Below are 115,343 nucleotides of genomic sequence, written 5' to 3'. Positions count from 1 at the left end.
GCCACGGCCTCCCTGGAACTGGGCATAGACGTGGGCGAGGTGGATCTGGTCTGTCAGTTCGGAACCACCCGCGCCATCGCCACTTTTCTGCAACGGGTCGGCCGCTCCGGTCACTTTGCCGGCGGAGTGCCCAAGGGGCGATTGTTCCCCACCAGCCGCGACGAACTGATCGAGTGTCTGGCCCTGCTGGACGCGATACGCCGCGGCGAGCTGGATTTGCTGCACATCCCGCCGCATCCGCTGGACGTGCTGGCCCAGCAAATCGTCGCCATGGTCGCCTGCGAAGATTGGGACGAGGACGAACTCTATGCCTGGGTGCGGCGTGCCTGGCCTTACCGCGATCTGGGCCGCAAGGATTTCGAGGACACGGTGCAGATGCTGGCGGAGGGTTACCACACCCGGCGCGGGATAAGGTCGGCCTATCTGCATAGGGACGGCATAAACCGCAAGCTGCGCGCGCGACGCGGGGCACGAATGACGGCGCTCACCTGCGGCGGGGCCATACCCGACAACGCGGAATACCGCGTGATATTGGAGCCTGCCGGCGAGTTCATCGGCACGGTGGACGAGGATTTCGCCATCGAGAGCATGGCCGGCGACGTCTTCCAGCTCGGCAACACCAGCTGGCGTCTGCTCAAGCTGGACGCCGGCGTGCTGCGCGTCGAAGACGCCCAGGGCCAGCCACCCAGCATCCCCTTCTGGCTGGGCGAGGCGCCGGGCCGCACGCACGAACTGTCGCTGGCGCTGTCGCGGCTGAGGGTGGAGATCGCCGAGCGGTGCGTAGGCAGGGATGAGCGCAGCGTATCCCAGCAGGCCGATACGCAGACGCTGGGATCATCATCCCAGCTTAGCTTGGATAGCGTCGCCGACTGGCTGGCGCGCACGCTGAACGTTTCCGCCGAAGCGGCCGGACAGGCGGTGAATTACCTGGCCGCCGCCTATGCCACGCTGGGCGCCATGCCCAGTTTCGATACCGTGGTGTTCGAGCGGTTCTTCGACGAGTCTGGCGGCATGCAGTTCATCATCCATGCGCCCTTCGGCTCCCGCCTCAACCGCGCCTGGGGCTTGGCCTTGCGCAAGCGTTTCTGCCGCGGCTTCAATTTCGAGCTGCAGGCGGCGGCGACCGAGAATGCTGTGATTTTATCTTTGACCGGTATCCACAGCTTTCCTCTGGAAGAGGTCGCCCGTTATCTCAACGCCAAAACGGTGCGCGATCTGCTGATCCAGGCCCTGCTGGATGCGCCCATGTTCACCGTGCGCTGGCGCTGGAACGCAGTCTGCGCCCTGGCGCTCAAGCGCTTCCAGGGCGGGCGCAAGACGCCGCCCTATCTGCTGCGCATGCAGGCCGAGGATCTGGTCGCCACGGTCTTCCCGGACCAGCTTGCCTGCTTCGAAAACATCGTCGGCGACCGCCAGATCCCCGATCATCCCCTGGTGCAGCAGACTTTGACCGACTGCCTGAGCGAGGCGATGGACATCGACCGTCTGATCGAGGTGATCGAGGGCCTGGAGAGCGGTTCCATCCGCGTGGTGGCGCGCGATCTGGTCGAACCTTCGCCGCTGGCGGCGGAGATCGTCAACAGCCGGGTCTACAGTTTTCTCGACGGTGCGCCACTGGAGGAGCGCCGCACCCGCGCCGTGGCCAGCCGGCGCTGGCTGGACCCGGCGCAGGCCGGGGATCTGGGCCGTTTGGACCCGGCCGCGCTGGACCGGGTCCGCGCGGAGGCCTGGCCGGAAGTGCGCGATGCGGAAGAACTGCACGATGCCCTACGGGCGACCGGCTTCCTCGTCGCCCCGAGAGAAACCGGTCCTTGGTCCGGCTATTTCCAAAAGCTGGTGGAGCAAGGCAGGGCGGCGGTTTTGCCGCTATCGAACGGCATGGCGACGAGCGTGTCGCTCTGGCTGGCTGCCGAGCGTTGGCCGCAATTTCGCGTGCTTTATCCGGGCCGGACATCGCAACCGGCCCTGCACCTGCCTAAAACTCTCGACGATCAGATCTGGGAGCCCGAAGCCGCCCTGGTGGACATCCTGCGCGGACGACTCGCCGTGCTGGGACCCGTTCAGGCAGCCTGGCTCGCTGCCGATCTGGCCCTGCCGGCATCGGCCATCGATGTGGCCCTGTTGAGGCTGGAAAGCGAGGGCGGCATCCTGCGCGGCCAGTTCACGCCGGGCGGCAGCGAGCAGGAATGGTGCGAGCGCGGCCTGTTGGCGCGCATCCATCGCTATACCTTGCAGCGGCTGCGCGAGGAAATCGAGCCGGTGAGTGGGGCGGAGTTCATGCGCTTCCTGTTCCGCTGGCAGCGGCTGAGCCCCGATGCACGCGCCGAGGGGCCGGACGCGCTGGCGGCCGTGCTGGATCAACTGGAGGGTTACGAAGCCGCCGCGGTCGCCTGGGAAAGCGAGATTCTGCCGGCCCGCCTTGCGGGCTACGATCCGGCCTGGCTGGATGCCTTGTGCCTGTCCGGCAAGTACGTCTGGACGCGGTTGAGCCCTGCCTCTTCCGCGCAGGCGCCGGTCAAGTCCTCGCCCATCGCCTTGTTACCGCGCCGGCGCCTGGCAATCTGGCGTTCGCCGGCCACCGGAGGCGAGGCCGAGCTGTCCACGGCGGCCTCTAGGGTCCGGGAGGTTCTGGCTAGCCTGGGAGCCTCGTTTTTCGAGGAACTGGCGGAGCAGTCCGGCCTGCTCAAGACCCAGGTGGAAACTGCCCTGGCCGAACTGGCTGCCAAGGGGCTGGCCAACGCCGACAGTTACAAGGGCCTGCGGGCACTGCTGGTGCCGGAAGACAAGAAAAGACGCTACCGCGGCATCAACCCCTTCGGCATCGAGGACGCGGGACGCTGGTCTCTGATGAGTAGCCCGGTCATAGCGGACGAGGCGGAGCGCAATGTAAGACTGGAGCACATGGCCGGCGTCCTGCTGCGCCGCTACGGCGTGGTGTTCCGTGCCTTGCTGACGCGCGAGAGCGCGGCGCCGCCGTGGATGGAACTGGTGCGGGTCTACCGGCGCATGGAAGCGCGCGGGGAGATCCGCGGCGGACGCTTCGTTGCCGGTCAGTTCGGCGAACAATATGCGCAGCCGGAAGCGGTTGCCGCCTTGCGCGCGGTGCGCAAGCAGGACGCGGCCGACGACTACTGCGCGCTCAGCGCCGTCGATCCGCTCAATCTGGTGGGCATCGTCACGCCCGGACCCAAGTTGCCGGCCCAGCCCGGAAACCGATTGCTCTACCGATCCGGAGTGCCCCTGGCTTTGCTGACCGGGAAGGAAACCCGCTTCCTGAACAAGCCGGAGGATATCGATGAATGGGACGTCAAAAACCGCCTCGTCCGCCGTACCGTGCCGCCACAATTGAAGGCTTATCTTTAGAGCCAAGAGATTGCTCACACGTGGCGCTTCCGGTTCCTGCGGGGCATACATGTCGTGCTTCCCGTAAGCGTCAAGATTTTTTTAGAACATAAAAGAATTATTAATTATAGATAATTGTTTGAATTAGAATATAAGCACCCACTATAGTTCGCACCCTAAGCTAAATCCTCATAAGAACCTCGGGTGAGCCGCGCTTGCGCGGAGCCCATTTCGACAAATCGGGAGCGAACAGTGGGTAGTTTTAATCTGAATCGGGCGATGCCTTTGTCGGTTGTATTGGCCGCGATGTCTGCAGGGTCGGCGTGGGCGACCAATGGCCATGTGTTGCATGGCGTGGGTGCGGTCAATCAGTCCATGGGCGGGGCGGGCATCGCCACCGCGATCGATGCGACCGGCTCCAACTTCAATAATGTGGGATCGATTTCGTTTCTGGAGAAGAGCTCCATCGAGTTCGGGGCCGAACTCTTCATGCCGGAACGCAGTTATACCGCCTCGGCCTACAACGGCGCCGTTTCCGGCACCCTGGACAGCAAGACGCGAGAGGCCGTGATTCCCAGTTTCGCGTTGGTCTACAAGACGCAGACGCCGTGGACTTTCGGCTTTTCCGCAGTCGGCATCGGCGGTTTCGGCGTGGACTATCCGGCCGATCAGGCCAATGCCAGCGGGCAATTCAATCCGCTCGGCTTGCCCCAGAGCCAGAATGGATTCGGCTCCATTTACTCCAACTATCAGTTGCTCCAGTTGACCCCTTCGGTGGCTTACCAGATTAACCAGGACTGGTCGGTAGGTTTGGGTTTCAATCTGGATTGGGCCTCGCTCAGCGTGGATCCCTGGCCGGCGACCACTCCCAACGCGTCCGGATATCCCAGCGGATCGCATTCCGCCAGCGCCTGGGGTCAGGGATTTACCGTCGGGACGCTATATAAAGTGCTGCCCAACCTCAGCCTGGGGCTGAGCTTCAAGAGCCCGCAATGGTTCAACGATTTTGGCTGGAATTCGCAATATCCCAACGGCGCACCCGCCAAATACACATTCCGGCTGGACTATCCGCTGATCGTGGGCGCGGGCCTGAGCTACAAGCCGGTGGAAGATCTGACCCTGGCGGCCGATTTGAAATGGATCAACTACCGTAATACCGAGGGTTTCCAGGAGAAAAATTTCGCCAACGCCGGCTCCGGTCCCTATGTGCGAGGTTTCGGCTGGGAAGATATCTGGGCCGTTTCCCTGGGCGCCCAGTACAAGCTGAATTCGCGCTTCACCTTGCGGGCCGGCTACAACTACAGCGATAACCCGATACCGTCGAACCAGCAGTTCTTCAACGTGTTCGCGCCCGCCATCGTGCAGCATCACCTGACCGCGGGTGCCGGATTCAATGTGACGCCGGCTCTCGAACTGAACGTGGCCTATTACCACGCATTCGAGAATACCCAATCGGGTCCTTTCATCAGCAATGGCGGACCCGGCTACCCGGCCATCAATCAGGCAGTTCCCGGCACCCAGATCACCAACCGCCTGTCGGAAGACTCGGTTTCCGCTCAGGTGGTATACCGCTTCGAATAGACTCGCCGGCGTTGCGTCCGGCTGGGCAGTCGGGTGTGGCCGTTCCGGCAGACCTTGTATCAGAAGACTGAGAGTCGCCTTGCTGTATCCGTTCCGTGGGCCTATGCTCGCAACGGATGCGCAAGGTTATGGCGGAAGAGTCCGCCGAGGCGCGACATGCGCCGCCGGTGCGGCGACCCGGAGGGCACTGGCCGACGGCTTCTATTAGAGGAGGTCGTGTAATGACTGCTGAAACTCATGTTCCCGACTCATCCCATCCGGGCCGGCACGACCGGCTTTTGCAGGAATGGGTGCACGATACGTATAAGTCCAAGAGCAAATTGCCCGAGCCGGCAGTCTGTCCGGATTGCGGCGCAATCTACCGGCACGGCCGCTGGCAATGGGGCGAAGCGGAAGCCGGAGCCCATCAGGAAACCTGCCCCGCGTGCCATCGGGTGCGCGACAAATGTCCGGCAGGGTTTCTCACGTTGGGCGGGGAGTTTTTGCTCACGCATAAGGATGAGATCCTGCATCTGGTTCACAACCAGGAGGCGCGCGAAAAGGCCGAACATCCGCTCAAGCGCATCATTGCTATCGAGACCGAGGGGGATGGACTCACGATTACCTTCACCGATCCGCATTTGGCTCGCGGAGTCGGCGAGGCCTTGCATCACGCCTATCAGGGGCAACTCGATTTCCGTTATCAGGAGGAGGAGCGGATATTGCGGGTGAACTGGCTGAGATGATGTGAATGGAGCCAACGTGTAGCCCTGCATCCTGACCGGGATGCAGGGCTTTTTTATGTTGAGGCGGGTGACCTCGACAGGCAGGACGGGAGAAAATTGGTTTACGGCCGCATGAGTGCTTAGTGATGTATGGCCTGGTGGCGTGATGATGGCGGCCACCGAATTTGTCACCGATGCGAACTCGAGGTCCGGCCGGGCGCGTGGTCAGCGTCTGCTGGTACGGCGACAGGCCGGTTCGCCTGAATCGCCGAACCGCAAGACCACTATGGGGTACGCGATGTGGCGTTATATTTTTTGACTCAAAAAAAATCCAATAAGTTATTTTCGGAGGAATATGCCAGGATTGTATAGTCAAATGGCATGGACCGTATGCGAGGAGAGCCGAGGGGGCGAAGCCCGTATCTCCATATCGCCATGGACCGGAGCGATATCGGTCCTATGTGCTTGTAACTCCTTGATTATTTGATCAACCGTGCCCGATTTATGAATTTCGATCTCACCGTTGTGATTTCTGCGCTCTGCGGCGGCTTGCTGATAGGTCTGGCCGTTGCCTTGTTTCTGCTTCTTAACGGTCGCACGGCCGGCATCAGCAATATCGCGGCTGGTCTGCTGACATCCAGGGACGGTAATTTCGGCTGGCGAGCCTTGTTTATTGCCGGTTTGTTGGCGGGAGGAGGCAGTCTTATCCTCGCTTATCCGGAAAGCTTGGGCTCCGCGCCGCCTGTCCCTTTGCGGCAGATCGCCGTCGCCGGACTCCTGGTCGGATACGGGGCGCGCTTGGCCAACGGTTGCACCAGCGGGCATGGCGTCTGCGGTTTGTCTCGGCTATCGGTGCGGTCGCTGGTGGCGACGGGGGCTTTTATCGTGGCCGGCATGGTGACCGTCTATGTGGTCCGTCATGCAGGAGCATGATCGGCGATGAATTTATTGAGCGCTTTCTTCTGCGGCTGGCTGTTTGCTTTGGGCTTGGGCTTGGCTGGCATGGCTCAGCCATCCAGGGTCATCGGATTTCTGGATGTCGCCGGTACCTGGGATCCGACTTTATTGTTCGTGATGGGGGGCGCGGTCGGCGTGGGTCTGATCGCTTTCCGCCGGGTGTTGAAGCGAAGTCGCCCGATACTGGCCGACCGATTTCATATTTCGGAGCGAAGCCGAATCGATGCCCGATTACTGGCCGGGGCCGTTCTTTTCGGCACGGGCTGGGGTCTTTCCGGCTATTGTCCCGGGCCGGCGCTCATGTCGCTGGTTACCGGGCAAACGTCGGTGGTGGTGTTCGTCATCGCCATGTTCGCGGGCTTCACGCTGGCCGGGTTAGGTCGGCGCAAAAGCGCCTAGGAAGGACGGGTATCGGCCGTCGAGCGCCTGTCGAAGGTCGTCCTTTTTGCTGAATGCCGAAAATAGGGGATAAAAGGCTTCCCTTTGTTGAGAGAGTCGCTTATAATGCTCGCTCAACAAACGATCAGCAGGCGCGTAGCTCAGTTGGTTAGAGCACCACCTTGACATGGTGGGGGTCGTTGGTTCGAGTCCAATCGCGCCTACCAAATTCGAAAGCATCGCCTGGCGATGCTTTTTTGTTCCCGTCACTTTCTCGGGTTTTCAGCGATGCCTGTAATCACCCTTCCCGATGGTTCTCGGCGTGAATTCGATCATGCCGTCAGCGTGCGCCAGGTGGCCGAGTCCATCGGTGCGGGTCTGGCTCGTGCCGCGCTGGCCGGCAAGGTGGATGGCCGTTTGGTCGACCTTTCGACCGAGCTTGATCGGGACGCCGCCGTAGCCATCGTGACGGCGCGTGACCCCGAGGGCGTGGAAATCATCCGCCACTCCACGGCCCATTTGCTGGCGCAGGCCGTCAAATCCCTGTATCCCACGGCACAGGTGACCATCGGTCCGGTGATCGAGGACGGCTTTTATTACGACTTCGCCTTCGAGCGGCCGTTCACGCCGGAGGATCTGGAAGCCATCGAGAAGAAGATGGAGGAATTGGCCGCCTCTGAGCTGGAGGTCAAGCGCAGCGTCTTGCCGCGCGACGAAGCCGTCCGTTTCTTCCGTGGCTTGGGTGAGGAATACAAGGCCGAGATCATCGAGTCGATTCCGGTCAACGAGGATTTGTCGCTGTACACACAGGGCGAGTTCACCGATCTCTGCCGTGGGCCGCACGTACCGGATACCGGTAAGCTCAAGGCCTTCAAGCTGATGAAGATCGCCGGCGCCTATTGGCGGGGCGATTCCAATAACGAGATGCTGCAACGCATCTATGGCACCGCCTGGGGCGACAAGAAGGATCTCAAGGAATATTTGCATCGTCTGGAAGAGGCGGAAAAACGCGATCACCGCAGGATCGGCAAAGCGCTGGACCTGTTTCACCAGCAGGAAGAAGCTCCGGGCATGGTATTCTGGCACCCGGCCGGCTGGGTGCTGTGGCAGACGATCGAGCAGTACATGCGTCAGGTCTTCGCGGACAATGGCTATCAGGAAATAAGAACGCCGCAGGTAGTCGGCCGCGCCTTATGGGAAAAATCGGGGCACTGGGAAAAATTCAAGGACGGCATCTTCACTACCCAGTCGGAAGAGCGCGATTTCGCCATCAAGCCGATGAATTGTCCCTGTCATGTGCAGGTTTACAATCAGGGCCTCAAGAGCTACCGCGACTTGCCGCTGCGCTTGGCCGAATTCGGGTCCTGCCATCGCAACGAATTGTCGGGCGCCCTGCACGGAATCATGCGGGTGCGCGGTTTTACTCAGGACGATGCGCATATCTTCTGCACGGAAGATCAGATACAGGATGAGGTCTCGGTTTTTATCGACCTGCTGCACAAGGTTTACGCCGATTTCGGTTTTCATGAGGTGTTGATCAAGCTTTCGACTCGGCCGGAAAAGCGGGTGGGGGCCGAGGAGGTTTGGGACAAAGCCGAGGCCGCCTTGCAGCAGGCGCTGGATGATAAGGGCTTGAAGTGGGAATTGCAGCCCGGCGAAGGCGCTTTCTATGGTCCCAAGATCGAATTCTCCCTCACGGATTGTCTGAGCCGCGTCTGGCAGGTCGGCACCATACAGCTCGATTTTTCCATGCCGGAGCGACTCGGGGCGACTTATGTTGCCGAAAATGGCGCCAAATTGACCCCGGTCATGCTGCACCGGGCCATCCTGGGGTCCATGGAGCGCTTCATCGGCATTTTGATTGAACATTACGCGGGATATTTCCCGCTCTGGCTCGCGCCGACCCAGGTGGTGGTGCTGAATATCACCGATAAACAGTCTGAATACGCAGAAGAAATTGCTAAGGAATTGAAAGGACACGGATTGCGAGTGGCGACCGACTTGAGAAATGAGAAGATCGGCTTTAAAATCCGAGCCCATTCGATGCTGCGGGTGCCTTATCTTCTAATCGTCGGCGACAAAGAAGTCGAGGCGCGAACCGCGACGCTGCGCACGCAGAAAGGGGTCGATCTCGGCTCCTATGCTCTGCCGGAAATAGCACGAAAACTGGTTGACGAAGCCGCGAGTCGAACGATTAGCGCGTAAATTTTGCTTGGAGGATTTGGGTATCACTGCGAACGACAAAAAAGAGCCACGCCTTAACGACGAAATCTATTACCCTCAGGTTCGTTTGATAGGTCCGGACGGGGCTCAGTTGGGCATCTTATCCAGCCGGGAAGCCAAGCAAATCGCCTACGAGGCGGAATTGGACCTGGTGGAGATTTCTCCCACCGCCGAACCACCGGTATGCCGGGTGATGGACTACGGCAAGTACCGTTTCGAGCAAGCCAAGAAGCTGGCGGCGGCCAAGAAGAAGCAGAAGCTGATCCATATCAAGGAAGTGAAGTTTCGCCCCGGCACCGACGAAGGCGACTACCAGATCAAGCTGCGGAATTTGATCCGTTTTTTGAGCGACGGCGACAAGGCAAAGATCACCGTCCGGTTTCGTGGCCGCGAATTGTCCCATCGCGAGTTGGGCATGGATTTGCTGAAGCGGATCGAGACGGACTTGCAGGAACATGCACTCGTCGAGCAGTTTCCGAAGTTGGAAGGCAAGCAGTTGAGCATGACGCTTGCGCCGAAAAAGAAAAAATCCTGATTAATTGGAGTTTTAGACAATGCCCAAGATAAAGAGCAATCGCGGCGCGGCGAAACGGTTCCGCAAGACCGCTTCCGGCGGCTTCAAGGCCAACCACTCGCACCGCCGTCACATCCTGACCAAGAAGAGCACCAAGCGTAAGCGGCAGTTGCGCGCTCCGGGCCTGTTGCATGCCTCGGACGTGAAGAGCGCAACGCGTTTGCTGCCCTACGCCTGATCCATTTTAGAAGTTCCTATTTAAGTTTAAGGGGATAGTCCATGCCCAGAGTGAAACGTGGCGTTACCGCCCACGCCCGGCACAAAAAAGTTCTCAAGCAGGCGAAAGGTTATTACGGTGCGCGCAGCCGCGTTTACCGCGTTGCCAAGCAGGCCGTCATCAAGGCCGGCCAGTATGCTTACCGCGACCGTCGTCAACGGAAGCGCCAGTTCCGCGCGCTGTGGATCGCCCGTATCAACGCGGCGGCCCGCGAGCATGGCTTGTCCTACAGCCGTTTCATCGATGGCCTGAAAAAGGCTTCCATCGACCTGGACCGCAAAGTGCTCGCCGATCTGGCCGTGCACGACAAGGAAGGCTTTGCCGAACTGGCCAAGCTGGCCCGCCCGGCCTGATCCCGCTTCGTGATCCCCGGGGAAGCCCGCGAGGCTTCCCCTTCCCTCCTATTATTCCCGTGCGAGCAGGGCAGTGACCGCTACCCTTGAAGACATACTCAGTCAGGCTCGTCAGCAGCTTGCAGACGCCCTCAGCCTGCCGGACCTGGACCAGGTTCGCGTCGAATACCTCGGCAAGAAAGGTTTGTTCACCGAGCGCATGAAAGCGCTGGGATCGCTCGACCCCGAGTCGCGCCGCGTCGTCGGACAGGCGGTCAATCAGGCTCGCGATGCCTTTCAGACCGCGCTGGAAGCGCGCAAGCTCGAACTGGAGGCGGCGGCTCTCGATGCGCGATTGGCGAGCGAGACCCTGGATGTGACCCTGCCCGGTCGCGGCCAGACTGGCGGCGGCTTGCATCCGGTTACCCTGACGCTTCGGCGCATCGCCCGCTTGTTCGGCAATGTCGGCTTCGAGGTCGTCGAGGGTCCCGAGATCGAGGACGACTACCACAATTTCGAAGCCCTCAATATCCCGGCGTCGCACCCCGCGCGGGCGATGCACGATACCTTTTATTTCGACGAACACACCCTGCTGCGCACTCATACCTCGCCCGTGCAGGTGAGGGTGATGCAGGCCGGGGAGCCGCCGTTTCGGGTGATTGCGCCGGGCCGGGTTTACCGTTGCGATTCCGACCTGACCCACACGCCCATGTTCCATCAGGTCGAGGGTTTCCTGGTCGACGAGCAGGTCAGTTTCGCCGACCTCAAGGGCATCTTGTACGAGTTCCTGCGCCTGTTTTTCGAGAAAGACATCCAGGTCCGTTTCAGGCCATCCTACTTTCCGTTCACCGAGCCGTCGGCCGAAGTCGACATCGAATGCGTGATCTGCGGCGGCGAAGGCTGTCGGGTCTGCAAGCATACGGGCTGGCTGGAGGTGATGGGCTGCGGCATGATCCACCCGCGGGTGTTCGGCTTCGTCGACATCGACACCGAGCGCTATTCGGGCTTCGCCTTCGGCATGGGCGTGGAGCGTCTCACCATGCTGCGCTACGGCATCAACGATCTGCGGCTGTTTTTCGAGAACGATCTCAAGTTCCTGCACCAGTTCAGGACCTCCTGAACCTTCCCATAGAGACGAGCATAACCCATGCGCTTTAGCGAGGCCTGGCTAAGAACTTACGTTCATCCCCCCGTGACGACGGAGCAACTGGTCGCACAACTGACCATGGCGGGCCTGGAAGTCGACGCGGTCGAACCGGTGGCTGGCGAATTCCGCGGTGTCGTGGTCGGCCATGTGCTGGAGGTCGAGCCACATCCCCAGGCCGACCGTTTGCGCGTGTGCCAGGTCGCGGCCGGGGGCGAGGCGCCTCTGACCATAGTCTGCGGGGCGCCCAACGTCACCGTCGGCATGAAAGCGCCTCTGGCTGTCGAAGGCGCGGTGCTGCCCGGCGGGATGAAGATCGGCAAGTCCAAGCTGCGCGGCGTGGAATCCTTCGGCATGCTTTGCTCGGCCCGTGAACTGGGTCTGGAGGAAGGGCAGGGCGGCTTGCTGGCTCTGCCGTCCGACGCTCCGGTCGGTGCCGACCTGCGCGCTTATCTGCAACTCGACGACGTCAGCCTGGAAGTCGATCTCACCCCCAATCGGGCGGATTGCCTGAGCGTGGAGGGCGTGGCCCGCGAAGTGGCCTTGCTGAACGGAATCGACCTGCCCGCACCGGATCAGCCATCCAGTCCGGTATCCATCGACGCCACCTTCCCCGTGCGGGTCGAGGCACCCGAGGCCAACCCGCGCTACCTGGGCCGGTTGATACGCGGGGTGAATCCGCAGGCGGCCGCGCCGATCTGGCTGCGCGAGCGTTTGCGGCGTTCCGGTTTGCGCTCGCTGGGGCCGGTGGTCGATGCGACCAATTACATCCTTCTGGAACTCGGCCAGCCCTTGCACGCCTTCGATGCGGCCAAGCTGCAGGGCGGCATACGGGTGCGCTACGGCGTGCCGGGCGAAACCCTGAAACTGCTCAACGATCAGGAAGTTGCACTGGAAAGCGACGTGCTGGTCATCGCCGACGAAAAGCGACCCCTGGCCCTGGCCGGCATCATGGGCGGGGCGGATAGCGCGGTGAGCGATGCGACCACCGACATCTTCCTGGAATGCGCGTTTTTCTCTCCGACGGCCATCATGGGTCGGGCGCGCCGCTACGGTTTGAACACCGATTCCTCTCATCGCTACGAGCGCGGAGTCGATCCCGAATTGCAGCGGCGCGCCATCGAGCGCGCCACCGAGTTGCTGCTGGAGATAGCCGGCGGTTCGGCCGGCCCCATCGTCGCCGCCGAATCCGAGCGCCATCTACCGGTCAGAGCGCCCATCGTCCTGCGGGCCGAACGCGTCGAGCGGCTGCTGGGGCTGAGCATCCCCCAGGATCAAACCGAGCGCCTGCTGAGCCGGCTCGGTTTGAAGCCGGAACGGCAAGCGGACGGCTGGACGGTGACGCCGCCCGGCTTCCGTTTCGATATCGCCATCGAGGCCGATCTGATCGAGGAAATCGGCCGGGTTTACGGCTACGACAACATACCCAAGCGCAGCCCCGCCAGTCATATCCAACTCCAGCCGACCTCGGAGGCCAAGTTGGACATCGAGCGCGTGAAGGACTTGCTGGTCGATCGCGGCTACCAGGAAGCCATCACTTACAGCTTCGTGGACGATGGCTTGCAGCATCGGGTCGAGCCGGATTTGGAAAGCATCGCCCTGAAGAACCCGATTTCGTCCGAACTGGCGGTGATGCGCACGGGCCTGTGGGTGGGACTGCTCGATGCGGCGCTGAAGAACCTCAACCGTCAGCAAGACCGGGTGCGCCTGTTCGAGACCGGTTTGCGCTTTACCCGGACGGGCGGAGGGATCAAACAGGAAAAATCGCTGGCCGGCCTGGTGCTGGGCGGCGCACACGAGGAACAGTGGGGCGAGAAAACCCGATCGGTGGATTTCTTTGATCTCAAAGCCGACGTGGAGGCCATATTCCGCCTGGCCGGGCATGAAAGCGCGGTGGAGTTCGTGCGCGGATCGCACCCGGCGCTGCATCCCGGCCAGAACGCCGAAATCCGGCTGGCCGGGCAGGCGCTGGGCCGGCTGGGCATGCTGCACCCCCGTCTGGAGGCCGAACTGGGCTTCGACGCCCGGGTTTTCCTGTTCGAATTCGCCCAGGAACCCTTGCTCACCCGGCCCGTCGCCCGCTTCGCCAGCTTGTCCAAATTCCCGCAGGTTCGCCGGGATCTTGCGGTGCTCGTCGATCAGGCCGTCCCGGTCGGCGGATTGCTGGAGGCCGTGCGGGCCCTGGACCCTCGGTTAATCCGGCAGGCTTTCGTGTTCGACGTTTATCAAGGGCCGGGGGTGGAATCCGGCAAGAAGAGCGTGGCACTGGGTCTGGTCATTCAGGACAAGACCGAAACGCTCACCGATGCCCGCGTCGATACGCTGGTAAGCGACGTATTGGCCCGCTTGTCACAAGATTTCTCGGCCAAATTGAGGGATTGATCATGGCGCTGACCAAAGCCGAACTGGTGGAAAAATTATTGACCACGCTGGCCTTGAACAAGCGAGACGCCAAACGGCTGGTCGACCAGTTTTTCGAGGAGATCAAGAACGCGCTCGAAGAGGGCGATCCGGTAAAGCTTTCCGGGTTCGGCAATTTCGACCTGCGCGACAAGAAGCAGCGCCCCGGACGCAATCCGAAAACGGGCGAAGAGATCCCCATCACCGCACGCCGCGTGGTCACCTTCAAACCCGGCCAGAAATTGAAGGCCAAGGTCGAAGTCCATCCCGAGTCTGAATAGGGATGGCCGTGCATCTCAGCGCCACACCGGGATCTCGACCGGCATGATACAAGCAGGCATAGTCGGCGGGACGGGCTATACCGGGGTCGAGTTGTTACGCATACTGGCCCTGCACCCCGACGTCGTTATCCGCGCGGTGACTTCCCGCGCCGACGCGGGCAGCCGGGTGGATGCGCTTTATCCCAATCTGCGCGGTTTTGTCGACGCCGTATTCAGCGAACCGGACATCGAGGCGCTGAGCGGATGCGACGTGGTGTTTTTCGCCACCCCCAATGGCACGGCGATGCGGATGGCCCCGCAACTGCTCGAGCGGGGCGTGAAAGTCATCGATCTGGCTGCCGACTTCCGCCTGCGGGATCCCGCCGTTTGGGAGCAGTGGTATGGTGAGCCGCATGCCTGCCCCGATTTGTTGCAGGAGGCCGTCTACGGTCTGCCCGAAGTCAATCGCGAGGCCCTACGGTCGGCGCGCGTCGTCGCCAATCCGGGTTGCTACCCGACTGCGGTGCAATTGGGCCTGTTGCCCTTGATCGAAGCGGGATGGGTGCACCCGGACGGTCTCGTCGCCGACGCGAAGTCCGGCGTCAGCGGCGCCGGTCGCAAGGCCGAGATTGCCAACCTGATGAGCGAAACCGGCGAAAGTTTCAAGGCTTACGGAGTCCCCGGGCATCGTCATCTGCCGGAAATCCGCCAGGGTCTCGAACTTGCCGCCGGCCAGTCGGTGGGACTGACTTTCGTACCTCATCTGTTGCCCATGATACGCGGCATCCACGCCACCCTTTACGCCCGCCTCAAAGGCGAAGCCGGCGACCTGCAGGACTTGTATGAAAGCCGCTACCGAGGCGAGGCTTTCGTCGATGTGCTGCCGGCCGGCTCGCATCCGGACACGCGCAACGTGCGCGGCGCCAACCGCTGCCAGATCGCCGTACACAGGCCGCAAGGCGGCGATACGGTCGTGATCCTGTCGGTGATCGACAATCTGGTGAAAGGCGCGGCCGGCCAAGCGGTGCAGAATCTTAACCTGATGTTCGGTCTCGACGAGCGCGCCGGGCTGCGCGCCATCGGTCTATATCCCTAGCCTTTCCCCTTCGGTCGCCCGGTGTACTCGGGTGCCGAGCTCAACGTTCGGAGTTCCCATGAGTGAATTCGAGGCCGTCACGGCCCATCTCACCACGCTGCGCGACTACATCCGCTGGGGCGCCAGCCGTTTCAACGCCGCCGGGCTGTTTTTCGGACACGGCACCGCGAGCGCGACCGATGAAGCCGCCGCGCTGGTACTGCACGCCATCCACCAGCCGCACGACTTGCCGGCCGGCTATTTCAACTGCGTGCTGGCGCCGGATGAGCGGGCACGCGTCGTCGAGTTGCTGGAACGCCGCATCGCCGAGCGCAAGCCGGCGGCCTATCTGATCGGCGAGGCCTGGTTCTGCGGCCTGCCCTTTCATGTCGACGAAAACGTGCTGGTACCGCGCTCGCCCATCGCCGAATTGATCGAACAGCAATTCAGCCCCTGGGTCAGCGAGCCGGATACGGTCACCGACCTCCTCGATCTTTGCACCGGTTCGGGTTGCATCGCCATCGCCAGCGCCTTGGCTTTCCCCGATGCCGCGGTGGATGCCGCCGACATTTCCCCTGCGGCCTTGGCCGTGGCGCGGCGCAACATCGTTCGGCACGAAGTGGAGGATAGGGTGCGCGCGGTCGAATCCGACTTGTTTAGCTCACTGGGCGACAAACGTTACGATTTGATCGTCAGCAATCCGCCCTACGTGGCCACCGCCGAGTGGCAGTCCCTGCCGCCCGAATATCACGCGGAACCCAAGTTGGGCCTGGAGTCAGGAGTCGACGGTCTGGATTGCGTGCGGCGCATTCTGCGCGAGGCCGAGGCTCATTTGAAGCCGGAAGGCTTGCTCATCGTCGAGGTCGGCAGCAGCGCGGAAGCGCTGGAAGAGGCTTATCCCGACCTTCCTTTCTGCTGGCTGGATTTCGAGCGCGGTGGGGATGGGGTGTTTCTGGTCACCGCCGAGCAGTTGCGGGCCAGTCGGCATCAGTTGAACTGAGGGCGAGCCGCGGCTTGCCTTGCTCATTGCCGTTCCGGCGCGATTTTCGGACATGCCCGTCACGTGTGACGGGCATGGATAGACACGCCGCGACGCCGGTTGTGTGCCATGACGGAGACACCGCCATGCGTGCGGGAGGCGAGGTTATTTCCGCGGCGAAGGAGGCGCCGGTGGCACGGCGGCGGGTTTGGCGGGTACGGCGGGCTGGGCAGGCACGGCGGGCGTAGCCGGCTGCGCGGGAGGTTTGGCAGGAACGGCCGGAATCGCCGGAGTGGCCGGGGTAGCCGATGGAACGGCGCCGCCCACAACGATCTTGTCGCGGTTTTTCGCGATGAGAGCGGCTTTGATGCCTTTGACGCGCGCCAGATCATCCACGGATTTGAACGCGCCGTTTGTTTCACGGTCTTTGACGATGGCTTCGGCCTTGGCCTTGCCTATTCCGCTCAAGGTGGTGGCGATTTGCTCGGCGGTTGCGGAGTTGATATCGACGGGTTCCGCCATCGCGGCCGCCTGGGCCAATGCCAGCACCAATCCCAATAAAAGCCTTTTGAAAATAGTCATCGTGATTCCTTCCTTCCATATGATTGAGTGAAATAACAGCCTTTTGATGCAAAGGCCGAATTCACCATAATCAACTGGCCCCGATATTTCAACCGCGGACGCGAGCGGCGGTCACTCGTCACGACGCCCGGTCATTCCCCCGCCGGCAGAACTCCCACAATTCCCCGGCAGGCAGGGGCGGGCTGATGAAATAGCCCTGTGCCTCGTGGCAGTTGCATTCACGCAGGAAGTGCCACTGCTCTTCGGTTTCCACCCCTTCGGCGGTTACCTGGAGGGAAAAACTTTCCGCGAGCGCGATGACGGCCTTGGCGATGGCGATGTCCTGATGGTCGCGGGGAATGTCGGAAATGAAGGAACGGTCGATCTTCAGCTTGTCCACCGGGAACCGCTTGAGATAACCGAGCGACGAATACCCGGTGCCGAAATCGTCGATGGCCAGCCTGACGCCCAGGGATTTCAGTTCGTCCAGGATGCGCACCGAATCCGCAGCCGTTTCCATGAGGGTGCTCTCGGTGATTTCCAGTTCCAGGCGGTCTCCCGGCAGACCGGTGGATTGCAGGACTTCGGCCACGTTTTCCACCAGACCATGGCGAAACTGGCGTGCGGAGACATTGACCGCCACCTTGAGCGACAGTCCCGCCGAGGCCCACTCCTGGGTTTGCCGGCAGGCCTGATGCATGGCCCACAGGCCCAGTCGTTCTATCAGGCCGGTTTCTTCGGCCAGCGGAATGAACTTGGCTGGCGGCATGAGTCCGGCGACGGGATGGCGCCAGCGCAGCAAAGCTTCCACGCCCACGATTTGGTTGTCGCTCAGGCGGGTCAGAGGCTGGTAATGAAGTTCGAATTCACCCCGTTCGAGCGCCTGATGCATCTGGTTTTCCAGAGTGAATCGCTCGGCGCTGGCTGCCGTCATGGTGTGGTCGAAGAACTGGTAACCGTTTTTGCCCAGATTCTTGACGCGGTACATGGCCATTTCGGCGTATTGCAGCAGGGCCGTGACATCGATGCCGTCACGCGGATACAGGCTGATGCCGATGCTCACGCTGACCGTTATCTCATGGCCGGCCAGGGCGACCGGTCGGCTCATGGCCGCCAGTATCTTCTGTGCCACCAGGCCGGGATCCACCGTTTCTCCGCCCTGGCTCGACAGGATGAGGCCGAATTCGTCGCCCCCCATGCGGGCCAATATGTCCTGGCTGCGCACCGTTTGGCGCAAGCGTTCCGCCACTTCGGCCAATAGCTTGTCGCCTGCCGTCGGGCCCAGGGTATCGTTGACATGTTTGAAGCGGTCCAGGTCGAGCAGAAGTATCGCCACCTGCCGGTCTTCCTGCCGGGCTTGCTGGATGCCGTGTTGCAGATGGGCCTGGAACAGCAGCCGGTTGGGCAGGCCGGTCAAGGCGTCGTGCTGGGTGAGAAAGGCCAGTCTTTCCTCGGATTGCTTGACCTGGCTGATGTCGGCGTATACGCCCACGTAGTGTGCGACTACGCCATGGCTGTCGGTTACCGCTCGGATGGTCAGCCATTGCGGAAAAATTTCACCGTCCTTGCGCCTGTTCCACATTTCGCCGCTCCAGATGCCCGATTCGTCGAGCACTTGCCGGACAGCCTTATAAAATGCCTGATCGTGGCGCCCGGACTTGAGCAAGGCCGGCGTCTGACCGAGGATTTCATCCAGGGCGTAGCCGCTGATGCGGCTGAAGGCATCGTTGCTGTCGATGATGCGGTAAGAGGCGTCGGTCACCAGTACGCCTTCGTTGGTGCTGGCGTAGACCGCTTCGGCTTGGCGCAATCGCTCTTCCATTTTCTTGCGCGCGCGGTCGTCGTGCAGCAATAAGACGGTGCCGACGATTCGGTCGTCGTCGGCGTGGATGCGATTCCCGCTGATGCGCACCGGTATGGATGAGCCTTCGGCCTGGACGAGATCCAAGTCGCCTTCCATTTCCAGACGCCCTTCGGCTTCGAGCCGGTAAAGCAGCCGCTCGGTCCAGGGCCTGCCGGCCACGGCCTGGCGCAGAGGCAAGACCTGGACCGCGTCCTTGCCCAGCAGTTCCGATGCGGGCCGGCCTATCAGCTGTTCGGCGGCCGCATTGACCTGAAATACGCGGCCTTCCAGATCGTAAGCCAGCACGCCCTCGCTGAGGGACAGCAGGGCGGCATTCAGCCTCGCCTGCTCCTTGAGCCGGGATTCGGCGCTGCGCTTGTAGAACGCCATGCTCAATACGGCCAGCAGTTCCCGCTGTTCGACGGGTTTGATGATATAGCCCAGGGGCTCGGTGATCTTGGCGCGTTCGAGGAAGTCCGGTGCGGTGTAGGCGGTAAGGTAAATCACCGGGATGTCGAAGCGGCGCCGTATGGTTTCGGCGGCGGCGATGCCGTCCACGGGACCTTCCAGGACGATGTCCATCAGCACCAGATCGGGCTTAAGATCGGCGGCGAGCCGGACCGCTTCGCCCCCGCGCCCGGTGATGCCAACGCAGGCGTAGCCCAGTGACTCCAGCTTGTGGCGCAGATGCTCGGCCAGCATGGGGTCGTCGTCGACGATCAGGATGCGTTTGGTTTCCATACAGTCTCGCGGTACGGGTAGGACGGGCTAGGCGCCGCCGTTCGGTTCAATGTCGTCGCCCAGCTTTTTGGCCCGGCGCAGGGCGCGGTCGGCGGTTTGCAGCAGCATGTCCATGCTGGTACACGCGGGGAACTCCGCCAGCCCTGCGCTAAAAGTGGCGCCGAAGTTTCCGTGTTCTCCGTCCGGAAGCGAATGCCGCAGTGCAGCAAAAGCGGCGCGTGTATTCTCTATCACCGTGCGGGCGGCGTCGACGGGCGTTTCGGGCATCAGGATGGCGATGCGGCCGCCGTCGTAGCGTCCCGCGATATCCGTACGCCTTAACCTAGTCCGCAACACCCGTGCCAGGGTACTCAGCACACGGTCCCCGACCAAGTGGCCGTGCGCGTCGTTGATCTGCGCGCAAGCGTCCAGTTCTGCAAAGCCCAGGCTGAGGGTGAGACCGTGGCGCTGGGCACGGGCCACTTCCCGCTCCAGAAGGTCCATGTAGGTGGCGTGGTTGAGCAGTCCGGTCAGCCGGTCCTTGTACATCAGGGCGTCGTAGCGGCGGGCGCGCAGGGCGTGGGCTTCGACCGTGGCGACCAAGTGTTCGGCGTCCATCGGTTCGCTCAGGAAATCGTCGCCCCCCATGCGCACGGCGTCGAGACGCCGCTTCGCGTCCGGCTCCGCCGAGTGGAACACAATGGCGACGCCGGCGAAATGCGCATGCTGACGTATCACATGGGCCAGTTCCATGCCGCTGCAGCCCGGCAACCGGACATCGAGCAGGATCAGCTCCGGCTTGAATTCCGCCGCGGCGCTCAGGATGTCCAGCGGGTCGGCGAGTATCCGTGTTTCCATTTTTGCGCGTATCAGTATCAGCGCGTGGTGATAGGCGGCGTATTCGTCGTCATCGACGATCAGCACCCGGTAAGGGGCGGCGGGGCTGCGGTCGGTCAATTCGTGCAGCCGATCCGGCAGACTGTCGAGATCGGCGGGGTCGACCAGGCAGGCCGCGCCGCCGGCCCGGGCCGCGGCCAGGCGCGCGCGGATGTCGTCGCTCCGGGCGAGAAAGATGACGGGTGGCGGGTGGTGGGCGAGCGCTTCATGCCATTCCCGTAATGCCCGGATGCCGGCGCCGTCGTTGGCATTCGGGCCGATGCCGGCCAGGATGGCGATGGGCGCCGTACGACCGAGATTGGGGCCGATGCCCTCGGCCGGGATGCGCTGCGTATCGTATCCGTAGGGTTCCAGCCGTTGCGCCAGGCGGGCGCATGTGTCCGGTTCCAGGTCCACCAGCCAGACGACCGCTTCCCTGGGTATCCCGGGCCGCACCGGGACGGTCGGCGAAGCCGGGACCTTATCCGGAAAGGGGGGGCGGTCTTGGGCGGTCACTCCCAGTTCGCGGATGGCGTGTTCGATGGCCTCGCGCTGGCTTTCCGCTGCGGGCTGCGCGGGTGTCAGCCGGTTGAAGCAGGTCTCGAGCCGTCGTGCCGTAGCCGATATCGCCGGATAGCCGAAGGTGGCTCCGGAACCCGCCAGGGTATGAGCCTGGCGGGCCAGTTCTGACAAACGTTCGGGGGTGGGGTCGGCCAGCCAGCGCAGCCATTCCACTTTCAGCGCCTCGATTTTACCGGGGAGGCTGAGCGCGTAGTTTTCGTGTAGCGCCCGCAAACCGGCTTCGACGTCGCGGGTCCTTGCTTCCGATGGCACGGTAAGCCTCCAGTGCAAATTGGGTCAGTCGGCATCGCGCTGCAGGCGATCCCAGGTGGCTTGTACGGTGGTGGCCAGGGTCATGGGGTCGAAAGGCTTGGCGATCACGTCCGCGACGCCGAGCGACAAGAAATGACGGATTTCCGCGGGTTGCACCTTAGCCGTCATGAACACGACCGGCGTGGCCGCCAAATCCGGCAGGCGGCGGAGTTCCGCCAGCGTGCTCGGTCCGTCCATGCCCGGCATCATCACATCCAGCACGATCAGGTCGGGGCGGTAGGCGGCCGCCTCGCGCAGCGCTTCATGTCCGTCGCCACACACCTTAACATCGTAGCCGCCGAGCATTTCCAGGGCCATCCGGGCGACCGTCTGTATATCCGGCTCGTCCTCGACATAAAGTATTTTCCTGAGTTCTGTCATGGCGAGTCACCATTTCCGTTGGCCAACAGTGCGCGTATGGTTTCGATCAGGTGCAGGCTCTCGGTCCTGCTCTTGACCAATTGGGCGCCGACCCGCTCGCGCAGTTCGTCTTGCGGTTCCCTGGCGGAAAAGATTACCACAGGCGTGGGCGGCAGCATGCCGCTCAAGCGGGGAAGCAGGTCCAGGCCGGAACCGTCCGGCAGGCCGATGTCGAGGATCACTAGATCGAAATGGCGGCGATCCAGCGCCGCTTCGGCCTCCGCCAGGGTTGCGGCCGGCTCGACCTCGGCGAATTCGCGCAGTTGGGCGGCGACGACTTCCTGGAGGTCGGCGTCGTCTTCGACGTGCAGCACCGCCGCTTTCTGTCCGGCCCGCCTTTTCACGCCTCCCCGCACCGCTTCGATCAGGCGCCGCTCGTCGATGGGCTTGCTCAGCCAGTCGGCCACCGCCACGGCGTTGCCGCTGATTTCGCGTCTCGCCTGGTCGGCGATCGCCGAAACCACGATCACCGGCAAACGGGCCGTGTGTTCCCCGCGGCGCAGCTCGTCCAGCAGGCTGAGCCCGCTGAGCCCGGGCAACAGCAGGTCGAGGGTCATCGCGGCATAAACTTCCGTGGCCAAGCGCTTCCGGGCTTCCTCGGCGTCATGGGCAATGACGGCCGCATAGCCGTTTTTCTCCAGCATCAGGCGCAGCAATTGGGCGATATCGGGATCGTCCTCGACCACCAGAATATTCGGGCCTGGCGCCTGGGTGGTGGCCGCCGCCGGTTCGGGGCTGTCCAGCCGGGGCAGATCCACGTGAAAGCGCGTGCCATGGCCGGCTTCGGTTTCATACCCCAAGCGGCCGCCGAAATGCTCGACGATGGCCTTGCTGATGGCCAGACCCAGACCGGTGCCGCCTTTACGGCGGCTGTCGGTGGAGTCAGCTTGGGCGAACTTTTCGAACAGGCGGGGCCGGAAACTCTCCGGTATGCCGGGGCCGGTGTCCACGACCGAAATCCGCACGTTTTCGGCGGTCGCCTGCACGGCGACTTGCACCCGGCCGCCGGGTGGGGAGAACTTGACGGCATTGGAGAGCAGATTGGTCATGACCTGCATGAAGCGGTCGTTGTCGGCCATGACGTGGAGCTCGGATGTGCCGTTCTCGACCAACTCGATATTTACGTCGGCCTGCCGGGCATACAGCCGGTTGGTTTCTATGGCCTGCCGTATCAGCGGCATCAGCGCTTGGGAACGCAGTTGGAAGTTCATTTTCCCCGATTCGATCTTCTCCATGTCCAGTATGTCGTTGATCAGGCGTACCAGGCGCTCGCAATTGTTGGCGGCGATGTCGAGCAGCTTGCGCACGGGTTCCGCCAATGGCCCCATGGCGCCGCCCGCGATCAGGCCGAGCGAGCCTCGGATGGCGGTCAATGGCGTGCGCAGTTCGTGGCTGACGGTGGAGACGAATTCGGATTTAAGCCGTTCGACCCGCTTGCGTTCGGCGATGTCGCGGACGATGCCGATGAACAGGCGTTCGTCTTCGTCCACCGCGACTTCGCTGACCGCCAGTTCCAGCGGAAAGATTTCTCCGTCGCGCCGGCGTCCCTCGACCTCGACTATGCGGCCGATGATCCCATGTTCGCCGGTATCGAGATAATGTCTAAGCATTTCCTGGTGCCGGCTGCGATGTGATTCGGCCATCAGACTAAACACCGGTTGGCCGAGCAATTCGTGCGCCGCATAGCCGAAGATGTTTTCGGCGGCCGGATTGAGCGACCGTATGATGCCGTTCTGGTCGGCGGCGATGATGCCGTCCAGGGCGGTATCCAGTATGTTGCGCAAACGCCCTTCGCTCAGTTGCAGATCGTGCAGGGTCGTTTTCAGGGATTCCCGCGAGCGCTGCAGTTCGCCGGTGCGTGTCTGCACCTCCTGTTCGATCAGCCGGCTGCGTTCGACGATTTGCCGCATATAGGCGGCGAGCAGGGCGGTCGTAGCCAGTCCCGCCAGCAACACCACCCAGGATAACCAGAAGCTGAGGTCGTCGTAGGGCGTGCGCTGCGACCGCAGGTGGAGGGTCAGGTGCCGGTCGGCTAGGCGCAGGGTGAGCAGGCTTTCGGCGGGAGGGATCAGGCGGGTCCATGGGTTCTCGTCCGCCCGCGCATTTTTGCGGTACAGCAGGCGTTTGCCGGGCGAATCGAGATCGGAATCGTAAAACGCGAGGTCCATGGGCTTCAAGTCGGCGGTGGCCCGCTCGATCAGGGTTTCGATGCGGAACACGCCGATCACGAACCCCGTGCACGCCGCATGGCGCTGTTCCGCGGTGGCGGTCGGTTGGCCCGGCGCATACAGCGGGTGTATGGCCAGGAAGCCATAGCGATCGTTATTTTCCTGCATGGGGACGAGCGGCGGCGAGGCGACCATCTTCCCGCTGTCCCGCGCGGCGTCGAGCGCGGCGCGGCGCGAGGGCAGGGAGCCCAGGTCGGCGCCCAGCAAGCCTTCGTTCCCCGCCGCCGGCTCCAGGAAAACGATGGGAAAGAGTTCGCTGTCCAGCCAGTCTTCCTCGTCGGTCCCGAAAGGGTTCACGCGAAATCCGGGCAATTCGGCCCGCACGGCCAGTTCGAAGTCGCGGACCTGGTCACGCGGGACGCGGGGCACCCATTCCGCGGCGACCAATCCGGGCGAATGAGCGATTGCGGCTTGGGCGAAGGAGGCGAATTCACTCCGATCCACCCGATCCGAAGCGTTGAACAGGGCGGCCAGCGCCCAGACGCTGCCCAGGCTCTGGTCCAGTTCCTGGTAAAGCGCGGCTTCATACTGGTGGACCAAACGATCGAATTCCGACTGCCGCAGCTGGGCATCCCAGCGCCAGACAAGCAGGAAAGCGAGCAGGGAAATCGACAGGCCAGCGAGTTTCAGCCGGGTGATCGTCGCGGGATGGGGTTTGCGAGGTGAGGAATCGTTCGGGCCATTCATGGTGATAGTCGCGTTCGATGCACAGGCTTAAACCGGCCCCAGACTATGCGAGCCCGCGGCGCTCTTCCGGTCGCTGCGTTTCCAAGCGGGAACGCAGCGACCGGGCACCCACAGCCTACCCGAAAGCGGATAATATATGCCGGCTGTCCCCTATCCGCCGCCGCCATGGTCTCCGATCTCGTTTGACATTACGCCGCAATTACCCGCAAGGTCCGCAGACCTGAGCGGACCTTGATTTGTTCCAACTGTGAAAATCAGCCCAAAAACCTACGAAGGTATGAACGCATGAAAAAAGTCGTAAGAAAAGCGGTATTTCCGGTTGCCGGCCTGGGAACGCGCTTCCTGCCCGCCACCAAGGCGAATCCGAAAGAAATGCTGCCGGTGGTCGACAAGCCCTTGATCCAGTATGCCGTGGAAGAGGCGGTGGCTGCCGGCATCGAGGTGATGGTATTCATCACCGGCCGCAGCAAGCGGGCCATTTCCGACCATTTCGACAAGGCCTATGAGCTGGAAAACGAGCTGAGCCTCAAGGGCAAGACCGAAACGCTGAAAATCGTACAGAACATCGTGCCGCCGCACGTCACCTGCGTGCACATCCGCCAGTCCGAAGCCCTGGGGCTGGGCCACGCCGTGGGTCGCGCCCGGGCGGTCATCGGCGACGAACCTTTTGCCGTCCTCCTGGCCGACGACATGATAGACGACGACGCGACCGGCTGCCTCAACCAGATGATCAAGGTCTTCGACGAGTGGCAGTGTTCGGTGTTGGGCGTAGAGCGCGTCGACCCGTCGGAAACGCAAAGCTATGGCATCGTCCGTTCCAACTCCATAGGCAGCAGCCTGGGGCGGGTGGAAGAAATCGTCGAGAAGCCGGCCCCCGAGAAAGCGCCTTCCAATCTGGCGGTGGTCGGACGTTACATCCTCACCCCGGCCATTTTCGACAGGCTCGAAAACGTCACCAAGGGTGCGGGCGGTGAAATCCAGCTCACCGATGCCATCGCGGCCCTGCTCAAGAACGAGCCGGTGCTGTCTTACGAGTTCCACGGCCGCCGTTACGACTGCGGTTCCAAGCTGGGCTATCTGATCGCCACGGTGGAACAGGGGTTGAAGCATCCGGAACTCAAGGCGAGCTTCCGCGAATATCTGCGTACGCTAGACCTCGAATAATTCGGAGCTGACGGAAAAGTCCCATCATGAAAATGAGCCCTCAGGACTTCCTGGACTGGGAGTCCAAACGCATCACCTTGCTGGGCATGTCCGGCGTGGGTAAAACCACGCTGGCCGACAAGCTGCCCAAGCAGCGCTGGTTTCACTATTCCGGCGACTATCGCATCGGCACCCGCTACCTGGGCGAGCCTATCGACGACAACATCAAGCGCCAGGCCATGGAGATCCCCTTCCTGCGCGATTTGCTGCGCTCGGACTCCATCTATATCCGCAGCAACATCACTGTGGACAACCTGACGCCCGTCTCGACCTTCCTGGGCAAGCTCGGCGATCCGGCTAGGGGTGGCTTGAGCCTCAAGGAGTTCAAGCGCCGCCAGTCCCTGCATCATACGGCGGAGATCGCCGCGATGCGCGACGTGCCGGATTTCATCGCCAAGGCGTCCGACATCTACGACTACAAGCACTTCATCAACGATGCCGGCGGCAGCGTGTGCGAATTGGACGACCCGGAGACCCTGGAGATCCTGGCGGAGCACACCCTCATCGTTTATATCCGCACCAGTCCCGAGTTGGAGCAGATACTGATCGAGCGTGCGGCCCGCGATCCCAAGCCCTTGTATTACCGCGAGGAATTTCTCGACGAACAATTGGCCGTCTACATGGCCGAGCGGGGGCTGGACGACATCGAGCGCATCGCTCCCGACGATTTCGTGACCTGGGTTTTTCCACGCTTGTTCCGCGCGCGCCTGCCGCGCTACCAGGCCATCGCCGACCAATATGGTTACACGGTGGACGTGCAGGATGTGGCGCAGGTGAACGACGAACAGGATTTCCTGCAATTGCTGGCGCGCGCGCTGGCCGCCTGAAGCATTCCGGAGGTAGTTGAACGAGATGGCCCTGGTCGCCCACACGCCTTTACCCACTTACGACCGTTTGCGCGAGGAGGGGCAGGAGATCCTGACGGTCGAACGCGCCCGCCACCAGGACATCCGCGAGATGCATATCGGGCTGCTGAACATGATGCCCGACGCGGCCTTGGCCGCGACCGAGCGCCAGTTCTTCCGGCTGGTGGGCGCGGCCAATCCCATCGTGCAGTTCCACATGCATCCCTTCACGATCGAAGGGCTGCCGCGCAGCCCGGAGGCGGCGGACTATATCGCCACCTATTACGAGAGCTTCGAGCAGATCAAGCGCGACGGCCTGGACGGCCTGATCGTCAGCGGCGCCAACGTGAGCCACCCCCATCTGAGCGACGAGGCCTTCTGGGAGCCGCTGGGCGAGGTGTTCGATTGGGCCAAGGACAACGTCAGCTCCACGCTGTGTTCCTGTCTGGCCACGCACGCCCTGATCCAGCGCGGTTACGGTATACAGCGCACGCACTTGGGCGGCAAGCGCTGGGGCGTCTACTCGCATCGCGTGGTCGAGCCGCGTCATCCTCTGGTCGCCGACATCAACACCCGCTTCGACGTGCCGCATTCGCGCTTCAACGAAATCTTCCGCGAAGATATGGAGGCGGTGGGGCTCAAGGTGCTGGTGGAAAGCGAGGAGGCCGGGGTGCACCTGGCGGTCAGCCCGGATTTGTTCCGCGTGGTGTTCTTCCAGGGCCATCCCGAATACGACACCATCAGCCTGCTGAAGGAATACAAGCGGGAGGTGATGCGTTATTTCAACGACGAACGCGAGGATTATCCGCCCCTGCCGGAACATTATTTCAATCTGGGCGTGTGCGGCGTGCTCCTGAGCGAATACGCGCAACGCCTGCGCAGCGCCAAGCGTGCCGGCCGGCCGGCGCCGGAGTTTCCCGAGTCGCTGATACTGCCGCATCTGGACAATACCTGGCGCGATACCGCCAAAGCCTTGTTCAACAACTGGCTGGGCAAGATCTACCAAATCACCGATCAGGACCGGCGCAAGCCCTTCATGGACCGGATCGATCCGGACAATCCGCTGGGTTTGTCGCTCTGAGTTCGCCGGGGAGATCACCATGCCCGAAGATCGATGGGTCGAAATCGAAACCAAACTGGCCTACCAGGAAGACGCCGTCGTCGCGCTGAACGACGTCGTTTGCCGGCAGCAAAAGCAGATCGACCAACTGGAGGAAACCTGCCGCCTGCTCATCGAGCGTCTGCGCCAGCTTTCGGAAGGCCTGGGCCCCGTTCAGGCCGCAGAGGAGCGGCCTCCGCATTATTGACCGGCTCAACCGCCCATCGTCCGGAAAGGATCGTGATCGGAGATCTTACGGAAGAGGGAGATTAAGCAGGCCTGTGCGCCGTTGGCGCGCAATCCGCCGCGCCGGAACGTCCGCTGATCGCTCCATGGTCGGCTCTCAATCGCGGAGTATGGGCGTAAGTTGCGACGCACGCACCTTCCAGCCATCCGCCGTATGCAGCCAATAGTGGATGTAGCGATACCGTCCGCCGAACTCGAACGCGCCTAGCCGACCCCGGAGCGTCATCACGCCGATTTCCAGCGCCGTACCGGCTGTCACCGTCACGGAAATATCCGAAACTCCATGTTCATACAGATGGAAGTCGTCCCTGCGATAACGGCCCACGGCGATCTCCTTGTCGATCAGCGCTCCGGACGGGTCCACTCCGACATAATCGTCCGCGATGTAGCGCTCAAGGGCATCGGCGTCCTTGCGCAGTTCGATCTCCACGATCTTGTCGCTCAGGTCTATCAGGTGTTGTTCTGCCGTAGTCATGGGTCTTCCGCTTGTCCTCAGCCATGATGCCTGGCGCCTGATTCCGGCGGCTGCGCATCGTCAGGCCGGATAAGGAAAGCCTTTGGCCAGCAGGTCCTGCAGTATCCGGTCGTGGCCGTAGAGGTCGTCGAAGAACATGACCCGGCCGGATTCGTCCGCCAGCACGGTGGAATAGAAGATGTAGACCGGCAGGGCGGTTTTCAGGGTGACGGTCTTGGTCTTGTCGCCCTTCATCGTTTCTTCTATGCGCTCCATGGGCCATTCGCCCTGTTCGCGCAGCACCCAGTCGGCCAGCCCCTGGGGATTTTCCACCCGGATGCAGCCGTGGCTGAAATCGCGCCGCGCCTTCTTGAACAGACCCTGTGTAGGCGTGCTGTGCAGATAGACGTTGTTGTTGTTCGGGAAGGCGAATTTCACCAGCCCCAGGGCGTTCTTCGGTCCCGGTTTCTGGCGCAGCTTGAGCGCCCCGGTGGAGAGCATTTCGACGTTACCCAGGCTGGGCTCGTAGACCGGCGAGTTGGGCGCGAAGTTGGCGACGATCTCCAGGTTGTTGCGTCCCAGATAACCGGGGTTGCGCAGGATTTGCGGCACGAATTCCTTGGCCGTGATCTTGTAGGGCACATTCCAGTAAGGGCGGAAGTTCACATAGGTCATGTCGGCATGAAAGACGGGCGTGTTGCGGCCGTCGATGGCCTCGCCGACGATCACGTTCATCTCTATGTCCGGTTTATCGTGGTTGTGGTTGAAGCCGAATAACTGGAACGACGGAATGTTGACGATGAGGTAGCGGCCATCGATGCGTTCCGGCAGCCAGCGCAGGCGCTCCAGTCCGAGCTGGATCTGCTGCAGCCGTTCGCTCAAGGGGAAATTCAGTTGCGCGAGCGTACCTTTGCCGATTACTCCGTCCGCGCCCAGGCCATGACGGAGTTGAAAGCGCTTGACCCCTTCGGCCAGTTCCGCATCGTAGGTTTCCGACGTGTGTTTGCTTTCCGGCAGATCGCCCAGCAGGACGAGCAGCCGCCGCAAGGCCGGCACATCGGGATGGCGGTCGCCCGGTTTGAACTTGGCGGGCAGGTTGATCTGGATGTTGGGGGCATTCTTGGCCAGGGTCTGGTAGTGGCTCAAGGCGGCCTTCAGATGTTCGTAGAGCTTCAGCTTGGGTTCCAGGCCGGAGAATATTTCTTCCGGGCTGGAACTGTCGGCGATGCGTTTGATCAGTGCGGGCAGGTCCTGTTTCTTGGGCTCGATGTCCAGGCCGAAATTGACGTGGCGGGGATTGATGCGGCCCAGATAAAGATTGGACGCATAGCGCATGACGGAAAGACTGAGCGCGACATCGAAGGAAGCCACGTTCTGCGGGTGTGGCTTGGTGTCCGGCGCGAAGTCGTGCGCCCAGTGGCGCAGCGTTTCGGCATCGTAATCGGCCGGGTCGAATCCTTGGGCGCGCGCGCCATCCAGGGCGGTCAGTACACTGGCAACCTGGGGGATAGCCTGACCGTCGCGGGTCCAGATGGGATGGTAAGCCGACTGCTGGTAGAGCTGTTCGAGCGCGGGCTGATAATCGGTGAATTTGCCCCAGCGCAGCTTGGGATGGACGCCTTCTTTCACCAGCGCCTGCAGACTCGCGGCCAGGGGGTCGCCTGCAATGGCGTCATCCGCATGGGCAGGGATGTGAGTGAAGAACAGGGAAACGATGAGGGCGCTGAGCCAGCGCAGATGCCAGGTGGTCGAGAGTCGTGCCGTCATGTAAACCTTGCTCGATAAAAATATGAGGGCCCTTTGTAGCCGGCTTTCCGGCCGAGGGCAAGGCCGAGTCTCGGTCGATCTGCGGGGCGACCGCCGGTATCCCGCTGCTCGATCGCTCTCGCTCCATCCTGCCCGTGTCCGGATCGGGAGGGAGATGAAAAAACGTGGCCTGACGTTCGATTGGATCAGTCGTTCTTCCGGTGCACGCCGAGGGTTTGCTCCGCATTCGATAGAGCGGTCAGTCAGGCTCGTGCCGCCGAATGTCGCCCCGCTCGGCGGCAGGGCTTAGGACCTTTATTGATCGGCTGCCACCCAGCCCAATAAGGCGTTGGCGCCGGCCGCATGGTTGTTGCCGGCTCGAGTGCCTTCGTTGGAATAGAAATTCGCCTTGGTGGTGATCTGGTAGGTGCAGAAATATCCCGCGCCCTGGGCGGGTGAGCAGCCCAGTTTCTCGAAATCGACGATCTTCAGCGACACACCGCTGAGCGCATTTTCCACCACGACCTCGCCCGGAGCGCCCTGGGTGCCACCCCGCTGCACCATGGTGCGCTCGATGGCCGACTTCATCTCGCTCTCGGATGGCTCGGGATAAGCGGCGTCCGCCTGGCCGGGGGCTGCCAGCCAGAGCAGGCAAAGCCCCGCTTGCAGGCTCGTCGAAAAAATATTTTTGTGCATACGCAACATTGCATCATCCTCTCGTGAAAATGGAGCTTCAGATCGCGATTAGCGGTAACAGCGCCCAGCCTTGTCCATAAACTGGGGGTGCCGGGCGGCCAGCGTGCCGAGATGGGCCTGGCTGAATTCCGCGGCGAGGCGGCTGCGCTCTTCCAGGGTAAGGTCCGATCTTCCCGCCGCGCTCGCCAGGCAGTCGCAAAACGCATCGGTTTCTACGGCGGGCGAGTGGAAATGCGCCAGGCAACCGTCTTTGAGCGCCTGAGCCAGATCGGTGGCATCGAGCGCTCGAATATCGCCGGCCAAGGCGAGCAGGGCGGGAAACCCGAATAGCGGTGCAGCTAAGGATTTCACCTTCATCATTTGAAAAATGAAGCCACCGCGCCTACTGCGCCCAGCGCGATGAGGCCCAACAGGGCAAGATAGACCTGCGACAAGGCCAGCCTGACGAGCCGATAAATCAACGATACCACGAGGCTCGCCGCCAGGCCGCTGAGCAGGGCGCAAACCCAGACGGCCGAGGTTTCGGTGATTCCCAAAGGCTTGGCGATGGCGAGGCCGGCGATCAATCCGATTAGCCAAGCCAGATTCTTCAGCCAGGACGGGGTGCCGGGCTTCGTATCGGGCTGCTGTTGTGTCTGCCGGAGGGTCGCTTCGTTTTTCGCCTCCGTTTCGTTTTGGGCTGCATCAGCAGCGGCGGCTTTCGCCGCCGCGCCCATCGCACCCGCGACGGTGTTGCTCCAATTCATGCCGCTGGATCTTGCTTCCAGATAATCGCCTATCGGATCGGTGTTCTTGTCGTTCATAACTGGGGCTCCGCGTTTGGTTATCGGCTATACGCGCGCTTCAAAGCTTACGCCGGCACGGCTTTATGGGCAGTCCCCTTCCGAGCCTATCAGGGGCAGCGTTTGAAGCAGAAGAGGACATCAAGAAAATGAAAAAATGCGATTTGAAGGCTTGCATGGTCTGAAACGCATCGTGTAATTGCGGTATGACCGATCGGAGCCCGTGTCGAGCCCGCGCTCCGATTGGCAGGCTTTACCAGTTGTTACGGCGATTGGGGACAGAGGAATATCAATCGGTCAGTCTTTTGAGTTCCTGAGGCGTAGTCAAATTCACCAGGTATGGCGATCATGTCATTACCGAGCAGGTTTAAATCCCCGAAGCTCTCTTTAAATGACTTACGCACTTGTCCGGTTTTAAAATCCCGAGCATAAACGATTCCATCCTTGATAAATAATCCGGAGGTGCCGTGCAAAAATGGGGCGTGCCCCATCATGCCGCCCCAGTCACCGATATTGACCTGTTTGCCCGTCGTTGAATCGATGGGAGTGATCGACGGGCCACCACTATTATCGAGCAAAGTTACATTGTGGGAGGCGTCGACGATCGCATGATGGCTGTCACCCAATATAAGGCCTTCGCCAGCAGCCAGCGGAACTTTGTTTCGAGTCGTGGTATTGTAATAACCCAAAGAGTTCCTTATTACTCCTCCCTTTACATGCGGTGCTAGGTTGGTTGTTAAGTCAAATACGTCAGCTGTTAGCTGCCCGACCGTGTTAGCAAGGCCTCCCCGATTCTTCCATATTATTTTTATCTGCGATCCTTTGAGCTGAAGGTAGTAATTAATTAACCTATATTGTGGGCTCTCGCGTTCGAAACCACGCATATAAATATAGATGTCATCACCATCCAGCTTGACGCCGGCGCCGAATACGAATGGACTGGAAATAATATCGCCATATAGTTGCCCAGTCTCGTCGACGATACTCCAGACCTTTCCACTCAGCATGTTCATGTCATAAGTCTCCCGGCGATTGCCGCCGAGGTCAAACAAGTAAGCCTTGTTGTTGCCAGGGGAGCCAACCAAAACATGGTGATCGTCCATATCAACGGATCTCCCGAAGTGGGTGGCAGCACTTGGGTTATTTGCCAGTTCGGGATCAGAGATTATGGCCAGGGTTTTCTCGGTGTCGGTATCGTAAATATGTATTCCGGAAGAGGATGCTATCGCAATTTTTCGGCCATGCACGGCCACCACCCGGCCGCCCGGCACGAGGTCGTCGATATGGTTCGTGTGCATGGCCGTGGCAAGCGGTGTACAGGCATCCAGTACTCTGGCGTGATAAAGGTCATTTCCCTGGGCGTCCTTCAGACATTGACCTGTCGCGGGGTCGGTCGCGCACTGGCTGTCACCCATGGGTTTATCGACAAGGGTTACATTGGCGTTTTCCAATAAGGCCTCCCGGATCGCTTTCGCTTCTGGCTGTCCTCCTATGGGTATGCGGCCGTTGGTCAAGGGTGAAATTGCCGTGAGCAACCCCGCTGTGCCGGCGACAAAAGGGGCGGAAAACGAGGTGCCGGAGTTGATGCCGTAGTTTGGGGCGCCGGATGTATCGAATGCGATCGGAAAATAAATATTTTCGCCGGGAGCGGCGATATCGACGGTGCTTCCGAAATTGCTGAAAGCAGAAAGATTTTTTCCGGAAATGTTCGTTGACGTCACCGTCAAGACATTCGGTTTTTCTATGCCTGCAGGCAGAGTATATGAGTCCGCGTCCGCACCTTGGTTTCCCGCGGCTACCACAAATAAGAAATCTCTATCATACTCAAAAATGCGCTCCCAAACTTTTCGCAAATTGTCGAAGGTCGACTGAGATACACAAGAAGTTCCTGGCGAACAGCCATTGTAGAAAGGCGGGTTAGGCGGGGTAGTATCTAGCCAACTCGCGCGGCTATAATTTATTACCGATACGATATTGCCAGGTGTGTAATTGGCAGTCATCCTGGAAATTGTGCCATAAATTTCCTGCTGCGAAAAATCTCCGCCCGGCGCATGCATTTCATAGTCGATCAGTGAGTCACCAGTAGAGGATGATGCCCCGCTGAGGACGCCATTAATCGGACCAGGCCATTTGCTTGGATCTCCGAAGGTATTTTGATAATTGGTGAAAAAATTCTGATCTTGATCGCAATATATCTGCGGACAAATATCATCCCTGGCCCCGGTTACTCCCTTATTTGGGCCGCTGTGAGACGCGCCTATCAGTCCTGCAACCGCGGTCCCGTGATCGAATTGGTCCAAATTTGCAGTCGATTGTGAACCATGAATCTTGATAAAACTCGATATTTCGTGGTGCATGTTATCGACATGCTCGGCTACCCCCACGTTGACTTTTCTCAGCAGGGACTTTTGATTCTGGAGATTGCTTTCCAGCCAGTCCCAAGCCTGGAACATCTTCATGGTTTCGTAAGGCGCTACGATGTGGTTTTTGACCACATCTCTACCCATGGTCGCCCGCATGTCTGACAGATCGCTGATCGATGCGTAACCGGGTATTACGTTAGGCAGGGCGAACTCGACGTGAGGGTCCGATGCGACAGTGTCTATCTGGCTCTGGTCAAATGCATTAAAGCATGAATAGCAAGTATTGAAGCGCAAAGTAAATATCGAGGGATGAGGGGAGTAGCCCACTAATTTTCCGCCATGGTCGGTGGCTACAGCCTCGGCAATTGCGTACGCCTCGTCGGAGCTCAAATTCTCCCCGAGCGTAAACATGACCTCGTCGGCCATGACCAAGTACCGACCGTCCAGATAAGTGGTGCCGCGAGCCTGTTCGGTATCGTAGAAAGGCGGTTTTTCAACGAATATCTCGCGGATTTCGCCATCCACATAGCGATAGTCATCATAAGCGGTGTAAGACTGCAAAGTTTGGGTGTAGTTTTTCCCGACGATATAGACCGCCTTGATCTTGTAGCGCTCTTTGTGGGCATGATTGATGTCGGTCGCCGGTAGCGGGGAAGTGGAAGTGTAAGTTCCGTCGCCAGCCACCGCATCGCCGTTCCAGCCACTGTCGTTCATAAAATTCCATGTCAATTCATTTCCCGCGTCGTCGAGTTTGGCAGCTATAAAATGGACAGGTGGCCGACTCAGTTTTTGAGAGTCTGCCTGGAAAGTGATTTCGGTGTCGGAGTTGGTGAATACCAGCTTAGGCGTGATGCTGAAGGCATCTATTTTTTCGCTCGCCGGGATCGAAAAATAGGTTTCGCGAAAGTCCAGGCGTAACTGGTAGGTAATGGGTGCCTTTATGGCCTTGAAGTCTATTCGTAAGGTTTTCGCTTCGCCGGCAGGAACATCGCCGGTCAATTCAAAAAAGTACTTGGTTTGATTTCCCGATTGATACGGCTTGCCATTCACTACAGGTATCGAACTGTCGTTTACGTTTATCGCGAATGGGCCTTTGATCGTTTGGGACGTGATGTTTTTGAATTTGACATAGCTGAAAAAAACGTTTTTCGTCCGGTCGAAGGCCGCGGGCGTTCTGGTGATCTCGAATTTAGGTTCCGATTCGGCGGCGACGGTGTTGTGACTAATGGCTAAAGTCAGCGATGCAACGAGGAAGCCCAATTTGAGTAGTTGAGTGAGCCGGTTCATGGCGTGGTCTCCTGGGTTTATCCCATCGTTTTGTGTTTTTTGTATCCAAATACTCCCAGCAGCCCGCTGGCGAATAAAAGCATTGCAGGAGGAATGGGAACTGGGGTTGGTTGAGCCACTGCGCTGAGGCTGATGTTGTCGAGGGTGACATGGGAACTCAGGCCGTCGAAGCCCGCGAGCAGTTGAAACTCCAGCGTCCAGCCGCTGAGATTGGCCAGCGCATTGAGCTTGGCGCTGAAGGTGCCGGCACCGTAGTTTTGCGGATTGAACAGCAAGCCGAGTTCGGCGTTGGCGTCGTAGTAGTTGCCGGTGCCGTCGCCAAAACCGACCAGGAAAGTCTCGTCAGGCGCTTCGGCGTCGCCCGCATAGGTCCAGTCGAATCGTAGTATCAGGTCGTGTTCGGCAGGGAGGGACAAGTCCAGCGACTGGAACAAGGTATTGGCAAAAAACACCGTGTCGCCGGCCCCATCCGCCTCGATGCGGGCGCTGTAGTTTCCCGCAGAGTCGATGATCTGGAAGTCCGGGCTTGCGCCCGGCGTGGCATCGGTATCGAGCGTCCAACCGCTGAAATCGCCCGTCTGGAAATCGCCGTTGCTCACGCCGGCGGCGTGAACAGCGGAATTGACCGCAAGCAACAGCAGTGTCAGCCACGAGGCGGCATGGGTTTTCCGAATACTGGGCATAAAAGCAACTCCTTAAATTGTCGCGATGAGGTGAAGAACCCTGAGCGATGTGCGCAGGCCGTAATTCCTGGCAAGCATCAGCATTTCGCTCTCGCCCTCTGCATGCGGATTTCTGGCAGTAGTCGAAGCGATAGGGATAAAACGCATCTCGGTTGACGTGAGCAAATCACATGCCTCGTCTTTTTTCTGCGTTTTTTTAAGTGCTTAGAGAAGTTCCTTTCCGGGCATGTAAAAAATCCTGACGGTAAAGACCGTTACCAATGCGCCAGGTTTTTTTGGTATTGCGTGGCGCGATACGAGTTTCAGACTCGCCGGAGCGCAAAAAGCGCTGTAGCGCGGCGAAGTGGGTGTTCTTCACCACCGTGCCAAGTCGCCCGAACATACGCCGTCTGGATCGACCGAGCCGAAATGCCTGTTTCGAGTACTCGGCCGCTCAAACTGCCGGCCGCCGGCTAGCCCGCCTCGAGCCGTGGCGCATCGCGGGCTGGCTCAAGCGTGGGATAAGACTGCTGCCGCCCGGGTTCGCCTAGGTCAATATAAGCCGAGTGCTTTACCAGGAAATTAAATCGGACTAAAATGGTCCTACTTTTCGAGGTGCTCATGCTCAGAATCAGCAAACTGACCGATTACGCCGTCATCGTGCTGGCCCAAATGGCCAAGTGCGGAGAAGGGGCGCATACCGCGTGCGGTTTGGCTGAGGCCACGGGAGTGGCGGCACCGACGGTGAGCAAGATATTGAAGATGTTGTCCCGGGCCGGCGTGGTGAAATCCACCCGCGGCGCCAAAGGCGGTTACAGCCTGGTACGTTTGCCGGAACAGACCAGCGTGGCCTCCGTGATTTACGCCCTGGAAGGCCCCATCGCCCTGACCGAATGCGAAGGCGAGCGCGGAGGCTGCGAACAATCGTCCTCCTGCCATGCACGCGGGAGTTGGGAGGTCATCAACCGGGCGGTGCGCAAGGCCTTGGAGTCGGTGAGTCTGGCCGACATGGCAAAGGTGCCGGCAATGGCCGGTCCTGCGGAGGTCAACATCCCGGTGAGCACCCTATTTCAATCGCGACAAGCTTGAGAGGCTCGACCCATGTCAGCGACAGCACAAACCATAGAAAAATTGATCAGCCAGGAATACAAGCAGGGCTTCGTCACCGATCTGGAGTCGGACACCCTGCCGCCGGGCTTGAGCGAGGACGTGGTCCGCGCCATCTCGATCAAGAAAAACGAGCCCGAGTGGATGCTGGAATGGCGGCTCGAAGCCTACCGGCACTGGCTCACCATGACCGAGCCGCGCTGGGCTTATGTCGATTATCATCCGGTCGATTACCAGGCTATCAGTTATTACTCCGCGCCCAAGGCGAGCGAGGGGCCGAAGAGCCTGGACGAGGTCGATCCCAAGCTGCTCGACACCTATAACAAGCTGGGCATCCCGCTCTACGAACAGGAGCGGCTGGCCGGCGTGGCGGTCGATGCGGTGTTCGACAGCGTGTCCGTGGCCACCACCTTCAAGGGCAAGCTGGCCGAGGCGGGGGTGATTTTCTGCTCCATGTCGGAAGCCATCCAGAACCATCCCGAGCTGGTGCGCCAGTACCTGGGCAGTGTGGTGCCACAGGGCGACAACTTCTTCGCGGCGCTCAACTCCGCGGTGTTCTCCGACGGTTCATTCGTCTTCATCCCCAAGGGCGTGCGCTGCCCGATGGAGCTTTCCACCTATTTCCGCATCAACGCGGCCAAGACGGGCCAGTTCGAACGCACCCTGATCGTTGCGGAGGAGGGCAGCCATGTCTCCTATCTGGAAGGCTGCACCGCGCCCATGCGCGACGAAAACCAGCTCCATGCCGCGGTGGTCGAACTGGTGGCCCTGGACGGAGCCGAGATCAAATATTCCACGGTGCAGAACTGGTATCCGGGGGACGAGGAAGGCCGGGGCGGCATCTACAACTTCGTCACCAAGCGCGGCGAATGCCGGGGCGCCAATTCCAAGATCTCCTGGACCCAGGTCGAAACCGGTTCGGCCATCACCTGGAAATATCCGAGTTGCATCCTGCGCGGCGACAACTCGGTCGGCGAGTTCTATTCGGTGGCGCTGACCAATCATCGCCAGCAGGCCGACACCGGCACCAAGATGATACACATCGGCAAAAACACCAAGAGCACGGTGATTTCCAAGGGCATCTCGGCCGGCCGGGCGCAAAACAGCTATCGCGGTTTGATAAAAGTGCTCAAGAGCGCGGAGAACGCGCGCAACTACACCCAATGCGACTCCCTGTTGATCGGCGATCGTTGCGGCGCCCACACCTTCCCGTATATCGAGGTGAAGCAGCCCAGCGCCCGGGTCGAGCACGAAGCGACGACCTCCAAGATTAGCGAAGACCAGTTGTTCTTCTGCCAGCAGCGCGGTCTCTCGGCCGAGGATGCCGTGTCCATGATCGTCAACGGTTTCTGCAAGCAGGTGTTCAAGGAACTGCCCATGGAATTCGCGGTGGAGGCCCAGGCTTTGCTGGGCATCAGCCTGGAAGGCAGTGTCGGATAGTTTGAATCGAATGCGCCATGCGCACGTTAGATAAGGTCAAAAACATGCTTAAAATCGAAAACCTCCACGTTCGTGTCGAGGACAAACCCATCCTCAAGGGCATCAATCTGACCGTGAACGACGGCGAGGTGCACGCCATCATGGGGCCGAACGGCTCCGGTAAGAGCACCTTGTCGCACGTGCTGGCCGGCCGCGAGGGTTACGAGGTCACGGAAGGCAGCATCACCTATCGCGGCAAGAATTTGCTCGAAATGAAGCCGGAAGAGCGGGCGCGCGAAGGCGTGTTCCTGGCCTTCCAGTATCCGGTCGAAATCCCCGGCGTCAGCAACATCTATCTGCTGAAAGCCGCCCTGAACGCCGTGCGCAAGCACAAGGGCTTGAGCGAGCTGGATGCGATGGATTTCCTGCGCATGATCAAGGAGAAGATCAAGGTGGTGGAGATGGACGAGAAGTTCCTCTACCGCGCGGTCAACGAAGGCTTCTCGGGCGGCGAGAAGAAGCGCAACGAGATCCTGCAGATGGCCGTGCTGGAACCGGCCCTGTGCATACTCGACGAGACCGACTCCGGGCTGGACATCGACGCGCTCAAGATCGTCTCCGAGGGCGTCAATTCCCTGCGCGCGGCGGACCGTTCGTTCATCCTGGTCACCCACTACCAACGCTTGCTGGACTATATCAAGCCCGATTATGTCCACGTGCTGGCGCACGGCCAGATCGTCAAATCCGGCGACGCCAGCCTGGCCCATGAGCTGGAAACCAGAGGCTATGGCTGGATAGAAAAGGCGGCATGAGCATGAGCGCGGCGCATTATCTCGAACAGTATCCGCAACTGGCGGCGACTCTGCCGGGCCGCGATCTGCCCTGGCTGAATGCCAAACGCCGGGCGGCTTTGGCGCAATTCTCCGCGGGCGGCTTCCCGTCTCCGCGCGAAGAAGAGTGGAAATACACCAACGTCACCGCCATCGAAAAGAAGCGCTTCCAGCCGGACATTCTTGCTGCGGGGACGAGTCTCGTGGATGCGGCCTGGCTGGCGCCGCTCTATTTGCAGGATGCCTGGGTGCTGGTCTTGCTGGACGGCCGTTACAGCCCGGATCATTCGCGTCTTGACGGTTTGCCGGAAGGCGTCGTCCTGGCGAGCCTGTCCCGGGCCCTTGAACAGTTTCCCGAACGGGTGGAGGCGCGTTTCGGCCGTACGCTGGAGGCCGAACGGCACGGTTTCATCGCGTTCAACACGGCTTATTTCACCGACGGCGTTTATCTCGACGTTCCCGCCGGCGTAGTGCTCGAGCGGCCAGTGCAGATACTCCATGTGTCCACGCGCGCGGACGGCCTGGCCGCGACCCGCAGCCTGATTTCCCTCGGCGAGAACAGCCAGGCCCGTCTGGTGGAAAGTTACGCCGGCTTGGATGGACAGAGTTATCTGAGCGCGGCGGTGACCGAGATCGATCTGTCCGAGGGCGCCGGTCTCGACGGCTACAAATTGCAGAACGAGTCGGATAAGGCTTATCACTTCGGCGGCCTTTATGTTTCCCAGGCGCGCAACGCCCGCTTCGCTCACCATAACCTGGCCTTCGGCGGCCTGCTGGCGCGCACCGAGATACATGCCGACCTGGACACGGGCAGCGAATGCGAGTTGAACGGCTTGTTCCTGGGGCAGGGGCGCCAGCACGTCGACAACCACACGCTGATCCAGCACCGCAAGCCGCAGGGCGTCAGCCACGAGACCTATCGGGGCGTCCTGGCCGACCGCGCCCACGGCGTGTTCCAAGGCCGCATCGTCGTGCATCCGGATGCCCAGAAGACCAGCGCCGAGATGAGCAACCGCAATCTGCTGCTGTCCGACGATGCCGAGATCGATACCAAGCCTCAGCTCGAAATCCTCGCCGACGACGTGAAGTGCTCGCACGGCGTGACCGTCGGCCAACTGGCGCAGGAGTCGGTGTTCTACCTGGAGTCGCGCGGGGTGGACCGCGAGTCGGCCCGCAACATGCTGACCTTCGCCTTCGCCAATGAAATGGTGGAAAAAATATCGCTGGACTCGCTGCGCGCTCAGGCTCAGGAACAGTTGTTGAGGCTGTTTCCTCAGGCGGGCATCCGGAGGGATTGGCTATGAACGCCCAACTGAAGCCTGCCCAGTTCGACGTGGCCAGGATACGCGCCGACTTCCCCATACTGGCCGAATCGATCCACGGCAAGCCGCTGGTCTATCTGGACAATGCCGCGTCGGCCCAGAAGCCGCGCGCCGTGCTCGACGCGATCCGCAATGTCTACGAGCACAATTACGCCAACGTGCATCGTGGCGTGCACACGCTGAGCCAGCGGGCGACCGATTTGTTCGAGGGCGCACGCGACAAGGTAAGGACCTTCATCAACGCCCGCAAGCCCGAGGAAATCATCTTCGTGCGCGGCGCGACCGAGGCCATCAACCTGGTGGCGCAGAGCTACGGAAGGGCGAACGTCGGGCCGGGCGACGAGATCCTCATCAGCGCCATGGAGCATCATTCCAACATCGTGCCCTGGCAGATGCTCGCACAGCAGACCGGCGCGGTGCTGAAAGTCGCGCCCATGAACCGGGCCGGCGAACTGCTGCTGGACGGATTCGAGGCCTTGCTCAGCGAGCGGACCAAGCTGGTGGCGATCGCGCACATGTCCAACGCGCTGGGCACCATCAATCCGGTCAAACACATCGTGGAACTGGCGCACGCGCGCGGCGTGCCGGTGCTGCTGGACGGCGCGCAGGCGATACCGCATCTTGCGGTCGACGTGCAGGCGCTGGATTGCGATTTCTACGTGTTCTCCGGCCACAAGCTGTACGGGCCTTCCGGGATCGGCGTGCTCTACGGCAAGGAGGCGCTGCTCAAGGCCATGCCGCCCTGGCAGGGCGGCGGCGACATGATACGCATGGTGACTTTCGAGCGCACCGAGTACAACGTGCTGCCCTACAAGTTCGAGGCGGGCACGCCTTACATCGAAGGCGCCGTCGCGCTGGGCGCGGCCATCGATTACGTGCGGGGCATAGGCCTCGACGTTATCGCCGCGCACGAGCACGCGCTGCTGAAATATGCCACCGAAAAGGCCTCGCAGATTCCGCAGTTGACGGTCATCGGGACCGCCAGAGAGAAAGGCGCGATCCTGTCCTTCACCCTGGAGCACATCCATCCCCACGACATCGGGACCATCCTGGATCAACTGGGCATCGCCATACGCGCCGGTCATCATTGCGCCATGCCGGTGATGGAGTTTTATGGCGTGCCGGCGACCGCGCGGGCCTCATTCGCCTTCTACAACAGCTTCGAGGAAATCGATATCCTCGTCGATGGAATCAAACAACTCATCGAGGTATTCGGCTGATGCTGGATCAAATCCGCGACCTTTATCAGGAGGTCGTATTCGACCATAACCGTAATCCGCGCAATTTCCGGGTCATGGACGATTACACCCGCAAGATCGACGGCTTCAATCCCTTGTGCGGCGACCGCATCACCCTGTACGTGAAGGTGGTTGACGAAGTGATCGAGGACGTCAGTTTCCAGGGCTCCGGCTGCGCTATCTCCACCGCCTCGGCTTCTCTAATGACGGAAATCGTTCGCGGCAAGACCGAGGAAGAGACCCATCATTTGTTCGAGCTGTTCCATCGCATAACCACCGGGCAGGACGAAAGAGTGAATCTGGAAGAGCTGGGCAAGCTGGCCGTGCTGGCTGGTGTGCGGGCTTATCCGGCGCGGGTCAAATGCGCGACCCTGGCCTGGCATTCCCTGGAAGCGGCCCTCAAGGAGGAGGGCGAGACGGTCAGCACGGAGTGAGCATGTCGGACTGGGTGGATGTCGTGCCCGAGGCGGGCTTGGCCGACGGCGAACATGTGGTGGCGGACGTGGACGGCGTGAGCGTCGCCGTTTTTCGGGTAGGAAGCGAACTGTTCGCCATCGAAGATGCCTGCACCCATGACGGGGCGGAGATCGCTTCGGGACGGCTGGACGGCTACGAAATCGTTTGTCCCCGCCACGGCGCGCGGTTTTGCATCAGGACGGGAAAGGTTCTCAAGGCGCCGGCTTACGAAGACCTCAGCTGCTTCCCCGTGCGTGTGGAAGGAGGCGTGGTGCAGGTGCGGGATGAGCGCTGGGACTGAACGGCCGCTTCAGGCATTCGCGTAGCATGCATCCTGCATCAATTCCGGTCGGCGGAACTGATAGTCGCTGGCGATGCAGTGGTCCAGCCATAAGGCCAGGAAGTAGTTCAGCGACCATTTGTAATCCATCACCTCCCGCGCCTCGGCATCATGCCGCATGATGTCGAAGACATAAGGTCTCTCTTTCGCGCTGAGAACTTCGGTCGTGTGGGCGTCCAGGTAAACGCGGATGCGCACGGCAGGTTCCGACAGGGCACCGAACTCCCAGGTGAAGCTGTGGGTCAGTTCGATCAGCAGGGTATAGGGCGAGCGCTCTAAAAGTTCCAGCTCCAGACCCGGTGTTCCGTCGGCACGCGCCGATACACCGACGGGGAGCGTGAGCAGATGCGGTATCAGCGTCAGCAAACGCGTGTAGTTGGCCTCGCAGACCCGCGACAGCCAGTAGGATTTGTTGATGGGTTCGAGCGTGCTCATGGGCCCGGTCAGGCTTCGCTATAGGTGGCGCAAGCGCTGGCGGTTTCCCACAGCGTCACGCTTAATACCTCGAATCCTTTTTCCTTGACGAATTCGTAGATCAAACGCGCCAGGTATTCCGCGGTCGGGTGCTCGGTCAGGGCCATATATCGTTCACGGGCCGCCTCGAGTGCTGGCAGCAGCGGATCGTTCTCATGGATCAGCAGGTTATGGTCGATTTGGCCATCGATGAATTCATGGGCGCAGGTCGCCAGGTCGGCAAAATCGCACACCATGCCTTGATCGTTTAATTGCTCGGCCTGAACGGTGATGGCCGCTTTGACGCTATGGCCATGCAGGTGGCGACATTTGCCCGGATGGTTCATCAGGCGATGGCCGTAACAGAAGTAGATTTCCTTGGTTATCGTGTACATGAAGGTAATGGATGAACGGGCGGCGCCTGATTCCGCGATCAGTCCGCCTTGATGCCTTTGATGGCGGCGGCGATCTGAAAGCCGCGCTCGTCCGGGATGCAGCGCGTGATTTCCGCGAAAGCCGTTAATGGCGGTGTGTTGGGATTGTCCGGAGAGGTGCGGATTTCCACGGCTCTACCGGGTTCGACGGGCCGGTCGGTGATGAACAATATACCTGCGGCGCTGACGTCCAGGCAGGATCCGTCACGGACACCGTCACGGTCGATCAGGTTAAAGCTTAGCCGGCAATGCGCCGGCGAGCGGGCGAAGGTTCTTTTTTCGATGTAATCGCTCATGGGCGAAAGCGTGGCCCGATCAGCCGGCCAGGCCGCGTATGCCCACGCTGGCGCGCAATTGCTTGACGAATGGCGCGCTGAATTCGCGCGCCTTGCGCGCCCCATCCTGCAAGGCTTCCTCGATCTTGTCCGGCGACTGTAGGAGTGCGTCGTAGCGCTCGCGGGCGGCCGTCAGATGGTCGTTGAGGTATTCGAACAGAAACTGTTTCATCTCGCCCCAGGCGATGCCGTCCTCGTAGCGGCGGCGTACGTCCGCCACTTCTTCCTTGGTTGCGAACGCCCGGTAGATGCTGAACAGGGTGCAGGTGTCCGGATCCTTGGGCACGCCGGGTTCGAGCGAATTGGTCTTGATCTTCATGATCAGCTTGCGGAACTGCTTTTCCGGCAGAAACAAGGGAATGGTGTTGTCGTAACTCTTGCTCATCTTGCGGCCGTCCAGCCCGGCCAGGATAGCGGTTTCTTCTCCGACCACGGCTTCCGGCAGGGTGAAGTGCTCGCCGTAGATGTGGTTGAAACGGCCGCCGATGTCGCGCGCCATTTCGATGTGCTGTATCTGATCCTTGCCTACTGGAACTTTGTGGGCATTGAACAGCAGGATGTCGGCGGCCATGAGGATGGGATAGTTGAACAGTCCCATGGTCACTCCCTTGTCGGGATCGCTCTCTCCGCTTTCCTCGTTGGCTTGCACCGCCGCCTTATAGGCGTGGGCGCGATTCATCAAACCCTTGGCTGTGACGCAGCCCAGCAGCCAGGCCAGTTCGGCGATCTCGGGGATGTCCGATTGGCGGTAGAACACCGCGTTTTCCGTATCCAGCCCCAAAGCCAGCCAGGTCGCGGCGATTTCCAACGTCGACTGGCGCACGCGCTCGGGATCCTGGCATTTGATCAATGCGTGGTAATCCGCCAGGAAATAAAACGGTAGCACGTTGTGGTCGTGGCTCGCTTCGATGGCAGGGCGGATGGCGCCGACGTAGTTGCCGAGATGGGGGGTACCGGTGGTGGTGATGCCGGTCAGGACTCTAGTCTTACTCATTCAAATTCCGAGATTTCCGAATCGCTGGGGCTGTGCCCCGAAAAAGCCGCCGAACTATGACATAAAACGGAGCATAGCGTCACCCGGCAACATGAAATGCAGTGCTCGCCTGCCATAGAGATGAGAATGCGTTGCAATAACCTTGCAATTTACCTAGAATCATTCTCAACTCTACAAGTATCGGGAGACCAATGGTGAGTACGAACACGAAATGCGGGGTGACTTTGGGATTGGTGTCCGCCTTGGGGCTGGGAAGCGCGCATGCGGCGCAGTCCGCGCCGGCGAACCTGGAGGAAATGTGGAAGATCATTCAGCAGCAGCAAAAGGAAATCGAGGCGCTGAAAGGCAAGGCTCAGGAAAATGAAGCGCTCAAGGAAGAAGTGAAGTCGCTGAAAGCGGCCCAGGAGACACAGACCAAGTCCGCCCCCCCGGCGGTGGCCGATGCCGGCGGCAAAGGAGCTCCGGCCAAGACCGCGGTAGAGCGCAAGACCGACATCCTGGCCACGGAAGTGGAGAAGCTAAAGACCCAGTTGTTCATACCCGAATCGCGCGAATACAAAAGCCAGTACGGTTTAGGTCCGGCCGCATCGCAGGTTTATCGCGTCAATCGGGGACTGTCGATCGGCGGATACGGCGAGGCCATGTACACCAATTACACGGCGAATAAGGGCAGCAATAAAGATTCTGCAGACCTGCTGAGAGCGGTCATCTACGCCGGATACAAGTTCAATGACTGGATCATCCTGAACAACGAGATCGAGTTCGAGCACGCCACGACGGGGGAAGGTAGCGAAGAGAAGGGCGAGGTTTCGGTCGAATTTTCCCAGCTCGACTTCCTGCTGCACAAAAATGCGAATATCCGCGCGGGCTTGATGCTGATGCCCATGGGCTTCATCAACGAAATGCATGAACCGACTACCTTCCACGGCAACATCCGGCCGGACGTGGAGCGTTACATTATTCCCTCGACGTGGCGCGAAGTGGGGGCGGGCTTGTTCGGCGAAGTCGTGCCCGACCTGCAGTACCGCATGTACGCGGTCAATGGCTTGAACGCCGAGGAGTTCAGCAATCAGGGCATACGCGAAGGGCGTCAGGGAGGCAGCAAGGCGGCTGCCGAGAATTTCGCCTTCACCGGCCGGCTCGATTACACCCCCAGCTTTGCACCCGGCTTATTGGTGGGCGCCTCGACCTTTTTGGGCAACGCCGCACAGGATAATTTCGTGAAGGCGAACGGCAAGAAGGCCGATGTCTTCACTCAACTGTATGAGGGCCATGTCCAGTGGCATTACCGAGGCCTCGAGGTCCGTGCGTTGGGTGCCTGGGGGCATATCGGCGATGCCGGCTTGGTCAGTCGGCAGAACACGTCGGCTGCCAGAGACAAGGATCCGACGGCTGATGACGTAATCGTCGGCAAGGAGAACTACGGTTGGTACACCGAAGCGGCCTACGACATCATGCCCTTGCTGTGGAAGGAGAGCACCCAGTATCTGGCCCCGTTCCTGCGCTACGAGCGCTACGACACCATCGCCCAGGCCCCGGATGGCTTCGACGACGATCGTTCCTGGGATCGTCGTATCTATCAGGGCGGGCTGACCTATAAGCCTATCCCCAATATTTCGATCAAGGCGGATTACCGCAATATCAGTGCCGCCAGTGGGCAAAGGCCACACGAGTTTAATCTCGGTGTGGGCTTCATTTACTAATACCGATAGGCGATGGAGCACCGGAGTGCTCCGTCGCCGTGTTATCTCGGGGCATTTATGTTGAAGAAAGCAGTGGCATTGACGGCGTGTTTGGCTACGGCAATGGCTCAAGCCGAGGTGTATTACAGCAAGGACGAAGCCTTCGAACTTGCTTTCGGCAAGGGCGTCGTAATCGAGCCCTTGCCGGTGTTTCTGAGCGACGAGCAGGCGGCGGAAATCGAGCGGCTCGGCAAGGTCAAGCTGGACTCCAAGCTGTTCACCTTCCACGTCGGCAAGCGTGGCACCGAAACGCTGGGGTATGCGGCGATCGAGTCGCACACCGTCCGCACCCAGCCGGAAACCGCGATGATCGTGCTCGACCCTAAAGGCGAGCTGAGCCGCATCGAAATCCTGGCATTTCATGAGCCGCCCGAATACAAGCCACCGGTGCGCTGGTTCGAGAAGCTTTACCGCAAGCCGGTACAGGATCTGGTGCTGGATCACGGCATCGACGGCATCGCTGGGGCCACCCTCAGTTCCCGCGCGGCCCTGGACGGTGCGCGCAAGGTCATGGCGATCTACCAGGTCACCGTTAAACAGGAGAATGCGCGATGAGATTTTTCGTGACCGGCGAGCAGCGCCGACAGAATCTGCTCAACACCGTCGTGTTGATGTTTCTGGGTTATATCCTCTTGCTGTGGATCAGCAACGGCATGATGTATTTCCACAAGATGGGACTGAATCCCGAGTCAGTGGTCGAGTATTACCTCGGTTCGGAGGAAAAGTTCACCCAGCCCAAGAGCTATCAGAGTCTGTTGGAGGTCACCCACTTCCACCTGTTCGCCATGGGCATGCTGGCCGTCACGCTGACCCATTTGCTGCTGTTCACGCCCTTGGCCAACAACATCAAAATCGCGCTATGCGGCCTGACTTTCGTGTCCGCCATCGCGGACGAAATTGCCGGCTGGCTGGTGCGTTTCGTCCATCCCGCCTTCGCCTGGTTCAAGATCGGCGCCTTCCTGACGCTGGAACTGAGCCTCGCGGTCCTGCTCATCGCGGTCGGCGTTTCCCTGATCGTCCAACGCATGATGATGACGAAAGAGCGCGACCGCGAAGTCGGTAGGCCGGTCGCCGTGAGCCCGGCGACGGGAGACGGCCGTTAAATCCGGCATCGCGGCGGTCTACCGCCAGGAGACGCCTGACGCACAGACCTAAGCCTTCGCCTTTTTCGGCGGCGAGCTGCGGCGGACGGTCTATGACGATCTGCAGGCGGTGATGGAGGCAGTTTACGCCGGCAAGGAGCGGCGGGGTGACAGGGCGTGTTGCTCCCACTTTACCGGCTACGCCGAAAGCCTCTCCATCACTTCCCCGATTTACGCCACTTCCCTGGACTCTACTCCGATCCAGCCGGCCCGAGTCTTTCCCTACTTCAATAATTCATTTCATCCAAAAAAATTTTGGATGAAATGAACCTTAAGGGGTTCTACCCCGAATCATCGGTAAAAGGTTTCCGTACCTTCACGCCAAACGCTCGACCATCGACGACTCTCTGTTGTAACGTCGCTGGCTTACGAGTACGGGTCATGACGTAAGGTTCTGGAGGCCAGGGTGGTAAAACGTACGGACGAATCGGTGGGCGTGGCGCTGATCAAGCGCGTTGCCGAGAAAGACCGCAAATCCTTCGAGGAGTTTTATTACCTGTATGCGGAAGGATTGGCGAGGTTCCTCATGAAAATGCTGAAACAGCGGGAATGGGTCGAAGAGGCGGTTAACGACGTGATGCTGACCGTTTGGCAGATGGCCGATCGCTACGATCCGGAGCGGGGGCGGCTTTCCACCTGGCTGTTCGGCATCGCGCACAACAAGGGACTACAGCTGCTGGAGCGGGTCCATCGCCGGCGGGAGGAATCCCTCGATGCATGGCCCGGCGAGGTCGAAAGCGAGGATGAAGCCGTTTCGACATCCCACGATGCCGCGAGCCCGGTAGCGTCCGGACCGGAACGCATCGTCATGGGCTGGGAGTTGGGAGACGCCATCAGCTGGGGACTCTCCCAGCTTTCCGCCGACCACCGACTGGTGCTCGAACTGTGTTTCAGCGAAGACCGGTCGTATCAGGAAATCGCCGATATCATGAATTGCCCGCTCAATACCGTGAAGACCCGTATGTTTCACGCCCGCAAACATCTGGCAGAGCTGATGGCGCGCAAAGGCTACACCCTGCCGGGGCAAAAGGTAACGATATGACGACGACTCAGCCCAATCAGGCGCCAGCCGACGAACATGACGAGCTGGTAAAGCTGATACCTTGGTACGTTAAGGGCAACCTGACGTCGAGCGAAAACGACGCGGTACAGCGACATTTGGAACTATGCGAGATCTGCCGGGAGGAATTATCGAACTGCTCGGCCTTAGTCGAACATTTCCCGGCATCCGCGGATGATTGGAAGCCCTCGCCGGCCCACTTTGCAAGCCTGCTTGCCGCGGTGGACGAACTGGAGTCGGCTTCGGCTAGGCCGCGCGCCGCTCCGGCCGCCGAGATCGGATGGTTTCGGCGCCTGGGTGCTTGGTTGGCGCAAACCCCCACCCCCGTCCGCTGGACCTTGGCCGTGGAATCGCTGGCGCTCGCGGCACTCGCCGTGCTCGTCGCGCTCCCTCCCCAGCCCATTCCGGACGAGCGGGCCGTCTTTCAAACCCTGTCCGATACGGAATCTCCTGCAAAGTCCCAGGGCATGCTCGTCCGTCTGGTGTTCGCCGAAGACATGACGACAGGGGAGCTGGCCGACTTGTTGAAACAAGCCAAGGCGCAGATCTGCCGGGGTCCTTCGCTGACTGGAAGCTATACCGTCGAGGTGCCGGCCGCCGAGGCCGACCTATCGTTGGTCATCTTGCGCGATCATCCCAAGGTGCGCCTGGCTCAGCCCGTCCCTGCTGTCTCGCCGGGCTCATGAAACGACCAAGGCGCGCCCTGTTCCCGGTTATCGCCGTCGCGGCGAACCTGCTGGGTTGCGCCGAATTGTCCGGGCAGTCGACCGAACCACCGAAACAGATGTCGAGTCGCCAGATATTGGTGACCCTGCCGGAGACGCTCAGGAACGATTGGACATCCATCGGCGGTGAACTGGGAAAACGCCATGGCATCGAGGAGTCCGGCGAGTTTCCGCTTTCCTCCATCGGAGTGGACTGCCTGGTCTACAAGGTGTCGGAGCAAAAGGATCTGCGGTGGGTGATAGAGCAACTGGAGGCCGACCCCCGGGTGGTGCTGGCGGAGGAAAATCAGGTGTTCGAAGGCCTGCAAAGCGGGGAAAGCGATCCTTTCGCATCCATCGGTTACGGGCCTCAGCTCATCCATGCCGACTCCGCGCATGAGATCGCCACCGGCAAGGGTGTCGGGATCGCGGTGGTGGACACGGGTGCCGAAAAAGACCATCCGGATCTGAAAGGGCGCCTGAAACAAATCGGCAACTTCGTCGAAGGGGGGGACGTCAGTTTTATCCATGACCGCCACGGCACGGCGGTCACCGGCATCATCGGTGCCCGCGCCAACGACGGAGTCGGCATCTACGGCGTCGCTCCGGAAGCCGAGGTGAGTGTGTTCAAAGCCTGCTGGTATCCGGATCAAACCGGGGCCAAGGCGCAATGCAGCAGTTGGTCGCTGGCAAAAGCGCTGGATGCGGCGATCAATAGCGGTGCCCGCATCATCAATCTGAGCCTGGCGGGTTCCCCGGATGAGCTGTTGAGCAAGCTGCTGGAAGCCGCTCACGCGCGGGGCATCAACGTGGTCGCCGCCAGTATGGAGAAGCAGGACGAGCCGGGGTTCCCCGCCGAATTGCCGCTGGCGATACCGGTGATTTCCGCCGGACCGGATGGACAGCCTGCGCAACCGGCCTGGCGTTCCCGTTATCCGGGCGTGGTTGCCGCACCGGGTGTCGAAATCCTCACGACCGTACCGGAGGATGGTTATGATTTCGTGTCTGGTAGTTCTCTGGCTGCCGCCCATGTCAGTGGCGCTATCGCTCTGTTGCTCGAATTGAACCCGGTGCTTACGCCGGAGCAGATCAAACAACTGCTGACTCGCGATGGAAACGGCAAGCCGGCGTTTCCCGAACATGCAATGGACATCTACACCTTGCTTCGTACGCTCAGGGATGGCCTGCCCCGTGAGCCCGCGACAGGTAAATCGGCTTACGCGGATCGATGACCGCCAGGCCCCATCGGCCGACTGGGTCTGTTCGGATTGCCGCGGTCGTGGGGCTGCTTCTTTGCGCCTTGCCGCTCGCCGGACGGGCGGCCGATGGTCTGTGGCAAAGCCTGATAGGCGGCAAGCCGGATCTGTTCCTGCGTTATCGCTTCGAATATGCCGACGACGCCAGGCCGACCCTCAAACCGGCCTACGCTTCGACCTTGCGCAGCGCGCTGGGTTATCGCACTGGAACCTTCCACGACGTGAGCCTGTACTTCCAGATTCAGGACGTACGCGTCGTCGGCAGCGAGCACACATTCAACGACGGATCCAATCGCGTAAGCGATCGCGCGCTCATCGCCGACGCGGAGAGCACGGAAATTCAGCAATATTACCTGCGCTACGGCGGTCTGCCGAAAACGGTGCTGACCTTGGGGCGACAGGAAATCACCCACCGCCCCGCCCCTTTTCAGCGCTTCGTGGGCGACGTGGCCTGGCGCCAACACTTCCAGAGCTTCGATGCCGTACGCGTGCTCAGTCTGGCGCTGCCCAAAACCATCCTGGACTACAGCTACATCTGGAACGTCAACCGCATATTCGGCGAGGACAACCCATTGCCGGACGCCGCCGACTTCCGCTCCAACAGCCATGCGCTGAACCTGCAATACAGCGGCTTGGCCGGCATCAAGCTTGAAGGCTATGCCTATTTGCTGGAGTTCAGCTCTCCGAGATCCCGGCGCTTTTCCACCGCCACCGCAGGTTTGCGCGTCCAGGGCGACCGCGGGCTGGGTTCGGGCCTGCGCCTCGCCTACGCCGGCGAGTTTGCGACTCAGCACGACTACAGCAACAATCCGAACCACATCGCCGTCAACTATGCGCTGGCCGAATTGGGCCTGAGTTACGCCGTGGGCGGAATTCTCGAATCGCTAGGGTTGAAATACGACTACGAGCGTCTGGAAGGCGACGGCGGCGCCCGGTCGTTTCAAACGCCACTCGGCACCAATCATGCCTTTCAGGGCGTCGCCGACCGTTTCCTGATCACGCCGGGGGACGGTATCCAGGATCACTTCGTCACATTTTCCGCCAGGCTGTCCGGGGTGCAAATCAGCGCGGTTTACCACCGTTTTCTATCCGATCGCGACGGTTATGCCTACGGTTCCGAATGGGATCTGCAGGCCGAACGCGCCTTCGGCAGCCATTTCCTCGCCGGCCTCAAATGGGCCGATTACCAGGCCGACCGCAATGCCATCAATGTCGCCCGAAACTCGGCGACCAGCCAGGCCTTCGACCTCACCCGATTCTGGGCCTACGTTCAGTACTCCTACTAGTCGGGCGATTTCTGCCAAAGCGTTTGAACCAAATTGATACCTGCCCCGAATCATGGGACAGGGAGCGGTAGAAACGCGCCCTTTTGAAGCGGAAAACACCTTGAACTCGGGTAGCGATTGGCCACGACTCAATCAGGGTGGGCGCTAAACAACGTCAGCCACCCTCCCCGCGTTATTAAGGTGGCCCTTAAATATCCTGGCTACACGTAAAGTCATATCAATGACTTAGGTATTATTTTACCGCGGATACTTTTGGGCCTGGTTAATAATCGACACGAATCTACAGAGAGGACCCAAGATGAATACCAGCTCATTTTCAAACATACCAAACACACTCGATGCTCCCCTGCGTCTGCTCTCAAGGGCAAGCATGGTCTTGGCGATAGTTGCCACGTTCTGGCTGGCCTGCGCCGGCAATTTTGCCCATGCGGCTCGGCCGATCGGCGGTCCGCACGACCCGGCTCCGCCGCTACCGCCCCCCATCGCCGGCGACAACTTCGGCTATTTCAGCGTCCGTCCGGACCTGCGCAAATGCGCTTCGCCCCTGTGCGGCGGCGTGTTCGTTCAGAGCGTCAACCGTCTCACCACCCGCTGCGCCGACGGCAGACTGCGCCCGGAATGTTACGTCGCGGACGTTTCCCTGCAGGCCCTCAATCTGCCGCCCGATCAGGAAGATTCCATACACCTTCGCGTCAAGAACGGCACGGTATTGCTGAAAGGCCATTTGACTGTCAAGCCGTTCTCGCCGCTGAACACGCCCGGCCTATTCGAAGCCTCGGAGGTCTGGCTGGCGGCGACCGACGCACGGCCTAGCGGCACCTTCTTCCGGACGGTGGATACCGGGATTGTGTGCATCGCCGCACCCTGCCTTTCATTCCAGGAATACCGGCTCAATTCGTTCGGGCAAAACGACATCGCAGGCGTCGACCTGAGCCTGGTGGCCGCCAGCGACGAGCTACTGGACTCGGCGCACGAAGCCTTGCGGACGGATGTAGGCATCCTGGTCGGCGGCAGGCACAACGTGGTAAGTGGCCCCGCGGGTGAAGCCTCGGCTTTGGTCGCCAGCCAGTTCTATCTACCCGTGCAGGCCGGAAAACCCGAAAAGTAACTCTGCTGTGCCCGTACGACGGAGCGGTCCACCGACCACTCCGCCGACAAGTCCGCAGCCTTCGCCCTGACGGCAGGAGAAAAACTCGGCGTGGACAGAGAGGTGAAAAGCGCTTGAACCAGGACGACGCCTGAACGGAATCATCGGTGAAGGAGCGGGGGAAAGCTTGCTGCAGCATGGCCCCCATCGCTGCCTGGGGTAGGCATCCGAAAGTTCAGGAAAGCAATTCTTCATGGGAGAGGTGTCATGAACATGCTCATCAACCAATTGATTCGTTCCTGCAACGGTCATTCTTACGAAACCGCCGGAATCATCTCGGCTTTCTTCAACGATCCGCATCAGGCTCGGGCCTGCGCCCAACAGATAAGGTCGCTGGTAAACGCCGAGATCGAGATCTGCGGGAGCCAGTTGGCCGTGCGGTTGTAGCGACCTCCGATCCCACAGCGCAAGCGACGCGACTTCTGGAGCGCCATAAGGAAATTCGCGCTGAAGACTCGCCACGAGAGAGCGCAAACCCGGTCGTGACTATACGAGGAAACCAACATGATCACATTTTCCAAAACAAACCGTCCCCCACGTTGGTGGACGATCATCGCGCTCGCCGTGACACTCGCTTACGCAAGCGCGGCGAGCGCGCTACGTCCGGTCAAGGACCCCGGCGACGATCCGAGCCCTGAGCCGGACCCAACCCCAGCCTGCATTCCAGCCGCAACGGGCCACATCAGCGCCAGTCCTGCCACGCTCTCAGTAAATCCGGGCGGGTCGGTCTCGAGCCAGTTGTCTTGGTCGGCAACCGTCACGCGCGGCTGCGCCTCCATCCAAGGTTTCGAAGTCGGGAGCCAAGCCGTCGACGATCACGGTAGCATGACCAAGACCTTCACGGCGCCGGGAGCTTATCGATACACGCTGAAAATGCGGACGGACAATGGCAACCCGAAAACCATAGCCACCACGGTGATCGAGGTAAAAGAGGCAGAGTCTCCCCCGGAACCCACGGCCCAGCGGGTTTGTCCGCAAGACCCAGCGCCGCAGGTCGTCGAGATTCGCGAAGCCGACCCGCGGGTCGACAAGCCACATCACGATCTCATGCTGCAAAAACTGGTAGACAATGTCGGAATAGCCAACAGAACCATAGTCCTGGGGCCGAATGTCGAACTGGACTTCACCGGTGCGAGTCCGGACCAGCTTCCACTGAACTTCGGGCCCTGCGTCACCCTGACGAGCGCGCAAGCTTTCGACACCGGCACCTCTGCAGCCTCGACGGCATCGCCCGACACCTTACCGCCGCCGGCCCGAACACCCCGCTCGCTGGGACCGCTGCTCAAGTTCGGGCCGCACCGCAGCGACGACGAAAAAGTCTTTCTTTCAGTCGATTGTCCTGCGCCCGATCCTCAGCTGCCGCCAGGTCCGACGAACGACAATGTCCGCATCTCCGGTTTCAGGCTGTACGGCCCCCGCTTCGGCCAGCAATACGATTACGACATCGGCATCCTGGTCCATCGCTGCCTCAACGTCGAGATATCGAACATGGAGATCGCCGGCTGGGGCGGTCAGGGCATCCAGATACTCGATGAAGGCGATGCAGAACATCAGCCGGCAGAAGGGCCTGGACAGCAACCTCCGAACAATGGTCCGGGCGAGCGAATCGGCCATCCCGAGCAAGTCAGGGTCTTCCATAACTACATCCACCACAACCAGCATCCACGCATGCTAAGCAACAGTCACACCGCCGGTTACGGAGTTGAAGTTCATCACGGAGCTTGGGCACGGGTCTACGAAAACCTGTTCGACTTCAATCGACACGCTATCGCGGCGGCGGGCGATACAGGGGGCTACGAAGCGCTGAGGAATCTGGTGCTGAAAGGTGGGGGAGATCACTGGCCTTACTTCGGCATCCATACTCATCAATTCGATATCCACGGCACCGGAGACAATGGCTTCGGCGGCCGGGCGGGCGTGCGGTTCGAGTACGCCAACAACGCCTTCCAGTATCAGGCTGGCAACGCAATCAAAATTCGCGGTCGGCCGCAAGAGGCCGTCAATATCCACGACAACGTGTTTCCGCATGAGGGGCTGGAGAACGACTGGGGCGATGATGCGATCGCGGTGGAAAACCGCAGCGACCTTGACGTCATCCATCTCGGGCCCAACAACACCATCAATAACGACTCCTATGGAAACTACGGGGTCTGCGATTTCGACGGCGACGGCATCGACGATTTGTTCCTCGCCACCGGCCAGACCTGGTGGTTTTCGAGTTATGGCGAGTTTCCCTGGAGCTATCTCAGCGCACGGACCGAGCGCCTGAACCAGGTGCGGCTCGGCTATTTCGATGCCGACAACCGGTGTGACGTGCTGACCGAAAGTAACGGGGAGTGGGTGATCGCCAGCGGCGGCACGGGGCCGTGGCAGAGCATCGGCGCATTCGGGGCCCCGTTGAGCGAGGTAACATTCGGCCGTTTCGATCCTAGCGTGCGCGACCATCGTCCCGGCGCGACGCGGCGGACGACGCACGCCTTCAGACGCATGCCGAGCGGCCAATGGCAGGTGACGTCGTTGTCGGCGCCCGCCTGGCAGAACATACAGAGTTCGTCCTTTCCGATGAGCAAGCTGCGCTTCGGCGACTTCACCGGCGACGGCGTCACCGACGTGCTCGCCCTGCAGAACGGGCGCTGGTCGATCTCGCAAAGCGGCCAGGGGCGCTGGCAAAGACTCAATCCCTCCCTGGCGGACGACGTGAGTTCCCTGTACGTCGCCGATCTCAACAATAACAACATCGACGACCTGATCAAACTTGAGCGGAAGGTGGGATACCTGGGTAAGGATACCGTAAAGGAAACGTTCACCTGGTGGGTATCCGACGACGGCCGCACGCGCTGGCGCAAGCTCAAGAGCTACACGTTCCAGCGCTCAACAAGAGCGTCACTCCCGCCCGTATTCGCATTCGCGGGGCGTTTCGGCGCGGCGCCGGGCGGGGGCGTACTGCTCACAGACCATGGCCGTATCGGGCGCTTCTACAGCGAGGCTGAAATCACGAGAGGCGCCTCACCCGACTGGTCCAGCCCGTTTGCTTACTGAGCGGCCGGACGGGGGCCGGAAAGCTGGATCGACCCTGCTTTCCGGCCTCAGTCCGACGATGAATACGGGAAGAGTGACGCCGGTCGGATTTCAAGACGGCTAGTCTGGAGAAGCGCCCTGTTGCGGCCGAATCATTGCTCCTACTGGGATTGCTGCCCCCTCGTCTCGCGCTCCAGTATTTCCGTTTCCGCCTTCCGTCCCCTGTCGAGGGCTTCCGCTTATCCGAGAACCTTTGAATTGCGATTCCTCCTAGTTTTCGTCGCGCCTGGATTCGGGAATTCAGGCCTGGAAATTTTTCGAAAAATCATTTGAACCAACGCGATGCATGACCGGAATCATGGGTCAAGGAGCGATCGACAAGCTCCCCACATCCATAACCACTCTCAGGAGATACCGTCGTGATAAACAAATACTTCCGTTCGACCATTCACGTCGCTTTGGCGGTGGCCTGCGTCGCCGCTTCCAGCGCTCCCGTTCATGCCAATGACGAGATCAGATTCCCGCTGGTGCGTCCCGCTACGCTGGGAGCCGCTTGTGCGCCCGATGCCAAAGGCTACGTGCGCGTCCGCACGCAGGGCAATGTCGAAGTCATGGACGTCAGAATCGAAGGCTTGCCGCCGCGGGTGGAGTTCGACGCCTTCGTGATTCAAGTGCCTCATGCCCCGTTCGGCCTGTCCTGGTATCAGGGCGACCTGCAGACCAACCGTGTCGGCAAGGGCTACGGCCACTTCCTCGGGCGCTTCAACGAGGAGACCTTTATCGTGGCGCCGAACGTCGCGCCCGCGCCCCATGTGCACAACGATCCTCCGTTCCCCGACGCGGCGGAGAGCCCGAAAACCGCGCCAGTCCACACCTATCACGTCGGCATCTGGTTCAACTCGCCGGAGGACGCTGTAGCCGCCGGCTGTCCCGACAACGTCACGCCTTTCAATGGCGAGCATCGTGCGGGTATTCAAATTCTCAATACCAGCAACTACCCCGATCTGCAGGGGCCGCTGCTTAGGCTCAAGCCGTAAAAACCCATATTCACGACTCACATACCGCGCATCAAGCGCGAATGGAGATACCCATGAACACTACCCACGCAGCCCAATGTGCGACCGCACGCCGCGTTCTGCCCTTGGCCTTCGCCGCCATCGTGGCCGGTACGGTATCGCTGCCGCAATCGGTCCACGCCGACCCCATCACGCCGCCACCCGTGCCTACGGATATTCAGGTGGAGGCGGGGCACAAGGCTTTCTTCAAGGCTCACGCCTTCGGCACCCAGAACTACGTTTGCCTGCCGTCGGAATCCGGTTTCGCCTGGAGCTTCTTCAGCCCGCAGGCCACCTTGTTCGGCCACGGCGACCAGCAGGTCATCACCCACTTCCTCAGCCCCAACCTCAACCCCGACCCGTCGGAGAACGTCACGCCTCGCGTCACCTGGCGGCATTCGCGGGACTCGAGCACCGTCTGGGCGCGGGGGTTCAAGTCTTCCGACGACGCAGCCTTCGTCGCACCGGGCGCGATTCCCTGGCTCCTGGTCAAGCGGGCGGGGTCGCAAGACGGGCCGACAGGCGGGCACAAACTGACACCGACCTCTTTCATCCAGCGGCTGAACACGGCGGGAGGCGTGGCGCCCGAGACCGGCTGCAGCGAACCGGCCGACGTCGGAAAGAAAGCGTTGGTGCCCTACGAGGCCGACTATTTCTTCTACAAACCCGACCAAGGCAGGTACTAAAACGGTGACCGGGATCGTCTCGCAGTCGGCAGAGCCTGCGGGCGAGGCAGGGGGCGGCGTACCGGACCGATAAGCTAACCCTCCTGGATCGACCCGAGGGCAAACGTTCGGCGATCCTGGAACTTAAAAATCAATGATTACAGGAGCATTCCCATGAATAAGCGACTTTCCAGCACTTTCCAGAATAAGGCCGTCGGCAGCGTGATCGGCGCCGTTGCCTTGATCTTGCTTGCCGGCTCGTTGACGCCGGCTCTTGCGGCCGGCGGCATCTCCGCTGGTCTCGCCGAGCTACACCCCAACGGCGAGATTCTGGCGTGGGGCTATTTCGACGACCCGGACGCCGGCGGCCAGTAAAAAAAGCACCTTACTACAAGACCCAGATAGCGGAATGCCGGCCAAAAGCCGGCGTTCCGCGGTTCCATTCGGTTGGTCAGCCCGCCAGATGCGGCGAGCCCACCCGAGCCGACTCCTATGTTTAAAGACATGAACCGCAACAACCTTGGGCACGCCGCGTGCCCATACAGAATTTGAAGGGATAGTTATGAAAGCTCCATACAAGTTCCAATTGAGAAAGGCATTGACCGGCACCGCGTTAATCGCCGGCGGGCTGTCCGTACTACACGTCGAGGCCGCGCCTCGCATCGAGTTCCAGGGACTCGGTACGCTGGGCGGGGCGACGAGCAGCGCCCGCGGCCTCAACGACCACGGCCAAATCGTTGGGTCGTCCCGAATCGGCGACGGTCCCGACGTCCATGCCTTCCTTTATAGCGACGGTGCCATGCAGGATCTCGGCACCCTGGGCGGTTTCGATAGCGTGGCTACCGGGATCAACAATCGCGGCCAGATTGTGGGACACTCCCAATTCATCCGAATAGCCGAAACTAGTTCCCACGGCTTTATCTACAGCAACGGCGTGATGCGGGACGTCGGTCTCCTGGACCGTGTGAAAGGGTTCTCAGCGGCCAACGCGATCAACGACGAAGGAGTGGTAGCGGGGCATGCGGCACAGCTTGGCCCGATAACAAATACGACGATTTCGCGCGCCATCGTCCTCAGCAATGGATCGATGACGGATATTGGCGCTTTGGGCGGGGTGAATAGCGGCCGCGAAAGTTCCGCCAATGCGATCAATGCCTCCGGGCAAATAGTGGGTGTCAGCGAGAATGGAGGCATTGAAACGAGGACTCGCGAAGCCTTCATCTACAGCGGCGGGGTCATGCGTTCATTGGGACTGCTGGGCGGGACCTTTAGCGAAGCCACCGCCATCAACGACGGCGGCGAGATTGCCGGAAATGTCATGGTGACGAGAATTCCGGATGTTCGTCACGCGTTCCGCTATGTCAACGGAACGATGCGCGATCTTGGCACTTTGGGCGGGCCCAGCAGCGCCGCCAATGCCATTAACAACAGTGGCCAGATCGTCGGCCACGCCGATATCACCGGTACACCGCTCCCGCAACGGCTCGATCCAGTCAAGGAGGGCCAGCATGCGACCCTGTGGAACGGCAACGTCATCCACGACCTCAATACACTGGCGCCGACCGGCTGGACCTTGACCGATGCGGCGGCTATCAACCGCTACGCGCAAATCGTCGGCACCGGGAAGAATCAGGATCATCCGGAAGGCGAAGCCTTTCTGTTGACGCTGCATCCCGACTGGCAGGGCAACGGCAACGGTAATTGGGACGACGGCAGCCGCTGGAATTTCGCCGGCTTGGGCAGCTTCAGCATGGCCCCCGGCGCGCGGCACGATGTGGTGATCAATCCCGATGGCAACGCCACCATCAACGGCGGCGCCAATGCCAGCATCCGCAATCTGAACATAAGTGGCAATGCCGGTAAGCTGGTGACGTTCAACCTCAACGGCGGCAGCACTAATTCCATGCAGGGCACGACGTTGAACCATGCTACGCTGGCCGGCAACGGCACGCTGGAAGGCGGTCTGACGATCGCCGCCGATAGCCGGGTCGATGTCGCCGGCGGCGACCGCATGCAATTGCGCAGCGGCCAGGTCAATAATGACGGTTTGATCCGGATATTGGGCAGCGGCGGCAATCGCGCGGCGCTGGAAGCCGATGGCCTAGTGATCAATGCAGGTGGCGGCGAAATCAATTTAGAAAATGCCGCGTTGAGCTTGTTGGGCGGTTTGGACAATCGCGGCCAGGTCAAGGTCAGCTTCGGCGCCTCCAGCATCAGCGGCGACCTCACGACCGTCAAGGACGGCAAAATCATCCTGTCCGGCAGCAGCGAAACCACTTTCTGGGACAGCGTGACGATGCAGTCCGGCAGCGAACTGCGCCTGGCGGCCGATGCCAGTGCGGTGTTCTTCGGCCAGGTGATTGTGCGTAACAGCGCGATGCTGACCGGTACCGGCACCAGTTTTTACGAAGGCGGACTGTCACTGGGCAACTCGCCGGGCATGGCGAGCAATGCCGGCAGTGTCAGCTTTGGGCTGGACAATTTCTATCTGGCGGAAATCGGCGGCCTGAGCCCCGGCGAACAATTCGATCAACTTCAGGTCGGCGGCAAATTGAGCTTTGGCGGCACGTTGAAACTGATGTGGTGGGACCACTTCAGCGCCAAGGCCGGCGATGTATTCGACCTGTTCGACTGGGGCAATAGCGCCGGACGTTTCGCCAGTATCGACACCGGCGACGCGTTGCTGGCCGACGGTTTACGCTGGGACTTCTCCAGACTCTACACCACGGGCGAAATCGGCGTGGCAGCGGTGCCACTTCCGGGCGCGGCCTGGCTGTTCATTGGCGGTTTGCTGACGGTGTTGGGGTTCAACCGGAACGCCAAAGCAGGAAACCCGATTTAAGGCGTGTCCGGCCGGCGCCAGTCTCGGACAGCGCCGCCAACCCTACAACCATAGCTGGAGAGGAACTGAAATGATTAACCAATGCTTGGCCATAGCGCCGAATGCCATCAGCCGTTCTCACATGCTTAGCCTCTTATCGCGCGTCTGCGCGGCGGCGTTTTTGTTCGCGGCGGGCGCCAGCTTGGCGTCTGCCGAACCCGCCGGAAAGCATGAGTTCGAATTCATTAACGTGGCTGACTCGACTCAGGGTTTTACGAATTTCGAACCCTTTCCGGCCATCAATAACAAAAGCGCCGTGGCATTCGTCGCCACTCGGAGCGATACCGGGCAAGGTGTTTTTCGATCACGCGGCGGAAAGGTGACAACCATCGCGTCCGAACAGGACGGACTGGAAAGTTTCGATATTGCCCCCGCCATCAATGCACGCGGGGTGGTGGCCTTCTCGTCTAGGACCAGTTCCGGCTCGTCCGCCATTTTTACCGGTGACGGCCGCTCCAGAAAACTGATCGCCGATTCGAAAACCAATGGATTGTTTCGAATCGGTATGGGGTCTCCCGCCATCAACGATGCGGGGACGGTTGCCTTTTCATCGGTCCTCTCCGAGAACGGCCGCCCCGCCGGTGCCAGTATCTTTACCGGCAAGGGAGGTGATCTGAGCACGGTTTTGAACACGTCGGCTTCGGATTTCGTTTCGTTCGGAAATGTAGCGATCAATGACGCGGAAAAGATCGTTTTCAGCGGGGAGCGTTCCGACGGGAGTCTTGGGATATTCACGGTTCGCAGAGCGCCGAAAACCATAGTGGATACCCATGCACGGCCGGAATTCATCGGCTTTGGCGATCCGGTCATCAACAACGGCGGGACCATCGCCGACGTGGCCTTCCTCATCGCCGACGGATTGAACAACGGGTTGGAGATCATTTCGGGTAAGGCGGGCGCCATCGTATCCAGGACTGATCCCAGCGGCCCTGCCTTCGCCAATGCCGAGCATCCGTCCATCAATAATCACGGCGCGGTCGCTTTCTACGCCTTCCCGAACTTAGATCCGAACGAGCCAACGGGCATCTTCCTGGAAGTGTCGGGCGGCAATTCATTGATTCCGGTGATCCGGCCCGGGGATGCCTTGTTTGGCTCGACCGTCAGCGCGGTCGATCTGGGACGGTTTGCGCTAAACGACCGGTTCGAGGCGGTTTTCCAATACGCGTTGACGGATGGGCGGACGGGTATCGCGATTGCGGCCTTCCACGGGGAGAAGGAAGACGACCAGGCGAAATAGTCGGGAAGGGTAGATCTTGGGGGGGGATGCGAGGCATCCCTCTCATGCCGGCATGCCGGTCCGTCATTTCATTCGTGAGTTGCGTATGGCGATGAAACTCGAAAATGTCGTGCCTTTTGGCCGGTCATTGGACGAATATAAAAAGATGTTCGCCCTGTCCGAGCGCGAGCTGAGTCTGAATATTCTTGGGGTCGCGGACGGGCCCGCGAGCTTTAATGCGGAATTGTCGGCGCTCGGCGGCCGCGCCACCTCCGTCGATCCTCTTTACGTTTTTCAAGCACCGCAAATAAAAGCCCGGTTCGATGAGGTCCTGGATCATATCATCGCCCAAGTCGAGGCAACGCCGGCCGACTGGGTCTGGTCGTATCATGGCTCTCCCGCCGGATTGCGCGCCAACCGGATCCGCGTCACCGACACTTTCATCGCGGATTTTGGCCGGCGCCGCGACTCGGGTTGCTATCTCGCCGGGGAGCTTCCCGAATTGCCGTTTTCGGATCGGCAATTCGATCTGGCGCTCTGCTCGCATTTCCTGTTCTTGTACTCTGAGCATTTTTCGCTCGAGTTTCACCGGGCTTCGATCCGCGAAATGCTGCGCGTGGCCGGCGAAGTGAGGATATTTCCCTTGTTGACGCTGATGCTCGAAAAATCGCCCCATCTTGCGGCGATACACGAGGTGCTGACCAAGGAAAATTACGTCCTGGAGATCCGGCAGGTGGAGTACGAGCTGCAAAAAGGCGGCAATCAAATGCTGGTCATCAAGTCCGGTAAATGATGCGGCTCAAACTTTAAGCCGGTTGCGCCGTCATGTGATGGCACCCACGAAATTCTCTCGCTCGTCTCGGCGTAGCCCGCGTAGGATGCATTAGCGGTTTCATCGCGTATTGCATCGGATGAAACATTCATACGGCGCAACACGGCTGTCGCCTAATGCGCCCTTCCACGGGGAGAAGGACGACGACCAGGCGAAATAGGTGGGAGCAGCAAAAAGGCCGCTTGCAGTATCTTGCAGTCTTTTCAGGTAAAGGTATTGAACCGCTCGGTCAGAATCAGCGCTTCCTGTGCATCCGCGATGCGCTTTTCCATGTCCAAGTGCCATTGTTCCCATTCGTCCACCCCGTTGCGGCTACTGGACATCGGTCGCATCGGGAATCCATCGGCCAACAGGGTTTCCAGCGCTTCCGTCACACGTCGTAACTCTGCACGTAGCGTCTGGATGGCCTCGGATTCGTCGAGTAGCTCATCTCTATGTCTCATTGTTTTGGTTCCTCCTGTGATTTACGCGGCCAAACACTTGAATGGCATCAGCGTAGCGCTCGCCCGCATCGCTGTCAGGTGGCCAGCACAATTCTGCAACATGGCCTTGCGCTCAATAATGCCAGGACTTACGCAGAGGAACTACAACTCTCCCTCTTGGAGAAGGGAAGGGGATGAGGAGTAACGGGGTTTCCGGCTGAAGCGAACTGCCGGTTTAAGATTGATGCGAAATGGGAGAAGGGCATAGGAGCCTGTCAGAAATTTTGTGTGTGAGGCATAACATGTTGTTAAGGAGCATGTATGCCAAGCAAGACGAGCAAGAAGAAACCGGCAGCGGCGCTGCCCAGCATTCCGAAAGAACTCATAGACCAGATGGTCAGTGGCCCGATGGACGCCGAGGCGATCAATGCCGCCTCGATGGCGTTCAAGAAGGCGCTGATCGAACGTGCACTGGGCGCCGAACTCAGCCATCACCTGGGTTACCCACCCGGCGCCGACAAGCCCGGCGAGGTGGGCAATCACCGCAACGGGGTGACCGGCAAGACGGTGCTGACCGAAGACGGGCCGCTTCGGATCGACATCCCGCGCGACCGTCAGGGCAGCTTCGAACCCCTGCTTATCCCTAAGCACGAGCGGCGCTTCACCGGTTTCGATGACAAGATCGTGGCCATGTACGCCCGGGGCATGACGGTGCGCGAGATTCAGGGCTTCCTGGCCGAGCAGTACGGCACCGAGGTTTCACCGGAATTCATCAGTTCAGTCACCGATGCGGTGATGGCCGAGGTCACCGCCTGGCAGTCACGCCCGCTCGAAGCCATGTATCCGGTGGTGTTCTTCGATGCTCTGCGGGTCAAGATTCGCGAGGAGGCGGTGGTCCGCAACAAGGCGATCTACCTGGCCTTGGCTGTTCTGCCAGACGGCACGCGCGACATCCTCGGGTTGTGGATCGAGAACACCGAGGGCGCCAAGTTCTGGATGAAGGTCTTCAATGACCTCAAGACGCGCGGTGTGGTCGACATCCTGATCGCCGTCACCGACGGCCTGAAGGGCATGCCCGAGGCCTTGGCCGCCGTTTTCCCAGCGACCACGCTGCAGACCTGTATCGTGCATCTGATTCGCAACAGCCTCGACTACGCGAGTTGGAAGGACCGTAAGGCACTGGCGGCAGCGATCAAGCCGATCTACACCGCGCCCAGCGCCGAAGCCGCGCTGGCCGAACTCGACGCGTTCGAGCAAGGCCTCTGGGGTGAGAAATTCCCGACCGTGGTCGCCGCCTGGCGGCGGGCCTGGGACCGGGTGATTCCCTTCTTTGCCTTCCCGCCCGCCATCCGCCGGGTGATCTACACGACCAATGCCATCGAGAGCATCAACGCCCGACTGCGCAAGATCCTCAAGACGCGTGGCCATTTCCCGAGCGACGATGCTGCCAGCAAGCTGATCTGGCTGGCCTTGCGCAACATTACGGCCGACTGGGGACGGGCGGCCAAGGATTGGAAGGACGCCATGAACCAATTCGCCATCCTCTACGCTGAACGCTTTGAAGCGGCTCGCGGATAAAATGACCACCGACTTTGCCACCGCGCCCTCTGCCTACGGTCTGAACGGACCTTCGGCAGCCGTCACCGTGGAAAAGTCTACTCACGCCTCACACACAGAAATTCTGACGCCCCCGGGCATAGCGGTATTAGTTTGAATACCCGTACGCCCCCAACCGCTTAAAGTTCTCGAGTGGCGCTGAAGCGGATGTCCGGCCAGCGTTCTTCGGTCAGGGACAGATTCACTCGGCTGGTCGCCAGATAGACCAGGTAGCCGCTGCCGTCCTCGGCCAGGTTGTCGTGGGCCTTCTTCTTGAATTCGTCCAGCTTCTTGGGATCATCGCAATTCACCCAACGGGCGGTACTGACCGACACGTTGTCGTAGACGCATTCGACGTTGTATTCGGATTTCAGCCGGAAGGCCGTCACGTCGAACTGAAGCACGCCCACCGCGCCGAGTATCAAATCGTTGTTCTTCATGGGCTTGAACAACTGAGTGGCGCCTTCTTCGGTTAGCTGCTGCAGGCCTTTCTGTAAGGCCTTCATGCGCAGCGGGTCTTTCAGCACCACGCGGCGGAACAGTTCCGGCGCGAAGTAGGGCACGCCTTCGTATTTCAGCGCCTCGCCCTGGCTGAAGGTGTCGCCCACCTGGATGGTGCCGTGGTTGTGCAGGCCGATGATGTCGCCGGCATAGGCCTCTTCCACGTTCTTGCGGCTGTCGGCCTGGAAGGTGATGGCATTGGCGATCTGCACCTGTTTGCCGATGCGGACGTGGAACATCTTCATGCCTTGCTCGTACTTGCCCGAGCAGATGCGCATGAAAGCGATGCGGTCGCGGTGCGCCGGGTCCATGTTCGCCTGGATTTTGAACACGAAGCCGGTGAATTTCTCTTCCTCGGAATCGACCGTGCGTTCGACGGCCTTGCGCGGCTTGGGTTTGGGCGCGAAGTCGGCGAAGGCGTCCAGCAGTTCCAGTACGCCGAAATTGTTGATCGCCGAGCCGAAGAACACCGGTGTCTGCTTGCCGGCTAGATAGGCCTCGTGGCTGAAGGTATGGCTGGCGCCTTTCACCAGCTCGATCTCCCCCCGCAACTCATCGGCCATATCGCCCAGCACTTCGTCCAGCTTGGGATTGTCCAGACCTTCGATGACCTCGCCCTTGATGATCTTGTCGCCGTGAGAAGGGCTGAACAGATGCACCGAGTCCTCGATCAGGTTGTAAACGCCCTTGAAACGCTTGCCCATGCCGATCGGCCAGGTCATGGGCGTGCACTGGATCTTGAGGATGCTCTCGATCTCGTCCAGCAGTTCGATGGGTTCGCGGCCTTCGCGGTCCAGCTTGTTGATGAAGGTCAGGATGGGGGTATCGCGCAAGCGGCAGACTTCCATCAGCTTGATGGTGCGGTCCTCCACGCCCTTGGCGCTGTCGATCACCATCAGGGCCGAGTCCACTGCGGTTAGGGTGCGGTAGGTGTCTTCGGAGAAGTCTTCGTGGCCCGGCGTGTCCAGCAGGTTCATGATGCAGTCCTTGTGTTCGAACTGCATGACCGATGTGGTCACCGAGATGCCGCGCTGTTTTTCCATCTCCATCCAGTCCGAGGTCGCATGGCGCGCGGCCTTGCGGCTCTTGACCGAACCGGCCATCTGGATGGCGCCGCCGAACAGCAGCAGCTTTTCGGTCAGCGTGGTCTTGCCGGCGTCGGGATGGGAAATGATGGCGAAGGTGCGCCGGCGGTTCAGTTCGTTGAGCAGTTCGGACATGATGGATCGGGTGGATCGGATAAACCGGCGATTATACCGGAACTCGCGTCCCCGGCCGGGTTTTCGTAGCTTGCTGGATTTTCGAGGCAAGTGAGCGGACGATTTAGCGGGTGCAAGGTTGATGAAAGCCGACAGGGGTATGGTCGAACTGCGATGCAAGCGCGGTGTTTGTAAGCGCTTGAAGTCTCGCTCAAGCAGATGAGGGGTACGATATGGCAACGACTGGCGAAGCATTCCCAAACCAGCCAACGGTCGACTGGCACGCTAGCGATGCCGATGACGTGGTCGAGCGCCTTCGGTCGGATCTGCATCGCGGCCTGATGCCGGCGGAGGTCCGCCGCCGTCTGAAACAGTACGGCCGCAATCGGCTCCCCTCACCGCCCGGACGTCCGGCCTGGCTGCGCTTCATTCTCCAGTTTCACAACGTTCTGATTTACGTGATGCTGGTTGCCGCGGCAACCACGGCTCTATTGGGCGACTGGGTCGACACCGGCGTGCTGCTGGCTGCCGTTTTCGTCAACGCCATCATCGGCTTCATTCAGGAAGGCAAGGCGGAACAGGCCATGGATGCGATACGCGGCATGTTGTCGCTGCGCACGACGGTCATACGCGATGCCGAGCGTATGGAAATCGACGCCGAAGACCTGGTGCCTGGCGATATCGTGGTGCTCGTATCCGGCGACAAGGTGCCCGCCGACCTGCGTCTGGTGGCGGGCAAAGGCTTGCGCGCGAACGAAGCCATCCTCACCGGCGAATCCGAGACGGTGGAGAAGACCATCGCTCCCGTGCCGAGCGACGCCTTGCTGGGCGATCGCACCAACATGCTTTATTCGGGCACGCTGATCGCTTCCGGACAGGCCATGGGCGTAGTGGTGGCGACCGGTATCGACACCGAACTGGGGCGCATCAGCGCGATGCTGGAGCAGGTGCAGGCGGCGACCACCCCCTTGCTGCGCCAGATCGCCGGCTTCGGGCATTGGCTGGCGTTGGCCATCGTGGTGATGTCTGCGGCGACATTCGCGGTCGGCGTGCTGTGGCACGGGCATCCTGCCGACGAGATGTTCATGATGGCCGTGGCGCTGGCGGCATCGGCCATACCGGAAGGCTTGCCGGCGATCATGACCATTACCTTGGCCTTAGGTATGCGGCGTATGGCCGGCCGCAAAGCCATCGTCCGCCATCTGCCGGCGGTGGAAACGCTGGGATCGGTAACCGTCATCTGCTCAGATAAGACCGGTACCCTGACCCGCAACGAGATGACCGTGCAACGGGTGATCACCGCTACTCATGTATTCGAGGTGAGTAGGGTGGGCTATGCCCCGGACGGCGGCATACACCTGGGAGACGCGGCCGTTACCGGTGGCGAGCGTCCGGATCTGGTCGAAATAGGCCGCGCCGCGGTTTTGTGCAACGATGCACGGTTGCGCAGGCAGGCCGACGGGAGCTGGCAGGTGGTCGGCGATCCCACCGAGGGTGCTCTGCTGGCGTTCGCCATCAAGGCCGGGATCGACCCCGAATGGGAGCGTGAAATCTGGCCGCGCACCGACGCCATACCGTTCGAGTCCGAACACAGACTCATGGCCACGCTGCATCACGACCACGTGGTCGGCAAAGGCGTCCTCTACGTCAAGGGAGCGCCCGAACGCATATTGGCGATGTGCGACCGGCAGGGCGGTGAGTCCGACGCGCCGCTGCACCCCGAGTATTGGCATCGCGCCGCCAGCGAGGCGGCGGCGCATGGCTTGCGCCTGCTGGCGATCGCCGCGAGGCCCGCCGAGGAGTCGCAGCATGAAGTGCACTTTGCAGACCTGGAAACCGGCTTCACCCTGTTGGCACTGGTCGGTATCATCGATCCGCCGCGGGCCGAAGCCATGGCCGCCGTGGCGGCATGTCACAGCGCCGGTATCCGGGTCAAGATGATTACCGGGGATCATGTCGAAACGGCCCGCGCCATCGGCGAGCAACTGGGCATCGGCCGACACAAGCCGGCTCTGACCGGCGCCGAGATCGAGGGGATGGACGACGCCAGGCTGTGCGAGGTGGTGCTGGATGTGGACGTATACGCCCGCGCCAGCCCCGAGCACAAGCTGCGCCTGGTTCAGGCCCTGCAGGCGGCGGGCCAGGTGGTTGCCATGACCGGCGACGGGGTCAACGACGCGCCGGCGCTGAAGCGCGCGGACGTCGGCGTGGCCATGGGCCTAAAGGGCACGGAGGCGGCCAAGGAAGCGGCGGACGTGGTGTTGGCCGATGACAATTTCGCCACCATAGGCAGCGCCGTGCGCGAAGGACGGGGCATCTACGACAACATCCGCAAATTCATCCTGTTCATGCTGCCGACCAACGGCGGCGAAGCTCTGGTGGTGATCGCCGCCATCCTGTTCGAACTGGCGCTGCCGCTGACCCCGGCGCAGGTGTTGTGGATCAATATGGTGACCTCCAGCACCCTGGGCTTGGCTCTTGCATTCGAACATGCCGAGCGGGACGTGATGCGGCGTCCTCCGCGCGACGCTCGTGAGTCGCTGCTGTCCTGGTTCTTCGCTTGGCGCGTGCTGATGGTTTCCGTGCTCATCATGGCGGGGTCGCTGGGCCTGTTCCTCTGGGAGCTGGACCGGGGCTCCAGCCTGGAAACCGCGCGCACCATGGCCGTCAGCTCGGTCGTGGGGGCGGAAATGTACTATTTGATCAGCAGCCGTTACCTGTACAAGACCTCCCTGTCGCTGGAAGGCATCTTCGGCAACCGCTATGTGTTGATCGCCATTGCCGCTTGCGCGGCGCTGCAACTCGCCTATACCCATGCCGTGCCGCTGCAGGCGCTGTTCGGTTCGACCGACCTGTCGCTCGACGAGTGGCTGAGGGTGGCGTTCGCCGGGGCACTGGTTTTCGTGGTCGCGGAAATCGAAAAGACCGTGATCCGCGGATACAAGAAGTTGCGCCGCCATGTCTCCGGCGCGGGAACAGGAAAGGTATCCCATCGCCCGCGCAAAGCGGAAGCACAGTGGAAAACGCCGCGGTCGTTCCTGGTAGCCACGGACTTTTCGGCGGACTCCGGGAACGCCGCAGGCCGGGCGGCCAGCCTGGCGGCGGAACATCAGGGCCGGCTCGATCTGCTGCATGTCGTGGACTTGTCGTCGCTGAAGGCGGTGCGCGAACTGCTCCGCTCGCACGACGAGGCCGAAGCCAAACTGGTCGGCGCGGCCCAGCGCCAACTGGAGGAAGCGAGGTCGGATGTGGCCAAGACGGTCCCTGTGCCCGCGAGCGCACGGGTGGCGGTAGGCAATGTGCTGGAGGAAATATTATCGGCCGCCGAGCAAGCCAATCTGTTGGTGCTTGGCGCGCGTGGACTGAATCCCTTGCGCGACCTGATCCTGGGCACGACCGCCGACAGGCTGCTGCGCATGAGCATAAGGCCCACGCTCGTCGTCAAGCGCCCGGCGCGTGAAGGCTATCGACGCGTGCTCGTTCCGGTCGACTTTTCCCCTCACTCCATCGCCGCGCTGAAGATGGCGATGCTCATTGCTCCCAAGGCCGACGTCTGGCTGATACATGCCTTTGTCGCGCCTTTCGAAGGGAGGCTGAGACTGGCCGGTGTGCCCGACGAAGATCTGGAAACCTACCGCGTCGAAGCTCGGCAGCAGGCGCTGATCCGCCTCGGCAATCTGATGCTGGATGCCGGGGAAACCCAGCGTCGGCTGTTCCGGGTCGTAGAACATGGCGATGCGGTTCGTCTCATCCTCGCCAAAGAAGAAGAGTGCGAGGCGGATCTGATCGTCATGGGTAAGCATGGTCTGTCTATCGTCGAGGAAATGCTCCTCGGCAGCGTAACCCGTCACATCCTCGCCGATTCGAAATGCGATGTGCTCATCGTGCATGAGCATGCTGGCGTGCTTGATAAAACGTCGCGTACCGGCAAACCAGTAGCGTGATGCTTGGATTTTTACCCTAAGACAAGAATGGAAAAGGCCGCATCAAGCGGCCTTTTCGGGTTTTATCGGTGCGGCGACAACTCAGGGCCGACCGTCTTCCTGGCTGGTTTTGTCGGGCAGCAACAGGTCGGCGCGGCTGACGCCCAACCACATGGCCACGGGACAGGCTACCAGCACCGAGGAGTAGATGCCGAAGACGATGCCTATGGTCAGGGCCAGGGCGAAGTTATGCAGGGCTTCGCCACCCAGGAAGAACATGGCCAGTACCATCAACTGGGTCATGGCGTGGGTGATGACGGTACGCGACATGGTGGTCGTGATGGCGTTGTCGATCACATCGACGACGCTGGCCTTGCGCATCTTGCGGAAGTTCTCGCGCACCCGGTCGAATACCACCACGGATTCGTTCACGGAGTATCCCAGAATCGCCAGGACGCCCGCGAGCACGGTCAGGGTGAACTCCCACTGGAAGAAGGCGAACATCCCCAGGATGATCACGATGTCATGCATGTTGGCGACGATGGCCGCCACCGCGAAGCGCCAGGTGAAGCGCAAGGCCAGATAGGCCACGATGCCGGCAGCCACCAGCAGCAGTGCCAGGATGCCGCCCTCGTAGAGATCCTTGCCCACCTGGGGGCCTACGAATTCGACCCGGCGGATTTCGGCGCTGGGATCCTGGGCCTTGAGCAGCGAGTAGACCTCTTCCCGCAGCTGGGAGCCGTTGACGCCTTCCTTGATGGGGAGCCGGATCAACACGTCCTTGGTGGTGCCGAAGATCTGGACCGCAACTTCGGGTATCTTGTCGGGCTGGCTTTCCAGGCTGCCGCGTATGGCTTCGATGTTGGCGGGCTGGGCGTAGGTGACTTCCAGCAGCATGCCGCCGGTGAAGTCGATTCCTAAGTTCAGCCCGCGGAAGCCGAGGGCGAGTACGGCCAGGATGAACGTCACCAGAGAAATGGTGGTCGTGACCTTGCCATACCGCATGAACGGTATGGCGTGTTTGATCTTGAATAATTCCATGAAAACTTACCCTCAGATGGCGAGTTTGTTCAGCTTGCGCTGACGGCCGTAGGTGAGATTGACCAGGAAGCGAGACACCAGCACGGCGCTGAACATGGAGGTCAATATGCCGAACAGCAGCACCAGTGCGAATCCGCGTATCGGTCCGGAGCCCAGGATGAACAGCGCGAGGCCGGCGACGAAGGTGGTCACGTTGGAGTCCAAAATGGTCGCGAACGCGCGCTCGTAACCGGCGTAGATGGCCATCTGCGGGCTGATCCCGGCACGCAGTTCTTCGCGTATGCGTTCGTTGATCAACACGTTGGCGTCGATGGCCATGCCCACCGTCAGGGCGATGCCGGCCAAGCCGGGCAAGGTCAGGGTGGCCTGGATCAACGACAGGGCCGATACCAGCAGCAATACGTTCACGCCCAGGGCGACGACCGAGAAGATGCCGAATACCCGGTAATAGACGATCATGAAGATCGCGATGGCCGCGAAACCATAGACGTTGGATTTGACACCGATCTCGATGTTTTCCTTGCCCATGCTCGGGCCGACCGTACGTTCCTCGACGATGTCCACGGGGGCGACCAGGGCGCCGGCGCGCAGCAGCAAGGCCAGGTTGCGGGCCTCGTCGCTGCTGTCCAGTCCGGTGATCTGGAAGCGCTTGCTGAAACGGTCGCGGATGGTGGCGACGTTGATGACTTCTTCCACGGTCTTTTTGGTGACGACCTTCTGGCCGTTGACTTCCTTGGTTTCCTGCTTGTTCTCGATGAACACCACCGCCATCGCCTTGCCGATGTTGTCCTTGGTGGTGTCGGCCATTTTCTTGGCGCCGACGCTGTTGAGATTGATGAACACCGCGGATGAGCCCGACTGCTGTTCCAGGCCCGAAGACGCGTCGACCACCTGGTCGCCGGTCACTATGATCTTGCGCTGCAGCAGGATGGGCTTGCCGGCACGGTCGCGGTAGACGCGAGAGCCCAGCGGAGCCTTGCCGTCCGGACCGATGCTGTGCTCGCTGTCGACCAGGCGGAATTCCAGGGTCGCGGTGGCGCCGAGGATTTCCTTGGCGCGGGCGGTGTCCTGCACGCCCGGCAACTGGACCACGATGCGGTCTTCGCCCTGCTGCTGGATGACCGGCTCGGCCACGCCCAACTCGTTGACGCGGTTGCGCAGGGTGATGATGTTCTGGCTCACCGCGTTCTTGCGGATTTCGCGGACTTCCGGATCGCCCAGCTTGGCCACCAGCAGGTTGTCGCCGGCGTTTTCATCCAATGCCAGACCGCGCAGTTCCTTTTTCACCACGTCCCGGCCCTGGCCCAGGGTGGCGCCATCCTGGAACTTGACCTCGATGACTCCTTTCTCGCGCTCCACCGACAGGTAGCGGATCTTGTTGTCGCGCAGCAAGGTGCGGATGTCTTCGGCATACCGTTCCTCGGCTTGCTGGATCGCGGCAGGCATGTCGACCTGGAGCAGGAAGTGCACGCCGCCGCGCAAGTCCAGACCCAAATACATGGGCTGGGCGTTGATGGCGCGCAGCCAGGACGGCGTCGCGGGCGCGAGGTTGAGAGCCACCGTGTAGTTGTCGCCCAGCGCGACTTTCAGCACGTCGGCCGCCTTGAGCTGAGCTTCCTCGTCGGCAAAACGCACCAGTAGGCGTTTGTCGCTCAGCTCGGTTTTCAGGGTCTTGAGCCCGGCATCCGCCAGCAGCTTGTCGACTTGAACCACCGTGCTTTGGTCGACCTTGGCCGTGCGGCTGGGCGAGAGCTGAACCGAGGGGTTCTCGCCGAAGAAGTTCGGCAGAGAATAAATGAACGCCAAGGCTAACACGCTGATGACTAGGATGTTTTTCCAGACGGGAAAGCTGTTACGCATGTGTGGTGCCTGTTTGATGTATATCCATGGAGGGGGCCGAGCCGCCGACGGGTTCCCTGAGGCTTATTTCTCGGCTTTCTTGCGCGACTTGTAGGTGCCCTTGGGCATCAGGGCGGAGATAGCGTGTTTCTGGACGTTGACGATGGTGTTGTCGCCGACTTCGAGTTGCACGAAGCTGTCGTCGACATCCACCACCTTGCCCAGCAGGCCACCGTTGGTGACTACTTCGACGCCTTTGGCCAGGGAATCCACCAGCTTCTTGTGCTCGCGACCCCGGCGATGCTGGGGCAGTACGAACAGGAAAAAGAAAATCAGCAGGATGGCGCCGGGCAGGATCAAGCCGGCGAGACCCGGATCTTGCGCGGCGGCGGGGGCTGCTTCGGCCAGCGCGTCGGAAATGAAGAAACTCATGGGAATACTCGTATGGTGTTATTCAAAGCGACGCATTATTACACAGACGGTTCAAAAATTGCTCCACGGCCGCCGCCCCTGAGCCGGACGGCGCGGGCGCGGGGCCTGCGCGGTGTCGAGCGCCGATGGGGCGGTTACGGGTTGGCCGTGCTGCGCTCCAGTTCGCGGCGGGCCAGGCGATGGAACCGGCCATCGTCGAACTTCACCAGCAATGCAGCGGCGAAATAGCCATAAGGCAGGACCGGGCCGGTTGGTCCCGGATGCAGGTGCTGATATGGCTTGCCCGGCTGTTCGTGATGATCCGCGTGGCAGGAAAGACCGAGAAACAGGTGCAGGCTGAACCAGGAGTCGGTTGCCCAGGCGGCCGTTCCGTCGAAGCGGCGCCGGCGGCGCGTGAGTCCCCAATGCTGGAAATAGTTGACCGTTTCCAGCAGACGCACGGCGGCATGGGCCTGGTACAGGAACAGGACCAGGGCCATGGGGCCGAAGACGGCGAATATCGCCGCCAGTAATCCGCTTTGGATCGCCAGCCCGTGCATCACCCGATTCCGCAGAAAGCGGACCGGCCCGGGTCGGCGAGCCAGGCGGGATCGTTCCAGCCGCCAGGCACCTGAAAATTGGCCCAGGAGCGTGCGCGGCCAGAACTGCCGGAAACTCTCGCCGTAACGGGCCGTGGCGGGGTCGGCCGTCGTCCCGACCCGGCGATGGTGGCCGCCGACATGCTCGATGGCGAAGTGGTCGTACAACACGGTCCACAGCAGCATCCTGCCCATCCAGCGGTGATGCCTGGGGCGCCGGTGTATGAGTTCGTGGGCGACCGCGATGGCGGAACAACAGGAGGTGGTGCCGGTCAGTATGCGCAGGGCCGCGATATTGGCGGCGCTTTCGCCGATGGCCAACAGCGTGCCGAAAGACAGTTGGCCGGCGTAGTTCAGAAACAGGCCGATGTTGACGAACTGCAGGGCGAAGAGCGGATAGAGCAGGGTGGTGTATGCCCGATCCGGCCAGCCGGGAGGGACTTTTTCCGCCACGCGCGGACCCCGGATGTCCATAATCACGCAGAGCCAGACGGGCAGGGTCCATAACAGGGCGGAATACCAGGCGTGCGGGCCGGACGAAAGAAAGGCCAAATTGCATAATGGCAACATGAAGGGCAGGAGGGGGGCGATGTATCCCAAGAACGAGTCACCGCATTTGCTGCCGATAGGCCCGCTCTTCGTCGGACCCCGCCATGCTGCGGTCTCCGACGGGGAGACGGTTCGTGTGGGTGCCGCCATGGGTTTTAGATTTCTCGCCTGGTCATGAGCAAAACCTACTACATCGGCCTCGCGGTCAGCTACCACGACCCGGCTCTCGCCATCGTCGACGAGGCGGGCGACGTGGTCTTCGCCGAGGGCGCAGAGCGTTATCTCCAGTTCAAGCGCGCCATCAACTGCGAGCCGGATACTCTGAGCCGGCTGCCCGAATTGCTGCGGCGCTATTGTCCGGACGCCGGGCGCTTCGTGATAGCCCGCAGTTGGCTTGCACGCCGGCCCTGGTACGAACGCGTCGCCGCCGCGCTGGGCTTGCTCAAGCCGGACGGATTGGCGCGGCCTGGCATCAAGCGTTTGCGCTCCCCCCTGCCTAATTATCAGATCCATCACATGATGGCTTGCAACCGGGCCGGTATCGCCCGGGGCGGCTTGAACCTGGCCAGGGTGCTCGAAGAATGGTATCCGGGATGCGATCGGAGTTTTCGCGATTACGCCCACCACGCCGCCCACGCGGCCTCGGCCTGTTACGCCAGCCCCCACGAAGACGCCGTTTGCGCCGTGGTGGACTCCTACGGCGAAAACGGTTCCATGGCGTTTTACCGTTATCGTGAAGGACGCTTGGCCCGGCTTCACGAAGCCCGAGGCCTGGGTAGTCCGGGATTGCTGTATATGAAGCTCACGGAGCTGTGCGGCTTTGACGGGATCGCGGGCGAAGAATGGAAGGTCATGGGGCTGGCCGCTTACGGACGGCTCGACGAAGAGTTGCTGGCGCTGTTCCGAACGCTGGTCCGGGTGCGCGATCTTGGGGTCGTTCATCCCCAGGCCGGCTTTTTCGCCGCGCTGAACAAGCTGGAGCACAAGCGTCGCCGCCGCGACGAACCGGCCCGGAAGGCCGTCGATCTTGCCCATACAGGGCAGTTCTTCTTCAACGAGATCATGACCGAACTTCTGCAAGGCCTGCACGAGCGGAGTCCTTGCGACCGCCTGGTGCTGGCCGGCGGCTGCGCCCTGAATTCTTCGTTCAACGGTTCGATCCTCGAGCGCACCCCGTTTCGCGAACTCTACGTTCCGCCCGCCCCGGCCGACGACGGCGCTGCGCTGGGCGCGGCATGGCTGGCTTGGCGAGAAGAACATGCAGATTTTGCCCCGCGTGGCGGCCCCCTCTCACCTTATCTCGGCTCGACCATGGAACCGGCCGCCCTGGCCCGCTTGGCTCTGCATGCCGGTGGATTGCACATACGTCATCTGCCGGACACCCTGTGCCGGGAGACCGCGCGCCTGTTGGGAGACGGCAAACTGGTCGGCTGGGTGCAGGGGCGCGCCGAATTCGGCCCGCGCGCGCTCGGTAACCGCTCGATACTCGCCGACCCGCGCGACCCCGCCATGAAAGAAAGGATTAATGGGCGGGTGAAATTCCGCGAGGAATACCGGCCCTTCGCTCCGTCCATACTGCACGAGCACGGGCCGGACTATTTCGAGAATTACCAGAAGGCCCCCTATATGGAGCGGGCGCTGCGATTTCGGGCCGACGCGATAGACCGCGTGCCGGCCGTGGTGCATGCCGACGGCACCGGCCGCCTGCAGTCGGTGGAGAAGGAATGGAATCCGCGTTTCCATGAACTGATACGGGCCTTCCACGGCATCACGGGGGTGCCCTTGCTGCTCAACACCAGCTTCAACGTGATGGGCAAGCCCATCGTCCATACGGTGGAGGACGCCATCGCCGTGTTCATGACCAGCGGCCTGGATGCGCTGGTCATCGAAGATCATTTGTTCGTCAAGCCGGGTGTCACATGAGTTCCGGCGAGCCTTGGGGGGCGAACGGGGAGGCGATGCGTGGGCGCTTTCATCGCTGGGTTCATGCCCGCGAGTGCCCCGGTGTGCTGGCCGAGACCCGTGATTTTCTGGATCGGGCCTTGGCCGAGGTCAAGGAAGCGGGCGGAGCGGGCCTCGATCCCGAATCTCTGCCATCCGCCGCCCCCTCGCCGAATTCGGAACCCGCGCATTTCACGGGCGAGGCGCTGGCCTTCCACGCCCCCCTAGGCCTGCTCGAAGGCGGCTGGCTGCAGTCCGTGGCACTGGCCGGCAACGGGCACCTGGCCGAGGTCGCCGAGTTGTTCGCGGCCTATCTCGAACTGCTCGGGCCCGATGAAGCCGCCGCCCCGGCCTCTTATTACCGGGGGGCTCTGGCGGGCGCCGGCGTGTCTTTGCCGGCCGTGACGACCCGGCCATTCGCTTTCGATACGCGCATCGGCGTTCCCGCGCTGGAGTTTTCCTGCCTGCAACTGGCCTTGGGCTTGCACGCGTCTTGCCTGTTGCCCGAAGTCATCGGATACACGTTGGCTTATGCCTGCTCCGCAGCGCCCTGGCGATTGCTCGCCGCGCCGGGAGCACGGCGCAGCGGAATTCTTCGGGCATTGGACGAACATGCCAGGCGTGCCTTGCAGATGCACGCCGGGCGCGAACGCGTACGGTCGGGCGTGGCCTTGTATGCCCGGGCCGAGGCGCGTTATTTCCATGCCTGGTCCGCTTGCGAATCCCGGTCGGCGAATCCGGCACACGAGGTAGCCGAGATATTCCGCCGCAAGGCGCCGTATGCGCGCGGCCACCATGGCGGAATAAGCCTGGGTGGGCGTAGCCTGGATCAATGGTTCGCCGACGAGCCGTTCGATGCCACGCCTTTTCTGGCCGAGCTGGCAGCCTCCTCATGGATGGACGGCCCGGAAGGTGAGTGTCCGTTCGACCGGCTCGCGGGTTTCGGCGGGCCGATGTTCGGGGTGTTCAGCGCGCCGGAGTTGGCGCTCATCGCGGCCTGGCGCAAGCAGGCCGCCACGCGGACACCGCTGTTAAACGACTCGGGCGACAATGCCGGGGCAGACTTGCCCGCGCAGATCAAAACATCGGCCGGGCCGGAGCCGTCCCATGGCCAGGCATTTCGGGCCAGGACCTTCATGGAGCGTGCGCAAGACCGGCTGCGGCGCTGTTTCTCGTCCCGCGAGCCTCCGCGTTCCCTGTTTCATCGCCTGCTGGTCGGGCCGGATACCGAGGCGACGGTGGGGCAGGCTCGCCTCGTGGTCGAACGGGTATTGCGCCGCAGCGGCCGCGGCGGAGTCTTTGCGGACTATAGCCCGCAAGCCCTGTCTGACTGGGTCGAGCGGCAATATGCCGGACAGGTGGCGGCTGAGCGGCCGTTCGACGGCCGCCCCAGGCTGAGCCGCGCGGGCTATGTCTGGGGCGTTTGCCAGTTCGCGCCCGTCGTCCTGGTCGACGGCTGCTGGCTGCAACATCAGGGCGAGGCGGCGTGGCAGGGAGACCGCGTGCGGCGATTGCTTTACCGGATCTATGCCGACGAACTGGGGGCGGGACGGGTCGAACGCAACCATCCCAATGTCTATCGGGCTTTGCTGGCATCGGTCGGCGTGGACTTGCCGCCTTTCGACAGCCCGGAGTTCGCCCGCCATGACCGCTTGCTCGACAGCGCATTCGATTTGCCGGTTTATTTGCTGGCCATCTCCCGTTTTCCGCATCGTTACCTGCCGGAAGTCCTGGGCCTAAACCTCGCCATCGAGCTGAGCGGTTTGGGAGCGCAATACCGGCGCCTGGCCGACGAACTGCGCCATTGGGGCCTGGACCCTGCCATCGTCACCCTGCATCAGTCCATCGACACCCTGGCGGGCGGGCATGCCGCGCTCGCGGTGGAGGCAATACAGTGTCATCTGGATGAGGTCGCACGGAGCGCCGGCGCCGCCTCGGTTGCGCAGCATTGGGATCGCATCGGGCGAGGTTATCGTTCCCTGACCAGCGCCACGCGCCCCTTCAAATGGGCGCTGGTACTGGCTTACGCCCGGCGCTTTCTGCCGGGCCGGCGGGACTCGAGTAAAATGCCGTCCTGCCGGGAGTAGGGCGCCGGCTGCGGGGCCGTACCGTGGCCTCGCTGGGGCCGGTGGAGGGGCCGGGCATTATGGGGAACAGGAGTCACGATGCGTTTACATCATATGGCGCTGGCGATACTGGTTACGATGATCTGGGGATATAACTTCGTCGTGATCAAAATCGGCCTTGCGGAAATTCCGCCGCTGCTGTTCTGCGCGCTCCGATTTTTTCTCGCCGCGTTTCCCGCAGTCTTGTTCATCAGGCGGCCGGCGGTTCCTTTTTCCAGGGTGATAGCCTTCGGACTGGTGATGTTCACGCTCCAGTTCGCATTGCTGTTCACCGGCATGCAGGCCGGCACCACCGCGGGTCTGGCCTCCCTGATACTCCAGATCCAGGTGTTCTTCACCATCGCGCTGGCGGTGGTGTTTTTGGCCGAGCGCTTGAGCGTTTGGCAAATCGTCGGCGCCTCGACCGCCTTCTCCGGCATCGGACTGATCGCGGTGAATCTCGGCGGTGAAATTTCGCTGCCGGGCCTGGTCTTGATCCTCGCCGCGGCCGCTTCATGGGGGTTGGGAAACCTGATCGCCAAGAAGCTCGGCAAGGTCGACATGCTGGCCCTGGTGGTCTGGAGCAGCCTGGTCGCGTGGCCGCCGCTGGTAATCCTGTCATTCCTGCTGGAAGCTTCTCGCTGGGCCGAAGCCGGCATTTTGAATCTGTCCTGGCCCGGTATCGGCGCGGTCGCGTACATCGTGTACCTGTCCACCCTGCTGGGATTCGCCGCGTGGAGCTGGCTGCTGAGCCGTTATCCGGCGGTGACCGTGGCGCCTTTCACCCTGCTGGTGCCGCTGTTCGGTTTTGCCAGCTCGGCACTGGTTTTCGGCGAGCCGCTCCACGCCTGGAAGATAGGCGCGGCGACGCTGATTGTCGTGGGCTTGGGCATCAACCTTTTCGGCGCCCGCCTCGCCTTCCGTTTCCGTCGGGCCTGAGGGGCAGACGAAACGACAGGGACATTAGATTGACAGTCTATTTTGCGGCTCGGTCTACTAGGTGGAACGAATGATCTGGGAGAGCTAGGGCCGTGCCGCAATTGAATACCCGAGAGCGCTTGCTGGAAGCGGCCTGCCGCCTGTTTTACCGCGACGGCGTTCATGCCACGTCGATCGAGGTGATACTGGATGAGGCGGGCGTCGCGCGGCAAAGCCTTTATCAGCATTTTCAGTCGAAAGACGGTTTGGTCGGGGAGTTCCTGAAGCGCCGCGACCAGCACTGGCGCGGCTGGCTGGAAGGCTTCGTGGAATCCCGGGCGGAGACGCCGCGCGAGCGCTTGCTGGCGCTGTTCGATTTTCTGCAGGATTGGTTCAGTCAGCCGGACTTTCACGGCTGCGCCTTCATCAACATCGCCGCGGAGTTCGCCGATCCCCAGCATCCTTTCCGGCAGATCGCGGCCGATCACAAGTGCCTGGTGCTCGACTACATCCGCACACTTTGCCGCCAAGCGGAGTTGAACGACCCGGAAGTGGCGGTCCGCCGATTGGGGCTGTTGATGGAAGGCGCCATCACCACCGAACTGGTCACGCCCGGCAGCAATATCGCGGCAGAAGCCCGGTGCCTCGCCGCCCTCGTACTCGACGCCCACACTTGATTTCCGCAGGAGAAAGCCATGCCGCAAGTGCACAAAACCTATCCCAAGACCGCCGGCTTCCGCCTCGGCATCTACGTGTTCAAGGACGCCGAAATCGTCGATTTCGCCGCGCCCCACGGCGTATTTTCGGTGGCGCGCCGGTTCGATCCCGAACTGGACGTTTTTCTCATCGCCGACGCGCGGCGGCCGGTGCAGGCACAGGCCGGTTTCACCGTGCTGCCCAACTACGATTTCAACGACCGGCCAGCCATGGACGCCTTTCTGATACCGGGCGGTTTCGGCACCCGGCAGGAAACGCACAACACCCGCCTGCACGATTACATCCGCAGCCTGCCGCAATCCACTCTGCTGACCAGCGTGTGCACCGGTTCCTGGATCTATGGCGCCATGGGCCTGTTGGACGGTGTCGCCGCCACCAATCGCAAGGAGCCCGATCGGGTCGAGCAGTCCGCCGCCGGCCTGGTGCCGATCGACCGTCTGGCCAAAATCGCTCCGAAATGCCGCATCAGCCGCGCGAGGGTGGTGGACAGCGGTCGCATCGTCAGCGCCGGCGGTATCGCCTCCGGCATGGAACTGGGATTCCACCTGCTGCGCCGCGCCGGATACGACGAAGACTACCTCTCGGAGGTGGCCCGTGTGATGGAATACAGCCAGGCCTATGCCGGCTACAAGGACGATATCGAATACGCGGATTAGCGGTTCGTACGCCGGTTCTTCATCCTCCGTCGGATGAGTGGCTTAGCGGCCATGCAAGGTGTGTATCGCGCCGGATGTTGCTTCGCGTCCCCGCGATGTCGAACGGCCTGATGGCGTCTGTTCGCAAGAGTGAAACCTGAGGTGATAAATGCAACCGGATGAAATCGCGGCAAGCTACGACGCGATAGCCGAGCGCTGGCGCGGCGAAACTTTCCCGAGGAAAAATGGCATCGTGCAGCACGAGCGGGCGATCGCCTTTTTGCGGGAAAAGCACCGGGCACTCGATATCGGTTGCGGCTGCAGCGGGCGGCTCATCGAGCTGCTGGGCAGTCACGGTTTCGCGGCGGAAGGCGTGGATATCTCGGAGCGCATGATCGCGTTGGCGAGACAGGCGCACCCGGAGATCGAATTCCATCACGCCGATATCCGCCACTGGCACTTTACCCGGCAGTACGACCTGATTTCCGCCTGGGACAGCATCTGGCACCTGCCGCTGGCGGACCAGGGGCCGGTGCTGAGGAAGATCGTGCAGGGGTTGGCGCCCGGTGGCGTGTTCATCTTCACCATGGGCGGCCTGGATGAGGCGGCAGAGAAAACCGATGCGGCCATGGGCCCGCCCATGTACTACAGCGCGCTGGGCATACCCGGCACGCTCAAGCTGCTGACCGAAGCCGGATGTGTATGCCGGCACCTGGAATACGACCAGTACCCGGAATTGCACGTCTACATCATTGCACAGAAGGCCTGAGCACTTACGGAAACACGGAGACTATGACGACCGCGGTGGCGCCCGAGGCTCCGCTTGGTTATGCGTCCCGTCTTCTAGAGCGTGGCAAACCCGAAGCGCCGCCGTGCGGCGACCAGCGCCAAGCCCATGACGGCTAGCGCCAGGGAAGAAGGCTCGGGGACCGCCAAGGTCGCCAGGAAACCGCGGGCGATGATCGCGTCGGCCGCCGTCGTCGGATGAAAAGAGTCGTAATAGAGGTAGTTCGCCGGGGTCGAACATTGCGTCACCCCGTCGAAACAGGCGTCCGTCACATTGGTCAGGCCATAAGCGGCCGGGTTGGCGACCACGTCGCGCGTCAGGGCGGCTGTATCGAAAAACAGCACGTCCGTAGGCAGGCTGGCCAGCAGCAGCGCATTGAACGCGTCGGTAAATGCGCTGGCCTGTGCCGCGGCGACTGGACCCAAGGACCTGAACTCCGGGGTCAGGCCGAGGTCCGGCATACCCGGTGCCAGGATGGTGCCCGCCCCCAGCGCCTGCAAGTCCGAGATGATGGCAACCAGGTTGTTTACCGCTCTGTCTATGATCGCCAGCGGGTCGCCGGCGTCGAGTGGAGAGGGTGCCAAAAAGTCGTTCGCGCCACCCCACACGACGAAGAGCCCATCGCTCAAGAGCGGTCCTAGCGTGCCCCGGGTCGTGTCATACACTGTCGTCATGCCGGGCAGGCCGGCGAACCCGAATGAGGTCACGCTGCCGTTGTCGCCGAAATTGCCGACCCCCGTCGTCGCACCTATCCAGGCCAGATCCACCAGGGGCGCGCCGAGGGACGTGGCCAGGTGTTCCACGGCCAGCGGGCCGTCGGAACGTCGGCCGTTGTAATAAGGCGTGCCGGGTAAGCCTGTTGCGGCGAACAGGTTGCCGTTGTCGGACAGGCTGTCTCCGTAAACCACCACGGCACTGTAAGGCGAGGCGTGTGCCATCGATGCGAGGCACGGCAGGAACGCCAAGGCGATGAGAAAACGTTGGATGGACATAAACAAAGCCCCCTGCTTTGATGAGTGTCGATGGGAACGCGCGGAATCCGCCCATGCCCTGTTCGGCGGCACGGGCGCCGCCCGCTTCATCCGCGCGGCAAATCGGTAGCCCCGATCAGCCCGGACGTTTGGAGATTAAACACCGTTTGTATCGGGGCGTTAAGCTTCCGGCGCCGGGGCACGGTTGAGATAGCTCAAGGATGCTCTGAATAAGTCGGGGTTCGACGCGTTCACCCTGAACGGAATCAAGCCCTTAGCGTTCGTCCTGTCGAAGGGCTAAATCAGAGTTTCCTCAAGTCGCCGACCCGACAGAGCATTGCCGCCGAATTCAGCCCGAACCCGGTGACCGCCGCGTCAATCGGATAGGTTCAGGGAGTCGCTGACGTCCTGAACGACTTCCTTGCGCGATTTGTCCAGGTAGGTCTTGGCCTTGCCGATTTCCGTCGTCAGGGCGTCCACCGTTTGCTGCATGTTGGCCAGGGCTTGCAGCTTGTAGGTGGCCACGGTGTCCATGGTGTCGTAGATGTTCTGGAAGGCTTGCGACAGTTGCTTTAGATCGACCGCCGCGCTCGTAGCCTGCTCGTGGACCCGGCCGGCCTGTTGCTTGAGCATGGCGGAGGTCGATTCGATCATGTTGCCGGTGGTGGTGCGCAGGGCGCCGATCTGGTCCAGCACCAGTTTCTGATTCGCCAGGGCCTGCGCCACCGTCACGGCGGTGCGCAAGGCCGAGACCGTCGTGGTGGTCGCCCGTTCGACGCCCTTGATCAATTCCAGATTGTTCTTGCGGATCAGGTCCATGGCCAGATAGCCCTGGATGGTGACGGCGAGTTGGGTCAACAGATCCTGCACCTTCTGGCGCAGATAGAACTGGAGTTCCTCGCGCACGATGCGGGCTTTTTCGGCGTCGACCGCTTCGATCTCGGCGAGCTTGAGTTCCAGGGCCTGATCGATCTTTTTTCCGATATAAACATGTTGTTCCAGCTTTTCCATGCTCCGCCAGGCCCTGAGCTTTTCCTCCTCGATCGCCGCATTGTCCTTGCGGAGTTCGTCCTGGCCGCTGTAAAGCGACTGGATGATGGTGTTGATGTGGGTTTGCGCCGACTGGTATTGGCGGAAATAATCCTGGACACGGCTGCCCAGGGGGATGAGTCCCAGCAGCTTGCGCGGTTCGAGCAGATTGCCGCGGCGCGGGGTCCAGTTCCTCGATCTGCTTGCGCAGGTCGAGCAGCGATTTTGAAATCGTGGAGCCTTCGTCGAAAACGCCGCTGTTCATCGCATGGATGGGCCTTTCGAGCAGGCGGTTGGAGATGCCTGCGGCTTCCTGAATTTCCGCATGGCCCAGCTTGTGCACGCTGTCCACCTTGCTTTTGAAGGCTCCACTCAGCGGCGGTTCGCCGAGGATGGCTGCGATGAATTCGCCCACGCGCTCGTCCAGCCGGGCGACCACTTCGGGCTCCAGCTTGATCATGGATGCCGCCTGTTCCTTTTCGACGGGCTTGACGGCTTCGGGCGGGGTGAGCGGAGAGGGTGGAGTCAGTTCGGGGGCGTCGCTCATGGGGGTTCCTTGCGGCTGGTGACTACGGTGGGTGCCAGCGGCCCGCCCGCCCGGCCGGAAGGGGAGGCCAGGCATCGTTTTCGCAGCACGAGGCGGTATGATAACGCTCCATTCACCGGTGGAACATTTGTCACGGAAACCAGGATGTATCCCTTGATTACCGAAACACGCAGGCTGGAGCGCGATCTCGATGGCCGTCAGCTAGGCGGGGTGTGCAGCGGGCTGGCGCGTTATTTCGGCGTGAACACCGGCGTGGTAAGGCTGCTTTTTCTGCTCTCGATAGCTTTTAGCTTCAGCTTGACGCTATGGGTCTATTTTGTGCTTTGGGCCTTGTTGCCGGTCAGGAAATCGCCGTTAGCGGGAGTTTCATGGCGGCTGCGCAGGCGGGTGCGCCACCTCGACCGGCTGATCGAAGCGAGCCGCGAGCGTCTGAGCCGGGGGAGGTCCGTCGCCGTCCTGGAAAATATCCACACGCTCGTACTGGCCCTGTTGCCGGACTTCGACCGCTGGCTGCTGTACAAGGAGCCGGAGCTCTCGGCCGCGAAAACGGCGGCATTAAAGGATTTGCCCAGGCTGCTCGAACAGTATCTCCGCCTGCCGATCCCGCGTTCCGTCGAGCACGGGTCTGGGAACGGCTGGGCCGCAGAGGAAGCGCTGGTGCGCGAGCTGGAGCGTTTGGAAAGCGTTTTTCAGCAAGCGGTGGAGCAGCGATTCCACCAGCCGCTTGCCGGTACGGCGACGTTTTCGCCGAGCGATCCAGAACCGGATGGCGAGTTGCGCGCCATACGGAAGAGCCTGGCGAACCTGGAACGGCGCATCGCCGGCCGGGTGGACCCGCCCGTGTTGGCCAAGCTGAGCGATCTGCGGGAGACCCTGATCGCTGCCTTGTCGCGACTCGGGAAAACGGCCGATATCGCCGATCCCAATGTTTACAATCTCAGGCAGATCGCGTTGGAGTATCTGCCCGACGCGGTCGAAAAATATCTCGCGCTGCCGGGAGAGCTGAGCCGGTCCGAGCCCTTGGCGCGGGGCGGAACGGCCCAGGACGTGCTCTCCGAGCAGTTCGACGTGTTGGACGACGCCCTGCGCAAGATGCTGGTGAGCCTTTATCGAGACGACGCCCAGGGTTTGCTGGTCCACGGCCGCTTCCTGCGCGACAAGTTCGTGGATCAGCCCATCGACTGGACGAGAACCTCGCCCCGGTAGGCTGCGCAAACCCTGCGGCCCGGCAGGCGGCTTATTCCTTGGTCCAAAACGCCAGCCATTGATTCCGCGGCAGCCACATCTGGGCCAGCGAGGTGAATATCATGACCGTGGAAGCGAGCGAATAACCCAGACCGCCCAACATGGTCAGCCAGGCGAATACGGGTATGTACTTGGTCAGCCACCAGGACAGGATATCGATGAGCAGGAAGGCGAAGGGCGTGGCGATCAGGATCAGCTGCAGGCGCTTGGGATATTCGGCATAGCCGAATATCCAGCCGACGAACATGAAGATGAAGGCGATGCCGAACAAATGGATGTGCGACACGCGCGTGAGCTGGGTGACGCTGGCGCCCTCATCGACTTCCGCGCTCTTCTTCACGTTTTCGAATTTGCTGAAGTCGGGCAGGTTCGAACCGGCGTTATGGCAGGCGACGCAGTATTTCTCCATCAAGGGTTGGATTTTCCCGGACCAGGCCGTGATCGGCGCTCCGTCTTGCGCCCATTGTATGATCTTGAAGCGTTCCTCGTCGGGCGCCATGGGTTTCATCTGGCCTTCCAGCATGGCTTCCAGCTTGGAGCCCGAGCGGTTGCCGTAGTAGCTGTAAATGATGTCGTTGAGGGATAGCCCGGGTTTGCCGTCGGCCAGGCCGTGCGTCAGCATGATCTGCAGGCCGGCCATCAACAGGCCGACGCCGATCACCAGCAGGTAACCGGTGAACAGGACCTTGAACTTCAAAGGAAGGTTGAACAGTGTGCTGTTGGATGTCATGCGGAGTTTCCTGTGGGAGTGGTGACTGGGGGCAGTTTACCAAGGTCGCCAGGCGCTATGAGGCCGGTCGGATGAATGCTGAGTTTACGCCCGGGCCGGCCCCGGCCAAGGATGCGGATCGGCCGGGCTTAGCGTTTCGGTCCCGATCGGTCGGGCGAACCGTAACGCAGCGCGGCTTGCTCGCAAAATGCGCCGACCATGGATTCGGCGATGTTCTTGAAAAATCCGCCGAAAGCCATGGTGAGCAGGGCGTTGGAAAACTCGAAATCGACGGTGAAGCTGACGTCCGATCCGCCATGGGGATTGGCGACGAATCCCCAGGTGCCGTTCAGATATTTGAAAGGACCATCCACCAGCCGCATGTCGATCGCGTGGTTCCCGCGCATGGAGTTCTCCGTCGTGAAGTCGAACTTGATCTTACCCTTGGAAAAAGTCATGGTCGCGACCAGGCGCTCCGGGGCGACCGAGCGCAGTTTCACGGCGCTGCACAGGGGCACGTAACGAGGATAGGCAGCCACGTCGTTGACCAGGGCGAACATCTGCTCGGCGGTATAGGGAACGCAGGCGCTGGTGCTGATCTGGGCCATGGAGGTACACCGTTAAGGGGTTTTTGCCTTGAGGGTCATTTCCGCCAGCGCGTCGCCGAGCCGCCTGATTTCTTCCTGCGCCTTTACCTGGGCGCTGACGTCGTACTGCACGCCCAGATAGTAAATCAGCCGGCCTTCGCTATCGAAGAGTGGGGTCAAGGCCAGATGATTGTGAAACATCTCGCCGTTCTTGCGGTAGTTGCGGATGTCCACTTCGACCGGCCGGCATTCCGCAATCGCTTTTTTCACGCTGAAACGGGCCTCCTGCTGCCGGTCTTCCCCCTGAAGAAAGCGGCAATTGCGGCCTATGATTTCCTCTTGCGTATAACCCGTCATCGTTTCGAAGGACTTGTTGGCGTAGATGATGGGCATGTCGTCCTGGTCGGGGTCGGCCAGGGTGATTCCGTTGACCGAGGCGTCGAGGATATTTGCCAGTATCTGAGGAATCAAGGCGGGATCTTTTTCTACCACGAAAGCCATGGCCGTACTCCTAAAGGTCGGATGGTGACGTTGTTGTTGGCGCCCGCTGAGATAGCGTCGCTTCGATGAGCCGCTTCAGGTTTCTTGTGGTTCTCTCCGCACCGTCTTGTATGACGAGTCTGACCAGTTTTTCGAATGGCCTCATGAAAATGAGCAGTTCGAGCAGCTCGAACGTGAAGGTCAGGCGCGAGTTTTCCCCATCGAACGGCTGGATTTCGTAGGTGCAGCGGTAAGGATCCTTGATTCCGGAGAAACTCAGGCGGCGGCTGGGTTCGTAGATTTCCACCCGGAATTCGGAGTCCGAGCGGTGGCCCTGATCCACGCGGACTTGCCGGGCAACCGTGCCCGGGCCCATGGCGCCGTCCGTGAGTTTCTGGAGCAATAGGACCTCGGGCGACCAGCGAGGGTAGTTTTCGAAAAAGTCCTGCGCGATGAAGCGGAAGATCGCCTCGGGGGAAGAGCCTATCGGCAGACTGGATTGGCCCACCACGGGGTTTTTCGCGCCTAGGCCGAACATGACGGGGCCTCTTGGATTTTCCTGCAACGTCGGGCGGTACACCAGGGAGCGGCCATGGCGGAGGCTCAGGGCAGATAGGTATTGACGCCCGCCAGCGTCAAGTCGTGCCGGGTTTCCATCAGGTCTTTCAGCACGACGGCCGGCGATCCGGCGACGACGTTGCAGCGGGCTCCGACCCACCCTACCGCATCCCGACGTCCCAGGCTGATCACATAGCCGAGTTCGCGATGCAGATAAGGCTCCAGGATTTTCCATCCTCCCGCATGACGCAGGATGTTGCGGGCGCATAGGCTTCCTTTGCGTACCGCCGCCTGGGCGGTCATGGCATTGCAGCCCGGACCGCGATAAACGGTGCAGTCTCCGGCCGAAAACAGCCGGGGCAGGGGCGCGCCGTCGAGCACGATCTGGCCGTAGGCGTTGCTTTCCAGCCGCCGGGCCCGTTTGCCCGCAAAATTGAAGCTCAGACCGGCGTCCAGGCGCTTTTGCTGGCCGGTCGAGCGGTTTTCGACGAGGAGCGTGTCGTCCTCTACCGCCCGAAACAGCGTGTTCATCCGGACTTCCACATTCAGTTCGGCGAGCCGGTCCTCGACATAGGCCCCCATGGCCACGGAGAAGCGGCTCAATAGCCGGTCGTCGGCGTCGATCAGACGCAGGGCGGGGTGCCGGCCACGGGAGCGGAAAAATTCCGCGAGCTCGAATAGAAACTGGAGTCCCGTAGGTCCCGCGCCGATGACGTTGACCGCTTGTTCGTGTTCGATCATTTGCAGGCGTTCGACCAGCCGGCTGATCTCCTCGCCGGCTACGTCGTACAGGGAGAAAAGCCGGTCGGTTGCTGCTTCCGCCGCGTAAGGCACGCCGACGGCGATCAGCAGGTAGTCGAAGGGCAGTTGTTCGCCGTCGACGTCGACATGGCTTTCCCGTCCCCACTTCCTCAAATGATCGTCGTCGACCGGCAAGGCCGCGCGCAGGTGGCGAAAGTCGAAGCGCCGGGCCAAGTGTGCATAGGGAACGCGGACGGAGGCTCGTTCGGTGCGGAAGACCTCGTGCAGCCGGGTGATTTTCAGATGATGCTCGCCCGGATCGATCAGCGTGATCCTGGCCTTGGGGCAATAACGCCGGAAACCGGCCAGAGCCGCCATGCCCGCATAACCGCCGCCGACGATGACCAGATCGGGCGTTACCGCAGGGACATAGAAGGGTAGGAAAGCCATCGCATACTCCGGGTAATGCCGCCGCGAGCCGCATTACCCGGGGGCTGTCTTGAGCCGGCGAGTACGGCCGTGAACGAGGCAGGATCTTCGACCCGCATCGACGGGGATAAATTCCCTGCCGGCCGGAACGCCGGTTAGCGGGCGGGCGGACAACCGGTCGCGCCGGCAAACCCGCACTGGCGCCAGGCTTCGAACAAGGCCAGGGCGACCGTGTTGGAGAGGTTGAGGCTGCGGCTTTCGGGCACCATGGGTATGGTGAGCAGGTGGTCGCGGTCGAAGCGGGCTCGCACGATGTCGGGTAGCCCTCGCGATTCGGGGCCGAAGAGGAGGGCGTCGCCAGCCTGAAATCTCGCGTCCGCGTAGCAGCGTTTGCCCTTGGTGCTGAATGCGTAGGTTGCACGGGGCCGCACCGCGTCCAGGCAGGCGTCGAGGTTTTCGTGCACCCGCATGGAGGCCCATTCGCGGTAGTCCAGGCCGGCGCGGCGCAGCTTCGCGTCGTCGAGCTCGAAACCCAGCGGCTTGATGAGATGCAGGCTGGCGCCGGTATTGGCGCACAGCCTGATGATGTTGCCGGTATTGGGCGGTATTTCCGGCTCGTAAAGCAGGATGTGAATCACCGCCTGACCTCGGGCAGGACCGTCGTTATTCGACCGAAGGCGCCGGAACCGGCTCCAGTTTCCAGATGTCGCGGTTGTATTCCCCTATCGTGCGGTCGGTGGAGAACTTGCCGCTGGCGGCCGTATTGAGGATGCTCATGCGGGTCCAGCCGTCCTGGTCTCGATAGGCTTCCGCCGCGCGGCGCTGGGCCTGTACGTAGCTCTGGAAGTCCGCGGCCGTCAGCCAGGGATCCCAGGGGCTTTTGACGGACTGGACGATGGCGTCGAAGATGCCGGGCTCGAACTGGTTGAAGTGGCCGGCTTCCAGCAGGTGCATGACGCGTTTCAGATCCTCGTTTCCTTCGATGATGGCACCCGGATCATAGTGCGCCCGGGCCGCCTCCACTTCCTCGGCGGTGAGGCCGAACAGGAAGAAGTTGTCCGCGCCCACTTCCTGGCGTATCTCGATGTTGGCGCCGTCCAGGGTGCCGATGGTGAGGGCGCCATTCATCATGAACTTCATGTTGCCCGTGCCCGAGGCTTCCTTGCCGGCCGTGGAAATCTGCTCGGACAGGTCGGCTCCGGCCGAGATGATCTCCATCGCGGACACGCGATAGTTGGGCAAAAAAGCTACTTTCAACAGCTTGTCGCAGGCCGGATCGCCATTGACGACCGTGGCGACATTGTTGATGAGCTTGATGATGCGTTTGGCCATGACATAGCCGGGCGCCGCCTTGCCGCCGAACAGCACGCAGCGGTTGGTCCAGTTAGCGGTATCGCCCCGCTTGATGCGGTCGTACAAATGGATGACGTGCAGCACGTTGAGCAACTGGCGCTTGTATTCGTGGATGCGCTTGACCTGCACATCGAACAGCGCGTCGGGATCGACCTCCAGCGCCAACTCGGCCTTCTTGTGAGCGACCAGACGCTCCTTGTTGGCGCGCTTCACCTGGCGCCAGCGCTCGCGGAAATCGGGGTCGTCGGCGTAGGGCGCCAGTTTGCCGAGTTCGGACAAGTCGGTAATCCAGCGGTCGCCTATGGTTGCCGTGATCAGCGCGGCCAGGTCGGGATTGCACCAGGCCAGCCAGCGACGCGGCGTGATGCCGTTGGTCTTGTTGTTGAACTTGTGCGGCCACAGTTCGTGAAAATCGCGAAACAGGCCTTGTTGCAGCAGGTTGGAGTGCAGTTCGGCGACGCCGTTGACCGAAAAACTGCCGACGATGGCGAGGTAGGCCATGCGCACCTGCTGCTCGTCGCCTTCTTCGATCAGCGACATGCGGGCGATGCGGTCGAGATCGCCGGGCCAGCGGCTGGCCACTTCGGCCAGGAAGCGCGCATTGATCTCGAAGATGATTTCGAGCACGCGCGGCAGCAATTGCCGGAACAGGCGCACCGACCAGCGTTCCAATGCTTCCGGCAGCAGGGTGTGGTTGGTGTAGGCCATGGTGCGGCTGGTGATGTTCCACGCTTCGTCCCAAGGCAGATCATGCTCGTCCATGAGCAGGCGCATCAGTTCCGCGACGGCGATGCTGGGGTGGGTGTCGTTGAGCTGGAAGCAGTTCTTCTCGGCGAAGGTGCTGAAGTCTTCGCCGTGACGCGCCACCCACTTGCGTATGATGTCCTGCAGGCTGGCCGAGGCCAGCAGGTATTGCTGGCGCAGACGCAATTCCTTGCCGTTTTCGCTAGCGTCGTTGGGATAGAGCACCATGGAGATGTGCTCGGCGCTGTTCTTGGCCGCGACCGATCCGGCGTAATCGCCGGCGTTGAATTCGTTGAGATCGAATTCGTCGGTGGCTGCCGCTTTCCAAAGGCGCAGGGTGTTCACGGTGCCGTTGCGGTAGCCGGGAACGGGAATGTCGTAGGGCACGGCGAGTACGTCGCGCGTATCGACCCAGCGGACATGCCGGCTGCGGTCGTGATCTTCATAGTATTCGGTGTGCCCGCCGAAACGGACGCGCACGGTGAGCTCGGGTCTTTCGATCTCCCACACATTGCCGTTGCGCAGCCAGTGATCGGGCTCCTCGATCTGGTAGCCGTTTTCGATGTGCTGGCGGAACATGCCGTATTCGTAGCGCAGACCGTAGCCCATGACGGGCAGTTGCAAGGTGGCGCAACTGTCGACGAAACAGGCGGCCAAGCGCCCGAGTCCGCCGTTGCCGAGTCCGGCATCCACCTCGTTGTCGATCAATTCCTCCAGGGCGATGCCCAAATCGTGCAAAGCACCTTCCACCGGTTCTTCGACGCCGAGATTGAGCAGTGCGTTGCCCAGCGTCCGCCCCATGAGGAACTCCAGCGACAGGTAATAGGCCTGTTTGCAGTCGGTGTCCTTGTAGGCGTACTGGGTATTTTTCCAGCGCTCCATCAACCGGTCGCGCACGGTCAGGGCCAGGGCCGCGTAGCTGTAATAAGCCGATTTGTGGAATTTGTTGCGTCCCAATGTGCAGTTGAAATGCCGGCGGATATCGAGCGCCAAGTCGGCTTTTTTAAAGCTCAAGGGCGGCAGATCGGGCAGGCGGGAGGTGGGTTTGCTGCGGGCGAGAGGTTTATGTGGCATGGTCCGTAGTGCAAATGGGAGGAGCTCGACGAAGTCGGCTTACCGCCGGCGCTCCGGGTGAAGTCTGGAGTATGTTCGTACGGGCGCGGCCTTTCATGACTCACCCGGGCCGGTATTATCGCATCAACCCGCCAGTCTAAGAACCGCGAGAGTTGTCGGGTTATTTCGCATCAATGCGCGGCGACTTCCCTGCGGTATGCGGGAAAGATGATCCGGACGCGCAAGCCGCCCTCCGGGCAGGCTCGCTCCAACCGCAAGCGGGCACCGTGCAGTTCGGCGATTTCCCGGATGATGGGTAATCCCAAGCCGCAGCCATCGCCGGGGCTGCCGGAAATGCGGTAGAAACGTTCGAGTACCTTGTCCAGTTCGTCCTCCGCAATACCAGGGCCATCGTCCTCCACGGCGAGTACCGGCTCGTCCCCGTCGATCAGGCTGACCGAGATCGTCCCGTCGGCGCGACCATAACGCAGGGCGTTATCGAGCAGATTGTTGAGCATCTCCCGCAGAAGGGTTTCGTCTCCGGCGAGCCGTATCGGCGTGTTCGGCCCTTCGAAGTTGAGTTCGATGTTGCGTTCCAGCATGCGCGGCGCCCAGTCCATGCAGCAGGCCCGGCTGAGTGCACACAAATCGAGCTCGCGGAACCGCCGGCCTCCCTCCATATAGGGCTCTGCGCGCGCCAGGGCCAGCAGTTGCGAGCTCAAATGGGCGACCCGGTCGACGCTGCTGTTGATGTGGCTCAGGGCCGGTTTTATCGTCGCAAGATCGTCGCCGCGCAAGGCGCGCTCCGCCTGCAGCTTGAGGCCGGCCAGGGGCGTGCGCAGCTGGTGGGCGGCGTTTTCGATGAAGCGGCGCTGAGCGGCCATCGCTTGCGCCAGCCGTTGCAGCAGATCGTTGATGGTATGGGTCAGCGCCCGCACTTCCAGCGGCACGTCGCTGTCGGAGATGGCGGCGAGATCGCGCGGCGAGCGCTGGGCGATACTGCCGGCCAATTGCTTCAGGGGGCGCAAGCCGCGGTCGACGCCCCGCGAGACATAGGCGCCGGTCGCAACGATCAGCAGCAGTTGCGGGAGCACCGATGCGAGCAGTACATCGTTCATCATGGCGCGCCGTTTGTTGACCGTTTCCGCCACGGCGATCAACACTTCGTCGCCGCCGGCCGCAGGCGCCAATAGCAAGGCGACGACCCGAACCGCTTGGTCCTGGATGGTGCTGTCGAAATAGTAGGGGCTTTCTCCATTCCACTCCCCGCTTGGCGGTTCGGGCACGGTTTGATCGCCGGCCAGGAGACCGGCCCGGCGGGAGCTGATCCTGAAATAGGTTTGATCCACGTCGTCCCAGCGGAAGACTTCCAGGGCGCTTTGCGGCAGATCGACGGTCACCTCGTCCTGTTGCGATTTGACTTCCTGCACCAGGGAGTGGGCCGAGTCCAGCAGCCAGCGGTCGTAGGCCAGATCGGCGTAATGCAGGGCGACGAAATAGGAAACCACAGCGTCCAGCATCACGATGACCACCAAGGGCAGGGTCAGCCGCAGCAGCAACTGGTCGCGCAGGCTTTTGGTATCAGGCATCCCGGGATTTTTCCAGGAGATAACCCAGGCCACGCACCGTGCGGATGCGGGTGCCCAAGGGTTCCAGCCGCCGGCGCAGGCGGTGGACATAAACCTCGATGGCATTGTCGCCCAATTCTTCGCTGCGCACGGCCAGGCGCTGGGCGATGCGATCCTTGCTGACCACGCGGCCGGCCTGCAGCAGCAAGGCCTCCAATACGCCGTACTCGCGGGGCGACAAGGCCAGCTCTTCGCCATCGGCCAGTACCCGGCGGTTCTGGGTGTCGAGGGTGAGCGAGCCAACCGTCAGACGATCGTCGTAGGCGCCGTATGTGCGCCGTATTAGCGCCCGTATCCGCGCTTCGAGTTCCTTGAGCTCGAAAGGTTTGGTCATGTAATCGTCGGCACCGAGCTCCAGGCCGTTGACGCGGTCGTCGATGCCGTCGCGCGCCGTCAGGATCAGCACCGGAACCTGGCTCTTGCGCGCGCGCAGCTTGCGCAACACCTCCCGACCATCCAGATCGGGCAGGCCCAGGTCGAGTACGACCAGATCGTATATCTGGGTGCGCAGGGCGCTGTCCGCGTAACCGCCGGTCGTCGCCGTGGTGACCGCGTAACCGGATTGCGCCAGGATTTGGGTGAGGCCGTCGGCCAGGACCGGATCGTCTTCCACGAGCAATAGGTTCATGGCGCTCATTATCCAGCCGGTACGGGCAAAGTCTCAACTGCCCGGGCGGATTGCCTCACCCTGCGGACGGGTGCCGGCTGTTTCGGTTGCGATACGGCCCGGCTGCTGCAAGGTTGTTGAAAGCTTGCATCCTTACGATATCGAGGCAAAACCAATTGGGGGTATTATGAAACCATTCGAGAAGCTGTTGCTGGAAAACAAGGCCTGGGCCGAAGAGCTTAAAGTCAAGCAGCCGGATTACTTCGAGCGCCTGGCTCAGGAGCAGACACCGGAGTTCTTGTGGATAGGCTGCGCCGACAGCCGGGTACCGGCCGAGATTATCGTCAACGCCGCACCGGGCGAGATCTTCGTGCACCGGAATATCGCCAATCAGGTGATCGCGACCGACTTCAACAATCTGAGCGTCATCCAGTACGCGGTCGATGTGCTCAAGGTGAAGCACATCATCGTCTGCGGTCATTACAACTGCGGCGGCATCAGGGCAGCCCTTTCCCGCCAAAATGCGGATTTGGTAATCGTGAATAAATGGCTGCTGCACATCAAGGACATCTACCGCTTGCACCAATCACAGATCGAAAATCTGCCCACGCGCGAAAAGCAGATCGATCGCATGGTGGAGTTGAACGTCATCGAGCAGGTGCGGCGCCTGTCTCATACGTCCATCGTCCAGCAGGCCTGGAAACGCGATCAGCGCCCGGTATTGCACGGTTGGGTCTACGCGCTGAACGACGGCATCATCAAGGAACTGATCACTCTGCCACCGGATTCCGAAATCGACTCCATCTACCAATACGTCGAATCGTCCGAACATTAGGCGACGAGTCCGATCTCGCCAGCGCCGCACAAGCGAGTTGGCGATAGTCTTGCCATGGTTTAAGTAGCCAAATGAGCGAATCTTCCGTACGCCTGCCGGGGAGTCGCCGTATCAACAACTAGGCGTTGCTGCATACCCAAACTTAAGAGGTCCGTGTAATGATACATAAGCACATAGGCTATTATCTCCGCCACCTGGGTAACGACATCCCCGCCGGCCTAGTCGTTTTCCTGGTTGCCTTACCGCTGTGTTTGGGGGTTGCGCTGGCCTCGGGGGCTCCGCTCTTCTCCGGCATTATTGCCGGGATAGTCGGCGGTCTGGTGGTAGCTTGGGCCAGCGGTTCGCAGTTGAGTGTTTCCGGGCCGGCGGCCGGCTTGACCGTCATCGTGTTTCACGCGATCGAGAAACTGGGCAGCTTTGAGGCCTTTTTGCTCAGCGTCATGGTGGCTGGGCTTTTTCAGTTGGTCCTGGGTTTTCTGAGAGCCGGCGTCATCGGCGCCTATTTTCCCTCTGCCGTTATCAAGGGCATGCTGGCGGCCATAGGCCTCATCCTCATCATGAAACAGCTGCCTCACGCGGTGGGGTATGATGCGGATTTCGAGGGCGACGAAACCTTCGTCCAGCCCGATGCCCACACGACCTTCAGCGAGCTTCTTTATTCGCTCCAGGCCTTATCGCCCGGCGCCATCATCGTTAGCGTCACGTCCATCCTGATCATGCTGGCCTGGGATAGCCGGGCGCTCAAGCGCATCCCCGTGCTATCCCTATTGCCTGGTCCGCTCATCGCCGTGCTCTTCGGCATCGGTTTCCAGTTCTGGAGTCAGAGTTTCGCGCCGCAGCTAGCCATTGCCAACGAGCATCTGGTTCACTTGCCCGCCATCATGGGACCCGTCGACTTCCTGCATCAGTTCACCTTCCCCGATTTCAGCCAGTGGGCGAGGTTGGATATTTATACGATAGCCGGCACCATCGCCGTGGTTGCCAGCCTGGAAACCCTGCTGAGCCTAGAAGCGGCGGACAAGATCGATCCACTGAAGCGCGTAGCGCCGACCAACCGGGAGCTGAAAGCGCAAGGGCTGGGCAATCTGGTCAGCGGGTTTCTGGGCGGAATACCGTTGACGGCCGTCATCGTCCGCACCTCGGCCAACGTGAATGCGGGCGGGCGAACCAAAATGTCGGCTTTCGTCCACGGCATATTCCTGTTGCTCAGCGTGATGTTTTTGGCGCAATATCTGAACCTCATCCCACTGGCTTGCCTGGCGGCCGTACTCTTGCTGACGGGCTACAAACTGGCTAAGCCAGCTCTGTTCAAAGACCTTTACCGCAAGGGTCTTAATCAGTTCGTGCCTTTCGTCGTCACGATTGCCGCTATACTGCTCACCGACTTGCTCAAGGGGATGGCGATCGGCGTGGCCATCGGTCTGTACTTCGTGATTCGAGCCAATTTCCACGCGGCCATCAGCCTGACCCAAGACGGCAAAAACTATTTGCTTAGACTGCAAAAGGATGTGTCGTTTTTGAACAAGGCTTTGCTGCGCAGCTATCTGGAACGGGTGGAGGAGGACAGTTACCTGATTATCGACGGAGGGCGAGCCCAGTTCATCGACCAGGACATCCTGGAAACGCTGCAAGATTTCGCCAAGGCGGCGCAAGACGACAATATCACCGTCGAGCTGAAAAGCATACGCGGCATGAACGGGAATGGCTCGGAGTGAGTTTCAGAAGGCCGTAGGATCGAATATCCGTACGGTTCAGCATTGCATCAATATCGCCATGAAGTTCATCGTCCCGAATGGCCCATAATATTCATTATGCTGCGACGGGATATATGCGCCTGCTCGCGAGTAATATCGGTATCGATATGTGACCCTATCGTAGGAGTTCCGTTTTGGATTGTGCGCTAGCTAGAGTATCAGGGGTGCTAGTTCTTTAATATTGCGCTGGTAGTATGGGCCAATAGTGTGAGCGCCTCTGTCTGCGAACGATATTTTCGCTTGAGCTCGACAGGGTTTGTTCGCTACCATTCCATGGTTGATAAAAAAGGCTTACCAAGAAAACTGGTAAGCCTTTGATTTTGAATGGTGCCTCGGGCCGGGGTCGAACCGGCACGCCGGTAAAGGCGAGGGATTTTAAGTCCCTTGTGTCTACCAATTTCACCACCGAGGCGTAAGCAATGGATCAGCTATAACAAGAATATCAAGTCTAATGAGAAATTAAAAGAGTCATGCGGCGAGCGTCGCCGCATGCGCTCGCCAACACAGCCTCTAGAATAGATTGTGGCCGCGTTGGGGTTGCAGCGTAGTCGCTCTCCAGCTCATGCCGTCTATTCCACGGGATTGGTTTTGACGAGGAAAATAACAATAACCTTACTTTGGGAAATCTACATGCAGTTCGTACAGGCTATATCCAAAGAATATAACCGCAGGTTTTTCGATTGGGTGGCCAGGGATGTACTGAAAACCAATCCCTTGCAGCCCTCAGGCGATTCACCGGTTATCGTAAGCATGTTGTGCCACCGGGACGTGCGGATGTATCTGCTCGCTATTAAATCGTTTTATCGCGCTTTGGGGCGAGGGCGCATCGTCATCATCAATGACGGAACCTTGACCCAAAAAGATATCGATCTACTCAATCTGCATGTGAAGCCCAGTGAGTATGTTGAAGCCTCCGATTTGAGTTCTCCGCATTGTCCGGAATATATCAGCTGGAAAAAATTATTCTGTATCGCTCGCTATATTAAGGATACGTATACCATACAGTTGGACTCGGACACCTTGACGGTAGGTTCCGGTCTGCCTGATGTGCAGAAGCACATTGACACCGACACGAGTTTTATACTCGGTACCTGGAAAAACCAGCAGCCGACCTCCATGCTGGAAGCTGCAATAGCCGCCCAAGCCAACCAGTCAACGCACGTTCAAATGCTGGCGGAAAAATGTTTTGATCGGCTGCCCGGTTCCGACACCCTAAAATATATTCGGGGATGTTCCGGATTTGATGGTTTCGCAGTCCAATCATTCGATCTTGCTTATCTCGAAGCATTTTCGCAGCAGATGTACAGCTTGATTGGAAATAAGTGGAATGAGTGGGGCAGCGAACAAACGACTTCAAATGTGATCGTTGCGAATTCGGATCGGGGAGCAGTTTTACCGTACCCAAAATACTATAATTACTGGGGTGAGGTAGAAAACGGCAGCGATTTCATACATTTCGTTGGCTCTTACCGGTATCACGGCGGAGTATACCGGAGACTAGCTCGTCGCATCATACGTGAGCTGTCGGCGTAAATCGGCGCGGCTTGCTCGGCTATTGAATCCTAACTAGCCCCGCCTTGCCAATAAGCACTCATACAGCCTGAGAGGGAGCAGGCTGGGTAACAAGTACTTTAGGTCCTTCGACTTCCAATAGCCTGTGCGCAAAAGCTTTCTCGACAGCCGCCATGCCGTCAGTAAGTCCCGCTGCCAAAAAGCGGTAAATGTCGCATCGTATAGGAATCCGTCAACCAGTTTCCGTAGAGATTCAGCGGAAATATGCTTAACAAACTTCGGGTGCGCGGCGATGAAATCCCTGCGTACCGAATAGGCATCGTTAACCTGACGTGATTTATTCGATGAAATTTGCCCTTTGTCATGCCACCGGTAGTAGGCAAGTACTTCGGGAACCTGGATAAAGTGTTGTGTCACGGCAAGGATACGAAGCCATAGATCATAGTCCATGGCACTAAAATAACGGGTGGAAAAGCCGCCAACCTTATCGATAACCGATCGTTTGACCAGGGCCGCGTGTATCGGCCAAGGACAGCCGCCGAGAAAAGCTGCCACCGGGTCGCCTTCTTCATATTTCGGCGGTAAATAAGGAGGCGAGATTCTGGCTCCGACATTCTGCCAACCGCAGTAGGTAAGATCGGCGCCAGATGATTCAAGGGCCAAGCGTAGTTTTTCCAGGCACTGAGTATCCCACCAGTCGTCCGCATCCAGAAAGGCGATGTATTCGCCTTTTGCATGTGCTAGGGCCAGGTTGCGAGCGGGGTAGGGACCCTGATTATTCTGGGTAAGCACAGTTATGCGTTGACCGTGCTCGTATTCCAACTGCCGAAGCACGAACAGGCTTTCATCCGATGAACCGTCGTCCACGATAATTAGTTCGACCTCGGTTACGGTCTGGCCCAATGCGCTTTCGACCGCATCCCGAATATAGCTGGCGGAATTGAAGCAGGGCATGATGACGGAGATCATACGCGTACCTATGATGGCCGCATTGGCGGGATTCGTTTGAGATGTCGACTCATATGGATAGGACGGCGACTACCGCATTGTTTCCTTTGCCATCGTCGCAGGTCGTCTCCTATGGGAGCTAATCGCCCTTGATACCACGCATCGCCCCCATTACGGTCGCGAATGTTTACCGAATTCCTGGTATGCCTCATACACGCGTTCGGCGATATGGGGCCATCTGAACTTTTCGGGAAAGCTGCGCACGCGATTGGCATCAAACCGGGATTCCCCATCAAAAAAAAGCTGTAAAGCACTTCGGATCCCGTCGGCGGACGGATTGTCGACATAAATGCCATTCTCCCCATTGACAATATAGTCTGCCATGCCGCCTTCCCGGGAGCTGATAACTGGAACTCCGCATGCGTTAGCCTCCAGAAATACAATGCCAAAACCTTCAAAATTTTGAGGCTCGGCATAAGAAGCCAGTATAAACAAATCGGCCTGATGGTAGCATTCGAGCAGTTCTTGATCGGTCTTTCTGCCTTCCAGAAAAACTCGTCCTGTTAGGCCCAAACGCTGAATTTGCTCTTCCAATTCATGGCGGTAGTTGCCAGTCTGGTCGCCGCTAATGACCCGGTAAATGAAGTCATAACGGTCTTTCATCATGCCTAAGGCCTCTATGACACCGTGGACATTTTTTATTCTGTCCGCCTCATCTAAGCGAGTGACCGTCAAAATGACCTTATGACTGCTGTTACCCGTGATCGATCTGCTAGGGCGGGATGCGAAAAAGCGCTCATTGACTCCCGGTGGGATAACAGTGGTTTTGCGATACGCAAATGGATAAAGTGCATGCAACCGTCGTCTTGTGAACGTACTGACCATAATAATTCGGCGACTGCGCATGATGGCTAGCCAGTAAATCAAGTAATTCATCCAACGTTCTAACTTGCCCATAATATTGCGAATAACGCGTTGACCGGCAGGAAATATGCGCCAGATCAGATATCGTTCAAGCAGTTTTCTACCAAATAGTGGAAAGCGAACCCTAAAACTGAAGCAGTCGTCACCGTGACCGGTCACGAATACATTTTTTTTAATCAAGGCCAGCGGGGCATAGAAAAAATATAAGGCATGCCATATGTCCATGTTATAGCTACGCAAAACTCCTAAATCCTCGCCCAAGCGACCGGTTAGTATGGGATGTAAGGTATATGCCGCATCCTCGAATCCCGGGGCTACAGTGAACAGGTGAATTTCGTGACCTTGCGCTGCTAATGCTTTCGCCAGTTCGAAGCAATAAATTCTCGCGCCTCCTATCGTAGGAAGGAAAAATGGGGTAACGAGACCGATCTTTAGATGTTGGATATTACTGATGGCCATCATCGTGGGGGAGGGTTGAGAAGCTATGAGAATCCTAAAGAAAAGGATATGGACAATTAAAGTTCCATGCCTGTAATTAAATGTGCGGGCCGCATTGAGTATCTATCGTAATAGGGTGGCGATCAAATACTACGTCGGGAGCTTTCAAGGTTATCTTTATAGGACTTTTGCAATTCAAATATTTTTGCTGAACAAGGGCCGAAATGGTTAAATAAATAATCTCTTATTCCAACTAAGATGGCCCGATTTGTCGGATGGTTCCAAGCGCTCCTTAGGGTCCAATAACTTTCCCGATAGCGCCGGGACATGGCGAGCTTTATACCAGAGTATAGCAGTCGTTCAAAAACAATTCGACAGATGCTCGATATAACGCGAGATCTTTGTAATAGGCCGAAATGCCTTTTGGATAAAAGTAGACGATTTCTAAATATATAATAGTTCTTTAATGGGGATTCCTCTCCTCCAAATGAAATCGAGATTTTATGCCAAACTATGGCGGTAGGGATATACATGCACTCCCAGCCGAACTTTCTCATTCTGAAAGATAAGTCCGTATCCTCGTGATCTAGAAAGAATATAGGGTCGAGCAGTCCGGATTGTGCTAGGGCGCTACTGCGCAAAAACATACAACAGCCAGTCGCAAACTCGGTCGATTTGGCTGAATTAAATAGGCGGTCATCCTCACTTCCTTCGCCAATATGCTCAAAACATTTTTTTTCGACATTCCAATACCCCCCCGCGTACCATATTCTTGTCGGTTCTGAGTAATAAAATATTTTTCCCGACAATACACCTGCATTAGGGTATGTTTTCCCGCTATCCACCAAGGCGGTTACTAGTAATGGGTCAACAACGGTGTCGTTGTTTAGAAGTAGGACGAAGTCGGCTCCTTGTTCGAGAGCGAAGCGGATTCCTATGTTATTACCCTCGGCAAAGCCATGATTGTGGAAGGTTTCAATCAAATAGGTGTCGGGAAATTTTTCTGCAATGGCTTTCACCGAGTTATCCGATGAGCCGTTGTCCACCACTAAGATCGCTAGATTTTTATACTTCAAATGTCGCAGTGACGTTAAACATTCGCATGTGTCGACACATCCATTCCAGTTCAACACAACGACAGCTACCTTGGGTTCATTGTGGTGATGCAAGGGCCAAGTAATGGATGTCTTAGAGTAAGCTGGAATCGGCATGATTGAGTTGAATGAATAGATATTTGTCGTGATCGGTGACGGCCAAGTCTTAGTCTTACATGGATGGGTCTTGGCCGGACAGGATAACGCAGTCGTCTCAGTTTAAGCGAAAACTTCCTGCTGCAGCACCAGGAAAGAGTAGACACAATATGTCGGTAACTATGGTTAGGTGCCTCGTTAATTTTTAATGCAGGATGCGGATGCCGATCTATCTTGTAGCCTCCGCTGACTTGAAATGTTTCAAGCCTGGTATTTAAGATAGGCTACTAGTCAACTGCAACGCAGATTGCGGTTCTCCATTCTGCGCGCCTCCATGTTTTGAATTTCAAGGGCGGGCGATGCTACTAAGGTATTAACAGGTTATGGCGCTCACGTCACAACCTGTTTCCACCCCCTCTTACCTTTCCCAGAGGGAGACGGAGATCAAAGTGTTCGCTTCGTGACTTTCATGGTAGCTCGGCCCCAGTTTTCCGTATAAAAACGCGCTCAGAATCGGCATACATGCTCCATCAGTGTGCGCTATTTAGTAGCCGGATTAATAGCAAATTCTTCCATCAACTGCCTAGCCAGTCGAATCTCGCTCGTAGGGTCAGAGTTTATGGTTTTTCGTGGGCCCGACAGTACTTTTCAACATTGGCGCAGCGAAGCGTGCTATGTACAGGATGAGTGAAGTCGTCATAAATATATTTTATCGAGCGCCACTTAACACGCTGATGCGATAGCACGTATTTGGCTATTTTTAAATTCCATGAAGTATCGGCCAAATAAGGCCGTCCATTTTTACTGGAGCGCCATTTTTCGGTTGTCAATTAAGTTCGATGTCAAGATTTCTAGGCTGCATTTGTTTTTAAATTAAGAGCGAGCTTTAATACGCCATAAAATGTGTCTATCTAATAGTTGCCGAATTTTATGCCGACAGTAAGATCGCCAGTTTTCATGTTTCGCGCCAAGATCCGAAAGAATCCTGCGCCGCGCTGATGCTATGTCCTGATTTGGGGTAGGATATCTATCATAAATAATGCGAAAATCTCGTAACTTTGCAAACGTGTTTCGGGTGGTAACGCTATCATTCGCGGTAGGCCGTACCCGGATTTCGACAGTCTTCCGGTTTGTATACAAGAAGTCCCATAACAGAGAAAGTCTGATAAGAATATCCCAATCTTCGTGAGATGACATGCCCTCATGGAAAAATCCGACGTGCGTCAGGCATTCCCTTCGATGAGCCCATGTGGGAAGAGGTATAAAGTTCCAGGCAAGTAACTTAGTCTGGTCTGTTCTAAGTGAGTCTTCTATATCGTTCGAAGATAATTCAACCCGGTTTCCGCCTTCCAAAGACTCAGTTATTTTTATGGCTCCAGTATATAGAAACGGGCTGCCGCTATGCAGCATGGCTTTGACAATACCTTCTAGATGTTCGGGAAGATACGTGTCGTCATCATCAAGATAGCAGATTATCTGCCCCTGGGTCAGGCGCAGCGCGGTATTTCGGGCTGCAGCCTGACCAAGGCGCCCCCAATGATTTAATAGCCGTATGCGGCCGCCATGGTCGACACTCCTTACGGATTCCTCTACATCTTCGCCGCCATCGTTGACGACTATAGCCTCCCAATTTTTATAGCTTTGGTTCGCTAAGGAGGACAAAGCATCCTTAAGGAGTTGCGGCCTATTGAACGTGGCGACAACGACTGATACCAAAGGCGTTTGGTGTAAGGAAGGGAAAAGAAACGATGGCGAAGAACGTGGAAGTGCGCCCCACCGCCGAGGCCAGTGTTGCTGCCTCGCATGTTCGGCTTCGGTATTTGAAAGAGTTTTGTTAGATAACTCGACGCCCACTGGACTCGCAAGATAAAGCCCAAGAACCTCAGGCACATGTACAAAGCATACTCCTGCGGCGGCAATGCGCAGCCAAAACTCATAATCTCCAGCTGAACGCAAGTTACCGTCGAATAATCCGTGGGTGCCATGCAGATCTCGGCGCCAAACTGGTTGGGGTCCTATAAAGCAAATTTGGAATAACCGACGTGCCTCGTACTTAGGCCAATGGAATACGCCTGTAATATTCTGAGATGGCCATACTTCGTTTTCAACGTCCGTGACAAAACTATCTGCGTAGGCAACCGCTGCATTGGAGTTGATTTCCAGAGCGTCAACTAGTTTTTCTAAAGCATCGGGACGGTGACGGTCGTCGGCGTTTGCATTGGTGAGGTATTTCCCTTGTGCAGTCGCGATAGCTCGGTTCCAGGCTTGGTAAATCGTTTCGCGGGTTTCCGTCCGGATGTAACGAATATTTGTAAACCTTTCTTGGTAAGCGCGAACGACCTCGCCTTCCCTTTGAGAAGAACCAGAGTCAACAACGATAATTTCTAATTGTGAAGCAATTGTTTGACGCTCCAGATCTTCTAAACATCCTGAAATAAAGCGCTCAGCGTTATAAACAGAGACAATGGCCGTGATCAGAAAATTATTTTTATCCATTATTAGTGTGCAGACTATATTTACTGGCCATTTAGTATAGCCGGGAGGAGGGATGATGCCGATGAATATAAGTCATATGTTGATTTGGTAGGCAAAATGGCTCCATCCGCATGGACGCTTAGGGCGGATGTAGTGCAAATGGTGCGCGACTCTCGTTATGGGAGTCCGCTGTGTGCGCCATGCCGTTCGGGGCGACCTCCGGAAATATGTAACCGTTTATTATGCGAGTCACAGGCGTGAACTGTTGGGAAAACGCATCAAAGTCGAACCATTTCAGAAAAGTCAGGAGCAATCGGGTATATGGTGTACAGTATGACGTGCAGGTCGCCAGGAAGGCGGTTAGCTTTAGGCGATTGAAGTATGCTATGAGCGGCGAAGCCGCACTCGTTGGTAACTATTTGAATTCATGGAATGTTCCTTTAGTCAGCAGGTTTATCAGTAACTGGTATTAACCTGGTCACTATTTTCTGTGGAAGAATGCGCTCAGCACCGGTATAAATGCTCCATCGGCGTGTGCACTATAAATGGGATTGCTTCCGCCATGTTGGAGTCAAAGGCTGAGGAGGCTGCCAATGTATTATAGATTTGCCTCCGCTAATTCTGCGGTGAATTTACTATAGACGTCGGCGTATTGAGCTGGGAAAAGTGCTAAATCCAGGTAATAAATTCTAGGCTCTCCAGATGCGCTAAGTTTAGTTCGTCTACTATACTGTATTAAGTCCAATACAAGCTGTTGCTTGTCGATAGCAGGGCCATAATTAATTAAAAAGCCAAAGTTATCAAAAACGCAAATAAATGGGTGGGTGGCTAAGAGATCAGAAAGCACATGTGACCATTCATGTAAGTTATCATATTTTCCGGTATCTGTTTCGACCCATAGAATTGGAAGGTGCTTTCTGATGAAACTCAGGTTTGTTGAAATAACGGTGGCGTCGTAGCCATCGGTATCGGTTTTGATGAGGGATACCGGTCTATTGGTAAGAGTATCCAGAGAAACTGTTTGCGGGCACTCTTCTTTTTGCATTATGTGCTCAGAATTTTTCAATACTCGAACCGTAGCGGTTCCGCGACTTTCGGTTAGGTGCAAATGCTGACCAGGCGGGCCAACAAACGCTTGTATTATTTCAACGTCATGGAAAATCTCGGGCAATGCCAGCTGATTGGCCTCAAGATATGTAAAGTAACTTCGAGAAGGTTCTATGGCGATGATGTGTGATTCGCAGCCAGCCAGGCGGAGCAAAGCGATGCTATCACCTATGTTTGCGCCGATGTCAATTATGCACTTGTCTGGGGCAGCTAAATAAGCTAGGCGTGAAAGGAATGGTAGCCGGCGATCATAAAGTGGGTATTGTTCTCGATAGATGTCCAATTGGTGGTCGCGTGGGGCTAGTAGGCGGCATTCTCTGGTATTGTCTTTAAGTTTAAGTTCGCGCGCGTCTTCTAGAGGTTGCCATTTCGCACTCAGATGTTCCTGTGGAGCGCGATTACGCAATGAGGGATATATATATAGCGGCCCGCGCTCGGCTATTTTGGTATTGAATGAGACATGCTCGCATGTTTCCAGACCATCGGCATCTAGTCCTAAGTAATCGCACGGAAGGGCCGATGCCAGCCGGTAAATGGCTAATCCGCCAAATGCAGATTGCACCGGAATAGGCGCATGGCCAGTGGATATGGGGATTTGACGTGAATAAATATAACGTTCGATTGCTTGATCGCTGGTCATATTTTTTCGGGTTCTATGTTCATGCCAACAATCTGTTGGGCACCATTCGGCTTGGCGTAGTGCCCATATGTCGTAGTAGAAAGGAAATGAATTACAAAATACGCCTTGTGTGTCCGGTGTATTCTGTAAGAACTGCATCGCGTCTCTAAACCCGTTAAGGTTAATTTCAACAGAATTGACGTTGTCAAAATCGATAACTATAAGGTGATCGTAGGACTTGTATCTACTATTTCGAATGTAATTTAGATAGGCATTTCTGGTAAACGCGAGTCTGTCCGTGCGTTTGGGCTTCCTCTCCAAGAGACCATCGAATTCCAATAAATGTCCTCTGCATACGCCTCGGAGCCATCGCTTCAATGTAGCCTTTGTGGTATCGGATGAGTCATTTTCTACAAAAATGAAGGCGGTCTTATCATAAAGGCTTGCGAAGCGCTCGATGTTGCGTAAAACCTTACTTGTATGGGGTTCGGCGTTTCTTGCACATCCGACAAATACAGCAGACAACTGCGCGCTAGCACGACGCTCACCTGAGAGGCATGAGGCGATTCGTCTACAACGCAGTTGTGCTTTATGGAAAAGTTTCATTCGTATAATAAGCGCAACACACTAGGAGAATACTTCTGTTAGTCGAAGAGCGAGCGAAATAAACTGATGCAGTTCTTTTCTTGTGAAGCCATTGAGCTACTGGTATGGGGTGATTCCAAGTAAATCTATAGTGAGATAGGTGCCTTGGGTTGTTTAGCAATAAGGCCGGGCTTCAACGGCCGTGACCCCCGCCTGCTTCAGGTACTCCAGTCGCTTCTCGAAATGCTGGCTGTCGTGTGGGTGGCGGCGGTGCCGGTCTTAATCTTTTTGATCAATTGTGTCGTTCGGTCCCTTCGGACAGCGCTTGAGCACCGGCCTCCTCGATGTGGTTCTCGAAGGTCCCCACCGTGGTTCGGTCTGGCACGCCGGCCGAATCGGACAATCCGCAGAAACGCGGGTAAGTCATCCGTTCTCGCCGTCGATATTCCATCTACTCGTTTGAGAGATTGTTCACCGGCTTGAGAACTAGGAGGCACACCATCGTCTCAGTGGGAAATGGCAGACGACCGCCCTGCAAGCTCACCAGACGGGGCGCTACTCTATTCACTGCCGCCACCTCAATAAATCGGACTTGATCATACTCTTCGGGGCTTCAAGGTTTTTTGGTTACTCATCGTACCGTTCAACACCCCGACTCGGGCGCCTATTTTGCCAGGTGCGGGACCAAAGGCCGAGGCTTTTCGAGATGCCGGAATCTAGGTTTTTGTAGATCAGATATCGTAGAATCATGAGGTTACGATCTAATTTTTCCTAAAAAATAGAGGACGTTTAAGTTGCCTAACAATAGCTCTAGAGTTCATCTAAATTGCTTGGGCATTGAGGTGCTCTTGACGTTTTTCAAGCCTTGTTGTGCTCAAGCAATTGCCAGCTGCATTCTAGAGGGAAAAAGCCTTGTCCAATTGTTCGAGTTCTATTAATTGAAGAAGAAACTATTTGAAAATGGAATAGATTTTCGCCATAAAAGATGTTTCTATCTGCGTCCGCTTCCGCTATGCCGATCCGTATGGAGTAAATTCCGGGCCAAAGTTTGATTTTTGATATGTTGCAAACAACCTCTAAAATACCAGGAGATATATTCCTATATGTTATGTCGTCTATGCTATCTGCATTTGCGAGGTATAATAGGTCTGGCGTATGTACGCCAACGCCGATACACATGCTTTTTAACGGCATCTTGAGATTGAATTTTAAGACGGCTTTAATGTCTTCGTTATGTTCAAACGTATCGGTCGTCTGGCCGTCCTGGTTATAAAGCTCAATTCCAATTAGGTCAATTTCATCTGTTCCGCATGTGGATGATACCCTAGTGCTTTGTTTCTTTATTTTTTCGTCACTCTTCTCGTAAAATAGGTTGCAGGTATCCTTGGCGGAGCCGTCGGCGATAACCTTGCCTTTCTCTAAAAGGACAACTCTTGAGCAGATTCTTTCTATCTGTCGTATGTTGTGTGAGACGATTAGGACTGTTTTTTGGTCTCGCTTGATCATGTTTTCCATGCGATCAAAGCATTTGCGTTGAAATGCGATGTCGCCTACGGCTAGGACTTCGTCCACTATTAATATTTCTGCATCAATACTGGTGGCGACCGCAAAAGCCAATCTAACTTGCATGCCTGAGCTGTATCGCTTCACAGGTGTATCGATGAATTGGCTCAACTCGGCGAAGTCGACAATGTCGTCAAATTTTTTGTCTATTTCTTTTTTTGAAAGGCCCAGGATGCTTCCGTTGAGATAAACATTTTCTCTCCCGCTAAAGTCGGGTACGAAGCCTGCGCCAACTTCGATCAGTGGTGCTATCCGACCGTTTACAGTTACTCGGCCTCGCGTAGGTCTGCTGATGCTTGCTAGCATCTTAAGCAAGGTGCTCTTGCCCGCGCCGTTGTGACCTATTATGCCGACGACTTCGCCTGTTTCGATGTTGAAGCTGATGTCGTCGAGCGCTAGAAAGCGTTCTCGCTTTGACGTTGGCTGTCCCAATATTCTTTTCATTCCATTGGCCAGGGTTGCCCTTAAGTTTGTCAAATGGCCAAGCGTGTATTCCTTGGTTACGTGATCTATTTCAATAATCGCCATGCGATTGTTCCGGGGTATGTTATGTTTTACGGTTGAGTTATATAATATCGGCGAAGTAACGTTCTGCGTTCTTGAAATAAATATAGCTCAAGGGCAAAATCAACAGGGTTAGTGCCAACCCAGGCCAGATAGAGGAAAAATCCGGTGGTAGGCCTTGTAATAAGGCGCGTTGAAAGCTATCAATAATGCCGGCCAATGGGTTGAGTGTGTAAATGGTGTAAAGAGGTTCCGACCAATCGCCAACAGCGCGTTGGACCAGTAGCTTATGTTTGACCAGCGTGAGTGGATACATGACTGGAGACGCATACATGGCCAAGGATAAAGTTACAGGCAATGCTTGGGCGATATCCCGATAGTAGACGTTAGATGCTGCGCCAAAAAAACTAATGGTCAGGGCGACTAACATTGTGTAAAGAATGATCAGTGGTAGCCAGACTATTTGAATTGTGGGCATTATTCTGTAGTAGCTCATCAATCCAGCTAGGATAACAAGGCTGATGCAGAGTTCTACGAGTTTTGTCACCATGGCGGTAATCGGAAATACTTCTCGTGGAAAGTAAATCTTTTTTATTAGGGCCGCATTGGATGTAACGCTACTGACTCCTTCGGAGGCGGATTCCTGGAAAAGTATCCAGGGCAGCAGTGCAGCGAAGGTGAGGAGCGCATAGGGTAACTCGCCGGTATCGATTCCGACGAAGCTGCGTACCAGTGAAAACGTCAGCATTAGCATAATGGGCTTAAGTAGCGCCCAGAACATTCCCAAGTAAGATTGCTTATAGCGTAATGATATGTTTTTCCAGGCCAGGACGGCGATAAGCTCACGATATCTTAAAAGTTTTATAGCCATTTCTTTTTAAGGCGTTAAGAGGGTCAGGATCTTGGGGTATCGCGAATGCAAATCTCAAAGCGATGCTTTAAGTTTCAATAGTGATTTAGAATTGGGCAGGTTGGTTAAGCCTTGCTCTATAATGGCATTAGCTGCCGATTTGTCGCCCTGCTTTAAATGAAAATTCGCGAGGTCCCGGTATGCTATTTCAAGCTTTGGGTTGGCCTTGATGGCACCCTGGTAATTGGATATCATCGGACCGAATTTGCCCAAGCCTCTGTTGGCTCTGCCTTCATAATATAAAATTAACGCGAAGTAGTTGCGTGCGGCCGGTGGGTATTGAGCTGGGCTGCTTTTGAACTTTCCTATGTCGGTGTAGCCTTCGAAGTTGCTAATGGCTGCTGAGAGCCATTGCGATTTTTCTGGAGGGTTGAACGCTTTTTCCCCGCGCATGACTTGCACGATACCCCCGCAGAAGTGGTTGGCTTTTCCATCATTCCAGCTTCCTGGTGCCTGTGTGGAGGTCGTATTTCCTAAAGCCTTTTTGGCTTCCTCGCTGAAGTAGTTCTTTGCTGCTCTACAGAGCGGTGGTAGTTGAAGGACTTCCGCTGCTGTCCAGTTACCTGCTGCAGGATCAATTGCTGTGGCATATTCGCTAAATGTTAAAATAAATGCCGCAAGGAAAGCTTTATATACGGGAGTCATGTGTGGTAGCTCGTGGTTGACGAATATATAATGCAGATTTCGAGTGAAAACTGTTGCCTTTAAACGGTAGGGCAATAAGCTTGTTGGCCTTTTAGGTTTCCGTGCTTGACTATCTTGGCAAGTCTCAGCGTAATGTGAATTATCATTTAAGATGAGGAAAGCCGCATGGTCCGATTACCCATCAATTTTGCTCCTTATTCCTCCTTGGCGGCTACCCGCGTTTTATTACTGGGTAGTGGCGAACTTGGCAAGGAGGTGGTTATTTCATTGCAGCGCTATGGCGTGGAGGTGGTCGCGGCCGACCGCTACACGCTGGCGCCCGCACATCAGGTTGCGCATCGCACTCATGTGCTCGACATGACTGACCCTCATGCGCTTAGGCGGCTTATCGAGTCGGAGCGGCCGCACTTCGTCGTTCCGGAAATAGAGGCGATCGCTACGGATGCTCTGCTATCCATTGAACATGAGGGTTTAGCCGAAATCATACCCACGGCGAGTGCGGTCCAGCTTACCATGAATCGGGAGGGCATCCGACGTCTGGCGGCTGAGGAGCTTGGTTTGCCGACATCGCGGTATGCGTTCGCCGATACCCATGAGTCTTTTCTTGCGGCCATTGAGACTATCGGTTTTCCGTGTTTCGTCAAGCCTGTGATGTCGTCTTCCGGGAAAGGGCAGTCGTTGTTGCGTTCGGTGGGGGACATCGGCAGGGCCTGGACGTATGCCCAGGAAGGGGGACGCGTTAAGGGGGGGCGCGTGATTGTTGAAGGGAAAGTGGATTTTGATTTCGAGATTACTTTGCTGACCGTTAGAGCGCTCGATGTGCACGGAGAATTGCGCACTTATTTTTGCGATCCGGTCGGGCATCGGCAGGAAAATGGCGACTATGTCGAAAGCTGGCAGCCTCAACCGATGTCCGCTGAGGCGCTCGCTGAAGCGCAACGGATTGCCGATTCCGTGTGCGAGCGATTGGGTGGACGAGGTTTGTTCGGGGTGGAGTTGTTTGTGAAGGGCGATCGGGTGTGGTTCAGCGAAGTCAGTCCCAGACCGCATGATACCGGAATGGTCACCATGGTCACTCAGGCCCAAAGCGAGTTCGAACTCCATGCACGTGCCGTCTTGGGCTTGCCCGTCACCACAACTTTGCGGAATCCCGGTGCCAGTGCGGTTATTTATGGACAGATAGAAGGAAGGAACGTGGCATTCGAGGGGGTAGAGCGGGCTCTTGCTATTCCGGGTACGGAGATACGCTTATTTGGCAAGCCGGAGTCGTTCCCTCGTCGCCGCATGGGGGTTGCATTGGCTTCGGGTGACGATGTCGAGCAGGCCCGTTTCCGAGCGCGGGCTGCCGCTGATTGCGTTAAGCCGGTTCGGGCATAAGGTTGTGCACTTGCAATGTGGCGCTTACGTGCAAGACTAGCCTCCCAGTGCTGCGCGTATTCGCCCCGACGAGGTAGACGATGTATGGATTAGACTCGAAATGGCTGGTGATGGCTTTGCTGGTGCTGGGCAGCGGGATTTCGTATGCCGATGTGTACAAGTACGTTGACGGTGCCGGGCACGTTTACTACACGGACAAGCCGCGCCACTCCGGCTTCCGATTGATCATCCATACTCCGGTTGCGTTTTCCCGGAGTGCGCCTTCGGGTGCCTTGGCATCGGCGCACTCTCGATACTCGAGCCGTATCTTCGAAAAAAATCGACAGCAGTACACCCCTTTGGTAGAGGCCGCCGCGGACCGTTACCGCCTCGACCCGGCTTTGCTGCATGCAGTGATTCAAGCGGAATCCGCATACAATCCGGGAGCGGTTTCCAACAAGGGCGCGGCCGGTTTGATGCAGTTGATGCCGGGAACCGCCGAGCGCTTCGGCGTACGTGATCGTTTCGATCCGGTGGAAAACATCGACGGTGGCGCACGATATCTCAGTGCGTTGCTGGGGATGTTTCGTTCCGACGTGCGTCTTGCGGTCGCCGCATACAACTCCGGCGAAAATACCGTGAGAAGATTCGGCAATCAAATTCCTCCCATTGCCGAAACTCAGGATTATGTGGATAGGGTCCTTAACTATTACCGGCGTTGAGGACGTTGACGCCAAAGCTTTCCAGCAGTCGGATTAGTCTGATGAGGGGGAGGCCGACAAGGGCGTTGGGATCTTCCATTTCCAGTTTTTCGAACAAGACCACCCCCAGTCCTTCAGACTTGAAGGCGCCAGCGCAGTCGTAAGGCTGCTCCCGCTCCACATAAGCGGCAATCATGCGCTCAGACAATGGGCGAAACCGGACGATGGTTTCATCTAGGTCCAGCCGGCTTTCTCCGCTACTGGAGTCTAAAACGCAAAGGCTGGTGAAAAATTTCACCGATTTTCCGGATGCTGCCCGAAGTTGCTCGATTGCGCGCTCCCGAGTCAACGGCTTTTCCAGTTGCTTGTTGTCGAGTGTCGCGACTTGATCGGACCCGATGATTAAGTGATGTGGGTAGCGAGATGCGAGGGCATGGGACTTCTCGCTCGCCAAGCGCAAGGCTAGTGCGGGGAAGAGTTCGTTCGCCTGCGGGGATTCGTCGACGGCCGGGGCGGCCCACTCGAAGGGTAGACCCAGTTTGGCCAAGATTCCGCGGCGGTAACGAGAGCTGGAGGCGAGCACCAGCGAAGGGCGTGAGGACATGGAATTACGTGGGTGATGCGCATGGTCTTGTGCGAGCGAGTGGAATTATACCGTTCGTCGGCCCGATTGAGATGGTGGTCAGGGTTTTTCGCAGAATCCCGGGAACTCTCCTACACTTGATTCGAGAAACTGGTCAAGGCCAGTTTCGTCATTCCCAAATAATGATTTAAGGAGGGGATCATGAATCATTTTCGCACTTTGCTTACGGCCGGCAGCCTAGCTTTGCTGACAGCTTTTTCGGCGCCTTCGTATGCCCGACACGATCAACAGGACCAAAGTTGGGGGTCGCGATTCGTCAGCAAGGCATCCCATGGTCTTGCCAACGTCGCGACCGGCGTCGTCGAACTGCCCAAGAATATTGGCAACATCACCAGCGACAGCAACATCTTTGCCGGCCTTACCGTCGGCGTAGTGCGCGGGGTATTTCATACGGTGAGTCGAACCTTGGTCGGCGCTGCCGAGTTCATTACGGCGCCCATACCGACCGATGATTTCGTGACGCCCGGCTATGTGTGGGAGCGCTATAGCGAGGATACCCGGTACTTCGGTCTGCACTACCCCTTGTACTGGACAAGCTTCGGTTCGCTGGATGAAGGCGAAGACTTGCGGGCCAAATGAGTTTGGCCGGTCAGGCCTGCCCTAACCACCGTTACGATATTCAAGGAGCAGTCATGAACAAACTACATGTGTTAACGGCCATCGGGCTCGGCGTGTTGCTGAGCGCCTGCGCGGCGCCGTCCCGTAACCTGGCGGCGTTGGATGCTAAGATCGACGAGGCTACTCAAGGGGATTTCGGTCAGTTTATTGCTCACGAGTCGCTAGCCGAAGAAAATCTCGCCCATGCCCGCAAGATCAAGCAGTACTGGCAGGACGATCATTATTGGAACATCGAATTGGAAAAATGCGCGCTGGATGCAGCCGGCAAAGCGGCGGAGCACCGAAAGCTGGCCGAGGAGGCATTGATCCGCTGGCATGACAACTGTGATCGTCACAAGGAGATCTGTCACCGTTTGGACGAGTTGGGGGGGCTGCACAAAGAGAATTTGTTGCCGGTCGCCTATTTCGATACTGGTAGTGCTGTACCCAAGTCCTTGAGGCAGGAACATATCGACTCGGTATTGCACCTGGCCAAGGACTATCCCAATTTGACGGTGGATGTGATCGCCTACACGGATACGGTCGGAAAGGCTCATGCCAATAAGCATCTGGCCGAACGTCGAGCCGATGCAGTGAGGGCTTTGCTAGTCAAGCAAGGATTGCCGGCCAGTGCCATCGTGCATGATGTGGCTGTCGGCGAAGCTCCGGGCCCGGACAATCGGCCGAGTGCAGAAAATCGCCGTGTCGATTTGCAGGTTCATCAGCCTACCGAAGGGCATCATGGCCATCGCACCCACTATGAACATGGCCGGCACGGCCAACATTGACGGCCGAAAAGATTAGGAGCCGGTATTCCAGTCACCAAAGGGCGTTCTTGCAACGCCCTTTTTTTGCGGCTCTGGTTTAACCGCGTCGACGGTATAGGGGGAGTGGCTGGTCTACCGCCGCCTGATAGCGGACGGTGAATTCGGATAGCGCCGGTAAAAGAGATTCGAGCGATTGCTCTTCCCCGAATTGGAAAGCGTTGATTCCTACCCGGCTCATGAAAAAAATCTGGTCACGGATATACTCTCCGCGCGCCCGGATTTCTCCGCGATAGCCATAACGCTCGCGCAGCAGGCGAGCCAGCGTAAAGCCGCGGCCATCCGCCATGGTGGGAAACTCGATGACGATGAGGGCGAAGTAGCCGAGATCGTCGGCCAAGTCTTCGAGCTTGTCTTCACCCCGCAATCGCAGGCCCAACTCGTCGGGGCCCGATGCCAAAGACGGATGTTCGGCCAGCCAGCGCTGACTAGACACCGTATAACGGCCTGCCGCCGGCACGGTCTCGTCATCGGCCAGATGCCGCCAGTCGTCCTCGACGATGAGTCCGTCCTTAATGATCTGCATAGACTTTCTCCTGAAAAGGTTCGACGCCGATGCGGCGGACAGTGTCCAGGAAACCTTCTTCTTCCCGGCGCAGGTCGGCGTAGATTTTGAGTATGGTCTCGACGACTTTTCCGACCTCGTTCTTGGCCAGCGAA

General features: G+C 59.3%; 102 protein-coding genes, 2 tRNA genes and 2 pseudogenes (2 of these 106 cut by a window edge). 59 read left to right on the top strand and 47 right to left on the bottom strand.

What is annotated here, in order from left to right; all coding sequences use genetic code 11:
* The 15 genes from JWZ97_RS10485 to prmB all read left to right on the top strand — a co-directional run.
* A protein-coding gene (locus JWZ97_RS10485; protein ID WP_205428678.1) for a DEAD/DEAH box helicase crosses the window boundary here: on the top strand, positions 1-3,363 show its 3' portion. The gene continues 969 nt to the left of window position 1, outside the view; only the last 3,363 of its 4,332 coding nucleotides appear in the window; the start codon falls outside the window, past its left edge; its stop codon occupies positions 3,361-3,363.
* A gap of 231 nt (positions 3,364-3,594) precedes the next feature.
* Positions 3,595-4,923 carry an OmpP1/FadL family transporter gene (locus tag JWZ97_RS10480; protein WP_205428676.1) on the top strand — a complete coding sequence of 443 codons (1,329 nt, stop codon included), beginning with the start codon at positions 3,595-3,597 and terminating at the stop codon, positions 4,921-4,923.
* A gap of 221 nt (positions 4,924-5,144) precedes the next feature.
* Positions 5,145-5,648, top strand: coding sequence for a BCAM0308 family protein (locus JWZ97_RS10475; protein WP_205428668.1), 504 nt, complete (start codon positions 5,145-5,147; stop codon positions 5,646-5,648).
* A 483-nt stretch (positions 5,649-6,131) separates the two neighbouring features.
* On the top strand, positions 6,132-6,560 hold the full coding sequence (locus JWZ97_RS10470) for a YeeE/YedE family protein (RefSeq protein WP_205428666.1): 429 nt from the start codon (positions 6,132-6,134) through the stop codon (positions 6,558-6,560).
* A gap of 6 nt (positions 6,561-6,566) precedes the next feature.
* Complete coding sequence (locus JWZ97_RS10465) at positions 6,567-6,983, top strand: DUF6691 family protein (protein ID WP_205428664.1); 417 nt, start codon at positions 6,567-6,569, stop codon at positions 6,981-6,983.
* A 129-nt stretch (positions 6,984-7,112) separates the two neighbouring features.
* Positions 7,113-7,189: transfer RNA gene (locus JWZ97_RS10460), tRNA-Val, on the top strand.
* A gap of 61 nt (positions 7,190-7,250) precedes the next feature.
* On the top strand, positions 7,251-9,167 hold the full coding sequence (gene thrS, locus JWZ97_RS10455; RefSeq protein ID WP_205428662.1) for a threonine--tRNA ligase: 1,917 nt from the start codon (positions 7,251-7,253) through the stop codon (positions 9,165-9,167).
* Positions 9,168-9,183: 16 nt separating this feature from the next.
* On the top strand, positions 9,184-9,720 hold the full coding sequence (gene infC / locus JWZ97_RS10450; RefSeq protein WP_305799018.1) for a translation initiation factor IF-3: 537 nt from the start codon (positions 9,184-9,186) through the stop codon (positions 9,718-9,720).
* A gap of 19 nt (positions 9,721-9,739) precedes the next feature.
* On the top strand, positions 9,740-9,937 hold the full coding sequence (rpmI, locus tag JWZ97_RS10445) for a 50S ribosomal protein L35 (protein WP_205428658.1): 198 nt from the start codon (positions 9,740-9,742) through the stop codon (positions 9,935-9,937).
* Between the two features lie 41 nt (positions 9,938-9,978).
* A complete protein-coding gene (gene rplT, locus JWZ97_RS10440) occupies positions 9,979-10,329 on the top strand; it encodes a 50S ribosomal protein L20 (protein ID WP_205428656.1) in 351 nt (116 codons plus the stop codon).
* Between the two features lie 73 nt (positions 10,330-10,402).
* Positions 10,403-11,428, top strand: coding sequence for a phenylalanine--tRNA ligase subunit alpha (gene pheS / locus JWZ97_RS10435; protein ID WP_205428654.1), 1,026 nt, complete (start codon positions 10,403-10,405; stop codon positions 11,426-11,428).
* 27 nt (positions 11,429-11,455) lie between these two features.
* A complete protein-coding gene (gene pheT / locus JWZ97_RS10430; protein WP_205428652.1) occupies positions 11,456-13,834 on the top strand; it encodes a phenylalanine--tRNA ligase subunit beta in 2,379 nt (792 codons plus the stop codon).
* Positions 13,834-14,133 carry an integration host factor subunit alpha gene (locus JWZ97_RS10425; RefSeq protein ID WP_240342580.1) on the top strand — a complete coding sequence of 100 codons (300 nt, stop codon included), beginning with the start codon at positions 13,834-13,836 and terminating at the stop codon, positions 14,131-14,133. The genes pheT and JWZ97_RS10425 overlap by 1 nt, the downstream gene beginning before the upstream one ends.
* 43 nt (positions 14,134-14,176) lie before the next feature.
* Complete coding sequence (argC, locus tag JWZ97_RS10420; RefSeq protein ID WP_205428648.1) at positions 14,177-15,208, top strand: N-acetyl-gamma-glutamyl-phosphate reductase; 1,032 nt, start codon at positions 14,177-14,179, stop codon at positions 15,206-15,208.
* 58 nt (positions 15,209-15,266) lie between these two features.
* The gene (prmB, locus tag JWZ97_RS10415; protein WP_205428646.1) at positions 15,267-16,187 is read left to right on the top strand and encodes a 50S ribosomal protein L3 N(5)-glutamine methyltransferase; all 921 of its coding nucleotides are present in this window, start codon (positions 15,267-15,269) and stop codon (positions 16,185-16,187) included.
* 144 nt (positions 16,188-16,331) lie between these two features.
* Here the strand turns inward: prmB and JWZ97_RS10410 are convergent, their stop codons facing one another.
* From JWZ97_RS10410 to JWZ97_RS10390, 5 genes are all read right to left on the bottom strand, one after another.
* The gene (locus JWZ97_RS10410; protein ID WP_205428644.1) at positions 16,332-16,748 is read right to left on the bottom strand and encodes a helix-hairpin-helix domain-containing protein; all 417 of its coding nucleotides are present in this window, start codon (positions 16,746-16,748) and stop codon (positions 16,332-16,334) included.
* Between the two features lie 118 nt (positions 16,749-16,866).
* Positions 16,867-19,311 (bottom strand): EAL domain-containing protein, encoded by a 2,445-nt coding sequence (locus JWZ97_RS10405; RefSeq protein ID WP_205428642.1) that lies wholly within the window; start codon positions 19,309-19,311, stop codon positions 16,867-16,869.
* Between the two features lie 27 nt (positions 19,312-19,338).
* Entirely contained in the window at positions 19,339-21,000 is a 1,662-nt protein-coding gene (locus JWZ97_RS10400) for a diguanylate cyclase (RefSeq protein ID WP_205428640.1), read from the bottom strand.
* Between the two features lie 24 nt (positions 21,001-21,024).
* On the bottom strand, positions 21,025-21,420 hold the full coding sequence (locus JWZ97_RS10395) for a response regulator (RefSeq protein WP_205428631.1): 396 nt from the start codon (positions 21,418-21,420) through the stop codon (positions 21,025-21,027).
* A complete protein-coding gene (locus tag JWZ97_RS10390) occupies positions 21,417-24,374 on the bottom strand; it encodes a CHASE domain-containing protein (RefSeq protein WP_205428629.1) in 2,958 nt (985 codons plus the stop codon). Before JWZ97_RS10390 ends, JWZ97_RS10395 begins: the two co-directional genes overlap by 4 nt.
* Before the next feature lie 285 nt (positions 24,375-24,659).
* Between JWZ97_RS10390 and galU the strand changes: the two genes are divergently transcribed.
* Genes galU through JWZ97_RS10370 form a run of 4 tightly spaced genes read left to right on the top strand, consistent with a single transcriptional unit; the run spans position 24,660 to position 27,729 of the window.
* Positions 24,660-25,538, top strand: coding sequence for a UTP--glucose-1-phosphate uridylyltransferase GalU (galU, locus tag JWZ97_RS10385; RefSeq protein ID WP_205428621.1), 879 nt, complete (start codon positions 24,660-24,662; stop codon positions 25,536-25,538).
* 26 nt (positions 25,539-25,564) lie between these two features.
* Positions 25,565-26,404: an ATPase gene (locus JWZ97_RS10380; protein ID WP_205428620.1), complete on the top strand. Its 840-nt coding sequence runs from the start codon at positions 25,565-25,567 to the stop codon at positions 26,402-26,404.
* 25 nt (positions 26,405-26,429) lie between these two features.
* On the top strand, positions 26,430-27,503 hold the full coding sequence (locus JWZ97_RS10375; protein WP_205434632.1) for a homoserine O-succinyltransferase: 1,074 nt from the start codon (positions 26,430-26,432) through the stop codon (positions 27,501-27,503).
* Positions 27,504-27,522: 19 nt separating this feature from the next.
* Positions 27,523-27,729 carry a SlyX family protein gene (locus tag JWZ97_RS10370; protein ID WP_205428618.1) on the top strand — a complete coding sequence of 69 codons (207 nt, stop codon included), beginning with the start codon at positions 27,523-27,525 and terminating at the stop codon, positions 27,727-27,729.
* A 135-nt stretch (positions 27,730-27,864) separates the two neighbouring features.
* On the opposite strand, the gene JWZ97_RS10365 is transcribed toward JWZ97_RS10370, so the two are convergent.
* The 7 genes from JWZ97_RS10365 to JWZ97_RS10335 form a co-directional block, all read right to left on the bottom strand.
* Positions 27,865-28,242, bottom strand: coding sequence for a nuclear transport factor 2 family protein (locus JWZ97_RS10365; protein WP_205428616.1), 378 nt, complete (start codon positions 28,240-28,242; stop codon positions 27,865-27,867).
* A 60-nt stretch (positions 28,243-28,302) separates the two neighbouring features.
* Positions 28,303-29,988 carry a murein L,D-transpeptidase gene (locus JWZ97_RS10360; protein ID WP_205428614.1) on the bottom strand — a complete coding sequence of 562 codons (1,686 nt, stop codon included), beginning with the start codon at positions 29,986-29,988 and terminating at the stop codon, positions 28,303-28,305.
* A 294-nt stretch (positions 29,989-30,282) separates the two neighbouring features.
* A complete protein-coding gene (locus JWZ97_RS10355) occupies positions 30,283-30,672 on the bottom strand; it encodes a hypothetical protein (RefSeq protein ID WP_205428607.1) in 390 nt (129 codons plus the stop codon).
* 39 nt (positions 30,673-30,711) lie between these two features.
* The gene (locus tag JWZ97_RS10350) at positions 30,712-31,014 is read right to left on the bottom strand and encodes a hypothetical protein (protein ID WP_205428604.1); all 303 of its coding nucleotides are present in this window, start codon (positions 31,012-31,014) and stop codon (positions 30,712-30,714) included.
* A 5-nt stretch (positions 31,015-31,019) separates the two neighbouring features.
* Positions 31,020-31,466 carry a hypothetical protein gene (locus JWZ97_RS10345; RefSeq protein WP_205428602.1) on the bottom strand — a complete coding sequence of 149 codons (447 nt, stop codon included), beginning with the start codon at positions 31,464-31,466 and terminating at the stop codon, positions 31,020-31,022.
* A 242-nt stretch (positions 31,467-31,708) separates the two neighbouring features.
* A complete protein-coding gene (locus tag JWZ97_RS10340) occupies positions 31,709-35,095 on the bottom strand; it encodes a S8 family serine peptidase (RefSeq protein ID WP_205428600.1) in 3,387 nt (1,128 codons plus the stop codon).
* Between the two features lie 17 nt (positions 35,096-35,112).
* Entirely contained in the window at positions 35,113-35,778 is a 666-nt protein-coding gene (locus tag JWZ97_RS10335) for a hypothetical protein (protein ID WP_205428598.1), read from the bottom strand.
* Between the two features lie 600 nt (positions 35,779-36,378).
* Here JWZ97_RS10335 and JWZ97_RS10330 point away from each other — a divergent pair.
* Genes JWZ97_RS10330 through JWZ97_RS10300 form a run of 7 tightly spaced genes read left to right on the top strand, consistent with a single transcriptional unit; the run spans position 36,379 to position 42,430 of the window.
* Positions 36,379-36,846 carry an SUF system Fe-S cluster assembly regulator gene (locus tag JWZ97_RS10330; protein WP_205428596.1) on the top strand — a complete coding sequence of 156 codons (468 nt, stop codon included), beginning with the start codon at positions 36,379-36,381 and terminating at the stop codon, positions 36,844-36,846.
* A 12-nt stretch (positions 36,847-36,858) separates the two neighbouring features.
* Positions 36,859-38,304, top strand: a complete 1,446-nt coding sequence (gene sufB, locus JWZ97_RS10325) for a Fe-S cluster assembly protein SufB (RefSeq protein ID WP_205428594.1) — start codon at positions 36,859-36,861, stop codon at positions 38,302-38,304.
* Between the two features lie 44 nt (positions 38,305-38,348).
* Positions 38,349-39,095 (top strand): Fe-S cluster assembly ATPase SufC, encoded by a 747-nt coding sequence (gene sufC / locus JWZ97_RS10320; RefSeq protein WP_205434631.1) that lies wholly within the window; start codon positions 38,349-38,351, stop codon positions 39,093-39,095.
* A 2-nt stretch (positions 39,096-39,097) separates the two neighbouring features.
* On the top strand, positions 39,098-40,417 hold the full coding sequence (gene sufD / locus JWZ97_RS10315; protein ID WP_371822486.1) for a Fe-S cluster assembly protein SufD: 1,320 nt from the start codon (positions 39,098-39,100) through the stop codon (positions 40,415-40,417).
* On the top strand, positions 40,414-41,655 hold the full coding sequence (locus tag JWZ97_RS10310) for a cysteine desulfurase (RefSeq protein ID WP_205428591.1): 1,242 nt from the start codon (positions 40,414-40,416) through the stop codon (positions 41,653-41,655). The genes sufD and JWZ97_RS10310 overlap by 4 nt, the downstream gene beginning before the upstream one ends.
* Complete coding sequence (gene sufU, locus JWZ97_RS10305; protein ID WP_205428589.1) at positions 41,655-42,107, top strand: Fe-S cluster assembly sulfur transfer protein SufU; 453 nt, start codon at positions 41,655-41,657, stop codon at positions 42,105-42,107. The genes JWZ97_RS10310 and sufU overlap by 1 nt, the downstream gene beginning before the upstream one ends.
* 2 nt (positions 42,108-42,109) lie before the next feature.
* Positions 42,110-42,430, top strand: a complete 321-nt coding sequence (locus tag JWZ97_RS10300) for a non-heme iron oxygenase ferredoxin subunit (RefSeq protein ID WP_205428587.1) — start codon at positions 42,110-42,112, stop codon at positions 42,428-42,430.
* 9 nt (positions 42,431-42,439) lie between these two features.
* On the opposite strand, the gene JWZ97_RS10295 is transcribed toward JWZ97_RS10300, so the two are convergent.
* From JWZ97_RS10295 to JWZ97_RS10280, 4 genes are read right to left on the bottom strand one after another with little or no spacing between them, the layout of a single operon-like run.
* Positions 42,440-42,904: a DUF1249 domain-containing protein gene (locus JWZ97_RS10295; protein ID WP_205428585.1), complete on the bottom strand. Its 465-nt coding sequence runs from the start codon at positions 42,902-42,904 to the stop codon at positions 42,440-42,442.
* 8 nt (positions 42,905-42,912) lie between these two features.
* Entirely contained in the window at positions 42,913-43,317 is a 405-nt protein-coding gene (locus JWZ97_RS10290) for a 6-carboxytetrahydropterin synthase (protein WP_205428583.1), read from the bottom strand.
* A gap of 38 nt (positions 43,318-43,355) precedes the next feature.
* Positions 43,356-43,652 carry a PilZ domain-containing protein gene (locus tag JWZ97_RS10285; RefSeq protein WP_205428581.1) on the bottom strand — a complete coding sequence of 99 codons (297 nt, stop codon included), beginning with the start codon at positions 43,650-43,652 and terminating at the stop codon, positions 43,356-43,358.
* Positions 43,653-43,671: 19 nt separating this feature from the next.
* Positions 43,672-44,685 (bottom strand): tryptophan--tRNA ligase, encoded by a 1,014-nt coding sequence (locus JWZ97_RS10280; protein WP_205428579.1) that lies wholly within the window; start codon positions 44,683-44,685, stop codon positions 43,672-43,674.
* 191 nt (positions 44,686-44,876) lie between these two features.
* Between JWZ97_RS10280 and JWZ97_RS10275 the strand changes: the two genes are divergently transcribed.
* From JWZ97_RS10275 to JWZ97_RS10200, 16 genes are all read left to right on the top strand, one after another.
* Complete coding sequence (locus JWZ97_RS10275; RefSeq protein ID WP_371822484.1) at positions 44,877-46,388, top strand: hypothetical protein; 1,512 nt, start codon at positions 44,877-44,879, stop codon at positions 46,386-46,388.
* Positions 46,389-46,445: 57 nt separating this feature from the next.
* Positions 46,446-46,982, top strand: a complete 537-nt coding sequence (locus tag JWZ97_RS10270; RefSeq protein WP_205428577.1) for an FMN-binding protein — start codon at positions 46,446-46,448, stop codon at positions 46,980-46,982.
* Complete coding sequence (locus JWZ97_RS10265; RefSeq protein WP_205428567.1) at positions 46,979-47,530, top strand: hypothetical protein; 552 nt, start codon at positions 46,979-46,981, stop codon at positions 47,528-47,530. Before JWZ97_RS10270 ends, JWZ97_RS10265 begins: the two co-directional genes overlap by 4 nt.
* Before the next feature lie 445 nt (positions 47,531-47,975).
* A complete protein-coding gene (locus tag JWZ97_RS10260; protein ID WP_205428565.1) occupies positions 47,976-48,611 on the top strand; it encodes an RNA polymerase sigma factor in 636 nt (211 codons plus the stop codon).
* Entirely contained in the window at positions 48,608-49,315 is a 708-nt protein-coding gene (locus tag JWZ97_RS10255; RefSeq protein ID WP_205428563.1) for a zf-HC2 domain-containing protein, read from the top strand. Before JWZ97_RS10260 ends, JWZ97_RS10255 begins: the two co-directional genes overlap by 4 nt.
* Positions 49,312-50,565 carry a S8 family serine peptidase gene (locus JWZ97_RS10250; protein WP_205428562.1) on the top strand — a complete coding sequence of 418 codons (1,254 nt, stop codon included), beginning with the start codon at positions 49,312-49,314 and terminating at the stop codon, positions 50,563-50,565. Before JWZ97_RS10255 ends, JWZ97_RS10250 begins: the two co-directional genes overlap by 4 nt.
* 47 nt (positions 50,566-50,612) lie before the next feature.
* Positions 50,613-51,875: a hypothetical protein gene (locus JWZ97_RS10245; protein ID WP_205428560.1), complete on the top strand. Its 1,263-nt coding sequence runs from the start codon at positions 50,613-50,615 to the stop codon at positions 51,873-51,875.
* 370 nt (positions 51,876-52,245) lie between these two features.
* Entirely contained in the window at positions 52,246-52,983 is a 738-nt protein-coding gene (locus JWZ97_RS10240) for a DUF6748 domain-containing protein (RefSeq protein WP_205428558.1), read from the top strand.
* A 246-nt stretch (positions 52,984-53,229) separates the two neighbouring features.
* Positions 53,230-53,409, top strand: coding sequence for a hypothetical protein (locus tag JWZ97_RS10235; RefSeq protein WP_205428557.1), 180 nt, complete (start codon positions 53,230-53,232; stop codon positions 53,407-53,409).
* A 438-nt stretch (positions 53,410-53,847) separates the two neighbouring features.
* The gene (locus tag JWZ97_RS10230) at positions 53,848-56,061 is read left to right on the top strand and encodes a VCBS repeat-containing protein (protein ID WP_205428555.1); all 2,214 of its coding nucleotides are present in this window, start codon (positions 53,848-53,850) and stop codon (positions 56,059-56,061) included.
* A gap of 398 nt (positions 56,062-56,459) precedes the next feature.
* Positions 56,460-57,077 carry a hypothetical protein gene (locus JWZ97_RS10225; RefSeq protein WP_205428553.1) on the top strand — a complete coding sequence of 206 codons (618 nt, stop codon included), beginning with the start codon at positions 56,460-56,462 and terminating at the stop codon, positions 57,075-57,077.
* 53 nt (positions 57,078-57,130) lie between these two features.
* A complete protein-coding gene (locus JWZ97_RS10220) occupies positions 57,131-57,781 on the top strand; it encodes a DUF3455 domain-containing protein (protein ID WP_205428551.1) in 651 nt (216 codons plus the stop codon).
* Between the two features lie 153 nt (positions 57,782-57,934).
* Positions 57,935-58,135: a hypothetical protein gene (locus JWZ97_RS10215; protein WP_205428549.1), complete on the top strand. Its 201-nt coding sequence runs from the start codon at positions 57,935-57,937 to the stop codon at positions 58,133-58,135.
* A 187-nt stretch (positions 58,136-58,322) separates the two neighbouring features.
* Positions 58,323-60,602, top strand: a complete 2,280-nt coding sequence (locus JWZ97_RS10210) for a hypothetical protein (RefSeq protein WP_205428548.1) — start codon at positions 58,323-58,325, stop codon at positions 60,600-60,602.
* A 70-nt stretch (positions 60,603-60,672) separates the two neighbouring features.
* The gene (locus JWZ97_RS10205; protein ID WP_205428546.1) at positions 60,673-61,878 is read left to right on the top strand and encodes a choice-of-anchor tandem repeat NxxGxxAF-containing protein; all 1,206 of its coding nucleotides are present in this window, start codon (positions 60,673-60,675) and stop codon (positions 61,876-61,878) included.
* An 85-nt stretch (positions 61,879-61,963) separates the two neighbouring features.
* A complete protein-coding gene (locus JWZ97_RS10200; protein ID WP_205428544.1) occupies positions 61,964-62,650 on the top strand; it encodes a class I SAM-dependent methyltransferase in 687 nt (228 codons plus the stop codon).
* A gap of 242 nt (positions 62,651-62,892) precedes the next feature.
* On the opposite strand, the gene JWZ97_RS10195 is transcribed toward JWZ97_RS10200, so the two are convergent.
* Complete coding sequence (locus tag JWZ97_RS10195; protein WP_205428542.1) at positions 62,893-63,132, bottom strand: hypothetical protein; 240 nt, start codon at positions 63,130-63,132, stop codon at positions 62,893-62,895.
* A gap of 300 nt (positions 63,133-63,432) precedes the next feature.
* Between JWZ97_RS10195 and JWZ97_RS10190 the strand changes: the two genes are divergently transcribed.
* On the top strand, positions 63,433-64,689 hold the full coding sequence (locus tag JWZ97_RS10190) for an IS256 family transposase (RefSeq protein WP_205428540.1): 1,257 nt from the start codon (positions 63,433-63,435) through the stop codon (positions 64,687-64,689).
* A 158-nt stretch (positions 64,690-64,847) separates the two neighbouring features.
* Here the strand turns inward: JWZ97_RS10190 and JWZ97_RS10185 are convergent, their stop codons facing one another.
* Positions 64,848-66,428, bottom strand: coding sequence for a peptide chain release factor 3 (locus tag JWZ97_RS10185; RefSeq protein WP_205428538.1), 1,581 nt, complete (start codon positions 66,426-66,428; stop codon positions 64,848-64,850).
* Positions 66,429-66,640: 212 nt separating this feature from the next.
* On the opposite strand from JWZ97_RS10185, the gene JWZ97_RS10180 reads away from it, so the two are divergent.
* Positions 66,641-70,351, top strand: coding sequence for an HAD-IC family P-type ATPase (locus JWZ97_RS10180; RefSeq protein WP_205428530.1), 3,711 nt, complete (start codon positions 66,641-66,643; stop codon positions 70,349-70,351).
* A gap of 81 nt (positions 70,352-70,432) precedes the next feature.
* Here the strand turns inward: JWZ97_RS10180 and secF are convergent, their stop codons facing one another.
* The 4 genes from secF to JWZ97_RS10160 all read right to left on the bottom strand — a co-directional run bounded on the left by secF (position 70,433) and on the right by JWZ97_RS10160 (position 74,790).
* Entirely contained in the window at positions 70,433-71,371 is a 939-nt protein-coding gene (gene secF / locus JWZ97_RS10175) for a protein translocase subunit SecF (protein WP_205428528.1), read from the bottom strand.
* Positions 71,372-71,383: 12 nt separating this feature from the next.
* Positions 71,384-73,231, bottom strand: coding sequence for a protein translocase subunit SecD (secD, locus tag JWZ97_RS10170; protein WP_205428527.1), 1,848 nt, complete (start codon positions 73,229-73,231; stop codon positions 71,384-71,386).
* A gap of 63 nt (positions 73,232-73,294) precedes the next feature.
* Complete coding sequence (gene yajC, locus JWZ97_RS10165; protein WP_205428525.1) at positions 73,295-73,642, bottom strand: preprotein translocase subunit YajC; 348 nt, start codon at positions 73,640-73,642, stop codon at positions 73,295-73,297.
* Between the two features lie 134 nt (positions 73,643-73,776).
* Positions 73,777-74,790, bottom strand: coding sequence for an alkane 1-monooxygenase (locus tag JWZ97_RS10160; protein ID WP_205428523.1), 1,014 nt, complete (start codon positions 74,788-74,790; stop codon positions 73,777-73,779).
* A gap of 153 nt (positions 74,791-74,943) precedes the next feature.
* Between JWZ97_RS10160 and JWZ97_RS10155 the strand changes: the two genes are divergently transcribed.
* From JWZ97_RS10155 to JWZ97_RS10130, 6 genes are all read left to right on the top strand, one after another.
* Positions 74,944-76,692, top strand: coding sequence for a carbamoyltransferase C-terminal domain-containing protein (locus JWZ97_RS10155; RefSeq protein WP_205428522.1), 1,749 nt, complete (start codon positions 74,944-74,946; stop codon positions 76,690-76,692).
* Positions 76,689-78,797, top strand: a complete 2,109-nt coding sequence (locus JWZ97_RS10150) for an iron-containing redox enzyme family protein (protein WP_205428520.1) — start codon at positions 76,689-76,691, stop codon at positions 78,795-78,797. Before JWZ97_RS10155 ends, JWZ97_RS10150 begins: the two co-directional genes overlap by 4 nt.
* Before the next feature lie 78 nt (positions 78,798-78,875).
* A complete protein-coding gene (locus tag JWZ97_RS10145; RefSeq protein WP_205428518.1) occupies positions 78,876-79,754 on the top strand; it encodes an EamA family transporter in 879 nt (292 codons plus the stop codon).
* A 92-nt stretch (positions 79,755-79,846) separates the two neighbouring features.
* The gene (locus tag JWZ97_RS10140) at positions 79,847-80,410 is read left to right on the top strand and encodes a TetR/AcrR family transcriptional regulator (RefSeq protein WP_205428516.1); all 564 of its coding nucleotides are present in this window, start codon (positions 79,847-79,849) and stop codon (positions 80,408-80,410) included.
* Positions 80,411-80,428: 18 nt separating this feature from the next.
* Positions 80,429-81,106 carry a DJ-1/PfpI family protein gene (locus JWZ97_RS10135; protein WP_205428515.1) on the top strand — a complete coding sequence of 226 codons (678 nt, stop codon included), beginning with the start codon at positions 80,429-80,431 and terminating at the stop codon, positions 81,104-81,106.
* Between the two features lie 148 nt (positions 81,107-81,254).
* Positions 81,255-81,854 (top strand): trans-aconitate 2-methyltransferase, encoded by a 600-nt coding sequence (locus JWZ97_RS10130; protein ID WP_205428513.1) that lies wholly within the window; start codon positions 81,255-81,257, stop codon positions 81,852-81,854.
* 74 nt (positions 81,855-81,928) lie between these two features.
* On the opposite strand, the gene JWZ97_RS10125 is transcribed toward JWZ97_RS10130, so the two are convergent.
* Positions 81,929-82,864 (bottom strand): SGNH/GDSL hydrolase family protein, encoded by a 936-nt coding sequence (locus tag JWZ97_RS10125; protein ID WP_205428511.1) that lies wholly within the window; start codon positions 82,862-82,864, stop codon positions 81,929-81,931.
* A 354-nt stretch (positions 82,865-83,218) separates the two neighbouring features.
* Entirely contained in the window at positions 83,219-84,004 is a 786-nt protein-coding gene (locus JWZ97_RS10120; protein WP_240342579.1) for a toxic anion resistance protein, read from the bottom strand.
* Between the two features lie 269 nt (positions 84,005-84,273).
* Here JWZ97_RS10120 and JWZ97_RS20060 point away from each other — a divergent pair, with 269 nt between their 5' ends.
* The gene (locus JWZ97_RS20060; RefSeq protein ID WP_240342308.1) at positions 84,274-84,441 is read left to right on the top strand and encodes a hypothetical protein; all 168 of its coding nucleotides are present in this window, start codon (positions 84,274-84,276) and stop codon (positions 84,439-84,441) included.
* A gap of 122 nt (positions 84,442-84,563) precedes the next feature.
* Positions 84,564-84,701, top strand: a pseudogene (locus tag JWZ97_RS20350) (PspC domain-containing protein); the annotation flags it as partial.
* A 273-nt stretch (positions 84,702-84,974) separates the two neighbouring features.
* Here JWZ97_RS20350 and JWZ97_RS20345 read toward each other — a convergent pair.
* The 10 genes from JWZ97_RS20345 to JWZ97_RS10070 form a co-directional block, all read right to left on the bottom strand.
* Entirely contained in the window at positions 84,975-85,136 is a 162-nt protein-coding gene (locus JWZ97_RS20345; RefSeq protein ID WP_371822619.1) for a DUF1743 domain-containing protein, read from the bottom strand.
* Between the two features lie 520 nt (positions 85,137-85,656).
* A complete protein-coding gene (locus JWZ97_RS10110; protein ID WP_205428507.1) occupies positions 85,657-86,394 on the bottom strand; it encodes an elongation factor-1 alpha in 738 nt (245 codons plus the stop codon).
* A 128-nt stretch (positions 86,395-86,522) separates the two neighbouring features.
* Entirely contained in the window at positions 86,523-86,981 is a 459-nt protein-coding gene (locus JWZ97_RS10105) for a type II toxin-antitoxin system RatA family toxin (RefSeq protein ID WP_205428505.1), read from the bottom strand.
* 12 nt (positions 86,982-86,993) lie between these two features.
* Positions 86,994-87,461, bottom strand: coding sequence for a PAS domain-containing protein (locus JWZ97_RS10100; protein WP_205428503.1), 468 nt, complete (start codon positions 87,459-87,461; stop codon positions 86,994-86,996).
* A 10-nt stretch (positions 87,462-87,471) separates the two neighbouring features.
* The gene (locus tag JWZ97_RS10095) at positions 87,472-87,978 is read right to left on the bottom strand and encodes an SRPBCC family protein (protein ID WP_205428502.1); all 507 of its coding nucleotides are present in this window, start codon (positions 87,976-87,978) and stop codon (positions 87,472-87,474) included.
* A gap of 65 nt (positions 87,979-88,043) precedes the next feature.
* The gene (locus JWZ97_RS10090) at positions 88,044-89,189 is read right to left on the bottom strand and encodes an NAD(P)/FAD-dependent oxidoreductase (RefSeq protein WP_205428500.1); all 1,146 of its coding nucleotides are present in this window, start codon (positions 89,187-89,189) and stop codon (positions 88,044-88,046) included.
* Between the two features lie 134 nt (positions 89,190-89,323).
* Positions 89,324-89,806 carry a tRNA (cytidine(34)-2'-O)-methyltransferase gene (locus JWZ97_RS10085; protein ID WP_205428498.1) on the bottom strand — a complete coding sequence of 161 codons (483 nt, stop codon included), beginning with the start codon at positions 89,804-89,806 and terminating at the stop codon, positions 89,324-89,326.
* 25 nt (positions 89,807-89,831) lie between these two features.
* Positions 89,832-92,339 (bottom strand): glycogen/starch/alpha-glucan phosphorylase, encoded by a 2,508-nt coding sequence (locus tag JWZ97_RS10080; protein ID WP_205428497.1) that lies wholly within the window; start codon positions 92,337-92,339, stop codon positions 89,832-89,834.
* Between the two features lie 170 nt (positions 92,340-92,509).
* Positions 92,510-93,907, bottom strand: a complete 1,398-nt coding sequence (locus JWZ97_RS10075; RefSeq protein ID WP_205428495.1) for a sensor histidine kinase — start codon at positions 93,905-93,907, stop codon at positions 92,510-92,512.
* Positions 93,900-94,574 carry a response regulator gene (locus tag JWZ97_RS10070; RefSeq protein WP_205428493.1) on the bottom strand — a complete coding sequence of 225 codons (675 nt, stop codon included), beginning with the start codon at positions 94,572-94,574 and terminating at the stop codon, positions 93,900-93,902. The genes JWZ97_RS10075 and JWZ97_RS10070 overlap by 8 nt, the downstream gene beginning before the upstream one ends.
* Positions 94,575-94,740: 166 nt before the next feature.
* On the opposite strand from JWZ97_RS10070, the gene can reads away from it, so the two are divergent.
* Together can and JWZ97_RS10060 are read left to right on the top strand one after the other, a co-directional pair.
* Entirely contained in the window at positions 94,741-95,388 is a 648-nt protein-coding gene (gene can / locus JWZ97_RS10065; RefSeq protein WP_205428492.1) for a carbonate dehydratase, read from the top strand.
* 158 nt (positions 95,389-95,546) lie between these two features.
* Positions 95,547-97,103, top strand: coding sequence for a SulP family inorganic anion transporter (locus tag JWZ97_RS10060; RefSeq protein WP_205428490.1), 1,557 nt, complete (start codon positions 95,547-95,549; stop codon positions 97,101-97,103).
* A gap of 364 nt (positions 97,104-97,467) precedes the next feature.
* Here the strand turns inward: JWZ97_RS10060 and JWZ97_RS10055 are convergent.
* Positions 97,468-97,554 (bottom strand) — tRNA-Leu (locus JWZ97_RS10055).
* A 218-nt stretch (positions 97,555-97,772) separates the two neighbouring features.
* Between JWZ97_RS10055 and JWZ97_RS10050 the strand changes: the two genes are divergently transcribed.
* Complete coding sequence (locus JWZ97_RS10050; RefSeq protein ID WP_205428488.1) at positions 97,773-98,675, top strand: hypothetical protein; 903 nt, start codon at positions 97,773-97,775, stop codon at positions 98,673-98,675.
* Positions 98,676-98,708: 33 nt separating this feature from the next.
* On the opposite strand, the gene JWZ97_RS10045 is transcribed toward JWZ97_RS10050, so the two are convergent.
* The 9 genes and pseudogenes from JWZ97_RS10045 to JWZ97_RS10005 form a co-directional block, all read right to left on the bottom strand.
* On the bottom strand, positions 98,709-99,623 hold the full coding sequence (locus JWZ97_RS10045; protein WP_205428486.1) for a glycosyltransferase: 915 nt from the start codon (positions 99,621-99,623) through the stop codon (positions 98,709-98,711).
* A gap of 150 nt (positions 99,624-99,773) precedes the next feature.
* Complete coding sequence (locus JWZ97_RS10040; RefSeq protein ID WP_205428485.1) at positions 99,774-100,988, bottom strand: glycosyltransferase family 4 protein; 1,215 nt, start codon at positions 100,986-100,988, stop codon at positions 99,774-99,776.
* A gap of 119 nt (positions 100,989-101,107) precedes the next feature.
* Positions 101,108-102,175, bottom strand: a complete 1,068-nt coding sequence (locus JWZ97_RS10035) for a glycosyltransferase family 2 protein (RefSeq protein WP_240342307.1) — start codon at positions 102,173-102,175, stop codon at positions 101,108-101,110.
* 852 nt (positions 102,176-103,027) lie between these two features.
* Positions 103,028-104,650: a glycosyltransferase gene (locus JWZ97_RS10030; protein WP_205428481.1), complete on the bottom strand. Its 1,623-nt coding sequence runs from the start codon at positions 104,648-104,650 to the stop codon at positions 103,028-103,030.
* Positions 104,651-105,227: 577 nt separating this feature from the next.
* A complete protein-coding gene (locus tag JWZ97_RS10025) occupies positions 105,228-106,376 on the bottom strand; it encodes an FkbM family methyltransferase (protein WP_205428480.1) in 1,149 nt (382 codons plus the stop codon).
* An 874-nt stretch (positions 106,377-107,250) separates the two neighbouring features.
* A pseudogene (locus JWZ97_RS20055) lies at positions 107,251-107,514 on the bottom strand (transposase); the annotation flags it as partial.
* A 284-nt stretch (positions 107,515-107,798) separates the two neighbouring features.
* Entirely contained in the window at positions 107,799-109,031 is a 1,233-nt protein-coding gene (locus JWZ97_RS10015; protein WP_205428476.1) for an ABC transporter ATP-binding protein, read from the bottom strand.
* 37 nt (positions 109,032-109,068) lie between these two features.
* Positions 109,069-109,878 (bottom strand): ABC transporter permease, encoded by an 810-nt coding sequence (locus JWZ97_RS10010; RefSeq protein WP_205428474.1) that lies wholly within the window; start codon positions 109,876-109,878, stop codon positions 109,069-109,071.
* A gap of 54 nt (positions 109,879-109,932) precedes the next feature.
* Entirely contained in the window at positions 109,933-110,562 is a 630-nt protein-coding gene (locus JWZ97_RS10005) for a lipopolysaccharide assembly protein LapB (RefSeq protein WP_205428473.1), read from the bottom strand.
* Between the two features lie 165 nt (positions 110,563-110,727).
* Here JWZ97_RS10005 and purT point away from each other — a divergent pair, with 165 nt between their 5' ends.
* Positions 110,728-111,939, top strand: coding sequence for a formate-dependent phosphoribosylglycinamide formyltransferase (purT, locus tag JWZ97_RS10000; RefSeq protein ID WP_205428471.1), 1,212 nt, complete (start codon positions 110,728-110,730; stop codon positions 111,937-111,939).
* Positions 111,940-112,049: 110 nt separating this feature from the next.
* Entirely contained in the window at positions 112,050-112,640 is a 591-nt protein-coding gene (locus JWZ97_RS09995; protein WP_205428469.1) for a lytic transglycosylase domain-containing protein, read from the top strand.
* On the opposite strand, the gene JWZ97_RS09990 is transcribed toward JWZ97_RS09995, so the two are convergent.
* Positions 112,621-113,166 (bottom strand): nucleoside triphosphate pyrophosphatase, encoded by a 546-nt coding sequence (locus JWZ97_RS09990; protein ID WP_240342306.1) that lies wholly within the window; start codon positions 113,164-113,166, stop codon positions 112,621-112,623. The genes JWZ97_RS09995 and JWZ97_RS09990 overlap by 20 nt on opposite strands.
* Before the next feature lie 237 nt (positions 113,167-113,403).
* On the opposite strand from JWZ97_RS09990, the gene JWZ97_RS09985 reads away from it, so the two are divergent.
* Both JWZ97_RS09985 and JWZ97_RS09980 read left to right on the top strand, forming a co-directional pair.
* Positions 113,404-113,841 carry an exosortase system-associated protein, TIGR04073 family gene (locus JWZ97_RS09985; protein ID WP_205428465.1) on the top strand — a complete coding sequence of 146 codons (438 nt, stop codon included), beginning with the start codon at positions 113,404-113,406 and terminating at the stop codon, positions 113,839-113,841.
* Between the two features lie 53 nt (positions 113,842-113,894).
* A complete protein-coding gene (locus tag JWZ97_RS09980) occupies positions 113,895-114,647 on the top strand; it encodes an OmpA family protein (protein WP_205428463.1) in 753 nt (250 codons plus the stop codon).
* 76 nt (positions 114,648-114,723) lie between these two features.
* Here JWZ97_RS09980 and JWZ97_RS09975 read toward each other — a convergent pair whose 3' ends face one another.
* Together JWZ97_RS09975 and JWZ97_RS09970 are read right to left on the bottom strand one after the other, a co-directional pair.
* Entirely contained in the window at positions 114,724-115,209 is a 486-nt protein-coding gene (locus JWZ97_RS09975; protein ID WP_205428461.1) for a DUF934 domain-containing protein, read from the bottom strand.
* Positions 115,196-115,343 carry the 3' end of a nitrite/sulfite reductase gene (locus tag JWZ97_RS09970; RefSeq protein ID WP_205428458.1) on the bottom strand. Its footprint extends 1,505 nt past the window's final position, so 148 of the gene's 1,653 nt are visible here — the last part of the coding sequence; its start codon lies beyond the right edge, outside the window — the gene reads right to left on this strand; it ends in the stop codon at positions 115,196-115,198. The genes JWZ97_RS09975 and JWZ97_RS09970 overlap by 14 nt, the downstream gene beginning before the upstream one ends.

It is taken from the genome of Methylococcus sp. EFPC2 (assembly GCF_016925495.1).
GTDB lineage: Bacteria > Pseudomonadota > Gammaproteobacteria > Methylococcales > Methylococcaceae > EFPC2.
This window is presented reverse-complemented; position numbering and strand designations above follow the sequence as displayed.

Excerpts from the sequence above, each read along its gene's own strand:
- JWZ97_RS10475 (WP_205428668.1), top strand. The coding sequence starts at position 5,145 with ATGACTGCTGAAACTCATGTTCCCGACTCATCCCATCCGGGCCGGCAC.
- JWZ97_RS10470 (WP_205428666.1), top strand. The coding sequence starts at position 6,132 with ATGAATTTCGATCTCACCGTTGTGATTTCTGCGCTCTGCGGCGGCTTG.
- JWZ97_RS10465 (WP_205428664.1), top strand. The coding sequence starts at position 6,567 with ATGAATTTATTGAGCGCTTTCTTCTGCGGCTGGCTGTTTGCTTTGGGC.
- thrS (WP_205428662.1), top strand. The coding sequence starts at position 7,251 with ATGCCTGTAATCACCCTTCCCGATGGTTCTCGGCGTGAATTCGATCAT.
- rpmI (WP_205428658.1), top strand. The coding sequence starts at position 9,740 with ATGCCCAAGATAAAGAGCAATCGCGGCGCGGCGAAACGGTTCCGCAAG.
- rplT (WP_205428656.1), top strand. The coding sequence starts at position 9,979 with ATGCCCAGAGTGAAACGTGGCGTTACCGCCCACGCCCGGCACAAAAAA.
- pheT (WP_205428652.1), top strand. The coding sequence starts at position 11,456 with ATGCGCTTTAGCGAGGCCTGGCTAAGAACTTACGTTCATCCCCCCGTG.
- argC (WP_205428648.1), top strand. The coding sequence starts at position 14,177 with ATGATACAAGCAGGCATAGTCGGCGGGACGGGCTATACCGGGGTCGAG.
- prmB (WP_205428646.1), top strand. The coding sequence starts at position 15,267 with ATGAGTGAATTCGAGGCCGTCACGGCCCATCTCACCACGCTGCGCGAC.
- JWZ97_RS10410 (WP_205428644.1), bottom strand. The coding sequence starts at position 16,748 with ATGACTATTTTCAAAAGGCTTTTATTGGGATTGGTGCTGGCATTGGCC.
- JWZ97_RS10405 (WP_205428642.1), bottom strand. The coding sequence starts at position 19,311 with ATGGAAACCAAACGCATCCTGATCGTCGACGACGACCCCATGCTGGCC.
- JWZ97_RS10395 (WP_205428631.1), bottom strand. The coding sequence starts at position 21,420 with ATGACAGAACTCAGGAAAATACTTTATGTCGAGGACGAGCCGGATATA.
- JWZ97_RS10390 (WP_205428629.1), bottom strand. The coding sequence starts at position 24,374 with ATGAATGGCCCGAACGATTCCTCACCTCGCAAACCCCATCCCGCGACG.
- galU (WP_205428621.1), top strand. The coding sequence starts at position 24,660 with ATGAAAAAAGTCGTAAGAAAAGCGGTATTTCCGGTTGCCGGCCTGGGA.
- JWZ97_RS10380 (WP_205428620.1), top strand. The coding sequence starts at position 25,565 with ATGAAAATGAGCCCTCAGGACTTCCTGGACTGGGAGTCCAAACGCATC.
- JWZ97_RS10375 (WP_205434632.1), top strand. The coding sequence starts at position 26,430 with ATGGCCCTGGTCGCCCACACGCCTTTACCCACTTACGACCGTTTGCGC.
- JWZ97_RS10370 (WP_205428618.1), top strand. The coding sequence starts at position 27,523 with ATGCCCGAAGATCGATGGGTCGAAATCGAAACCAAACTGGCCTACCAG.
- JWZ97_RS10365 (WP_205428616.1), bottom strand. The coding sequence starts at position 28,242 with ATGACTACGGCAGAACAACACCTGATAGACCTGAGCGACAAGATCGTG.
- JWZ97_RS10360 (WP_205428614.1), bottom strand. The coding sequence starts at position 29,988 with ATGACGGCACGACTCTCGACCACCTGGCATCTGCGCTGGCTCAGCGCC.
- JWZ97_RS10355 (WP_205428607.1), bottom strand. The coding sequence starts at position 30,672 with ATGTTGCGTATGCACAAAAATATTTTTTCGACGAGCCTGCAAGCGGGG.
- JWZ97_RS10345 (WP_205428602.1), bottom strand. The coding sequence starts at position 31,466 with ATGAACGACAAGAACACCGATCCGATAGGCGATTATCTGGAAGCAAGA.
- JWZ97_RS10340 (WP_205428600.1), bottom strand. The coding sequence starts at position 35,095 with ATGAACCGGCTCACTCAACTACTCAAATTGGGCTTCCTCGTTGCATCG.
- JWZ97_RS10335 (WP_205428598.1), bottom strand. The coding sequence starts at position 35,778 with ATGCCCAGTATTCGGAAAACCCATGCCGCCTCGTGGCTGACACTGCTG.
- JWZ97_RS10330 (WP_205428596.1), top strand. The coding sequence starts at position 36,379 with ATGCTCAGAATCAGCAAACTGACCGATTACGCCGTCATCGTGCTGGCC.
- sufB (WP_205428594.1), top strand. The coding sequence starts at position 36,859 with ATGTCAGCGACAGCACAAACCATAGAAAAATTGATCAGCCAGGAATAC.
- sufC (WP_205434631.1), top strand. The coding sequence starts at position 38,349 with ATGCTTAAAATCGAAAACCTCCACGTTCGTGTCGAGGACAAACCCATC.
- sufD (WP_371822486.1), top strand. The coding sequence starts at position 39,098 with ATGAGCGCGGCGCATTATCTCGAACAGTATCCGCAACTGGCGGCGACT.
- JWZ97_RS10310 (WP_205428591.1), top strand. The coding sequence starts at position 40,414 with ATGAACGCCCAACTGAAGCCTGCCCAGTTCGACGTGGCCAGGATACGC.
- sufU (WP_205428589.1), top strand. The coding sequence starts at position 41,655 with ATGCTGGATCAAATCCGCGACCTTTATCAGGAGGTCGTATTCGACCAT.
- JWZ97_RS10300 (WP_205428587.1), top strand. The coding sequence starts at position 42,110 with ATGTCGGACTGGGTGGATGTCGTGCCCGAGGCGGGCTTGGCCGACGGC.
- JWZ97_RS10295 (WP_205428585.1), bottom strand. The coding sequence starts at position 42,904 with ATGAGCACGCTCGAACCCATCAACAAATCCTACTGGCTGTCGCGGGTC.
- JWZ97_RS10290 (WP_205428583.1), bottom strand. The coding sequence starts at position 43,317 with ATGTACACGATAACCAAGGAAATCTACTTCTGTTACGGCCATCGCCTG.
- JWZ97_RS10285 (WP_205428581.1), bottom strand. The coding sequence starts at position 43,652 with ATGAGCGATTACATCGAAAAAAGAACCTTCGCCCGCTCGCCGGCGCAT.
- JWZ97_RS10280 (WP_205428579.1), bottom strand. The coding sequence starts at position 44,685 with ATGAGTAAGACTAGAGTCCTGACCGGCATCACCACCACCGGTACCCCC.
- JWZ97_RS10275 (WP_371822484.1), top strand. The coding sequence starts at position 44,877 with ATGGTGAGTACGAACACGAAATGCGGGGTGACTTTGGGATTGGTGTCC.
- JWZ97_RS10270 (WP_205428577.1), top strand. The coding sequence starts at position 46,446 with ATGTTGAAGAAAGCAGTGGCATTGACGGCGTGTTTGGCTACGGCAATG.
- JWZ97_RS10265 (WP_205428567.1), top strand. The coding sequence starts at position 46,979 with ATGAGATTTTTCGTGACCGGCGAGCAGCGCCGACAGAATCTGCTCAAC.
- JWZ97_RS10255 (WP_205428563.1), top strand. The coding sequence starts at position 48,608 with ATGACGACGACTCAGCCCAATCAGGCGCCAGCCGACGAACATGACGAG.
- JWZ97_RS10250 (WP_205428562.1), top strand. The coding sequence starts at position 49,312 with ATGAAACGACCAAGGCGCGCCCTGTTCCCGGTTATCGCCGTCGCGGCG.
- JWZ97_RS10240 (WP_205428558.1), top strand. The coding sequence starts at position 52,246 with ATGGTCTTGGCGATAGTTGCCACGTTCTGGCTGGCCTGCGCCGGCAAT.
- JWZ97_RS10235 (WP_205428557.1), top strand. The coding sequence starts at position 53,230 with ATGAACATGCTCATCAACCAATTGATTCGTTCCTGCAACGGTCATTCT.
- JWZ97_RS10230 (WP_205428555.1), top strand. The coding sequence starts at position 53,848 with ATGACCAAGACCTTCACGGCGCCGGGAGCTTATCGATACACGCTGAAA.
- JWZ97_RS10220 (WP_205428551.1), top strand. The coding sequence starts at position 57,131 with ATGAACACTACCCACGCAGCCCAATGTGCGACCGCACGCCGCGTTCTG.
- JWZ97_RS10215 (WP_205428549.1), top strand. The coding sequence starts at position 57,935 with ATGAATAAGCGACTTTCCAGCACTTTCCAGAATAAGGCCGTCGGCAGC.
- JWZ97_RS10210 (WP_205428548.1), top strand. The coding sequence starts at position 58,323 with ATGAAAGCTCCATACAAGTTCCAATTGAGAAAGGCATTGACCGGCACC.
- JWZ97_RS10205 (WP_205428546.1), top strand. The coding sequence starts at position 60,673 with ATGATTAACCAATGCTTGGCCATAGCGCCGAATGCCATCAGCCGTTCT.
- JWZ97_RS10200 (WP_205428544.1), top strand. The coding sequence starts at position 61,964 with ATGGCGATGAAACTCGAAAATGTCGTGCCTTTTGGCCGGTCATTGGAC.
- JWZ97_RS10195 (WP_205428542.1), bottom strand. The coding sequence starts at position 63,132 with ATGAGACATAGAGATGAGCTACTCGACGAATCCGAGGCCATCCAGACG.
- JWZ97_RS10190 (WP_205428540.1), top strand. The coding sequence starts at position 63,433 with ATGCCAAGCAAGACGAGCAAGAAGAAACCGGCAGCGGCGCTGCCCAGC.
- JWZ97_RS10185 (WP_205428538.1), bottom strand. The coding sequence starts at position 66,428 with ATGTCCGAACTGCTCAACGAACTGAACCGCCGGCGCACCTTCGCCATC.
- JWZ97_RS10180 (WP_205428530.1), top strand. The coding sequence starts at position 66,641 with ATGGCAACGACTGGCGAAGCATTCCCAAACCAGCCAACGGTCGACTGG.
- secF (WP_205428528.1), bottom strand. The coding sequence starts at position 71,371 with ATGGAATTATTCAAGATCAAACACGCCATACCGTTCATGCGGTATGGC.
- secD (WP_205428527.1), bottom strand. The coding sequence starts at position 73,231 with ATGCGTAACAGCTTTCCCGTCTGGAAAAACATCCTAGTCATCAGCGTG.
- yajC (WP_205428525.1), bottom strand. The coding sequence starts at position 73,642 with ATGAGTTTCTTCATTTCCGACGCGCTGGCCGAAGCAGCCCCCGCCGCC.
- JWZ97_RS10160 (WP_205428523.1), bottom strand. The coding sequence starts at position 74,790 with ATGTTGCCATTATGCAATTTGGCCTTTCTTTCGTCCGGCCCGCACGCC.
- JWZ97_RS10155 (WP_205428522.1), top strand. The coding sequence starts at position 74,944 with ATGAGCAAAACCTACTACATCGGCCTCGCGGTCAGCTACCACGACCCG.
- JWZ97_RS10150 (WP_205428520.1), top strand. The coding sequence starts at position 76,689 with ATGAGTTCCGGCGAGCCTTGGGGGGCGAACGGGGAGGCGATGCGTGGG.
- JWZ97_RS10145 (WP_205428518.1), top strand. The coding sequence starts at position 78,876 with ATGCGTTTACATCATATGGCGCTGGCGATACTGGTTACGATGATCTGG.
- JWZ97_RS10135 (WP_205428515.1), top strand. The coding sequence starts at position 80,429 with ATGCCGCAAGTGCACAAAACCTATCCCAAGACCGCCGGCTTCCGCCTC.
- JWZ97_RS10130 (WP_205428513.1), top strand. The coding sequence starts at position 81,255 with ATGCAACCGGATGAAATCGCGGCAAGCTACGACGCGATAGCCGAGCGC.
- JWZ97_RS10125 (WP_205428511.1), bottom strand. The coding sequence starts at position 82,864 with ATGTCCATCCAACGTTTTCTCATCGCCTTGGCGTTCCTGCCGTGCCTC.
- JWZ97_RS20060 (WP_240342308.1), top strand. The coding sequence starts at position 84,274 with ATGAATTCGCCCACGCGCTCGTCCAGCCGGGCGACCACTTCGGGCTCC.
- JWZ97_RS10110 (WP_205428507.1), bottom strand. The coding sequence starts at position 86,394 with ATGACATCCAACAGCACACTGTTCAACCTTCCTTTGAAGTTCAAGGTC.
- JWZ97_RS10105 (WP_205428505.1), bottom strand. The coding sequence starts at position 86,981 with ATGGCCCAGATCAGCACCAGCGCCTGCGTTCCCTATACCGCCGAGCAG.
- JWZ97_RS10100 (WP_205428503.1), bottom strand. The coding sequence starts at position 87,461 with ATGGCTTTCGTGGTAGAAAAAGATCCCGCCTTGATTCCTCAGATACTG.
- JWZ97_RS10095 (WP_205428502.1), bottom strand. The coding sequence starts at position 87,978 with ATGTTCGGCCTAGGCGCGAAAAACCCCGTGGTGGGCCAATCCAGTCTG.
- JWZ97_RS10090 (WP_205428500.1), bottom strand. The coding sequence starts at position 89,189 with ATGGCTTTCCTACCCTTCTATGTCCCTGCGGTAACGCCCGATCTGGTC.
- JWZ97_RS10080 (WP_205428497.1), bottom strand. The coding sequence starts at position 92,339 with ATGCCACATAAACCTCTCGCCCGCAGCAAACCCACCTCCCGCCTGCCC.
- JWZ97_RS10075 (WP_205428495.1), bottom strand. The coding sequence starts at position 93,907 with ATGCCTGATACCAAAAGCCTGCGCGACCAGTTGCTGCTGCGGCTGACC.
- JWZ97_RS10070 (WP_205428493.1), bottom strand. The coding sequence starts at position 94,574 with ATGAACCTATTGCTCGTGGAAGACGATCCGGTCCTGGCCGACGGCCTC.
- can (WP_205428492.1), top strand. The coding sequence starts at position 94,741 with ATGAAACCATTCGAGAAGCTGTTGCTGGAAAACAAGGCCTGGGCCGAA.
- JWZ97_RS10060 (WP_205428490.1), top strand. The coding sequence starts at position 95,547 with ATGATACATAAGCACATAGGCTATTATCTCCGCCACCTGGGTAACGAC.
- JWZ97_RS10050 (WP_205428488.1), top strand. The coding sequence starts at position 97,773 with ATGCAGTTCGTACAGGCTATATCCAAAGAATATAACCGCAGGTTTTTC.
- JWZ97_RS10045 (WP_205428486.1), bottom strand. The coding sequence starts at position 99,623 with ATGATCTCCGTCATCATGCCCTGCTTCAATTCCGCCAGCTATATTCGG.
- JWZ97_RS10040 (WP_205428485.1), bottom strand. The coding sequence starts at position 100,988 with ATGATGGCCATCAGTAATATCCAACATCTAAAGATCGGTCTCGTTACC.
- JWZ97_RS10035 (WP_240342307.1), bottom strand. The coding sequence starts at position 102,175 with ATGCCGATTCCAGCTTACTCTAAGACATCCATTACTTGGCCCTTGCAT.
- JWZ97_RS10030 (WP_205428481.1), bottom strand. The coding sequence starts at position 104,650 with ATGGATAAAAATAATTTTCTGATCACGGCCATTGTCTCTGTTTATAAC.
- JWZ97_RS10025 (WP_205428480.1), bottom strand. The coding sequence starts at position 106,376 with ATGACCAGCGATCAAGCAATCGAACGTTATATTTATTCACGTCAAATC.
- JWZ97_RS10015 (WP_205428476.1), bottom strand. The coding sequence starts at position 109,031 with ATGGCGATTATTGAAATAGATCACGTAACCAAGGAATACACGCTTGGC.
- JWZ97_RS10010 (WP_205428474.1), bottom strand. The coding sequence starts at position 109,878 with ATGGCTATAAAACTTTTAAGATATCGTGAGCTTATCGCCGTCCTGGCC.
- JWZ97_RS10005 (WP_205428473.1), bottom strand. The coding sequence starts at position 110,562 with ATGACTCCCGTATATAAAGCTTTCCTTGCGGCATTTATTTTAACATTT.
- purT (WP_205428471.1), top strand. The coding sequence starts at position 110,728 with ATGGTCCGATTACCCATCAATTTTGCTCCTTATTCCTCCTTGGCGGCT.
- JWZ97_RS09995 (WP_205428469.1), top strand. The coding sequence starts at position 112,050 with ATGGCTTTGCTGGTGCTGGGCAGCGGGATTTCGTATGCCGATGTGTAC.
- JWZ97_RS09985 (WP_205428465.1), top strand. The coding sequence starts at position 113,404 with ATGAATCATTTTCGCACTTTGCTTACGGCCGGCAGCCTAGCTTTGCTG.
- JWZ97_RS09980 (WP_205428463.1), top strand. The coding sequence starts at position 113,895 with ATGAACAAACTACATGTGTTAACGGCCATCGGGCTCGGCGTGTTGCTG.
- JWZ97_RS09975 (WP_205428461.1), bottom strand. The coding sequence starts at position 115,209 with ATGCAGATCATTAAGGACGGACTCATCGTCGAGGACGACTGGCGGCAT.